This window comes from Streptosporangium sp. NPDC087985, assembly GCF_044741965.1.
GTDB lineage: Bacteria > Actinomycetota > Actinomycetes > Streptosporangiales > Streptosporangiaceae > Streptosporangium.
In genome coordinates this window covers 1-115,343 of sequence record NZ_JBIUTQ010000020.1, presented here as the reverse complement: position 1 = coordinate 115,343, position 115,343 = coordinate 1, and the positions used below count along the sequence as shown (strand labels likewise).

Below are 115,343 nucleotides of genomic sequence, written 5' to 3'. Positions count from 1 at the left end.
CGGGGGGATCGGTCCGTGTAGTGATTCTCGACCCGGCGGAGAAGGCCGCGGTGAGGACGGCGTCCCGGCAGTTGGACGATTCCGTTGATTTCCCGATCCAAAAACTTCCCGTCGCTCTGGAAAACACGATCGAGCGGTTGGACCTCATGAGTAAGTGGGAGATGGAGGGACGGTTCGGGTACCGGCTCCTGCCGTACAGTCCCGGATTCAGCATCGTTCTCATCGATCCCGATACCCCGAAGGGGCGGGCGATCGTCGAAATCCATGGTTTTCACAACCCTTCGACCTCGTCGCGGATGCATCTGGAGCTGAACCGTGCTCAGAGTGAGCGCTGGTACTCCTACTGGGTCCGCCAGTTCGACTACATCTGGCAGGAGGCCGCGCCGGCGGGTGTCATTCCGGCTGCGGAAGCAGACGACGGGCCTGCTCCCGCAGATGCTCGGGAAGGGTGGGATCGTCTGCCCTGATCGCCTGGGCGGCCAGGTCGGCCGCTGCCCCGGCGTTGCCGAGGATGGCGCGGATACGGGCGGCACGGAGCAGCACGGGACCGTTGTTCCCGGCGTTCGCGGTCGCGTCGGCGGCCTCCTGTTCCGCGGCGTCGAAGCGGCCGGCCAGGGCCAGTGCCAGCGCGCGGGCCGCCAGGGTCGCGGGCTGCTGATGCCGGCGGACGAGGTCATGGTCGAGATCGCGGAGCGCGGCCTGGGGTTGGTCCAGGTCCGCGAGGATCGCTCCGCGTAGGGCGAGGGCGTCCAGCAGGGTGTCGCCCGCGACGCCGAGAGCGCCGTTCAGGACGATCAGGGCCGCGTGTGGCTGCCCGACGTGCCAGAGAGCTCGCGCGAGGTCGGCCTGCGCGGAGATGTCGCCCGGCACCCTGGCGACGGCGGCACTGAGCGCGCTCACCGCCCTGGAGTAGTCGCCCAGCTTCATCGACAGACGGCCCTTGGCGGCGAGGACCCTGCCCACGCCGTCGGCACGCTGCAGTACGGCGAACATCTCGGCCGCCGCGTCGTAGTGTCTCCACGCGGTCTCCGGATCCTCTGTGCCGACCGCGACGTCACCGAAGATGGCCTCGGCCTCGGCCCGTACCCCCAGGTCGTCGAACTCCGCCGTACGCACCGCGTCCTCAGTCAGCTCCCGTGCGTGGGCCCACTGAGCTCTGGAGAGGGCGACCCGCGCCGCCTGGAGGAACGTCTCAGGATCGGTGTGCCGGATGGCGGCGATGAGGCGATCGTGTTGCAGCTCGTACCAGCAGGCGCCCGCCCGGTACTCGGCCTTGAGTATGTAACGGTCCTCCAGGGCCCGGACCACGGCGTTGGGCATGCCGGAGGTCTGGTGCACTCCCTCATAGGCGGTGCTCCGGGTGCCGTGCTCGGTGATGAAGGCGCGTCTGAGCCAGGAGCGGATGCTGCCCTCGGGAACGTTGTGTAGCTCCGCGACCTCCTTCAGGATCCGCCTGCAGAAGCCCGCCAGGAAACGGTCGACGTTGGCGTGCATCCGTACGTGGTCGACGGTGATCTCGTGGACCTCCGGAGGCAGCGACTCCCACAGCGCGGAGCAGACCACCTGGAGCTGCACCGGCTCCACGCTGCTGACCTTCAGTACGGTCCTGGCGCCCTGGTCGCTGTGGATCGTCACGGTCTGCAGGTCGTCCACCAGTAGCTCGGCCGCGTTCTCACCGAAGCTGCGGCTGGTGCCTTCCAACGGCCGCCGGATGGCCTCCAGCGCGGTCTTCCGCCGGAAGGGCAGCAGGTGGAACCAGGCGCGGGACCCCTGGCCCAGTATGTGTTCGAAGGACATGATGGACGCGAGGTACTCCTGACGCATCGACAGGAGCAGGCGCAGTCCCGCGTCCGCCTTGAGGGCGTCGGCCAACTGGGCGACGAACTCCTCCAGTTCGGTCTCCTGGTACGAGGCGCCGGTGAACATCTCCTCCGCCTGGTCGATGGAGATGAGCGTCGGTATGGGATCGTCGTAGCGGTCGACGCGTGCGGGACGCCGGTCGAGGAAGTCGCGGACTGTCAGTCCGGCGAGTTCGGAGAGGGGCTCGGCCGACCAGGAGGACAGCAGGCTCAGGGTGTGGATGTTGCGTACCGGTGCGGATGCGGAGAAGGCGAGAATGGCGGGGGTGGGGGCGACCCGGCCCACCGGCAGAACGTCGACGCGGTCGGAGCCGAGGAGCGGCAGGACCCCCGCGTGCAGAAGTGAGGTCTTGCCGACGCCGGAGGTCCCGTACAGCACGGTCAGTCTGCCGGCCTGCCAGAGGGTGGCGATCTCGCGCGACTCCCGCTCGCGTCCGAAGAACAGGCCGCTGTCCTGCCGCTGGAAGGCGCGCAGCCCCAGGTACGGCTGACCCGCCCCGTTCCGCACGTGCTCCGCGGGGGTCATGAGCCCGGTCCCAGCCGGAGCCGCAGCTCCTCGCAGAACTGGGCCGCGGTGCCCCAGAAGATCAAGATGCGCAACCTCTCGCCCAGGTAGTGGGCGAGGTACTGTTTCGCCCGCTCCTCTGCCTCGGCTATCGGCGTGTTCACCGGCGGGACCAGCTGCACGCTCACGTGGCGCCGCCGGTTGACGTCAGGGATGGTGCGGAGAAGGCCGTGGAAGAGCACGCGGAACGTCCAGTCCTGCAGGCTGTAGCCCATGAACAGAAGGGAACTGGTGGTCATCGCGTGCAGGACGGGGATGGGGATCAGCGTCCGGTTGCCGGAGGACTGTGCCGCCGCCACGTTGGCCAGATACTCGAGGTAGTCGTCTTCGGTGAGGACCAGTGACGATGGTTCCGCCCAGTTTCCATGAAGGTGGTAGACGAGCGGCTCGTCGACCGAGGGCTCCGGCAGCTCCGGTGTTTCCTGGGGGGTGCGGTCGGCCCAGGAACACACCGCGGTGTTCGCCGTCTTGCCCTCGCCTCTCAGCGCCTCCACCAGGAAGTTGTCGTAGTTCGTGGTGAGGAAGACGCGCAGCTTGAACTTGGCAAGGAGCGCGTGGGGCTCGTCGGCATGGTTGAAGTCCGGCAGTCCGCGTGACCGGAGGTGGTCGCAGATCTGCCTTTTGAGATAGACGGGGTCGCGTTCCTGCACCGCCGCGTACTGCATGACCCGGGCGAGGTCGTGGTCATCCGGAAAGGGGTATTTGTATATATTTGCCCAGTTTCTGCTGAGTTCGGAACCGGTCGGGAGAGTGCCGTAACAGGCTCCCGCGCCGAGAAAAGGCGTGCAGTCCCCGCTGCGGAGTTGGTCGATCAACCGCCGCCAGTCCGCGTCGTCCACGACACCGCCCTGGTTATTGGTGGAAGGTCCATTTGTGACACCTTGTGTCGCACATCCAGGGCGGTGCCGTCAAGCCTTGTTAGATTGACGATGTGAATCCGGCGACCGGGCCGCTGTCCTCCTCGCTAAGCAACCGGCGCAGTGCGTGCGCGAGGCTGGACTCCCCTACTTCATCGAGGTCGCTCAGTCTTATGTCGGTCACATCGATAAGGTCTGTGCCGAAATCCGTAGCTTGCTCACCCACCTGGGCTCCCTGGCTCATCAAACATCTTGACGCCCCTATCCTTCCATGTTATGAAGTCAACTTCGACCCCGGGGTGGGCTGGGACGTTTGTCGCTATTGGGGATTTTTGTGACTTGTGACTATGGGGGCCGAGATTCCTTTTCGTCCCTCGTCGTCACGGAAGTGTTTCAAGTTAAGCGGGTCGAATAGAAGATTCTGTCTAACCGGCATATAAAAATTCAGTTGAACCCGCTCTAGAGTGAGCGCGGAACCAGATCAGTGGAGGCGATCACGTGGCTGTTTCGCACTCATCCGGGACGTCGCGGACATCGGGACGGTCACCGGACGTGTGGGGTAAGGTTCCGCAGCGAAACAAGAACTTCACCGGCAGGGACGATCTGCTCGAACAGTTGCGCAAGGGAGTCACCGCCGAGGTCACCGCGGTGGTCCCGCACGCTCTCCACGGGCTGGGCGGTGTCGGCAAGACCCAGATCGCCATCGAATACGCCTATCGCTACAGATCCGCCTACGACCTCGTCTGGTGGGTCCCGGCGGACCAGCCCATGCTGGTCCGCTCCTCCCTGGCTGGGCTCGCCCCCTACCTCGGCCTGCCGTCGGCAGCGACCACCGGCATCGAGGACGCCGCCACGGCGGTGTTGGACGCCCTGCGCAGGGGCGAGCCGTACGACAAGTGGCTGCTGATATTCGACAACGCCGACCAGCCCGAAGACCTCAACGAGATCGTGCCCCGGGGGCCGGGACATGTCCTGATCACCTCCCGTAACCACCGGTGGCAGGGCGTCGTCGACACCGTCGCCATCGACGTCTTCGGCCGGGAGGAGAGCATCGAGTTCCTCAGCAAGCGGGTGTCCAAGGCGGTGAGCCGCGACGAGGCCAACCGGCTGGCCGAGGAGCTCGGAGACCTGCCACTGGCACTGGAGCAGGCCGGTGCGCTGCAGGCCGAGACCGGCATGTCCGTCGACGAATACCTGCGTCTGCTCCACGAGCAGACGGCGCTTTTACTGGCGGAGAGCAAGCCGTCGGATTATCCGGTGTCGATGACCGCCGCCTGGTCCCTGTCGGTGTCGCAGCTCGTCTCCAAGATGCCCGAGGCGGTCGAGCTCCTGCGCTGCTGCGCCTTCTTCGGTCCCGAGCCCATCCCCCGGGACGTGTTCGGGCCGCTGCCCGAGCATGCCGAGGCCGACTCCCGCCTCGGCACGCTGCTCGGCAACCCCATCCTCGTCAGCCGGGCCATCCGCGAACTCGGCCGGTACGCCCTGGTCCGGCTCGACTCCGTCAGCCGGACCATCCAGGTCCACCGGCTGGTCCAGGCCCTTCTCCGCGACGAACTCAACGCGCGGGACAGCGCGAGCTTCCGGCGCGAGGTGCATCTCCTGCTCGCCGCCGCGGCGCCCGACGAGCCCGACGACAACACGGCGTGGCCCCGCTACTCCGAGCTGCTCGGCCACGTGACGCCCGCGCATGTCGCCCAGAGCCGTGAGCCGCAGGTCCGCCGGTTCGTCCTCGACGTGGTGCGCTACCTCTACTCCTCAGGCGACTTCAAGTCGGCGCGGGTGCTCGTCGAGAGCCTCCTCACCCAGTGGCGGGAGGACTCCAGCGAAGACGACGAGTACGTGCTCTCGGCCCAGCGTCACCTCGGCATCATTGTGCGCGAGCTCGGCGAATACCAGGCCGCCTACGACCTCAACCGCGTGACACTCGCCCGCATGGCGGAGGTGCTCGGCCCGGAACACGCCGAGACACTGCTGCTCACCAACAGCTACGGCGCCGACATCCGGGCACGCGGCGAGTTCTCAGCGGCTCTGGAGCACGACAAGGAGTCCCTGCGCCTGCACGAGGCGGTGTTCGGGCCGGACCACCGGCGGACGCTGCGCGCGATGAACAATCTGAGCATCGACTATCTCCTGCTCGGCGACTACACCTCGACCCGCCGGCTGCTGGAGAGAACCTACATGGTGCAGAGCCGTGCCGGCGCCGGTTCCAGCAAGCAGAACATCCTCGCCTTCCGCAACGGCCTCGCCCGTGTCGTACGGCTGAGCGGAGAATACTTCGAAGCCTGTGACCTGGGTGAGGACGCCCTGGAATACGGTCTGCAGGAGCTGGGCGCCGACCATCCCTGGACGCTGCGCACGGCCAAGGACCTGTCCATCGCCAAGCGCCGGGCCGGAGCGATCGACGAGGCGCTGGAGCTCGCGGAGAGCACCTTCGAACGGCAGGAACGCAACTTCGGCCGGGATCATCCCGACACCCTCGCGGCGGCCCTGTGCCTGGCCAACGCGCTGCGGGCCGGCGGGCGTACCGGTGAGGCGCTCGAACTCCTCAGGGACACCTCCACCCGCTACCCGGCGATGTACGGCGAGGACCACCCCTTCAACTACGGGTGCGCCACCAACCTCGCACTGCTGCTCCGGGTTCACGGAGACGCCGAACAGGCCCGGCAGCTCGACGAGATATCGAGGGAGGGCCTCAACCGCACGCTCGGCGTGGACCACCACTACTCGCTGACGTGCGCGATCAATCTCGCCAGCGACCTCGCGGTTCTCGGTGAGACCGCCGACGCGCTCGTCATGAGCCAGGACACCCTTGGCAGGCTGCGCGACGTTCTCGGCATCGACCATCCGCTGGCCCTGGCCTGCGCCACCAACCTGGTCCAGGACCTGCGGGCGGAGGGGCACGACGAGGAGGCGGACAGCCTGCGGGCCGACACCTTCGAGCGCTACCACCGTGTGCTGGGGCAGGGCCATCCCGATGTCATCGTGGCGGCCAGGAACGACCGCCTCGACTTCGATTTCGACCCGCCGGCGATCTAGGTTCTGTCCCGCGGACCTCGCCGCGCCGTGGAAGGACCTAACGGTTGCGCTCTACCCACCGGTCGCGGTGGAGCCGGCTCGCCTCGCGGGCCAGCGTCAGGGCCTCGGCCGGGACCGGTTCGGCCGCATACGCGTCCAACTGTGTGATCATGCCGGTCAGGAAGATCTCTCCCGCCGCGGTCAGCCGCCCGCTGCCCGCCAGCGTGCCGGAGACGGAGCGTGCCGCCTCCCGCCACTGGGCGAACTCGGCGCTCGCCAGGATGGCGGCCTTGCCCTTCTCGTGCGCGCGCTGACGCCGCCAGAAGCCGGTGACGCCGAGGTAGGCGTAGGCCCCCTGGAGAAGTCCACCCAGGGGGCGGGGGTCGTCGCGCCAGGGCGCGTAGTGCCTGGAACCGTCATCGGGCAGAAGCAGCGGAACGACGTCGAGCAGGGCGGAGAGCTTGGCGTGCTGGACCTCGTGGGCGAGCGTCACCGCGAGCGAGCGTCCGTCCAGTGGCTCCGAGAGCGCCACGCAGCCGAAGGTCTCACGGGAGGTCGCGCTCGACTGCCCTCCGTTCTCCGGGGTCATCGGGGCGAAGACGGAGATCACCGTGGCGACCTCGTCGGCCACCGCTGGGTGATGCCGGACGAGAAGATCCCAGGCCGAGTCGAGCGCGGACTGCCAGTACGCCATCCGCATCGCGTTGAGCCTGCTGCTCAGGGCGGCCGAGCCTGGCATACGGAAGGGATCGAGGTCGTCGATGAGAACACGGAGACACCTGCCGTCGGTTTCGGCCGTCAATGCCCGCAGGGGCCGCCAGCCAGGCGTGTCGCCGCCGTCGGCGGACGGGGAGACCTCGATCCGGAAGCCGTCTCCCGCGACCTCCGCGCCCTCCGGGGTGCAGCGGACCGTCGCGCGGGCGGCGCCGCCGGGGACGAGTATCTGTCCCACGGAGGGGATCGTGATCGTTCCTTCGGCCACGGGCACCTCGACCGTGCAGGCCGTGCCGGATCGCAGCGCTGCGGCTACGGCCAGGGCTCCGAGCTGCCCCGGTACGGCGGGAGCGCCGGGTTCGGAGAGCTTTCTGACGGTGTGCCGGGCCCACGCTCCGACCGACGGGTAGCGCAGCACCGTGTCGACGGCCTCCGGGTGCCTGGACTGGACGGCGGTGAGGAGGTCGTAGCCCAGGCGGGCATCGCCCGCCTGGGGATGCCCGGTCACCCGGGCCGTGTCCACGACCCCGCGCACCAGGAGCACGTGTTTGCTGTACTGCGCCGCCGCGAGCAGGCGTGCCGCGTCCACGCCACCCCCGCCCGCCGACAGAACGGAGAACGTATCCGCAGGAATCCGGTGTTCACGGAGGTTCATGGGAACCCTTCAAAGTGGACACATCAGCTGCGAGGGTTCGCCTGATGTGGGTGATGAGGCGGAGCAGGTCGGGACTGTAGACCGACGGGTTGGCGAAGCCGTTCCCGGCGCGGTAACGGTGGGCGTAGAGACCGCCGCCACACACGCGCGCCACGGGGCACGACGTGCACTGCGGCGCCAGGGCCAGCTCGCCGATCTGGCGCGCGGCGACGGAGGGAAGCATCAGCGCCGTGTCGAAGGGGTCACGTGTGACGTGCAGCCCGGTGGACGCCGCACCGTCGTAGGCGGACTTGAGGATGTCGGACTGCTCGATCCCGCCGTCGGTCTCGACCACCACCATCCCCGCCGGAGACAGTCCCACCTGCTCGTTGGTGGACGCCCCGCCGAGAAGCAGATGCATGATCTCACCGAAGAGCCGGATGCGGGTCGGCTGACGGGGAGAGCCGTACCACCGGTCGAAGACGGTGATCAGCCAGTCCGCGTACGGCGTGGCGTCCGAGCCCGGCACGCGGCCGGGCGGAGGAGCAGACCAGTTGCCGTGGGGGAGAAGGAAGTCCACGGCCGGCGGATCGAACTCCAGCAGCGCTCCGTAGGTCGCGATCGGGTCGTTGCGGAGGTCGACGGCGCACAGCAGGCCGGCGAACAGGTGGCGGAAAGGCGGGGAGGAGAGCAGCTCCAGGGCGGCGGTGACCGCCGAATGGCTCCCGTCGCCGTTCGGACGCCGCCTGTTCCTGTCGTGCATCTCCGCGTCGCCGTCGAGACTGACACCGATCCGTACGTCCAACTCGTCGAAAAGCCGCAGGTAGGCGGTATCGAGCAAGGTCGCGTTGGTCTGGAGGCTGACGTCGACGCGACTGCCCGGGCCGACCGCGGCGCGGATCGAGGAGACCGCCTCCCGGATCGGCTCGCGACCGGCGAGCAGTGGTTCGCCCCCGTGCAGGATCACCTCGACAGAGGGCAGGGCGTGCGCGTGGACATGCTCGGCGATCCGGGTGGCGACGGCGGACATGATCGCCGGGGACATCCGGCGGGGGCGAGACCGCCAGCTCTGGTCCGCCATCTCGTACATGTAGCAGTAGTCGCACGCGAGGTCGCACCGGCTGTGGAGCTTGAGAATGAACTGGCGGAACGGGGTCGGGCGCCAGCCGTCCGCCATCAGCTCCGTCACATCGAGGGTGGAGGGCCATTCGGGCACGGGTAAGCCTCCACGCTGAGACCAGATGATAGTCCGCCCTGAACTGGGGAGATCAGCATAGCGAAGGCACCCCGGCGTGTCGGGTATTTCGAGCCGGGTCACGTGCCGGAGCCGGAATCGTGCTCACCGGAGGCGAGTTCCGGCGGGACCTGGTGACCGGGCCCCGCACCTGGGGCCCGGTCACGTTCAGGGGATGGCGCGCGGCGGGATCGGACGGTGACCCGGCCGACGCCGGTGCTCATGACCGACCTGACGCCGGCCGCGTCGACGCGGCCGGTCCCTAGCCGATCTCGGCGCTGTCGTTCACCCGCAGCTTGCGGCGGGCGCGCTCATAGAAGTTCGTGGTGCCGAGCCGTACGACCCAGGCGAGGGCGCGTATCGCGGTGATGGCGAGGTGGTCTCCGGGACACAGGTGGGCGCCGATCGCCCCGTCCACCTCCATGGCCAGCCGGCCGCTCGTCGGGAGCACCTCCAGGCTGACATGCTCGTCGGCGGAGAGAACCAGTGCCCGGTTGAACGCCGAGTGGGCCGCCGCCGGCACGACGAGGAACCCCTCGACCGTCGGGGACACGATCGGGCCGCCCGCGGAGAAGCTGTAGGCGGTTGATCCCGTGGACGTCGCCACGATGACGGCATCGGCCGCGTAGCGGACGAAGGGGTGGCCCTCCACCGAGATCGCCACCGCGGACAGGCCGTCGCCGGGGATGCGGACCAGGGCGATGTCGTTGAACGCGGTCACCGACTTTCCGTCGGGCAGGGTCGCCCGCACCGCCATGCGGGGTTCGACCGTGTACTGGCTGTTGTCGATGAACGACAGCGCGGAGGGCAGTTCGTCGACGTCGATCTCGGCGAGGAATCCGAGCTTGCCGAGGTTCACGCCGAGAATGGGGGTGGGCCGTCCGGCGATGAGCCGCATGGTGCGCAGCATGGTGCCGTCGCCCCCCAGGCTGACCAGCAGGTCGGCACATTCCACAAGGGTGTCGGCGTCGACCGCGACCGCGCTGCAGTCGATCCGCCCGACCTCGTCGAGCAGGCCGTACACCGTCACCCCCCGGGCGCGGGCCCACTCCACGATCGTGTCGATGGCCACCTTCGAGTCGCGCCGCGGGTGCAGCACCAGACCCACCGTTTCGACCGTGCCCATGCCGCCACTGTACGGGGCCCATGTCGTGACGGCCGCAGCCGCATGACGCCTGGCGTGTGGGGCACGTCCGTCCGGGGTTCCCGATCTTCAGCTCTGACGGCGCTCCCTCATCCGCGCCTCGTGGAGATGGCGGCGGCCGCCGGCCAGCTGGTCCCTGATCCGTCTCTCCAGCTCGCGGAAGAAACGGTAGTAGCCGTCGTCGTACTCCTCCACGACCTGGAAGGTCCACTGGCCGGGCAGCACGTCGCGGCCGATCAGCTCGTCGGCCACGATGTCGGCCAGGTCGGCGTGGCCGGCGGCGCGCAGCAGCTCCACGGCCCGGTCGAGTTGCAGGTCGGCATGGCCGGTGAGCTGGTGGAAGGAGTAGAGGTGGCCCCGGGCCCGTTCGGTCGTCTCCAGTGCTTCGGACAGCCTGCCCAGCGCCTCGACGGTCATGTCGTCGATGTCGGAAGGCGAGGGCCTGCCCGGCCGTTCCTCAGTGGTCACGTGGTCTCCTTACCCGCACCTCCAGCGGAGACCCCGCCTGTCGGGTGTGGCCGTGAACCGTGGAGTACCTGGCCTTGACCAGGAATTCCGGTATCCGGAGATGGCGGGATGGCGCTCTCTCCCCCGCGGGTATACATCCGGTAGACGAATATGGGAGTGAGGACCATGATAATTACCGGCATTATCTCCGCCATCGTCATCGGAGCGATCATTGGCGCCCTGGGCCGTCTGGTTGTGCCGGGGCGCCAGAACATCCCGATCTGGCTCACCATTGTGATCGGTATCGTCGCGGCCCTCATCGGTACCGCGATCGCCGGCGCGCTCGGAGTGGGCGTCACCCGGGGGTTCGACTGGATCAAACTGATCATTCAGATCGTCCTGGCCGCCGTGGGCGTCATCCTGGTGACCAATCTGTACCACAAGCGTGGGGTCCGTTAGCGGATCCGGAGCGACCGTCGGCATACCCGGTCCGCCCGGCACGGGCGCTGACCGTCTCGCAGTGGCCCCTGCCCGGGGAGATGCCGGGCCGGGGCCACTGCCGTACGGTGCGGAGACCGGTGGCTCCCCGCCCGCACTGGCCGCCGGTCGGGTTCTCCTCCAAAAGGTAGGTCACTCAATAAGGTGCATAACCGGGCAACCTACTGCGGTAACCAACAAAACCGCGAAAGTCGATTTTAGGCTCAGGTTTCCCAATAACGGTGATCTTCGCGTTTTGCCGAAAAATATTCAACGCTTGACAGGTCATTTAAGGGGCCTACAAAATCAGTCCTGTTCGTGAGGGCGGTCTGCAGCCGAATTCTCGTACCAGGGGTGGGGCGGTTTTTGCGGCCTTGACGATGGTCGATTCCGTGATTCCCCGTTCTCTGACTCCAACCCTCATTTCTCTCTTTCGACACGAGTGCGGACAGGTGGTGTGTTGTGACGGAGTTCGATGCCGGCAGGGCGCAGTTGAGTCTGGGTACGGCCGCGGCGCGCAATCTCGCGACGACGACCAAGACAGCGCCGCAGATGCAGGAGATCTCCTCGCGGTGGCTGCTGAGAATGCTGCCGTGGGTGCAGGTCTCGGGCGGCACGTATCGGGTGAACCGGCGGCTGAGCTACACCGTCGGTGACGGGCGAGTGAGCTTCACCACCGTCGGATCGCAGGTGAAAGTGATCCCGGCCGAGCTGTGCGAGCTGTCGACGCTGCGCTCCTTCGACGACTCCGAGCTTCTGCAGGCGCTGGGGGAGCGGTTCGTGCAGCGGGAGTTCGCGCCGGGGGACGCGCTGGTGCAGGCGGGCCGGCCGGCCGACGAGGTGGTGCTCATCGCGCACGGCAAACTCAACAAGGTCGCTACCGGACCCTACGGTAACGAGGTCATCCTGGGGGTCCTGGCCAGCGGCGACCATGTCGGCGACGAGGCGCTGGGGGGCCCGCGGGGAGAGTGGGAGTTCACCGTCAGGGCGGTCACCTCGGGGACCGCGCTGGTCCTGACCCGGCAGGCGTTCCAGGAGCTGGCCGACCAGTCCGAGGCACTTCAGGCCCACATCAACCAGGTGCGGACCGGCCCGAAAGGGCCGCAGAACAAGTACGGTGAGGCCGCCATCGAGATGGCGGCAGGGCATGAGGGAGAGGCGGATCTTCCGGGGACGTTCGTCGACTACGAGATCTCACCCCGTGAATACGAGCTGAGCGTCGCGCAGACCGTGCTGCGCGTGCACAGCCGGGTGGCGGACCTCTACAACGACCCGATGGACCAGATCGAGCAGCAGCTCCGGCTGACGATCGAGGCGTTGCGGGAGCGACAGGAGCACGAGCTGATCAACAACCGTGATTTCGGGCTGCTGCACAACGCCGATCTCAAGCAGCGGATTCACACGCGGACCGGACCGCCCACCCCGGACGACCTCGACGAGCTGCTCAGCCGCCGGAGGAACACGCAGTTCATCCTCGCTCACCCGTACGCCATCGCCGCGTTCGGCAGGGAATGCACCAGCCGCGGGATCTACCCTCTCGGCATCGACGTCGGCGGGGGTACGGTGCCCGCCTGGCGGGGCGTCCCGATCTTCTCCTGCAACAAGATCCCCATCACCGGCACCCGCACCACATCGATCCTCGCCATGCGGACCGGAGAGGACAACCAGGGCGTCGTCGGCCTGCACCAGACGGGCATTCCCGATGAGTACCAGCCCAGCCTGTCGGTCCGTTTCATGGGCATCAGCGAGAAGGCGATCATCTCCTATCTGGTCAGCGCCTACTACTCCGCGGCCGTGCTGGTCCCCGACGCGCTCGGCATCCTCGAAAACGTCGAACTCGGCCACTGAGGACAGGGCACATGCAGCCTTTCGGAACCGCCCGCCGCCTCCGACCCGTCGGTCAGGGGAGCCGGGGTCCGCGCTTCTTCCCCCGCCCGAAGGCGAAGGTCTCCACAGAGGAGGTAACCGATGACCGCGGTTGAGGTGACGGCCGAAGGGCGCCCGGCCGGCGAGGTACTGGCCTGGAGCCGTGACATGGTCGAGTCCGCCCTGCGCCCGGTGGCCGACAGGCTGCCCCCGGCGATGCGGCGTATCGCCGGCTACCACTTCGGGTGGTGGGACGAGCACGGCCGACCGGCCGGGGCGGACGCCGGCAAGGCGATCCGCCCCGCGCTCGCCCTGCTGGCGGCCGAGGCGGTGGGGGGCGGCGCCGCCGCGGCGCTACCGGCGGCGGTCGCCGTCGAGCTGGCACACAACTTCTCCCTTCTGCACGACGATGTGATGGACGGCGACAGGACCCGCCGTCATCGCCCCACGGCCTGGGCCGTCTTCGGCGTCAGCCCGGCGATCCTGGCCGGTGACGCCCTGCTGACCCTGGCCTTCGACGTGCTCGCCTCAGCCGGGCATCCGGCGACCCCGCAGGCGACGCGGATCTTCAGCGTCGCGATCCAGGAGCTGCTGGAGGGGCAGAACACCGACCTCGCCTTCGAGCAGCGTCAGGACGTCATGCTCGCCGAGTGCCTGAGCATGGCGGCAGGCAAGACCGGTGCTCTGCTGGGGTGTGCCTGCGCGCTCGGCGGGCTGTTCGGTGGTGGCAGCCCGAAGCAGGTTGAACACCTGCACGCCTTCGGCAGGGATGTGGGGCTGGCGTTCCAGCTCGTCGACGATCTCCTGGGCATCTGGGGCGATCCCATGGTGACCGGCAAGCCGGTCTATTCGGACCTGCGCAGCCGTAAGAAGTCCCTTCCGGTCGTGGCCGCCCTCACCTCCGCCACGCAGGCCGGACGGGAGCTGGCGGGGCTCTACCTTGGAGAGCGTCCCCTGTCCGACGCCGATCTGATCCGCGCTGCCGAGCTCGTCGACGCCGCAGGCGGGTATGCCTGGAGTCAGGCGCAGGCCGCCGAACTGCTGACGCGGGCACTGGCCCACCTCCGGTCGGCGGGGGCGATGTCCGCATCGGCAGCCGAGCTGGCCGCACTCGCCCGGCTTGTCACCCGCCGCGACCACTGAACAGCGCGGCCCGGGCTCACCGCCTCTCGTGCGACGGTGACGAGCGTTTCCGGGGCGGCGGACCGGTCGTGCCGCGTAGACCCCGCCCCGACCGGAGAGTCATCAGGCCTTCCTACCCACCCCACACATGATCAGCGCTTGTGAGGGGTCGGCGGGCGGAGATCCGTCCGGCCGCCATTCGGGGAGCCAGACGAACCCCGGATCGACCAGTTCGAATCCGTCGAACAGATCGAGGATCTCCTGGCGGGAGCGGAGGACGAGCGGTGAGTTGGCACGCTCGTAGATCTTGGAGCCCTTGTCCGCGGCCTCGAGCCGGCCCTCATGGGTCCCGTGGGAGAGGATCAGATAGCTGCCGGGCGGCATGGCGTCCCGTAACGTGGCCACGATGCGGCGGGGGTCGTCGGACTCGGTGATGAAGTGCATGATTGCCACGAGCAGCACGGCCATGGGCTTGGAGAAGTCGAGGTGGTCCTGGATCTCCGGTGATTTCAGGATCTCCTCGGGCTGCCGTAGGTCACCCGAGGTGACCGTGATCTTGTCCTGGTTCCCGCCAAGAAGAGCTCTGGCGTGCACGAGCACGATCGGATCGTTGTCGACGTAGGCGACGCGCGCGTCCGGTGCGATCTGGTGCACCACCTCGTGGACGCTGCCCCGCGTCGGCAGGCCGGTGCCGATGTCCAGGAACTGCCTGATCCCCGCCTCCGCCATGAACCGGACGGCCCGGCCGAGGAAGGCCCGATTCTCCTGGGCGCCCATGCGCAGTTCGGGGACTATGGAGAGGATCTGTTCGGCGGCGCTGCGGTCGGCCGCGAAGTTGTCCTTCCCGCCGAGGTAGTAATCGTACATCCGGGCGACGCTGGGAGTGTTGACGTCGATTCCCCGCCCCACCCACTCTTCTTCCACCACATTCGCCCCTTACCAGAACAGACGTGATGATTCTTCACGGTAGTGAAGATCCTTATCTTGAGCGTAATGCCCCATCTGTAACAGTGGTGAGGTTTTTGGGAGAAGAATGCCGGAAGCCCAGGTCGCCCTGGGCTTCCGTGTCATCGAGGTGGGTCTATCCCCGGGTGGGCGTCGTCCGCGAGGGACTACCGGCCCCAGACCCGGACCCCGCTGGACCGGCTGGTGCTGCCGTCGAGACGGTCGCTGCCCTCGAAGACCGCGCGGTACTCACCGTTCCTGGAGGCGCGGGCCTTGGCCCGGAACCCGCCCTGCCAGTCGGTTCTGGTGGAGGTCGCCCACTTCCAGGCGCTGGAGCCGGGGGGACGGAAGTAGATCTCGACCTTCTCGTTCCGCACGCCGTGCCAGGAGCGGCTCTCGCTGATCTGCAGGCGACCGGTGAAATAGACCCAGCGGCCCTTACGGACCCGACTCGGGCTGGCACGGAACCCGGTCAGGCGAGTGGCGATCTTCTCCTGTACTTCGCGCTTGACGGAGAAGTTGACCTGGTCGGTCGCCTTCTTGCCGTCCTTGTCGTAGGCCTCGGCGATCGCGAGCCAGCGGCCCTCGAAGTCGTTCTCGTCGAAGCTCGTGCTGAAGCGCCACAGGTCACCCTCCTGGATGATCTTTGGCTCGCGTACGTTCAGGGTGCGGAGCTGGTCGGAGACCGGCTTGAGACGGAGCTCGACACGGGTCGCCTCCGTGGTGCGGACCTCGATCGTGACCCTCGTGTCCTCGCCCTTCTTCACGATGACCGGGTTGGGGCTCACGTTGTCGATGCGCACGCTGAGGGCGGTGCGTTCGGCGGAGGCCGTGCCGGCGGACAGGAGCAGCGAGCCGCCTACCGCTGCGGACAGCAGGCCGACGGCGATTCGTTTCATCAAGACGTTTCCCTCTCCCCGTTGTGAGAGACGATCGGGGGTGATCGCCTCCACCTTTATGAGACGGAGCTGCCGGGAGAAATGTTGGCCGAAGTCTCGAAAAAGATTGAATAAAATTTCTGTAAGGTAGCGTTTGGCGGCGAATCTGCAGGTAGCGCCATGTCGGCGCGGTGTCCCATTTCTCGATCTTCGAAGAAGAATTGTCCGATTTGTCGGGAATGGGGGCGCCGTCGGAGCCCGGCACCCGGACGTGGAACTCGACGGCGCGGGGGAGGTCCCGCCGGCGGATACCGTTTCCCTCATGAGTGCCACCATCGTCGCCAAGGATCTCGCCGCCGGGCACGGCGACCGAGCGCTGTTCTCGGGACTGGACCTGGTCGTCGCCCCCGGCGACGTGATCGGCCTGGTCGGGGTGAACGGGGCGGGCAAGTCCACCCTGATGCGGATCCTGGCCGGCCTGCTGCCTCCCGAGCGCGGCGCCGTACGGCTCGGCCCGCCTTCGGCGACGGTCGGTTACCTGCCCCAGGAGCGGGAGCGCCGGGCCGACGAGACGATCGCGGACTTCCTGGCCCGGCGGACCGGGGTGGCCGCCGCCCAGCGCGAGCTGGACGCCGCGACCGAGGGGCTGGTCGAGGGCCGTCCCGGCGCCGACGACGACTACGCCGCGGGTCTGGAGAGGTGGCTGGCTCTGGGTGGAGCAGACCTGGAGGACCGTGCCGAGGAGGTCGTCGCCGAGCTCGGTCTGGCGGTGGACCTGGACCGGCCGATGACGGCGCTCTCCGGCGGCCAGGCGGCCCGTGCGGGGATGGCCTCACTGCTGCTCAGCCGTTACGACATCTTCCTGCTGGACGAGCCCACCAACGATCTCGACCTGGAGGGGCTGGAGCGGCTCGAACGTTTCGTCACCGGGCTGCGTGCCGGGACGGTGCTGGTCAGCCATGACCGTGAGTTCCTGGCCAGGACGGTGAACCGGGTCGTCGAGCTCGACCTCGCCCAGCAGCGGATCGGAGTCTACGGCGGCGGCTACGACGCCTATCTCGCCGAGCGCGAGGTCGCCCGGCAGCATGCCCGCGACGAGTACGAGGAGTACGCCGACACCATCGGCTCGCTCAGGCAGCGGGCCGGGATGCAGCGCGCCTGGATGGAGAAGGGCGTCAAGAACGCGCGGCGCAAGGCGACGGACAACGACAAGATCGGCCGGAACTTCCGTACGGAGGCGACCGAGAAGCAGGCCGCCAAGGCCCGCCAGACCGAGCGGATGATCGAGCGGCTGGAGGAGGTGGAGGAGCCCCGCAAGGAGTGGGAGCTCCGTATGGAGATCGCCGTCGCCCCCCGGGCGGGGGCGGTTGTCGCCACCCTGCGCGGGGCCGTGGTACAGCGCGGCGCCTTCACCCTCGGCCCGGTGGACCTGCAGATCGGCTGGGCCGAACGGGTGGCGGTCACCGGCGCCAACGGTTCGGGCAAGTCCACGCTGCTGGCCGCCCTGCTGGGCAGGCTCCCGCTGGAGGAGGGGAACGCCTCACTCGGCCCCGGTGTGGTCGTCGGCGAGGTGGACCAGGCGCGGGGCCTGTTCCTCGGCGGAGAGCCGCTACTGGACGCCTTCGGCGCCGCCGCACCGGACATGGCCCCCGCCGAGGTGCGCACGCTGCTCGCCAAGTTCGGGTTGCGCGCGGCGCACGTGCTGCGCCCGGCCGCCACACTGTCCCCCGGAGAGCGGACCCGTGCCGCGCTCGCCCTGCTCCAGGCCCGGGGGGTGAACCTCCTCGTCCTCGACGAGCCGACCAACCATCTGGACCTGGCGGCCATCGAGCAGCTGGAGTCCGCTCTCGCCTCCTACCCCGGCACGCTCCTGCTGGTCACCCACGACCGGCGGATGCTGGACGCCGTGCACACCACCAGGCATCTCCACGTCGACGCCGGCCGGATCACGGAGGTCTAGCGGGTCCTTCACGGCCACCTCCGGAGGGACCCCCGTGACTTTCGCCCTTGGCGGGATTCCCACGACTCCCGGGCGACTCCCGAGCGCCGACGCGACGGGCAGATGGGCGCGGTGATCGGAGGAAGGCGGTGCCATACGGGAAATATGCGAGGACTTTCGCAAACACTTGCAAATAATTGCATTCAATGTCGTATAGTTCCGCCATGACGCGACGGCTTGCAGAGGTGGCCAAGAAGGTCGGGATGAGTGAGGCGACGGTGAGTCGCGTGCTCAACGGGAAACCCGGCGTGTCCGAGGCGACCCGGGAGGCCGTGCTCACGGCGCTCGACGTGCTCGGTTACGAGCGGCCGACCCAGCTACGCGGTGACCGGGCGAGGTTGGTGGGGCTCGTCCTTCCCGAACTGCAGAACCCGATCTTCCCGGCGTTCGCCGAGGTGGTCGGGGGAGCGCTGGCCCAGCAGGGGTTCACCTCGGTGCTGTGCACCAGGACGCTGGGCGGGGTCTCCGAGGCGGAGTACGTCGACCTCCTGCTCCAGCAGCAGGTGTCCGGCGTGGTGTTCGCCGGAGGCCTGTTCGCCCAGGCCGACGCCTCCCACGAGCACTACCGGCTGCTGCTGGAGCGTCGCCTGCCGACCGTGCTGGTCAATGCCGCGGTGGAGCACCTCGCCTTCCCTCAGGTCTCCTGCGATGACGTGGCCGCCGCCGAGATGGCGCTCGGCCATCTGCGCTCGCTGGGGCACGAGCGGATCGGCATGGTGCTCGGGCCGCCGGACCACGTGCCCTCGAGGCGCAAGCTGGCGGCGGCCGGCCTGGCCCCGGAGTCCGTCGAACACACGATGTTCTCCCTGGAGGGCGGTCACGCGGCGGCGGCCCGGCTGATCCGGCGAGGCGTGACCGGTGTCATCTGCGCAAGTGACCTCATGGCGTTGGGTGCGATCAGGGCGGCGCGGCGCGCGGGGCTGTCGGTGCCGGGCGACGTCTCGGTGATCGGTTACGACGACTCCGCCCTGATGAACTGCACCGATCCGCCACTGACCACCCTGCGCCAGCCGATCGACGCGATGGGCCGCGCGGTCGTCGACCTCCTTGCCGCCCAGATCGACAAGGCACTGGTCCCGGCGGACGAGCTGCTCTTCGAGCCCGAACTTGTGGTCAGGGCCTCGACGGGCCCGGTGAAGCGTTAGGGGCGGCTCTCATGGGAGAGACGGGACGGTGGTCGTTCTGTCTCTCGACTTCCGTTATCTCGCAGGGTGAGATCGTTATCTTGCGGGTATGCATTCACTAATTGCCAAATTTTGTCATGAAAACGGGAAGTCTGCGGGGCTGGTATGTCCGAAGAGTGAGGAACTTCCGGCTCGTCAGTAACTCTGGTCATTGCCGGTATATCTCCGGGCCGACGCTTTACCGTCATGGCCGCTATGGGCGACATCGCCAATCCTAAAGTGATCACTGCAGGTAAGGGCGTGAGATCCTTCGCCTGCTCCGCCCCCCGAAAACCTGTCAGATCATTCGGAGGGAAAAACCTTGCGTAAGAGATCCGCAGTGCTCATCTCGGTGAGCGCGAGCCTGCTGGCGATCATCACGGCGGCGCCGGCACTGGCCGCCCCCAGTGCCGACACCACGGTCACGTTCGGTGTGACCGCCGGCACCCTGGACATCACCGCACCCGCCGGTCCGGTCGCTCTCGGTAGCGCCAGTCCGGGTGGCACGATGAGCGGCCAGCTCGGCGCGGTGTCGGTCTCCGACACCCGAGGAGGGGACACGTCGAACTGGACGGCGTCGGTGTTCGGGACGGCCTTCACCGTGGGTGCGCTGACACTCCCCGTCGACGTCGCCGCCTACTGGTCCGGGCCGGCGACCGCCACGACCGGTGGTGACACCTTCACCCCCGGGCAGCTCACAGCCGCTGACGCGATCACCCTGGGCGGGCCCGGAACGCCTCTCATCGCCTTCGCTCACACGGGAGGCACCGGCGGTAGCACGGCGACTTGGAACCCCACGTTGGTGATCTCGGTCCCCATCACCGCCCAGACAGGCACCTACACCGGAACGGTGACACATCAGGTGGCCTAGCCGGAGCGCCATGCTGTGCACGCTGATGTTGCTGGCCGCACTCTGTCCGGGTGCGGCCGGCACATCGGCCGGCGCGAGCCGGACCGCCGCGTACGACCCCCACGGCACGATCGGGATCCGGCTGCTCGAGGCACCCGTCAGCCGCCGTGACGACCCGCGGGCGCTCTCCTACATCATCGACCATCTCCCTCCGGGAACCACCATCAAGCGGCGGCTGGAGATAACCAACACGTCGAAGAAGCCGCAGCGCATTGATCTTTATCCGGCCGCCGCCAGCGTCGTCGACAACAGATTCACCATGGCGGTCGGACATCCCCAGAACGAGTTGACGGACTGGACGTCAATTGACCGGACCTCGGCCGTCGTGCCTCCGGGAGGGCACCAGACCGCCCAGGTCACGATCCAGGTGCCCCAGGCCGCCTCGCGGGGGGAACGGTACGGTGTCATCTGGGCACAGGTCAGCGCCGAGCCCGATGCCACTCGTACGGTGCGCCTCATCAACCGCGTCGGTATCCGCCTTTACATCGACGTCGGGCCCGGTGGCGAGCCACCGTCCGATTTCCAGATCGAGGAGCTGAGGCCCGCCCGCGACCCGGACGGCAGACCTGAGCTGGTGGCCACGGTCCGCAACACCGGCGGGCGGGCCATCGACATGAGCGGGACGCTCTCGCTGTCGGACGGGCCGGGCGGCCTTTCGGCCGGGCCGTTCGCCGCCGACCTGGGTGTCACGCTGCTCCCCGGAGCCTCCGCCCCGGTGACCGTGACGCTGGATCAGCGGATGCCGGACGGTCCCTGGAAGGCGGAGCTGACCCTGAGGAGCGGCATGGTGAAGCGGACGGTCAGCGCCACCGTCACCTTCCCCCGTTCCGGCATGGGCCTGCCCGTCTCCCTGGACCTGAATCCGTTGACGCTGTTCGCCGTCATCGGGGGACTGGTCGCGTTGCTCCTGGCCGTCCTCGTCATGGCCGTTCACCTCCGCCGGCGTCGTGCCGGTGCCACCGAGGGCTGACGGCGCACGACCCGGAACGGCGGTATTCACAGGGGAGGGGACCGTCCGGAGATCCGGACGGTCCCGGCGGGGAGATGTCCGCGTTGACCGTGCGTTGCGGACGACTTTCAGCGACCACGGACGGGCGTCAGTGGTCCGTTACGGGGAAGGAGCCCGGAGCAGGAGGTGAGTCTCATGGAAGCGCTGGGAATCGACATCGGCGGATCGGGGATCAAGGGCGCGCCGGTGGACATCGTCAAGGGTGCGCTGACGCGGGAGCGTCTGCGGATCCCGACGCCCATCCCCTCGCGGCCCAAGGCGGTCGCCGCGGTGGTCGCGCGGATCGTTGAGCACTTCTCCTGGACCGGGCCGGTCGGCGTGACCTTTCCCGGAGTCGTGATCGACGGGGTCACGAGGTCCGCCGCCAACGTGGACCAGGCATGGATCGGTGAGGACGCGCGGGAGCTGTTCACCAAGGCGACGGGCCTGCCCGTGGTGGTGCTCAACGACGCCGACGCGGCGGGCGTGGCCGAGATGGCGATCGGCGCGGGCCGGGGCAGGGCCGGGGTGGTGCTGATGCTGACCCTCGGCACCGGGATCGGCAGCGCCCTGTTCATCGACGGTCATCTGGTGCCCAACACCGAGCTCGGGCACCTGGAGATCAGGGGCAAGGAGGCCGAGAAGCGGGCGTCCGGCTCCGCGCGTGAGGATCACAATCTGAGCTGGGACAGATGGGCGGGCCGGGTGGAGGAGTATCTGCAGCACATCGACGCGCTGTTCTCCCCATCACTGATCATCATCGGCGGTGGGGTCAGCAAGAAGTCGGAAAAGTTCCTGCCCGGGATGACTGTACGGGCCCCGATCGTGCCGGCCACCCTGCAGAACGAGGCCGGCATCGTGGGCGCCGCCATGGCCGCCGCGGAGCAATAGGGGATTATGCGGCATATGCCGGGAAGGCCGTTCGGATTTTGATCTTATTTTGATGGACACGCTCTCTGACCTGGGTAGGTAGCGATCGTCAGCAAGATCGCACCGGTTGGAGGCGGGGAAAGTGATGCGGTTGACGGGGGGTGGGGGCCGCTGGCTCGTGGCGGCTGGGGCGGCGGCCGTCCTGGTCGCGGGGACGGCGTGGCCGGCTGCGGCGACGGAGGACGGCCAGGAGGTGCGGCTCTCTCCGTACCGGGTGAGGCCCGGACAGAGTGTCAAGATCGCGGCACTGGAGTGCGGCGGACCCGTCTCCGCCAGGTCGGCGGCCTTCCGGGACGAGGTGGAGCTCGATGGTGGTCCGGGGCTCCAGAACGACGGAGGCTTCGAAAGGGACGGCCCCTACGGCCCCGAGTCCGGGGACGGTCCCGACGGTCCTGAGGGGCCCGGGGGTGGTCCCGGGGATGGTTTCGGGGACGCGCCCAGAGTCGCGATCGGCTGGGCGCGGGTGGACGACGACGCACCGAGGGGCGTCTACAGCGTGGACGTGGACTGCCAGGGTGACGGCGACACCATCTACGGAGAGCTTTTCGTCGTCGGCGGCTCGGGTCCGAACACCGGGGGAGGCGGTCTCGCACGAGCCCCGGGGACGGCGCACGGGACGACGGCCGCCGAGGAGGGGACGGCGAGCTCCGCGCCGGCCTGGAGAGCCTGGGGAATCGGTGCCGCCGGGCTCGCCGGAGCCGGTGGGCTGCTGCTGGTGAGGCGCCGCCGGGCAGCGGGGCGTGTCTGATCTCCGGAGGGTGACGATCCTGGGGCTCGGGGGAGTTCTCCTCCTGACGGGCTGCAGGGCCGGGGTCGGAAAGGCGGCGGACCCCGCCCTGGTCCGCGCCCTGCCGGTCGCCGCCCCCATCGTGCCGGGATCGGGACTCGCCGTGTCCGTCAGATCGGGGGGTGGCGGGTGGCCCCGGTCGCTTGGCGGGATTCCGGGTAAGTCGCGTCCGGTGGCGGTTGTGGTGCCGCGTGCGAAGGTGAACGCCCCCGTCGTCCAGATCGAGTCCGGGACGGACGGCACCCTGGAGTCGCCGCCCCTTGAGCGGGCCAACCTCGCCGGCTGGGACCGGCTGGGCCCGACACCGGGCGAGCCGGGCTCCGCGGTCATCGTCGGTCATCTCGACACCAGGACCGGCCCCGCCGTGTTCGCCGGGCTGTCGCAGGTGCGCAAGGGGGACGCGGTGCTGGTGACGCGCGAGGACAGGACCGCGGTGGTCTTCCGGGTGGTCGCCGTCCAGCGGGTCAGCAAAACCGCCTTCCCGGTGAGCAAGGTCTACCGGTCGCTGCCGCATCCGGCGATCAGGCTGGTGACCTGCGGCGGCACCTATGACTTCACGCGCCACTCCTACGACGACAATCTGATCGTCTACGGCGATCTCGCGGGCTGGTACCGACTGTCGGACCTCCCGCGCGCCTGACCGCCCGGCGACTCCGGTGGCCACCGGGGTCCGGTGTTCTACCAGCGGCACCGCATGACATATGTGGTCGTCGACCCGGAGGCCGTTGAAACTTTCATCGGACTCGAAAAGCGTTCGGCGAGGTCAGAGGCAGGGAGGGCCCCCGGCGAGGTGTCCCCGGCGTGCAACACGCTGTACACCCGCCGGAAACATCCGGACTATGGGAGCGCTCCCACCCTCGTCCTGGAGATGATCACGAATGAGAGCTCTTCCGCGCCGCCGAGCCTGGCGCACTCGGGCTGCGACCACGATGGCCGTGCTCGTAGCCGCAGCCGGTCTCGCCGCCGGGCAGGCCGCCACGGCGCACGCCGCAGTCTCCTGCAGTGTTGACTACAACATCAACGAGTGGCAGGGCGGGTTCACCGCCGACATCACGCTCAAGAACCTCGGTGACCCGCTCACCGGCTGGACCCTCGGCTTCGCCCTCCCCGGCACCCAGCAGGTCCAGCAGGGCTGGTCGGCGACCTGGAGCCAGAGCGGCAAACAGGTCACCGCGAAGAACCTGGACTGGAACGGCAATCTCGCCACCGGCGCGTCGACCAACATCGGCTTCAACGGGTCGTGGAGCGGGAGCAACCCCAAACCCACCTCCTTCACGATCAACGGTGTCACCTGCGGCGGCGGCCAGCCGCCGGTGAACCAGGCGCCGACGGTCAGCCTGACCAGCCCGGCGAGTGGCGCCTCCATCCCGGCGGGCTCCGCCGTGCCGCTGGCGGCGACGGCCAGTGACGACGGCGCGATCACCAAGGTCGAGTTCTACATCGACAACGTCCTGGTCAACACCGACACCACCGCCCCCTACAGCTACTCCGCGACGGGTGTGGCGGCGGGCAGCCACACCGCCAAGGCCAAGGCCTACGACAACGGGAACCCGGTCCTGTCCACGGAGACCGCCGCGGTCCCCTTCACCGTGAGCAGCGGCAACAACACCCCGTCGATCATCGCCTCCCCGACCTCGGTCACCGTCCCCATGGGCAGCAGCAAGACCGTCGGGTTCAGGCTCAGCGCCGCACCCACCAGCAACGTCACGGTCAACCTGACCAAGACCGGTAACCCCGACATCACCATCTCGCCCACCAGGCTCACCTTCACCTCCGCCAACTGGAACACGGCGCAGAACGTGACCGTCTCGGCCGCCCAGAACGGCAACCCGGCCAACGGCACCGCCACCATCGTGGCCTCGGCCACCGGGTACACCAGCGTTACCGTCATCGCGACCGAGGAAGGCGGCACCACGCCGCCGCCCGGCGAGCACGTTGACAACCCGTACGCCGGTGCCACCGGCTACGTGAACCCCGACTGGTCGGCCAAGGCCGCCGCTGAGCCGGGTGGCTCCGCGGTCGCCAACGTCTCGACCGGCGTGTGGATGGACCGCATCGCCGCCATCGCCGGCACCCCCGGCGCCAGAGGCCTCCGCGCCCACCTGGACGAGGCCCTCAAGCAGGACGTGGCCAACGGCAGCAAGCCGCTGACGATCCAGTTCGTCATCTACAACCTGCCCAACCGCGACTGCTCGGCGCTGGCCTCCAACGGTGAGCTGCTCGTCTCTCAGAACGGCCTGAACCGCTACAAGACCGAGTACATCGACCCGATCGCCGCGATCATGGCCGATCCGAAGTACGCCGCGCTCCGGATCGTGACGATCATCGAGATCGACTCGCTGCCGAACCTGATCACCAACCTCAACGTGGCCAAGTGCCAGGAGGCCAAGGACAGCGGCGCCTACGTCAACGGCGTCCGGTACGCCCTGGACAAGCTGCACGCGATCAACAACGTCTACACCTACGTCGACGCCGGTCACCACGGCTGGCTGGGCTGGGACACGAACTTCGGCCCCTCCGCCGACCTGTTCGCGAGCACCGTCGCGGGCACCATCAAGGGCTTCGACAGCGTGGACGGCTTCATCACCAACACCGCCAACTACTCAGCGCTGAAGGAGCCCTACTTCACCATCAACTCCACCGTCAACGGCCAGACCGTCCGTCAGTCCAGCTGGGTCGACTGGAACTTCTACGTCGACGAGCTGTCCTTCGCCCAGGCCTTCCGGAACCTGCTCATCCAGAAGGGCTTCAAGCCGGGCCTCGGCATGCTGATCGACACCTCCCGCAACGGCTGGGGAGGCTCGGCCCGCCCGACCGGACCCAGCACCTCCAACGACATGAACACCTTCGTCAACCAGTCGCGGGTCGACCGCCGGATCCACGCCGGCAACTGGTGCAACCAGAGCGGTGCCGGCCTCGGCGAGCGCCCGCAGGCCAGCCCCGCCGCCGGTCTGGACGCCTACGTCTGGATCAAGCCTCCGGGTGAGTCCGACGGCTCCAGCTCGGCGATCTCGAACGACGAGGGCAAGGGCTTCGACCGGATGTGCGACCCGACCTACGGCGGTAACGAGCGCAACGGCAACAGCCTGAGCGGCGCCCTGCCGAACGCCCCGGTCTCGGGCCACTGGTTCTCGGCCCAGTTCCGTCAGCTGCTCCAGAACGCCTACCCCACCCTTCCGTAACCCGCTGATCCCCGGCCCCCGCTCCGGTGGGGGCCACCCGGTGATCCCATGACCGACGAGCACGGCCCTGTCGTTCCCGCGAGGGAGCGGCAGGGCCGTGCTCCTTTCCGGGGCCACCCCTTCCCGGCGGCTCCGGGCAGAGCCGCGCCCGCCGTACGGCTTCCGGCAGGGCCGCGCCCGCCGTACCGGCGAATATTGGGATGCGGCGGCGCGGGGGCTCAGGCACGATGGGCGGTTGGCTCCTGACTTGCGGGCTGAAAGTACTCTGGAAGCAGTATGGGAACGCCTCCGTTGACACCTCCACTCATCGACCTCCACGCGCGTCTACCTGAGCTCACGCTCCGTGACCAGCGTCGGCTGCGGCGCCGTCTCGACGGCGCGCGCAAGGTCAGAAACCGCGCCGCGCAGCAGAAGATCGCCGCGGAGATCGCCTCTGACATCGAGAAGGCCGAGCATCGGGTGGCCGTCCGGCGGGCGGGGGTGCCCGCGGTCACCTATCCGGAGGCGCTGCCGGTCAGCCAGCGCAGGGACGACATCCTGGAGGCGATCCGGGACCACCAGGTGGTGATCGTCGCCGGTGAGACCGGTTCCGGCAAGACGACCCAGCTGCCGAAGATCTGCCTGGAGCTGGGCAGGGGCGTCAAGGGCCTGATCGGGCACACCCAGCCCCGCAGGATCGCCGCCAGGACCGTGGCCGAGCGCGTCGCCGAGGAGCTGGACACGCAGCTTGGTGACGCCGTGGGCTACAAGGTGCGGTTCACCGACCAGGTGAGCGACGGCACGTTCGTCAAGGTGATGACCGACGGCATCCTCCTGGCCGAGCTGCAGACCGACCGCGATCTCGTCCAGTACGACACGCTGATCATCGACGAGGCGCACGAGCGCAGCCTCAACATCGACTTCATCCTCGGCTATCTCAAGCAGCTTCTCCCCAAGCGGCCGGACCTCAAAGTCATCATCACCTCGGCCACCATCGACCCGGAGCGTTTCTCCAAGCACTTCAGCGACGCCCCGATCGTCGAGGTCTCCGGCCGGACCTACCCGGTCGAGGTCCGATACCGGCCGATCTCCGAGGACGACGACCAGATCCAGGCGATCAGCAACGCCGTGGACGAGCTGTGCGCCGAGGGGCCGGGCGACATCCTGGTCTTCCTCAGCGGTGAGCGCGAGATCCGTGACACCGCCGACGCGCTGTCCAAACGCAAGGACGCCGAGATCCTCCCGCTGTACGCCCGGCTGTCGGCGGCCGAGCAGCACAGGGTCTTCCAGCGCCACTCGGGGCGCCGGGTCGTGCTGGCCACCAACGTGGCCGAGACCTCCCTGACCGTGCCCGGCATCAAATACGTGGTCGACCCCGGCTTCGCCCGCATCTCCCGCTACAGCCACCGCACCAAGGTCCAGCGTCTGCCCATCGAGGCGATCTCCCAGGCGTCGGCCAACCAGCGCAAGGGACGCTGCGGCCGTGTCTCCGAGGGCGTCTGCATCCGGCTGTACGAGGAGGACGACTTCCTCACCCGGCCGGAGTTCACCGACCCGGAGATCCTGCGCACCAACCTCGCCTCGGTCATCCTGCAGATGACTTCCATCGGCCTAGGCGACATCGGGGCCTTCCCCTTCGTCGAGCCGCCGGACCAGCGCCAGGTCAAGGACGGCTACGACCTGCTCCAGGAGCTGGGCGCGTTCGACCAGGCCAGGCAGATGACCCCGCTGGGCCGCAAGCTGGCGGGCCTGCCGGTCGACCCGCGCCTGGCCCGCATGGTGCTGGAGGCCGACAACAACGGCTGCGTCCGCGAGGTCATGGTCATCGCCGCCGCCCTGTCCATCCAGGACCCGCGCGAGCGCCCGGCCGACAAGCAGCAGGCCGCCGACGACCGGCACCGCCGCTTCGCCGACAAGGAGTCGGACTTCGTCTCCTATCTGAACCTGTGGGACTACCTCCAGGAGTCGCAGAAGGAGCTGTCCTCCAGCGCCTTCCGGCGTCTGTGCAAGGCCGAGTTCCTCAACTACCTGCGCGTGCGCGAATGGCAGGACGTCTACAGCCAGCTCCGCCAGATGTCGAAATCTCTCGGCGTCACGCTGAACACCACCCCCGGCGACGAGCAGAAGATCCACATCTCCCTGCTGTCCGGTCTGCTGTCCCACGTCGGCGTCAAGGACATCGACAAGAAGACGACGAACGACGGCCCTCGCCGTCCCATGACCGAGTACATCGGCGCCCGCAACGCCCGCTTCGCCATCTTCCCCGGATCGGCGCTGGCCAAGAAACAGCCGCTCTGGGTGATGTCCGCCGAGCTGGTGGAGACCTCCCGCCTCTGGGCCCGGGTCAACGCCAAGATCGAGCCCGAATGGGTCGAGCCGCTCGCCCAGCACCTGATCAAGCGCACCTACTCCGAGCCGCACTGGGAGAAGAACCAGGGTGCGGTGATGGCCTACGAGAAGGTCACGCTGTACGGCGTGCCGATCGTGGTGCAGCGAAAGATCAACTATGGCCGCATCGACCCCGAGCTGAGCCGCGAGCTGTTCATCCGGCACGCCCTGGTCGAGGGCGACTGGGAGACTCACCACGCGTTCTTCAAGGAGAACCGCAAACTCCTCGAAGAGGTCGAGGAACTGGAGGAACGGGCCCGCCGCCGCGACATCCTCGTCGACGACGAGACGCTGTTCGACTTCTACGACCAGCGCGTCCCCGCCGACGTCGTCTCCGGGCGCCACTTCGACTCCTGGTGGAAGAAGACCAGGACGGCCCAGCCCGACCTGCTCAGCTTCGAGAAGTCGATGCTGATCAGCGAGTCGGCGGGTGACGTCAGCCAGCGCGACTACCCCGACGTATGGCGCCAGGGAGGCCTGCGCTTCTCTCTGACCTACCAGTTCGAGCCCGGCACCGACGCCGACGGTGTCACCGCGCACATCCCGCTCGCCCTGCTCAACCAGGTGAACGTCGAGGGCTTCGACTGGCAGATCCCCGGCCTGCGCGAGGAGCTCCTCACCGCGCTGATCCGGGCGCTGCCCAAGAACGTCCGGCGCAACTTCGTGCCCGCGCCCAACTATGCCAAGCAGGTGCTCCAGCGGGCGAAACCCACCCAGGAGCCACTGATCGCGGTGCTGGAGCGGGAACTGCTCAACCTGACCGGCATCCAGGTGCCCCGCGAGGCGTGGCAGCCCGACCTGGTGCCCGACCACCTGAAGATCACCTTCCGGGTGATCGACGGCCGCAAGAACAAGCTGGCCGAGAGCAAGGATCTGACCGACCTCAAGCGGCGGCTCGCCCCCAAGCTCCGTCAGACCCTGTCCAGGGCCGCCGACGGGCTGGAGAAGTCAGGCCTGACCACGTGGAACGTGGGGGAGCTACCCAAGACCTTCGAGCAGCGCCGGATGAAGGCCTACCCCGCGCTGGCCGACGAGGGCGCCACCGTGGCCGTGCGGATGTTCGAGACCGAGGCCGAGCAGCGCCGCGCCATGTGGGAGGGCACCCGCAGGCTGCTGCTGCTCAACACCCCGTCCCCGGCCAAGTGGGTGCTCGGCCGCCTGGACAACCAGGCCAAGCTCGCCCTCAGCCGCAGCCCGCACGCCGGTGCCGTCGCCCTGTTCGACGACTGCACCGCCTGTGCCGCCGACGAGCTGATGAGCGAGTACGGCGGGCCGGTCTGGGACGGGTCGGCCTTCACCGTCCTGCACGACAAGGTCCGCGCGGAGCTCTTCGACACCACGGCCGAGGTGGTCGCCAGGGTGGAGGGCATCCTCCGGGTCTGGCACTCGATCACCACCCTCCTGCCCGAGGGCCGCTCCACCGCCGCGATCGAGGACATCCGCGACCAGGTGGCCGATCTGGTCTACCCCGGCTTCGTCACCGACACCGGCTGCAAGCGCCTGCCGGACCTGCTCCGCTATCTCAAGGGGGCCCAGCGGCGGCTGGAGAAACTGCCCGACGACCGGCTCCGCGACGAGGAGCGGATGCACAAGGTCCACGACCTCGAAGACGACTACCACGACCTGGTCGAGAAGCTCCCTCCGGCCCGCCGCTCCGACGACGACGTCCAGCAGATCCGCTGGATGATCCAGGAGCTCAGGGTCAGCTACTTCGCCCAGACCCTCGGCACGCCGTACTCGATCTCCGACAAACGCATCCGCAAGGCCATGGACCAGCTCTGAGTCCCGCCGATGGCCCGGATCCCCAACAGGAAGGGGCGGCCCCCGCCCGGCATCCGCACCCGTGGCTGAGCGGTGTGGCCGTACTGCATAGGATCGGGGGGCATGACAGAGGGGGAGATCGTGGTCAGGGCGCTGGTGTTCGACGTCGGGGAGACGCTGATCGACGAGACGCGGATCTGGTCGCGCTGGGCCGACCGGCTCGGCGTCACCCGGTTCACGATGCTCGGCGTGCTGGGCGGCATGGCAGCACTGGACAGGTCCTTCGAGGAAGCCTTCCGGATCGTCAGGCCGGAGTTCGACGTCGAGGCCGAGCAGGAGGCCTGGAAGCGGGACGACCCCGACGGGCTCCGGGTGAACTTCGACGCCGACGACCTCTATCCGGACGTACGGCCCGGCCTGGCCGCGCTGCGCGGCCTGGGGTACGAGCTGATCATCGCGGGCAACCAGCCGCCCCAGGCCTACGACGCGCTGGCCGCGATGGGCTTGCCCGTCGACGCGATCCACACGTCCGACGGGTGGGGCGTATCCAAGCCCGACCCCGCTTTCTTCGCCAGGGTCGTGGCGGTGTCGGGACGTGAGCCCGATGAGATCCTCTATGTGGGCGACCGCTTCGACAACGACATCCGGCCCGCCCGTGCGGCGGGCATGCGGGCCGCCCTGATCCGCCGGGGCCCCTGGGGCCACCTCCACGCCTCCCGGCCGGAGGCCGCCGAGGCCGACTTCGTCGTCGACGACTTCCCCGCCCTCGTCGCGGCGCTGACCCACAGGACGGCCGGTTGACCCCGGGCGGCCCCCGGAGCCGGGTCGCCGGGCCGTAGCCGCCACGCGGAGCCGTCATCGGACGGTCCGGCCCCGGCGTCAGACGTCGGGGTCGATGCGGATGGCGCGCTCCTCGGCTGACAGGTCGCCGTTGTCGGCGCCGACGTCGCTGGCATACTCCTCGGACGTCTCGTCCGGGCCGAGGCCCTCGTCCGGCGCCACCAGACGGTTCTCCTCGCGCGGGACCCGCTCGTGCTCCGGGGCCTCGCGCCACAGACGCTCGTCGAGGGTGTCCCGATGCCCGGGATCGTCCTCACGGATCTCATGGTTGAAACCGAGGTCGTCGGTCCACTCCTCGACCTCGATTGCCTGCTCGTCGCTCAGACCCTTACGGTCCGGGGGCATTTCACTCATATCGCCGCCCTACCCGTTATGCGGCCGTAAATCCCCTGGTCAGGACATCCCGTGGCCGTCCATGTCAGACGGCCACGGGGCGCGACGGCTTCCTTGAGACGTCCGGCTGACCCGTCAGAGTCCGGCCGCGGCCCCGATGATCGACCGTGGGTCGGCCGCCCCGGCCAGGACCCCCGAAGGCAGCACGTCGATCAGGTGGGCGTGGCCGAAGGCGGAGCCGTACGGCACGGCGCCGACGGGGTGTCCCCGGTCGCGCAGGCCGTCGCTCCACGGGCCGCCGTCCTCGACCTCGACCATGGCCTGATCGGGGGCGTCCCAGGTGTCGAAACCGGTGCCCGAGGCCAGCCGCCAGCGGGCGGCGCCGATGGCCGTACCCGGCGCCTGGCCGTGGACGAGCAGGCGGGTCAGGACCTGGAGCAGGATCTGCGGCTGGGCGTCGCCGCCCATGGTGCCCACCACCGAGCGGAGCGACCCGTCGGGACGGGTGACCAGCGCGGGGACGAGGGTGTGCGGCGGGCGGCGGCCGGGGCCGTACTCGGCGGGGTGGCCCGGGACCAGCGAGAACCCGATGCCTCGGTTGTGCAGGTTGATGCCGGTACGGGGCTCGAAGACCAGGCCGCCGAAGCCGGCGGCGTTCGACTGGATCAGTGAGACGCCCATACCGCCGCCGTCCACCGCGCACAGGTAGGTGGTGTCGCCCGGTGCGATGTGATCGCGCACCGCTACCCGGCCGGCCGGGTCGATCAGGGCGCGGCGCGCGGCGGCCGAGCCCAGCACCTCATCGACGGACGCGCCCTCGAACAGCACCTCCAGCCGGTCGTGCCCGGCCATCCGCGCGGCCTCCACCAGCAGGTGCGCCCAGAGCGGGTCGGCCGGGTCGGCGGGTAGGTCGAGCCCCTCGGCGATGTTCAGGGCGAGCAGCAGCAGATAGCCCTGGGAATTGGGCGGCATGGTCCACACGTCGTGCCCGAAGGCCCGCACCCGGAGCGGGTCCACCCATTCCGCGCTGTCCTTGGCCAGGTCGTCCTCGGTGTACTCGCCGGCGCCGACCGCGAGCAGCCCCTCGCCGAACTCGCCGAGATAGAACCCTTCCCGGCCGTCCGCCAGGGACTCCAGCGCCCGCGCCACCCCGGGGCGCCGGATCAGGTCGCCGGACTGCCGGGCCGAGGCGAAATCCTCGCACAGCGGGCCGACCGTCTCCAGGCCGGGCACCATCAGCGGTGAGGCGGGGAAACCGTCACGGGCGTGCCCGATCGCCGGTGCCAGGACCTCGGCCATCGGCAGCCTGCCGTACCGGCCGTGCAGGGCCAGCCAGCCGTCCGCGCAGCCGGGCACCGGGGTCGAACGGATGTCGTGGCGGTGCGGCATGCGGTCATGTCCCTCGGCGCGCAGCCGCTCGGGGTCGGCGCCCGATCCGGCCCGCCCGGACGCGTTGAGCGCGGTGGGCGCGCCGGTGCCGTCGTGGACGAGCGCGAACAGATCGCCGCCCAGCCCGCACATGTGCGGCGCGGTCACCGCCAGCACGGCGTTCGCCGCGACTGCCGCGTCAGCCGCCGAACCACCCCGTTCCAGCATGGCCACACCCGCCCCGGAGGCAAGGTGATCGACAGTACAGACCATTCCAGAGCGCGCATAGCGTGTGTTAAGCATCCCCAGAGCGTAAGGCTTCCGCCATGGTCAGGTCGGAAACCCGCCAGCCCTCGGCCAGGGCGATCTGGTGGACTTGCTCGCCATGAGCACTCACCTTGAGAAAGCCCTCCTGTTCCGCTCGTTGCACGCCGAAGGCAGGCCGCTGCTCCTGGCCAACGTGTGGGACGTCGCCGGCGCACGCATCGTCGAAGCGGCCGGTGCCTCCGCGATCGCCACCACCAGCGCGGGTGTGTCCTGGAGCCTTGGAACGGCCGACGGTGACCGGCTGGACCGGAGCATGGCCCTTGAGCTCATCGCCCGCGTCGCCGCCTCCGTCTCGGTCCCCGTCACCGCCGACATCGAAAGCGGTTTCGCCGATGGGCCCGGCGGGGTCGCGGAGACCGTACGGGGTGTGCTCGACGCCGGCGCTGTGGGGATCAACCTGGAAGACGCCCACCACGGCGGGCCCACGTCGCTACGGCCGGTCGGGGAACAGGCAGACCGGATCGCCGCCGCCCGCCGGGCCGCCGATGAGGCGGGCATCCCCCTGTTCGTCAACGCGCGGATCGACACCTACCTGCGCGCGGTGGGCGATCCCGCCACCCGGCTCAACGAGACACTGGACCGCGCCGCGGCCTACGTCGAGGCCGGTGCCGACGGGATCTTCATCCCCGGTCTCCTCGATTCCGAGACCCTCCCGGTCCTCGTCGAAAAGGTGAGTGTCCCGCTGAACGTGCTGGCCGGACCGGGCGCACCGGCCGTGGCGACCCTGGCCGACCTTGGAGTCGCGCGGATCAGCCTGGGGTCCTCCATCGCCGAGACGGCCTACGCCGTCGCCCGGCGCGCCGCCCTTGAGCTGTTCGGCTCCGGCACCTACACCGCCCTGGCCGGTGCCCTTGACTACTCCGAGGTCAACGTGCTGCTGGCCGACGCCTGACCGCCGGAAGGGAGCCCGGAAGGCTCAGCCGGTGCGGGCGAGTGAGAAGCCCCGGTGTGTGGTTGCCGGTCAGGCCGAGATAGGCCCGGATGGCGGCTGTGACGTCCGGGGTCATACAAGGTGATCTTAACGTGTGGATCGGTGATGCCTCCGGGGAACGGTGAACCGTCTCGAGGCCGCTCAACTCTCGAAGGAGCGGCGACGACGGGTAGTCCTTGATCCGTTGGGATTTTCCTTCTTCTGGGAGAACAATCTTCTGGGAGAACAATCCCAACGGATCAGGAAAAAGCCATCGGGCGCAGGTCGCGGAGGCCGTCCGAGTGTCTGGCTGACAGGTGTGTCCGGCTGCTCAGGCGGGACCGTTGGGCGGGGTGTCGCTGTCGAGGCGTTCGATTGCGATCATGGCGGCGTCGTCGCCCAGGTGTCCGCCGACGTGGGCGAGCAGGTCCGCGTGGAGGTGCTGGAGAAGTGTCTCGGAGCGGTCGTCGGCCCAGCGTGCGATCCGCTCGGCCAGTGGGTAGAAGGTGCCGGCGGGATCGCGGGCCTCGATGACGCCGTCGGTGTAGAGCAGCAGGATGTCGCCCGCCTCGAACTTGAACATCTCGACGTCGTATTCGGGTTCGTAGAGTCCGCCCAGGCCCAGCGGGGGCGCGGGCCGGCCGGCGTGGAGAGTCGTGACCTGGCCGTCGCGCAACACCATGGGCGGCGGGTGCCCGCAGTTGATCACGCTGATCACCGGGGAGTCGTCGGGGATCTCCAGTACCGCGGCGGTGACGAAGCTCTCCTCGGCGTCGTGTTCCGTCCCGGTGGACTGCAACAGCTCCGAGCTGACGCTCTCCTCCAGATCGGCCGTGAGGCCGGGCAGGCTGATATGGCGGCGGGAGGCCTCGCGGAAGGCGCCGAGTAACAGGGCGGCCTCGGAGATGGAGTTCAGACCTTTGCCTCGGGCGTCGCCGATGATCAGCCGGGTCCCGCAGGCGACCCGTGCCGCGCCGTACAGATCGCCGCCGATCTGGGCCTCCTGCTCGGCGGCGAGATATACGGAGGAGAGCCGGAGCGGGCCGATGCGCTCGGGGAGGGGGCGCAGCAGGACCTGTTGCGCGGCCTCGGAGACCGACCGCACCTGTATCAGTGCCTGTCGCTGCCTGTTCCGCAGGAAGGAGGAGCCCGCGACGAACGCCGTGACCACCGCCACTGCGATGATCTGCATGTACAGCTCCCGCGTGCCCAGGATGTCGTTGCGCACGCCAAGGAGTACCTGGTCCACGGCGGTCAGGAGGCCGATCGCCACGGTGAGCCGGGGGCCGGCGAACGAGGCCGTGATCGTGGGAGCCGCGACCAGCAGCGGACTCAGATGGACACTTGTCGGTGCCAGGATGTCGGCGACCGTGATTACCAGGATCAGCCCAAGCGGGATCGTGATCAGCACGTATCCCGACTGCGGTGATCCATACAGGGCAGAGAGACGCTGCCAGAGGTGCATTCTTCTTGCTTACACCCCTTATGGGTGGTTTTTTCCCTATAGGAAGTAGACCTTTTCTGGGGCGGCTGATGCGGACAGGAAGGGTCGGACGAGAGGTCTGGCCGCGCCGAAACACGTTGATGGATCGCTTAATTACAGGATGTCTGTTGATCCCACTTAAAATGATCTATAGCGTCATTTGTCGTGACTCGTCCCCTCAAGTTACTGAAAGCGCTGGTCGCAGCCGTAGTGCTGATCCCGATCGGCATCGCCTCCCTCCCCGCCTCCGCCGAACCCTCCCCTGAGCCCGAACACCCCTGGCGCCTGAACCACTGGCCCCAGACCCAGCCCTGGCAGCGGGACGAGCCCGCCGTCACGCTGCGCGCCAAGCCCGGCGGCCCGGCCCCGATCGACCCGCAGAACTGGAAGAACCCGGACCACATGACGTGGGCCGACTACAAGAAGCCGCCGGGCACCAACTGGGCCGATCCCGCGGTCAAGGGCTCCACCCGCACCTTCCGCGGTGCGCTGGTCCTGCTGGACTATCCCAACCAGCCGTTCGTGGTCACCCAGCCCCAGGGGTCCACGGTCTTCAAGAATCCCAGCGCCGAGGCCCACGACATCCCACGCGAGAAGGTCGCCCAGTTCTACAAGGACTTCCTCAACGTCCCCAACCAGCTCAACCGTGGCCACACCATCCACGAGTACTGGATGGAGGACTCCGGAGGCCGCTACGGCGTCGACCTGACCGCCTTCGGCCCGTACCAGATGCCGGGCAAATCCCACGAGTACGGGATGGAGTTCCAGGGCGGCACCGGCTGCCCGGCGGGCGACCGCTGCAACAAGGACATCAGGACCGACGGGCGGGTCGCGTGGGCCAAGGCTGAGGGTGCGGAGGTCCCCGCGGGATTCGACTTCGTCTTCTACCTGAGCGCGGGCCAGGACGAGTCGGCCACCTGGCAGGAGTTCGGGATGATGAAGTTCCCGACCAAGGAGGCGGTGACCGGCGACTTCGGCCCGCCGGACCCGAACCTGCCCAACTGGGCCAGGACCCGGTACGTGGAGTGGACCTCCTGGGCCGCGGCCTCCTCCATCTGGCCCAACGCCGGAGGCGGCTCGTCCACCCAGGCCGAGAGCTCGGGCCAGGGCGTCTACGCCCACGAGTTCAGCCACATTCTCGGCATCGCCGACAACTACAACAACCCGTTCGGGGTGCCGCCTCAGCGGGCCTACACCGGTATCTGGGAGATGCTCAGCCGGGGGAGCTTCAACGGACCCGGCGGCCCGCACAGCCGCTGGTCGATCCCGCCCACCGGGGGTGGCTCCATGGGTGCCCAGCACATGCTCCGCAACAAGATCAAGCTTGAGATGGTGGACGAGCGGAACGTGCTGCGCCTGTCCCGTGGCGCGCTGGCCGAGTCCGGTCTCGTCGTGGCCAAGGTGACCGCCCGGGTGGTCCAGCCGGGACCCAACGGCCTGTCCGGCGTCAACATCGCCTTCGGCGACGGTGACCGCAGTCCCGCCTGCAACGTCGCCAAGGACCCGTTCTGCGACGGCGGCGGCTACGACAACTACACCGTCGAGGTCGTCGACCGGATGGGCGCCGACTCCTTCACCCCCGACTCGGGTGTTCTGCTGGCCAAGACCAAGAACGCCGACCGCGCGCCGTTCGAGTGGGTCATCGACGCCAACCCGCAGGACATCGGGATGACCGACTACGTCCTGCCCGACGGCACCGCCGTGCCCATCACGATCGGCGACTACCGCCAGCTCTCGGACGCCCTGTTCCACGCGGGCACCAACTCCGGATCCGAGTTCGAGTATGTGGACGAGGCCAACAGGCTCCACTTCTACGTCCTTGACGTGCAGCGTGACCGCAAGGGCATCCTGTCCTACACGGTGGCGATCCGCTCCCTGGACGGCTCCGGGCCGCAGAAGCACGGGCTGAGGCTGCTCCCCGGCGCCGGGACCCCCGACGGCCAGGGCCTGTCCTCCTGCCGGTTCCCGCTGTTCAACACGGGTAAGGCAGCCCCCGCCCGGGGTCAGCACCCCGAGGACGTGAGCGCCTATCTCAAGAGCGATGTCTACCGCCTCTCGGCCACCGTCGCGGGCGGCGGCTGGACGGTCTCGCTGCCGAACCAGCTCGCGACCGCGGACTTCGGTGAGCAGGCGATGGTGGATGTCAAGGCCCAGCGTGCCTCCGGTGGCAGCCGCCTGGCCACGGTCACGCTGACCGCGACCTCCGAGAGTGACCCGTCCAAGACCGCGAAGGCCACCTGCCACGTGATCGGCCTGTAGGCGGATCAAGGAAAAGGGCCGCGCGGACCAGCGCAAGGTCGGCGACGGGGTACGGCGTGCACGCCGTACCCCGTCGTCACGACGGTGGGCCACCCGTGAACTCCTGCGCCGTGGGGGGTGAGACGAGACGGCCGGCATTGCGGCAATGGGCATCGAGGGTTAACCGCGCGGTCAACCCCCGGCGTATAAGCTCATCGGTGATGAACGACTTCACGCGATGGATTGATCTTGAAGGTGCCGTCAACGTGCGCGACCTCGGTGGGCTCGCGACGCTGGACGGCGGGACCACGCGTTTCGGCCGGGTATACCGGTCGGACAACCTGCAGGGGTTGACGGAGCGCGACATCGATCTGCTCGTCGGCGATCTCAAGCTCCGCCACGTCGTCGACCTGCGGTCCGTTGCCGAGGTGTCCCTGGAGGGTCCCGGCCCGCTGACGGCCTTTCCGGAGGTGAAAATCCACCACCTCACCCTGTTCGCCGAGGGTGGCAGGAGCACCGACGTCGAGGCCGACACGATCGACGCCGACAGGGTCCTGCCCTGGCAGGAGCGGGTCGAGGAGGACCTTGCCGAGCTCCGGGTGACCGGCTTCTACTACGCCTATCTCCGTGACCGCCCAGACTCGGTCCTGGCCGCCCTGCGGGCCATGGCCCACGACGACGGCGCCGCCGTCGTGCACTGCGCGGCGGGCAAGGACCGCACCGGCGTCGTCTGCGCCCTGGCCCTGGAGGTCGCGGGGGCCACCCGGGAGGCGATCGTCACCGACTACACCGCCACCGGCGACCGCCTGGAAGGCATCCTGGCCCGGCTGCGTTCCAGTGCCACCTACCGCGACGACCTCGACTCCCGTCCGGCCGACGACCACCGGCCCCGCCGGGAGTACATCGAGCAGTTCCTCCGGGTGCTCGACAACCGTTTCGGCGGCCCCCTGCCATGGCTCGCCTCCCAGGGGTGGACCGAGCCCGACTCCAGGGCGCTCCGCTCCCGGCTGCGCGACTGACGTCAGCGACGGGAGGGACCGGTACTCTCTCGGAGAGACCCGCCGGCGCGGAGGTCAGTCGCCGCGCTGCTCGTCGCGTTCGGCGAGGAAGGCCTCGAACTGGGCGGCGAGCTCGTCGCCGGTGGGCATCTCGGAGGGCTCCGCCATCAGGTTCGCGCGCTGGGAGCCGGCGGTGAACGCGTCGTACTGCTGTTCGAGCCCGGTGATCGCGGTGGACAGCTCGTCGGAGGCCTCGATCTGCTCGGCGATCTCGGTGTCGGTCCTGCCCGCGGCCTCGCGCAGGCCCTCCAGCGGGAACACCAGACCGGTGCCCCTGGTGACCGCCTCCAGAGCGGTCACCGCAGCCGCGGGATACTCCGCCTGGGCGAGATAGTGCGGGACGTGCACGGCGTAGCCAAGAGCGTCGTGGCCCTTGGCGCCGAGCCGGAACTCGATCAGCGCGGCCACGCTGCCGGGCACCTGGACCTTGCCGAAGTCGCTGGTCTGGCCGGTGACGAGTTCGGAGCGGGTCGCGTGACCCGTGATGCCCAGCGGGCGGGTGTGCGGGACGGCCATCGGGATGCCGTGGATGGTCACCAGACTGCCCACGTTCAGCCGCCGGGCGAGCGTGTCGAGGGCGGAGGTGAACAGCTCCCACTCGCGGTCCGGTTCGGGGCCGCTGAGCAGCAGGAACGGCGTGCCGGTGCTGTCGTGGACGAGACGGAGGACGATCTCCAGGCTCTCCACGTCGGTCCAACGGTCGGTGTCGAAGGTCATGATCGGCCGTCGGGACCGGTAGTCGAGCAGGCGGTCCGCGTCAAAGGTCGCGACGACCCGGTGCTCCAGCTCACCAAGCAGGTGGCCGATGGCAAGCCGTCCGGCACCGCCCGCGTCCACGAACCCGTCGAAGTGGTAGAGCAGCACCGGATCGGTCAACTCAGGGACGTCTCCGCTGAGCCGGTAGAGATCCGTCGGGTCGAACACCGTGTTCCAGCCTTTCGTCGGTCATCTCTTCAGATGAACCTGTGGAGCCCCCGGTGAATTCCGTCCACCCCGGGGACCAATGGGCACCCTATCGGGGCACAATGGATCCCATGCAGCCTGACCCGGAGCTGGAGGAGTTCGCGGCCCGCCTGTTCGACATGGCCAGGACCGGTCAGACCGATCGGCTCCGTGCGTACGTGGAGGCCGGGGTCCCGGCCAACCTGTCCAACGACAGGGGGGACACCCTGCTGATGCTCGCCGCCTACCACGGCCACCCGGAGACGGTCCGCGCCCTGATCGCCCTGGGGGCCGACCCGGGGCGGGCGAACGACCGTGGGCAGACGCCGCTGTCCGGTGCGGTCTTCAAGAAGGAACCCGAGGTGATCCGGGCGCTCCTGGAGGCCGGCGCGGATCCGGATGACGGCATCCCCTCGGCGCGGGAGGCGGCCCGGATGTTCGGACAGGAGGAGTTCCTCCGCTGGTTTGGCGGGCCGACCGCTCTGTGAGCTGGCTGGCAGCCTCGCAGCTCAGTCAATCAGCTCCCGGTGGAAGCTGGAGACCTGGCTGGGGAGCACGGGATCGGAGAAGCGCTGGGATTCCAGCGCCCAGTCCAGGTAGCCGCGCATCCAGTGCTCCAGGCCGGCGATGCAGCGCTGCGTCGCTTGCCGTACTTTCTCGTCCACGCCCAGGATGTCGAACCTGGCCTCCAGCGCCTCCTTAGCGGCGAGGTACTTGTCGATCCGCTCCGAGATCGTCCGCTCGACCTGGTCGACGGCCTCTTGGAGCGTGCAGTCTTGCGCGTTCTTGAGTACGACAACAAGGTTGTGGAATTCGCCATGCGCGAGCTCGCGGCGTAGCCCGATGACGTCGTTGGTGCATACGACCACATGTCCGGCCTCGTGCTGGAGCGTTGTGTACTCCGGAGAGATGCGGATCGCAGCCGGCACCTCGAAGTGCTCGACCAGCTCGATGAGGTCGAACGACGGCGGCACATAGGCGATGTCCAGTTTACGGTCTACGTAGGACGCCGGATCGGGGATCTTCCCGGCTGCCCGGTTGTCCACCTCCCATATCGCGGCGTCGAAGCACTGCCGCAGATTCCGGGAGAACCTCTCCCACCATGGGGCCCCGGCTCTGATCCGCATCCGCCCACGAAGATCCACTAGGCCGCGCAGGACGGGGCCCGCGGAGGGTCCGGGTGGATCGCCCTGGAGTAGGGACTCGGTCCGCTTGGCGAGCCTGCGGGCTAGCATGGGGTCGCGGCCCACATCGGCCAGCTCGAATTGGTCGTCGTAAACGTGGAACCAACTGTTCAGGTCGGCGGCCAGCTCCAGATCGGGCAGGGACGCCTCCGGGTAGAGCCGGGCCACCAGGCGGGCGTAGGACTCGCCCGCGAAGCGGACCTGCTCGGCCTCCTCCGTGATGAGGCCGTACTGCCAGGCCCACTCGGTGGTGTGCGCTGCGGCCTCCGCCTCGAAGGGGTTGATGCGGGACGGGAATGGGATGCGTAAAACGGGCAGGGCGACATCTTCCACGCGTGTAGCCTCCCCTGGCCTAATCCTGGGTAATGCGCCCTACATTTCCCCAACTTTGCTGATAGGGCAAGAACTTTAGGCAAGGATTGAAGGGGACAAATAACTAAGGCGTGGTGGTAAGGCTCGCAAATCGGGATGACTTTCGCGAGACGCGACCGTCTCCCCGGCCAGCGCTATCCACGGAACGGCCCGGGTGTCACGCCGTCGTCGAGCGCGAGCGCCGTGGCCTCCTCCAGGGAGAGCCGGGAACCCTCCTGAAGGTGGGTCTTGTAGGCCTTGTCGCCGAGCAATCGCTTGCATTCCTCGACGCCCTGCTTGTGGCCGTCCTCGAAGAACGGGGAGCCGAACAGGGGCAGTCCGAACAGCCGCCAGTTGCCCTCGGAGGCGCCGTGCAGCCGGGCGGCGCGCATAGCCTGCTCCTCGGTGACGGCGATGCGCGCCATCACCTCCAGGCACATCAGGGTGCCGATCACATCATGAAAGCGGAGCTTGATGCGCAGCCCTTCACGGGCGTTGGCGGTGGCCTCGGTGAGCCGGCCGGACTTCAGCTGCGCTTCCGCCAGGGCCCAGTACACGTGCGAGCGCAGCCATAGTTCGCCCCGCTGCAGGCACACGTTCAGACAGTCCTGCAGGAGCTGCTCGGCTTCGGTCGCCTCGTTCTGTGCAGTGAGTACGAACGACAGCTCCACGATTGCCGGCAACAGGCCCGGATTGAGCTCGCCCCCGCCGCGGTGGAACTCGATGGCGACGCCCAGCAGCGCGGTGGCCTTCTGCAGATCGCCTTGGATCGAGGCGGCGGTGCCGAGCATTTTGGTGGCCAGGATCACGGAGGCGGAGTCGCCCACCTGCATGGCCTCGTTACTGCACTGCTCGGCGTATTTTATTGCGCTGTCCGTGTCGCCCTGTTGGCTGCATACATACGACATCACCCACAGTGCCTTGCAGCGCTCCTTGCTCGGCTCGGAACTGGCCGTCAGCGCCCGCTCCAGATACAGCTTGCCCTCGCGGGAGAACCCGCAGGCCACCCACATGAACCAGAGTGACGACAGCAGGTTAAGGGCGGTCTTCGCCTCGTCCGGAGTGGACAAGCAGTAGTTGATGGCTGCCCGGAGGTTGTTCTGCTCCAGACGTGTGCGCGTGAACCAGTACACCTGTTGCGGCCCCGACCAGGCGTGCTCGCCACGCTCGGCCAGTTGCAGGTAATAGTCGCGATGCTTCATCCGGATGTGGTTGGTCTCGCCCAGCTTCTTCAGCCACTCCTCGCCGTACTGGCGCAGGGTGTCGATCAGCCGGTAGCGGTGGCCCGCGGCGGTGCCGTCGGTCAGCAGGATGGACTTCTCCACGAGACTGGCGGTGAGGTCCACGATGGCTTCGGAGGGGAGATTGTCCCCGGAGCAGACGTAGCGGGCGGCGTCCAGTTCGAAGTCGCCGGCGAAGACCGACAGCCGGGCCCACAGGAGCCGCTCCGCGGGCTCGCACAGCTCATGGCTCCAGCCGATCGCGGCGCGCAGCGTCTGGTGGCGGGGCAGCGCCGTACGGCTGGCACCCGCGAGCAGGCTGAACCGGTCGGCCAGCAGGCCGAGAATCTGCTCCACCGACAGCGCCCGCATCCGGACCGCGGCCAGTTCGATGGCGAGCGGGATACCGTCCAGGCGGCGGCAGAGCTCGGCCACCGGGCCGATGGCGTGCTTGTCAAGCGTGAAGTCGGGTAGGACCGCCTCAGCCCTCGCGGTGAACAGCTGGACCGACTCGTTGGAGAACAGGCTCTCGTCGAGGTCGTCGCCGGGCACCGCGAGCGGCGGCACGTTCACGACCTGCTCGTACGGTAGTTGCATGGACCGTCGGCTGGTTGTGAGGATGCGCAGGTTGGGGGCGCGGCCCAGCAGTTCGTCGACCAGACAGGAGCAGGCCTCGATCAGGTGTTCGCAGGTGTCGATGATGAGCAGCATGTCTCGCTCACCCACCCATTCGGTGAGTGTGTCGCTCTCCGGGCGTGCGGACTGGTCGGCGATCCCGAGCGCCGAGGTGATCGTGTGCCGGACCATCCCCGCATCCTGAAGCCGGGCCAGGTCGGCGAACCACACGCCGTCCTTGAAATGACTCCGCACAAGGTGCGCGATGCGCAGCGCCGTACGGGACTTGCCGACGCCGCCGATACCGGTCAGGGTGACCAACCGCGTCTCAGGCTCCTGAAGCCGTTTCCGGAGCGTGGTCAGCAACTCGGCCCGTCCCACGAAGCTGGTCAGTTCGTTGGGGAGATTGCCGTCTCGTCGCCATCCTGATGGCGTTGCCATGGGCCGCCTCACGGGGGGTAGCTGACAGGGGGCGTAGCTCACATCTGCCACCGCATCGTACCGCCTGTGCCCCTGCCTGTCCGTTGAGCCGCAATCGGGCGGACCCTGGGTTGCGACGTACGGCGACACGCCTGCCTCCGAGAAGGAACGACCCGCCGTGCCGCTGGTTAGCATGTATGGGTGACAGTGAACGAGCCCGACGACCTGCGCCCCGTCGACCTCTCCGACGACGGGCCACCGATCCTGCCCGACCAGACCAGCGACGACACCGATCTTGGGTGGGGTGAATGGCGTGGTTCGGATGACAACGACGCCCGCCTGCTGGAGGACCGGCCGCCGCACTGGGGGTTGTGAATTGCTGATTGCTTCATCAGTGAGTTCGTTTCATCCTGAAGTTGCAGGTCAAGGGCCTGGTGTGGCGTGGTGTGGGCGTGCTCGTGCTGGTAGTTGACCGGGATCATGAGTGTTGATCATCTGTCATCGGGTGATCTCGGTGTTGACCAGGACCATCAGAGCGCGTAGCAGCGTGGTGGCGTTCGCGGCGTGCATCCGGAGCTTGGTGAGGATCCGCCAGTTCTTCAGCGCGGCGAAGCCGTGCTCGACGGGGGCGCGTTCGGCGCTGATGAGCTGGTTGACCTGCTTTTCAGCGGTGGTGAGGGGCCTGCCGCGGGCGGCTTTGCGGCCGGTGATGATGACCGGGTGGTCGGGGTCGTCGTCCAGTCCGACGAAGCCCAGGTCGGCGATGGCGCCCAGCCCGGCCTCGCGCAGCCGGGCAGCGAGCTTGTTGTGGCGAGCGGTGGTGATCTCGGATGCGCGGCCGGGCCGGGCGGCGGAGATCCACAGCAGGTTGCCCTTGCGGTCGGTGATGGCCGGCACCAGCAGCCCATGGACCTTGTGCTTGCCCGAGTAGTTCTTGCGGTTGCCGGGGCCGGTGCGGCGGAGGGTGCGCACCAGGGTGCCGTCGAGTAAGACGACCTCGCCGCCCTGCTTGGCGATCTTCTTCAGGACGCGGTCCAGACGCGGCGCCTTGGCGGCGAGCAGGTCGATCGCTTCCAGGACCCAGCGGCGCACGGTGGAGGCCGAAACGTCGTTGCCGCCGACCAGGTCGGCCAGGCGCTGGTCGTGGCGCAGGACGGCGAGCACGATGACGGCGATCTGCCCGGGCGCCAGTTTGCGCCGGCGTGAGCCGATCGCCTTCAGGTGGCTGCGGATCAGGTCGGCGATGAAGGTGATGGTTTTGGTGGACAGCGGTAGGCGGCACTGGTAGACAGCAGACGGTGCGTCCTCGGTGGTCAGCGTGGTAGTGGTCACACGCCGCCATGCCCCTGCCGGGGACGCGCTCGAGGACTGATGTCACCCGGCGACGCCTCCGATCAGGGGCAGCATGCCGAAGCGGAGTACTGCCTGCTCACCCGAGCGGTAGGAACGCGCCGCTGGGGCTTTTGCGCAGCCAGCCCCGCTCGACCAGTCGTTTCAGCTTCGCCCGCACGCCCTCGACCTGCCCCGGCTCGGTGGAAAGCCCCAACTGCTCGCAGATCGTCTTGCATGGCAGTGGGCCATCGCCGGCGCGTACCGCCGACAGCAATGCCTGGTAGTCGGCGGGCAGCGTGTGAACCCCGGTGGCCTCGTGCCGGAACGGGATCAACCGGCTGCCGGGCAGCAGTTCGGCGGCGCGAGCCGCCGTCAGCGCCACCCGATGCACCGGCACGGACTCATCGACCGGTTCCTCAGCCGGTTCCTGGCCCGGCCTGATCGTCTCCTCCTGCGCGGCGGAGTGCTCGGCGAGGATCTCCTTGACCACCTGCTCGGCCACGCGCAGTCGATCCAGGTCGTCTTCGGCCTCGGCCAGCTGGGTGCGCAGCCGCTCGGCATGTTCGGTCAGTGTGACCAGGCGTGCGGTGATCTGGTCCAGCAGCGACAACGACACGACATCCCCGGCAGGCGATTTGATGGTTACCTGTCGAAAGCATCTGGACACGAGCGATAACGGTCCCGGGCCGGTCGTCGCAGGCGAATCCGAAAGATCCGCCTTTGTCTCTGTCGTGTGATCAAGAGCCATGATCCCTGCCACCTACTAGCGGGGATAACGCCCACTCTCGCCAGGCCAGCCTCTCCTACCTGCGGAAACAGGATGGAAAGAGCTCAGTGTTTATCGGTTCTTCTCTGGATTCCTCCGTCCGGCGGGGCGGGTGGCCGGCCCTTGGAGCGGTGGATGGGGGATCGGGGCGGTGCGAGGATGCGGTGCCGGGGTGCGGTGCGGGTTTTTCCGCCGGTCCGGTGGCTGTCGATCACCTCCCGAAGGTAAGCTCATCGTCATCGTTTGACAGCGGTGAGTAATGAGTGGGGGTGGGGTGGTGCGGGTCCATCAGGCCTACCGCTACGCCCTGGACCCCACCCCCGGGCAGACCGTCGCGCTGGCCTCGTGCGGGGCGTCCCGGTACGCGTTCAACTGGGCTCTGGGCCGGGTCAAGGCGGCCTTGGAGCAGCGGGAGGCCGAGAAGACCTACGGCGTCCCCGCCGAGCTGCTGACCGAGGTGCCGTGGTCGCTGTACGGCTTGCGTAAGGTGTGGAACGCGGTCAAGGGTGGGGTGGCGCCGTGGTGGGCGGAGCACTCCAAGGAGGCCTACAACACCGGCCTGGACGGTCTGGCGCGGGCGTTGAAGAACTGGTCGGCCTCCCGCACAGGCACCCGCAAAGGACCGAAGATCGGCTTTCCCAGGTTCAAGTCCAAGCACCGCACCACCCCGTCGTGCCGGTTCACCACCGGCACCATCCGCGTCGAGGCCGACCGCCGCCACGTCACCCTGCCCCGGCTGGGCACCCTCCGCACCTGCGAGTCGACCCGGAAACTGGCCCGCCATCTGGAGCGGGGCACCGGGCGGATCCTGTCGGCCACCGTCCGCCTGCAGGGCGGCCGCTGGTCGGTAGCCTTCGCCTGCGAGATCGACCGCACCGAGCGGCCGCCCCTGCGGCCGGACGCGGTGGTCGGGGTGGATCTGGGGGTGAGGAACCTCGCCGTGCTGTCCACCGGCAAGGTTGCTCCCCACCCCAAACACCACCGCTCGGCGCTGCGCAGGCTGCGCCGGTTGAACCAGCAGCTGGCCCGCCGTATCGGCCCGCGCACCCCCGACGGCGGCCGGCGGGAGCCCTCGGCCCGCTGGTCCAAGGCCAAGGCCGCGCTCGGCAGGGCGCACGCCCGGGTGGCCCACCAGCGGCGCGACGGCCTGCACAAGCTGACCACCCGCCTGGCCACGACCTACGGCACGGTCGTGGTCGAGAACCTGCACGTGGCCGGGATGCTCGCCAACCGGCGCCTGGCCCGCGCGGTGGCCGACACCGGCATGGCCGAGGTCCGCCGGCAGCTCACCTACAAGACCGCCTGGAACGGCGGCCGGCTGATCGTGGCCGACCGCTGGTATCCATCCAGTAAGACGTGTTCGGGTTGTGGCGTGGTGAAAGCCAAGCTCGCCCTGTCCGAACGCATCTTCACCTGCGCGGCGTGTGGTCTGGTCCTGGACCGGGATCTGAACGCCGCCCGTAATCTGGCCGCGCTGGCGGCCGACGTCGCCCAGAGTTGCGGGGAGACGGTAAACGCCCGTGGAAGAGCGGTAAGACCCGGCGCCCGCGCCGGGCACGCCCCGGTGAAACGGGAACCCCGGCAACGGGGAACGCTGCCCCGGCAACGCGGCAGCTCGCTGGCTCTCACCGAGAAACACTGAGAATCAGCGAACGGTAGGGGCCGCGACCTCCTCAGTCCGTGGGCAGAAGCGTCCCGAGCGGTCCGAGATCGAGGTTGAGATCGGACGGCGACAGGCCGAAGCGCTCGCGCAGCTCGGTCATGGCCTCTTCGAGGCGCATCAGCGTCAGCCCCAGCGTCTCGATCTGCTCGTCGGACAGGTCGCCCTGCTCCATGCGCCGCACGCACTGCCGCTCCACCAGCTGGCGTACGAGTTCGACGAGGGTGAGCACCAGGCAGGTCAGATCACGCTCGACCTTCTCCGAGTCGGTCTCGATGCGCCAACGGCTCGACCGTGTGGTCTCCGATCGTGCGGTGTCCGGCCGTGCCACGCTCGATCGAGGCGTATCCGATCGAGCCGTGCCGGGGCCTCTCGTGGAGGGGTCATTTCCAGGTCGGCTCACGCCAGGCCTCCCGCTCGGTCGTTGTCTCCCATCCGGCGGTGCCGGACTCCCAGCTGGTTCCGCGGGTCACCCGTTCCGTCGTGTCGGACGCCCGGATGGACGTGATCAGCACGCGCAGCGAGATGCGCACGAGATCGATGTCGGCGATGGACAGGACGAGGTCCCCGCTCACCACGACGCCACCCGCCAGTAGCCGGTCCAGCAGGTCGACGAGCGCCACGCGCTGCTGGGGAAGGCGCCCCTCGGCGGCCAGCGTGGCGCCTCGCGAACCCCTAGGTTCCATCGGGCGTCTCCGGACCGGCCGTGTCGAGATCAATGGCGGTGAAGGAGTAGGGGGCCCACGGACCGGTGAGTTCCAGGTCGAGCCCCTGCCCGCGGAGGACATCGAGGGTGGCGGCGAACTCGTCGCCGCGGTCGTCGTCGACGAGGTAGGCGCCGTTGAGCACCATCCACTCGGTACGGCCTGACAGCTCCGGATCCTGGGGGCGATGACGCAGGCTCGCGACGGCGACGGCGGCCAGCGCGGCGTGGACATGTTCGGCCTGGGCGAGGGCACGGCGCTGTGCGTCCTCCCGGCTGCGCAGGCTCGCCTGCCGGCGTTTCAGGTAGGCCGTGCCGGGACTGTCCGCCTCCGCGTTCTCCGGGGCCTCCCCGCTCTCCCCGGCGGTCGAGGACGGTGCCGTGTCCTGCTCCGCGTACGCCTTCACGCCCCACTCCCTGCGTCCGGTGACGCGTGAGAGCACCGCGACGAAGTCGTCATGCCGCCGGTCCAGCAGGTCGCTCACCTGTTCCTCGCTGGTGTAGACGGTCACGAGCCGGACGGGAGCCGTCGGAACCGTCTCCGCCACGGCCTCCACGACCTGGTGGTGAGCGCGGGCCGTGCACCCGATCCAGTCCAGATCCTCCAGCGAGCGTCGCAGCGGCTCCTCTCCGAACTCCTCCAGCGGCACGGTGCTCACGTAGGCGACGAGACCGGCACGCTCGACCGTCCTCACCTGCGTTCCGGCCACACCCGTCAGGTCCGCCGGGTGGGGGCGGCCCGTACCGCGGGTGATCGCGTAGACGTACGTGCCGACCTCAGTCACCGCGTTCCCTCACTCGGGGGGACCGTTCTCCGGTGGTCTCCTCCCGCGCTCCGGAGGTCTTCTCCCGCGCCTCGACAGGCCGACGTCCCGACAACCGGCCCTCCGCGACGGCAAGCCGCTCGCGGAGCCTGCGGTTCTCCTCCTCCAACTCGCCGTCCTGCGCGCTGAGCCACGGGTCGCGCTCCCACCAGTCGATGCCCAGCTCCCGGGCCGTGTCCACCGAGGCGATCAGCAACCGCAGCTTGATGGTGAGCAGCTCGATATCCAGCAGGTTCACGCGGATGTCTCCCACGATCACCACGCCCCTGTCGAGCACGCGCTCCAGAATGTCGCCCAGGTTGGCCGGTCCTCCCCCCGAGGACGTCCTGCTGCCGTAGCTCTGCGGGGCCATGTAACCGGACCGTGCTGGATTGGTCATCTCACGACGCCTCACTCACTGTTGTCGCTCCGGCCGCGCTTGTAGCGCCGCGTCCTGCGGTAGGACAGCAGGTCTCCCTCCTGATCCATCTCGACCTCGTAGAGCGCGAGGATGTCACCCGAGGACGGGATGCGGCGGTCTTCGACGACCTCGACCCCGACCATCCAGCCGTCCTCCTCCGGCCGTACGAACGTGACGCCCTCGGCCTCCTTGGACGTCAGGTCGATGATGTACCGCAGTCCGGACTTGCCGGCGGTCGCCGCCGAGAGGCCCCGTGACCGCCGTTCCGTACGCGTGGTCTCCTGCGGCGACTCGTCCTCGTCGAACGTCTCGTCGTCCTCTTCGTAGAGGTCGTCAGGGGCATCCGTTTCGGTGACACGCCTGTCGCGGGCTCCGCGTCTGACGGGCACGAGATCATCCCTCCTCGTCCTCTTCGCCCCTGCCCGGCATGGCCATGCCCGGCAGGTCCTGCTGGGCCGTCATCTGTCCGAGGACCTGTTCCACCGCCTCGGCCTCCTCCTCCTCGGTGATCTCGCCGGAGAGCCTGGCCTCCTCTATCTCCTCCAGCCGGCGCCGGACCGCCGCCGGGTGCCGGGTCTCCAGGTCGGCCTGCTCCTGCACCAGTTCGCCGAGCTTGATCAGCCCACGGATCGGAGCGAACGGCAGGCCGAAGATCATGGTCAGCAGTTCCATCCGTCATCCCTCCCGTCGCTGTGTCGTGACGAAGTCGTACGGCGCCATCGGGCCGAGCAGGCGCAGGTCGACCCGGCCCGTCCACCTCTTGCCGAACTTCTCGACAGCCCGGCTGAACTCGGCCTGCTGGTCGGTCTCTATCAGGAAGGCCGCGTGCACGGCGTCCTGCTCGTGGGTCGGCTCACGCACCACGACCATGACGCTCAGTGGAGCGAGAGCGTCGACCAGCGCCTCCGTGTCGGCATCGCGCTTCGCCGCGACGGCCTCGCCGACCATCTCTCCGAGCTGGATCCGCGCGTCCCACGTCGTCTCCTCCGGCCGGCCACGGATCTCCTCGCGCAGCCGGGCGGCCTCGGGGTTCTCCGCGAGAACCTCGCCGATCACCACCTGCTCGACGTAGCGGCCCTTGACGACGTACTGCACTCGGTCCTCAAGCTCGTTCAGGGTGGCGAGGAACTCGTCGTGATAGGGCTCGAGCAACTCGTTGAGGACCGCTTCCGGGCCGGTCACCACCGCTCCGAAGCGGAGCGGGAGTACGGGCACCTCGGCGGCGGTGGCGTCCAGCAGCCGTTGATGGGCGATCAGATCGTCCGGCCTGCCGAGCGGGCGGTCCAGGGTGACCTTGCTTATCAGGGCGGCGATCTTGCCGTGCCGTACCAGCTTGATCCGCCCTGGAGGGTCGCCTATCCCGCGGGCGTCGGGAGAGAGTTCGACGTCGGCCGGTATGACGCCGTAGATGTAGGTACCGCTGTTCTGCCTGCGCCGGGGGGCTTTCTCCGAGGCGGCGGTCCCTGTTTTTCCGGTGGGGTCGGGCATGTCAGTCCTCCTCCCGTCGCCGACGTCGGCGGGGAGCCGGCTCGCGGTCGTCCTCGGGCTCTTCGGAGTCGCCGAGGAGCTCGTGGAGTTTCTCTCCGGCCGCTTCCACCGCGCCCTGGGTGATGCCCTTGGTCTTCGACTTGCTCACGCTCTGCGTCATGCCCTCCATGACTTCCGGAAGGCCCTTTCCGCCGGTCTGCGTGAGGTCCAGCCGGTTCACGGCCTCTGCGAAACGCAGGTAGGTGTCGACACTGGCCACGACGATGCGCGCGTCGATCGTCAGGACTTCGATCCCGACCAGCGAGACCCTGATGTAGGCATCGATCACGATGCCCTTGTCGAGAATCGTGTCGATGACGTCGGCCAGACCCGACGAAGACCCACGGCTGCCTGCCCCGCTCCCCGAAGGTTGCACGATGGTCATCTGTTGTCTCCTCGGCTCGGTGCTCGCTTCCCTGTCTCCGGGTCATGCGCCTCGGGCGCCGGCCCGGCGGCGGGTGGGACGCGAGGGCGGTCTCTCCTCCTGGCCTGCCTCCGCTTCGCGGCGCTGGCGCTGTACAGGGCGTCGTGCCTTTTCGGGTTCCTCTTCCTCCTCTTCCTCCTCTTCCTCTTCCAGTTCCTCCTCGGCTCGCACACCGCGGCGCTGGCGCGGTATCGGGCGGTGTCTTGCCTGCCTGGGTTCCTCCTCTTCCTCGCCGACCTCCTGTTCCTGCGCCTCCTCTCCCTGCGGAGGCTCTTCCTGTTCCCGCTGTTCCTTCTCCTCCTCCTCCTTGAGGGCGGTCTCGTGGTCCTTTACGACCTGGCTGTCGCGTATCTCGCCGCGCCAGCCTTCGATCTCGTCGGGTCTGAGCAGCGCCTGCGTCATGACATGACGCCGGAAGTGCTTGAACTCCAGACGCGCCCGCCGGCCCGGCGCGCGCCAGAGGTTTCCGGTGCGCTCGAAGAGTCCCTGCGGGTGGTACTCCAGCACGAGCAGAATCCGGGTCATGTCGGGAGTGATCGCGTGGAAGGTCACGGCGCCGTCGACGTAGCCCTTGGCTCCCTTGGAACGCCAGATGATCCGCTGGTCGGGCACCTGCTCGACGATCGTCGACTCCCAGGTCCGATGGGACCAGAAGACCTGAGCCTTCCACATCAGCTTCTCGTCGGACGCCTGGTCGACCCCCTCGACCTTCTTCATGAAGCTGGGGAAGTCCTGGAACTGGGTCCACTGGTTGTAGACGAGTCTCAGCGGGGCGCCCACGTCGAGCGACTCGACGATGTTGATCACCTTGAGCTTGCCGCCCTTGCCGCCTTTTCCGCCCCCTGTGATCTTCTTGAGCAGGCTGCTTCCCGCCATTTTGACCATCCCCTTCAGCCCGGCGGCCACGGGGTGCTTCGACCCGGTGATCGCCCCCAGGAGGTCCGTTCCGCCGTTGCCCACATAGTCGGTCAACCGGTCGGTCAGCCCGCCGATCTTTTCGGTCGCGGACGACAGGATCCGTTCCCCGAGTGCCTCGGCGAGGTTCCGTAGTTCCTGGGTGAGCTGTTCTATGGGCAGCACCTGCCCGGCCTCACGTTCCGGGTGAGCCTTGAACGTCTCGGTCATCGAACTCACCTCCGTGCCCGGCGGACAGGGCTGTCGCCCGCGGTCGCCTTCTCACGCTGCATGTCGCTCCGGCGCCTTGTGCTCTTGGGCGACGGCTCCTCGTCCTCCTCCTCTTCCTCTTCCTCTTCCTCGTACTCTCCGTACTCTTCGGGCGCGGTGCGGGTTCTGGCCGCCGGGCGGCCGCGGGTGCCGGGGGCGCGTCGCCCGCGGAGGGGCTCCTCTTCTCCGTACTCTCCGGGCTCCTCCTCCTCGTAGTCCTCCTCGTAGTACTCGTCCTCGGGTTCCCGCTCCTCACGACCGGCACGGGCTCTGCCGCCCTTGCCGCCGGGGGCGCGTCGCCCGCGGGTGGGCTCCTCTTCCTCTTCTGCTCCGGCGCCAACTCTGCCGGGGGCCCGCAACGACTCCGCGCGGTCATGGAGCTTGGAGGTCAGGGCGTCGACCTGCTTGCTCGCCGCCGACACCATCGCCGCCTTGCCGACCTCAAGCAGCTCACCCCGGACGCTGCTGGCGAGCTTCTCGATCTCGGGGGAGGATCCCAGCAGCTTCAGGCCCTTCTGGAGCAGGGCGGGTCCGCCTCCGCCCAGCCGGCCGGTCGCGCCGGCCACTGCCAGCGCGAGCGCCATCCGCAGCTTGTGATGCCGGCCCAGAAAGTAGCCCGCACCGACAGCCAGGGCTATCTGTGCTCCGCACTTCACGATCACCACTCCCCAATCGATCGCTCCGTCTTGGGATCCGCCCGTCCACAAGGCTTCGACCGGCAGGACGGGAGGGAGACGCCGTCAGGGACTGCGTCTGTCGTTCTGAACGTGTCGGAGGCATATCGCTTCCGATGTGGCGGTTTCCTACCCGTGAACGTGATGAAGAAACTCATATAGGTAAAAACCGGACATCATTGGCAATTTTATGCGAAAAGGTCCAATGTGCCTGGTGGTGGACACGTCCACGGCCGATATGCGGAGGGGGACGTCAGTAATCATGAAATAGCGGCGAAGCGCTAAGAAACGATGTCCCTGCGCCGGAAACGGCGGAAGGCGAAGGCGATCAGGACCGCCGAGTAGGTAATCGACACGGCCACACCCTTGACCATGCCGCCATAGTCGGGCTGCGGCGCCAGGGCGTCCAGCCAGGCCGTGTTCCAGAAGGTCGGGAGGGACTCCCGGAGCGAGCCGAGCGCCTCCACCGCCTGCAGGATGTTGCTCACGATCACCAGACCGACCGCCCCGCCCACCGCGCCGAGCGGGGAGTCGGTGCTGACCGAGAGCAGGAAGGCCAGGGAGGCGACCACGGACTGGCTGATCAGGACGTAGATGATCACGATGCCGAAGCGGGGCAGCACGTCCAGTGCGGCGACGGTCTCGCCGGTGCCCGGCACCCGTACGTCGTTCCAGCCGAAGACGAGGGTTCCGGCCAGCAGGGCCATCAACGGCAGGCAGATCACCGCGGCCGCCGAGTAGCCCGTCGCGACGATCAGTTTCTGCCGGAGCAGCCGGTCGCGGGGGATCGGAGCCGCCAGCAGGTAGCGCAGCGACGACCAGCCGGCCTCGCTGGCCACGGTGTCGCCGCAGAACAGCGCCACCGCGACGACCAGCAGGAATCCGGCCGACACCGACAGCGCGAACGCGGCGAAGTTCAGGCCGCCCTCGGTCGCCAGGTCGGAGATGCGCATCGTGTTGCTCGGCTGGCCGGATCCGGCACCGAACGTGAACGCGATCACCAGAACCCACGGCAGCGCGAGCAGCAGGCCGAACATGACCAGCGTGCGGCGCCGTTTGAACTGGCGGACGGCCTCCACCGCCAGCGGCAGTGTGCGCCCGGGCAGGTATCCGGACGCCGAGCCGCTCTCCGGAGAACCGGTGCCCGCCGGACCGTCGGTCACGGCCGTACCGGGGCCGTGGGTGTCGCTCATCGAAATCCTTCCAGCGTGGAGACCTCGGGCTTCAGCCATGGGGAGGGAGTCATGCGTTCTCTCCGATCAGGTCCAGGAACACGTCCTCCAGGCGGGTGCCCGAGCCGTTGACGGAGGTACGGCCGCGCAACAGCTCGCTCACCGGGCCGGCCGTGATGAGGCGGCCGCGGTGCATGACCACCACGTGGCTGCAGGTCTGCTCCACCTCGGCGAGCAGGTGGCTGGAGACGATGACGGTACGGCCCCGCGCGGCGTAGGAGATCAGGACCTTGCGCATCTCACGGATCTGGGGCGGGTCGAGACCGTTGGCGGGCTCGTCGAGGACCAGCAGGTCGGGCAGGCCGAGCATGGCCTGCGCGATGGCCAGGCGCTGGCGCATGCCCTGGGAGTAGGTCCGCACGGCGCGTTCCAGCGCGCCGCCGAGCCCGGCGATCTCCAGGGCCTCGGCGAAGTGGGCGTCCTCCGGCGGGCGGCCCGTCGCCTTCCAGTAGAGCTCCAGGTTCTCCCGGCCGGTCAGGTGCGGCAGGAAGCCGGGGCCCTCGACGAAGGAGCCCAGCCGGGACAGGGCCGGGGCGCCCGGGACGACCCGGTGGCCGAAGATCCGGATCTCGCCCGCGTCGGGGTGGATCAGGCCCATCAGCATGCGCATGGTGGTGGTCTTGCCCGCGCCGTTGGGGCCGAGCAGGCCGAGCACCTGACCGTGCTCGACCGTGAAGGACAGGTCGTTCACCGCCAGCTCGCCGTTGCCGTAGGCCTTGGTCAGACCGTCGATCCGCAGCGGCACGGCGTCCAGGGCGGGATCGTGCCCGTCCTCGCCGCGTCGGCGTCCCGCGAGCAGCAGGGCCGCCGCGACGACGAGGGAGGCCAGCGGCAGCGCCCAGGTCCACAGGTCGGGGCCGCCGGCCGGGGTCCGCAGAGTGGTGTCGGTCGGTACGGTCACGGACTGCGAGGCCAGGCCGACCGTGTAGACGGCCGGCGCGGAGGGGGTGCTGTAACCGAGGTCGGTGGTGGTGAAGGCGACCCGCAGCCGGTGACCGACCTCGAAACGGTGGTCGATGGCGGGCAGGCTGACCACGGCCTCGCCGGTGCCGCCCCCGGGGAGGACGATCCTGACGGGAGCGGCTAGCGACTCGGGCAGGAGCGGTGCCTGGGTGTCGCCCGCCACGTCGTAGAGCTTCGCGAACAGCGTCACCTCGGTGGGTCCGGCCCTGCCGTCTCCGGCCGCGGAGGTCCCTCCCGAGGTGGAGGCCGCCGGTTCGGACCGTACCCGTACCTTCACGGTGGAGCTGCCGGTGACCTGCAACGGGGTGGCCAGCGGTGCGGAGTCGAAGGTGGCGCTCTGGCCCGCCATGTCGATGGACACGCTCAGGTTTCCAGCGCCGCCCGCGAGACCGCCGAAGCCGGGGACCGCGGAGATCGAGGCGGGGGACCCGCCAGGAGGGTTGGCCACCTGCTGGTCGGAGCCGCTGAGCGGCACCGTGGTCTGGGCGGTGCCGCCCAGCCCGGGGTAGCCGTCCGCGGTGGCGTGCAGCTGGACCGGGCGGCGGGTGCCCGGGTCACGGCCGCCGGCGCGGGTGACGGTGAACGGGCTGCCCGCCAGGTCCGCGCCGGCGTCCTTCCTCAGGTAGCGGTCGAACCAGCCGAGGGTCCGCTCGCGGATCCAGTCGGCCTCGCCGTCGCCGCCGTCGTGGCCGCCGTCGAACCAGGCCACACCGACCGGGGCGCCGGTCGCGGCGATGGCCCGGGCGTTGGCGTCCGCCTGGCCCAGGGGGAACAGCGAGTCACGCTGACCCTGGAGCAGCAGCGTCGGAATCCTGATCTTTCCGGGTACGGAGATCGGGCTGGACCTGCGCAGGGTCTCGATCGCGCCCTGGGTCGCCCGGCCGGTCTCGGCCACCTGCTGGTACATGTCGCAGATCTCCGGCAGGAACCGGCCGCACCGGACCTCCTGCGCGGTCAGCGGCGGGGTGGGCGGGGCGACGCGACCACCCGGTCCGCCCAGCGCTCCCAGCCCCGCCTCCGGCGCCGGGCCGCCCCGGCTGAAGAACAGGCCCGCCCACATCCGCTTGAACACGCCGTTCCGCGGTCCCTGGCCCCCCGCGTCGGGGAACAGTGCGTCGGCCAGGTCGTACCAGGTGATCTGGGGGACGATCGCGTCGATCCGGCTGTCGTACGCGGCGGCCATCAGCGCGATCGCCCCGCCGTACGAGCCGCCCGCGATGCCCACCCGCGGATCGCCGGCCGCGTCGAGCTGGACCTCGGGCCGCCTGGCCAGCCAGTCCACGAGCTGGCGGACGTCCTTGACCTCGTAGTCAGGGGAGTTGAGCGCGATCTGCCCGGTGGACCGGCCGAAGCCCCGTGCCGACCAGGTCAGTACGGCGTAGCCCTCCTGCGCCAGCCGTACCGCGTCGTCCCGGACGCTCTGCTTGCTGCCACCGAAACCGTGCGCGAGCAGCACCGCGGGAGCCCTGCCGCCTCCGGCGGGTGGGAAGAAACTCGCGTCGAGCGTCACCCGCTGGTCGTCGCCGGGGCCGTCCAGGACCGTGATCTCCTGTTCCTGGACCCGCACCGGCGGTGCGGACGGCCACAGCAACCAGGCCGCGACACCGATGACAAGCACGGCGACCACCGCGACCCAGGTGGTCGGCCTCCCCGCGAGTTTCATGCCGCGAGCCTACTGAGAGGAGCTGAGAGATACCTGAGACGGTTCCGCGGCGGGCGGACCGGCCCGTGGCTCCAGTCCTCCGCCCGGTGTGAGACGGACCGGTGGACGGCCCCGGGAGGGCGGAATTCCCGTGGCAGACGTTCATTCAGACATGAAGGTGACGCCATGCCATGCCCGGACGATCTATCAGGGATCTCCCCGATTGCGGAGTAAGGTAAAGGCCAGGCATGATTTCGATGCGTGAAGCCAGTCGAGAGCCTGAAACGAAGAGCCACTCCCGTCATCGAGTGGGCCTTGCCCTACTGGACCCGGGGGAAAGCAGGCCGGGAGACCCCGGATGATCTGTTCCGGGTCCTCTACCTCGGGTGGCTGGTGGCCTTCTCCTTCAAGGTGCTCGGTGCCTCCTGGGACGTCTCCTGGCACTTCAAGTGGCTCCGTGACGACCTGGCGCCGCCGCACCTGCTCAACAGCGCCGGCACGGCCCTCGCCCTGGTTCTCACGATCATCCACCTCTACACCGGTTACGGCGTGGACCGGACCGCGCAGCGCCTCATCGGGTGGGGCACCGGAATCTTCCTGACGGCGGTGCCGCTCGACCTGATCAACCACCGCATCAACGGGCTCGACATCACGTCGTGGAGCCCGTCACACATGATGCTCTACCTCGGCACGTTCCTCATGCTCTGCGGTGTGATCCGGGGCTGGTTCATGGGCGCGCCCCCCGGACGGAGGCGCACGGTGATCCTCGGCGGGCTCTTCGCGTTCCTGTTCGAGAACGTCTGGTTCCCGGCGCAGCACCAGGAGTACGGCGTGTTCGGCATCGCGGCCTGGGACCGGGGGCAGCCGGAGGCCGAGCCCACCCTGCTGCAGTTCGCCGCCGACCAGATGGGCCGCGCGGTGGACCGGCCGATGGTGGTCAACTTCGCGCTGCCGGTGCCTGACCAGGTGTATCCGCTCTACGCCGCGGTCGCCGCCATGATCGTGCTCGTCTTCGTCCGCGCGATGATCGGCCGGATGTTCGCCGCCACCGCCGTGGTCGGCGCCTACGTCGCCTATCGCGCCCTGATCTGGCCTCTCCTGGCGGTCGCCGACTTCCCGCGCTCGGCGGTGCCGATCTTCCTGATCGCCGGGGCGTTCGCCGTCGACCTGGCGTTCCTGATCCGGATTCCGGTGCTCCGAGCGCTGGCTGGTTCGCTCGGAGCCACCGTCCTCGTGGATCAGGCACTCCGCCTGCAGAGCATGGCCTACCACACCCCGCCGCTGGTGCCGTCCATGACCATGCTGATCGGCGGGTTGATGCTGGCCGTTCTGTGGCTGGGCGGCGAGTGGGCCCTGAACCGTTACCGGCTCCGGGATCAGACCATGGAGGCCGTGGTCAGCGCCACCGCGACGCCGTAGGCGAGGCCCATCACGGTGATCTCCGCGGCCGCCCACCCCGCGACCGCCGTTCCCCGCCGCTCGGCGATGAGCGGCAGCAGACGGAAGCGGATGTGGGCGGCGAATGGGATGAGCAGCGCCACGGACGCGGTCTTGGCCACCACGAGCAGCCCGTAGTCGCTGGTGAACACCGCGCCCGGCAGTTCCACCCCCCGCGTGAGGGCCATCGTGGCCACGCCGTTCACCAGGCCGGAGACGCCGACCAGGACCAGCGCCAGGGTGGCCAGCCTGGAGAACTTCGGCAGGACCCGCGCCAGCAGCTCACGGTCCCCGGCGACCAGCGCGATGATCGTGACCAGCCCGCCGGTCCAGGCCGCCGCGCCCATCACGTGCAGCTCCATCGAGATCATGATGGGGTCGTGCCAGACCGAGTCGACGGCGTGCCCGGTGACCGGGATCGGCAGCAGTCCGAAGAAGGAGATCACGATCCGCAGCTCGGCCGGGACCTTCTCGCCGAACCGCACGGCCAGCAGCCCGATCCCGGCGTAGGTGAGCGCGCAGGCGGCGCTGAAGAGCATCCCCTGGCCGGCGCCGACGCTGTCGACGTATTCGGCGATCATCGCCGGGGTCGGCAGCGACCCGGGGTTCAGCTCGGCGGTCTGGAAGACGATGACGACCAGTGCCAGCACCGCCCACGCCCAGGCGAAGGTCACCGCCAGCGGCCGGGCCCGGCGCATGACCGGCTCGGTCCGCTCCGGGTCGTCGAAACCGAGCAGCTTGGACAGCAGGCTCAGCCCGACCACGGCCACCGCGGCCAGGTCCAGCAGCACCCGCAGCACCGGCAGGCCGTACACCACCAGCGGGCCGGGCATCGCGATCCCCGGCACCGCCTTCTGCGCGGTGAACGCCGTCGCGGTCAGCACGGCGAGCACGGCCCCCGAGATGAGGCAGCCGGTCAGCAGTCTCATGACCGTGCCCGGCCCGGTGGCACGCTCGACGGTCGCGGTCATCCCTGGGGCCCCTGCTCTCTCGTACGGCGCAGCGCCACGACGGTGGCCCCGCCCAGCACGACAAGGGCGCAGGCGATCCAGAGCACGGCCATTCCGGCCCCGCCGTTCTGGGCGGCCTCGGCGGCCTGGGCGCTCAGGTCGGGCGCCTGCGGCGCCTCAGCCGAGGAGACCGGGGCCGGCTGGGACGCGGTGCCCGCGCCCGCGGCGGTCAGGGTGAAGGTCACCTTGTTGGCGACCGGGTGGCCGTCGGAGGACAGGATGCGGTACCCGACGACGTACTGCCCGGCCGGGCCCAGGGGCCTGACCTCGACGCTGACCTTGTCGCCGCTGACGGTCGTCTTGCCTTCCTCCCATTGGGTCCCGTCGGGGCCGGTCACGCTGATCTGCGCGAAGCCCTGCCGTACCGGCTGGTCGAAGGTGAGTGTGATCTTCTCGGGACCGGTGGCGAGCTGGGCGCCGTCCTGGGGGTCGCTACCGATCAGCACGTTGTGGGCCTGTGCGGGGGTGACCACGCCGAGCAGCGCGGTACACGCGAACAGCAGGACCGTGAGTAGCCGCCTCACCGATCATGGCCTTCCGTTGGGTTTGTCATGACCCGGCCATGCTCCCATCACCGGCTTCCGGCCGGGGAATCGAGCCGGACCCGTGCCGGTGGCCCACTCCGAAAGAGGCCGGTCGGTGCGAGACGCCGGTCACCGTACCCGAGGCCGGCAGGCGTGCTCAGGGAGTGAGGCCGTCGCCGGGAGTCTCCAGGGCGGTCCTGAGCGCGCCGAGGAACTCGGCGGACTCGCGGCCGTTGACGTAGCGGTGGTCGTAGGCGAGACCCAGATTGATCATTTTCCGTACGGTGAAGCCGCCGTCGCGGGTCTCCACGACCTCCGGACGCGGCGCGGTGAGCGACAGCGCGCAGGTCTGGCCGGGGAAGACGATGGGGACGGCCATGACGACGGCGGCGTCGGTGTGCAGGGTGACCATGATGGTGCCGCCCCGGAGGTCGGACTCCCTGAAGGTCCCGTTCAGCGCGGTCTGGCGGAACCGGGCGAGATCGCGGGCGATCTCGCCGAGCGGACGCCGGCCCGCGTCCCGTACGACCGGTACGGACATCCCCCTGCCGACGTCGATGGTCACGCCGACGTCGGCGGATGCGGCACGGCGGGCGCGGTGGCCGTCGACGGGGGTGGCGAAGCAGAGCGGGAAGCGGTCCAGCAGCCGGCCGGTCGCCGCCACCAGCAGCTCGGGAACGCCGATGAGGACGCGCAGCCGCCTGGTCTCCTGGCGGGCGAACACGAGCGCGTCCGTCACGTCGATCCTCATGACGGTGAACACCGAGGGGATGTCGCGGTGTGACCGCACGACGACCTCGGCGACCCGCCGCTGGGCGCGGGACAGCTCGATCAGGCCGGAACCGTCCGCGTCGAGAGACTCCAGATCGGTCCGCCTGATCACCTTCTTGCCGAGGGCGCGTACCCGCTCCATGGAGATGCCGCGCTCGTCCATCAGCCGCCGGGCCGGCGCGGTGACGACGAGCTCCTCCTGTTCCGCGGGGTCCGCGGCCGCCGGGGGGGACGACGGCTCGGCCCCGGGTTCCTCGCCGTCGGCCAGCAGCCGGGCGATCACCTGGCCGGGAGTGCACTCGGCGCCCACCTCCAGCAGGCACAGCAGCGTCCCGTCCTCCTCGGCGGTCAGTTCCTCGGCGGCCTTGGAGGTCTCCAGCACCGCGAGCGGACCCCCCGCCCGTACGGCCTGGCCGTCCTTGGCCGCCCACTCCACGAGCAGGTAGGCGGCGTCGTTGTTGTTGAGCTTGGGCACCCGGACCTCGATCAAGACAGGGCCTCCGTGATCGTGTGCCGGATCCGGCCCGGCTGGACGAGGATCTCGCGCTCCAGGTGGGGCGCGGCCGGGATGACGCTGTCGGCCGCGCTGATCAGGCTGATGGGGCGGCGCAGGCCGGACCAGAGCCGGGGGTAGAGCAGCCGGGCGACCTCCGCCCCCCAGGTACCGCCCTCCGCGCCGTCCTCGATGACGCACACGTGCCGGGAGCGCTCCAGGTCGGGAAGTTCGGGGAGGGGGTGGAGCCGGGCGGGCACCAGCAGCTCGCAGACCAGGTCATCCTCCAGCAGCAGGGTGCGCATGGCCGAGAGTGCCCGGTGGACCATGCCGCCGGGGACGATCAGCGTGCAGTCGGGCTCCGTCACGCCGTGGAGGAAGACCCGGGCGACGTCGCCGGCGAGCTCGTAGCGGAACAGGTCGTCCACGACCCCGCCCTCGTACATCCGCCGGGTGTAGAGGACCTTGTCCTCGAAGAACAGGCAGGGCTGCCCGAGCGCGAACATCCGGGTGAACAGCTCGCCCGCGTCGTGGAACGGGGTCATCTCGAACAGGGAGAGGCCCGGGACGCCGATGAAGTGTTTCTGCGGGCTCTGGCTGTGGGTGGGGCCGTAGCCGCGGTTGCCGCCCGAGGGGCAGCGGACGACCAGCGGGATCGGCACGGGCCTGCCGTACATGGAGGTGGACTTGGCGGCGAAGTTCACCAGCTGGTCGAAGGCGAGCGCGGCGAAGTCGGCGAACATGATCTCGACGATCGCCCTGTCTCCGGCCAGGGCCAGGCCGGCTCCGACCCCGACGATCGCGCCCTCGCTCAGCGGGGTGGACCGCACGCGGGAGCCGAATCCGGTGGACAGGCCCCTGGTGACCTTGAAGGCTCCGCCGTACGGGTCGGAGATGTCCTCGCCGAGCACGTGCAGGTGCGGGTCGGCCTCCATCAGGTCGTGCAGGGCCCGGTTGAGGTGTTCCGAGACGCGGGTCACGGCCGCTCCCAAACCGACAGGGGGCGGGCCGCGACCTCGGCCGCGATCCGCTCGACCAGCTCGCGCCGCTCCCGGTCGAGGCGGTCGAAGGGGTCGGGAAACATCCGGGCGTAACGGGCGTACCAGTCGTGCCCCTCCGCCAGCGCGATCTCCTCGGCGGTCCTGGTGTCGTCACCCTTGCTGTGCGGGCCGATCCGGTGGGTGACGAACTCGGCGACGAGCGGCCGGGACTCGCCTCGGACGACGCCGACCAGGGGGGCCAGCTCCGCGCGGATCTCGTCGATCTCGGTGGACGTCGTGCGGTGGTGCGGGATGTCGAACGCGGCGGCGCGGGCCGCGACGCCGCCGGACATCTGCGCGGCGGTCGGGGTCGACTGGGCGATCCCGTTGTGCTCGACGACGATCAGCAGCGGCACCCGCCAGAGCTGTGCCATGTTGAGCGCCTCGTAGACCGAACCCTCGCCCCACGTGCCGTCGCCGATGTAGACGCAGGCCAGCGCGCCGGTCCCCTTCAGTTTGAGCGCCACGCCGACCGCGACAGGCAGGCTCTCGCCCTGGACCCCGGTGGACAGGAAACGCCGGTGGTAGATGTGCTGGCTGCCGCCCACCCCCGCGCAGAGCGCGCCCTCGCGGCCCATGATCTCCGCGAGCAGCCCGTACGGCTCGGCGTGCCGGGCGAGGAAGTGGCCGTGGCCGCGATGGTTGCTGAAGACGTAGTCGTCCTCCTGGAGCAGCGGTCTCAGCGCGACCGGGATGTACTCCTGCCCCAGGCAGGTGTGGGTCGTCCCGCTCAGCTCGCCCGCCTCGAAGAGCCTGAGCAGGGTGAGCTCGAAGTGCCGGATGAGGAGGAGGAGTTCCAGGTCCTCGTCCGCCGGTGGGGACGGTGCGTTCCGCTGGCCCGGAGGCGTGGGGACGGTGACGATCACGTGTGCGCTCCTGGCGTCGGCGACCGGGGGTGACGCGCTCGGTCGTCGGATGACCCGACGAGATGGGAGCGCTCCCAGCGGAGCGTAGAAGTCGCCGAGATCACTGTCAATCGAGAAGCCGGGTCCGCGGCGTACGGAAATTCGGAGAGGCCGGTCCTAGCTGCGGAAATCTATCAACCATCAGAGTTTTTCGGTTCGGCGCGGCCGAAAACGACCCCGAAACCTTGACGAATTTGGCGCATGATCCCTAGCCTCCTCCGTGGGAGCGTTCCCATATTGCCGTACTTCTTCGTGCGACAGAAGTAGCGCTCAAGCAGGTGCAGCCGTCCTGCAGGAGCGTCCGCACTCTCGGTGCCGGAGGAATTCCGCGCCGCGCTCGTCCTCACGTCACCGGATCGGGTCGCCCTTCGGGCCGGACCGGTTCGGCCGGTCGTCATGGAACCCGCCCAGGAGGGCGATCCCGTCCACCACCGCGGGGGAACGCACGTCTGTTCCCCTCCCGCCAGCACGGAGGTGCAGTGACGCACACCAGCCTGTCCCCCGCCAAACAGGCGCTGCTCGCCCGGCGGCTCGGTGGCCGTGCCGTCGTCGCGGCCATACCGCCGCGCCCGCCCGGCACCGCGCCGCCGCTCTCCCCGGCGCAGGAGCGGCTCTGGTTCCTGGAGCAGTACGCGCCTGGGACGGCCGCCTACACCGTGGCGTTCGCGGCCAGGCTGGCGGGCGAGGTCGACGAGGAGGCGCTCGCCGGCTCCCTCACCGAGGTGACCGCCCGGCACGAGAGCCTGCGCACGCGGCTGCTCACCACCGAGGACGGCGGCCCGGAGAGCGTCGTCGACGAGGAACCGGTGGTGGAACTACGGGTGACGGACGACCTCACGCTGGTCGACCGGGAACTGGCCCGCCCCTTCGACCTGGCCCGGGGCCCGCTGCTCCGGCTGCTGCTGGTCCGGCTCGGCCCGCTCGACCACGTGCTGCTGCTCACCATGCACCATGCCGTCACCGACGGCTGGTCCTGCGACATCGTCATCGAGGAGCTCCTCGCCCTGCACGCCGCGCACCGCGCGGGACGGGAGCCGGAGCTCCCGCCGGTCGAGGTGGGCTACGGCGACTACGCGCACTGGCAGCGCGGCCGCGCCTACGACCGCGAGATCCGCTACTGGAGGGAGCGCCTGGACGGGCTGCCGCCGCTGGAACTCCCCACCGACCTGCCACGCCCGGCCGAGCAGAGGTGGGAGGGCGCCGTACGGGGGCTGGCGCTGGACGCCGGGCTCGGTGAGGCGGTCGCCGCACTCGGGCAGGCCCACGGCACCACGCCGTACATGACGCTGCTGGCCGCCTTCCAGGTGCTGCTCGGGCGCCACAGCGGGCAGGACGACTTCGCGGTCGGCTCGCCGGTCTCCGGGCGGGACCTGCCCGAGCTGGAGCGTGTGGTCGGCGTCTTCGTCAACTCGCTGCCGATGCGCGCCGACCTGTCGGGCGATCCGACGTTCATCGAACTGCTCGCCCGGGTCCGGGAGACGGCGCTGGACGCCTACGCCCACCAGGAGCTCCCCTTCGACCAGCTCGTCAACGAGCTGGCCGTGGAGCGGGACGTCAGCCGGTCGCCGGTGTTCCAGGCCATGTTCGCGCTGCAGAACTACCGGTCCAAGCCGTTGCGCACCCCCGGCCTGACCATGTCCGCCTTCCCCGTCGAGACCACCGCCAGCCGGTTCGACCTCGCCCTCTACCTGGCCGAGACCCCCGAGGGGCTGCGCGGCAACCTCACCTACAGCACCGCGCTGTTCCGCCCGGCCACGATCGAGCGGATGGCCGTGTGCTTCGAGAGCCTGCTGCGGTCGATCGTCGCCGACCCCGGCGCGCGGATCTCCGAGCTGGAACTGCTCCCGGCGGACGAGCGTCGCAGGGTGCTGGCCTTCGGCCGGTCCGCGCCCGTGGCCTCCGCCAGGAGCGGCCTGCTGCATGGGGCCGTCTCCGCGCAGGCCGACAGGACGCCCGACGACGTCGCGATCGTCGCCGGCGGCACCTCGCTCACCTACGCGGAGCTGGAGCGGCGGTCGAACCAGCTCGGGCACCTGCTACGACGGCAGGGGGTGGGCCCGGACGACCGCGTCGCGATCTGCCTGGAGCAGTCCGCCGAGCTGGCCGTCGCGGTGCTCGGCGTGCTCAAGGCCGGCGCCGCCTATCTCCCGCTGGACCCCGACCATCCCGCCGACCGGCTCGCCTACGTGCTGTCCGACGCCGGAGCCAGGGCGGTCGTCACCACCACCGGGCTCCAGGACCGCCTGCCCGGCGACCTGCCCGCCGTCTCCGTGGACCGTCTCGACGGAGCGGATACCGGGCCGGTGCACAGTGGCGTCACGCCCGACGACCTGGCCTACGTCATCTACACCTCCGGGACTACCGGGCGGCCCAAGGGCGTGGCCGTCCAGCACCAGCAGGTGATGGTCTACCTCGCCGGCGTGCGGGAGCGGCTGGAGGTGGAGCCGGCCGGGGTCTTCGGGCTGTTGCAGTCGCTCGCCTTCGACTTCGGCGTGACCGTCTTCTACCTGTGCCTGATGACGGGTGGCGCGCTCCACCTCATCCCGTCCCGTACGGCGGGCCCCGACCTGGCCGCCTACTTCCGCGAGCACGGCATCGACTACCTCAAGATCACGCCGTCTCACCTGGCGGCGCTGCTCGCCGACTCGGCCCCGGCCGAGCTGCTACCCCGCAGGCTGCTGATCCTCGGCGGCGAGGCCGCGCCGCGCGGCTGGGCAGCCGAGCTGGCGGCGGCCGGGCGGTGCCGGGTGGTCAACCACTACGGCCCCACCGAGGCCACCGTCGGCGTCACCACCTACGCCGTCGAACCGGTCGCCGCCGGTCCCGCCTCTATCTCCTCCGAAGCCTCCATCTCCTCCGAGGACTCGATGATCGTTCCGGGGCGCGCCACCGGCCGGGCGGACGCCCCCGGGGCCGGGACGGCGCTGCCGATCGGGTCACCCCTGCCGGGAGCCCGCGTCCACGTGCTCGACGGGAACCTGCGGCCGGTGCCGATCGGCGTCCCCGGGGAGATCTACCTCGGTGGCGACCGTCTCGCCCGCGGCTACCTGGGCCGGCCGGGACTCACCGCGGCCCACTTCCTGCCCGACCCCGAAGGCGGTCCCGGGGACCGGATGTACCGGACCGGGGACCTCGGCCGCTGGCTGCCCGGCGGGGAGCTGGAGTTCCTCGGCCGCCGCGACCTGCAGGTGAAGATCCGCGGCTACCGGGTCGAGCTGGCCGAGGTGGAGGCGGTGCTCGGGGACTTCCCCGGGGTCGCGCACGCGGTGGTGGAACTGCGGGGCGGACGGCTGGTCGCCTATCTGGTCGGGGCCACCGGGGCGGAGGCCGGCGAGGTGCGGTCCTGGCTGGCCGACCGGCTCCCCGACTACATGATCCCGGCCCGCTACGTGTGGCTGGACGAGCTGCCGCTGAAGTCCCACGGCAAGGTCGACCGGTCGAGGCTGCCGGAACCCGGGGCCGACCACCCGGCCGCCGGGTCCGTGCCGCCACGGACCGCTCTGGAGAGGACGGTCGCTGGGATCTGGGCGGACATCCTGGAGGTGGACCAGGTCGGCGTGCTCGACGACTTCTTCGACCTGGGCGGCCACTCCCTGCTCGCCATGAGGGTGATCGCCCGGCTGCGCAAGGAGGTTCCCGGGCGGACGCTCACCGTGCTGGAGCTGTTCAAGCACCGCACGGTCGAGGATCTGGCCCGGCTGCTGGAGTCCGGGGACGACGGTCCGCGCAGCCTGCTGCACCGGCTCACCCCGGTCCGCGCCGCGACCGCCACCCTGGTGTGCGTGCCGTTCGGCGGTGGCAGCGCGGTCGTCTACCAGCCGCTGGCCGACGCCCTCCCCGGCGACTGGGCGCTCTACTCGGTCGCGGTGCCGGGACACGAGCTGGGGGAGCGGGCCCGGCCCTTCGACGAGGTCGCGCAGGGATGCGCCGAGGAGATCCTTGCCGGGGTCGAGGGCCCCCTGGTGCTCTACGGGCACTGCGGTCTCGGCGTCATGCTGGTCGCGGAGATCGCCCGCCGGCTGGAGGCCGCCGGCCGCGCCGTCGACGCGATCTACCTGGGCGGCGTGTTCCCGTTCGCCAGGCCGGGCCGTGGCCTGGGGTGGCTCGGGACCCTGATGGACCGGATGACCAGCGACCAGGGCCGGATCAACGCGCTCGCCGCCGCCGGCCTCGACGTCGAGGAGTTCGAACGCGACCAGCTCAAATTGATCATCGAGAACCGCCGCCACGGCACCCGTATGGCGGAGCGCTACTTCACCCGGCTGTTCGAGGAGGAGGGCGGACCGCTCCGGGCACCCGTCATCGCGGTGGTGGGGGAGCGCGACCCGGCGACCGAGTTCTACCAGGAGCGCTACCGCGAGTGGCAGCGGCTGTCGGAGACGGTCGCCTGCGTGGTGCTCGACGAGGCCGGGCACTTCTTCGTGAAATACCGGGCGGACGAGCTGGCCGACATCGTCACCGGCACCCACCGGGCCCTCGCCTCGGGGGAGACCGCGCCGCTGAGCCGTACGGAGGAGTCCACCTGGTGGCTCCAGGGCGTCGCCGATCACGCCGGGCACGTCCCCCGTGACCGCGGACTGCGTCTGGTCCGCGGCGACGGAGAGCAGGCCCCGCCGCCCAGCATGCGGCGGTTCCTGCTGATCTCGCTGGGACAGCTCGTGTCGATCACCGGGTCGGCGCTGACCGAGTTCGCCATCCCCATCTGGATCTACCTCACCACCGGGTCGCTGGCCAGGTTCGCGCTGTTCGCGGTGCTGGGACTGGTGCCCGGCATGCTGGTGGCGCCGCTCGCCGGGGCGATCGTGGACCGTTACGACCGGCGCAGGGTCATGCTCTGCGGAGACATCGCCGCCGGAGGCGTCCAGCTCGTGCTGGGCGTCCTGCTGTGGACCGGCACCCTGGAGATCTGGCACATCTACCCGCTGCTGGCCTGTCTTTCGGTCGCGCTCACCTTCCAGCGGTTCGCGTACGCGTCGGCGATCCCGCAGATCGTCCCCAAGCGGTTCCTCGGACACGCCAACGGCGTCGTGCAGACGGCCACCGGTACGGCCCAGCTCGTCGTGCCGCTGATCGCGACCGGCCTGATGGCCACGGTCGGGCTCGGCGGCATCCTCGCCATCGACGTGGCCAGCTACGCCGTCGCCACGATCGTCCTGCTGTGCATCCGGTTCCCCGCCGGCATGCCGTGGCGCCGCCGTGAGGGCGTCGTGGCCGAGATGATGAACGGCGTCCGCCACTCGTGGGGCAACCCCGGCTTCCGGGGCATGCTCGTGTTCTTCGCGGTGCTCAACGTCTTCCTGTCGCCGCTCTTCCTGATGATCTCCCCGCTGGTGCTGTCGTTCGCGACGCTCGACGACGTCGGCACGGTGGCGTTCGCGGGCGGTCTCGGGGTCTTCGTCGGCGGGCTGCTGATGACCGCCTGGGGCGGTCCCCGGCGGCGCCGCCTGTACGGAGTGCTGCTCGCCACCCTCGCCCTCGCGGTGTTCTGCGTGGTCACCGGCGTTCAGCGGAACCTGCCGCTGATCACGGCCGGCGCGTTCGGGATGTCGTTCTGCCTCACCCTGCTCAACGGCGTCTACGCCACGATCATCCAGGTCAAGGTGCCGCAGCGGTTCCACGGCCGGGTCATCGCGCTCAACACGCTGGTCGCCTGGTCCACGCTGCCCATCGGCTTCGGCCTGGTCGCGCCGTACGGCGCCGCCCTGTTCGACCCGCTGCTCGCGCCGGACGGGCCGCTCGCGAGCACCGTCGGAGCGCTGATCGGCACCGGCGAGGGGCGCGGCATCGGCTTCATGTACGCCTGCTTCGGCCTGGCCATCGCCGTCGTCGCACTCGTCGCCATGCGTGTGCGGGTGCTGGCCCGGTTCGACACCGACGTCCCCGACGCGCTCCCCGACGACCTGGTCGGATTCGAGGCTCTGCGGAGCCGTACCCGCAAGAAGAAAGAGGAGGTCCAGGCATGAGTTTTCTGGTGGTGCTCAACGAGGAGGAGCAGTACTCCCTCTGGCCGGCAGACCGGGAGCTCCCCGGCGGCTGGCGGGCCGAGGGCTTCGAGGGGCCGGAGGAGGACTGTCTCGCCCACATCGACCAGGTGTGGACGGACATGCGCCCGCTCAGCCTGCGGCAGGCACACGCGTGACCGCTCAGGGCGCGGAAGCCACCGGCGCCACCTCCGCGTCCCGGCTCGCCGGAATGATCTCCGCCGCCTGTGACGGGCGGCTCACGGCCGAGGAGATCCTCGCCTCGGACACCTCCCTGTCGGCGCTCGGCGTCACCTCGCTCGCGCTGCTACGGCTGATCGACGCCGTCGAGGACGAGTTCGACGTCGTCCTCGACCTCGGCGGCGGCGCGCCGTACCTCGACAGCTTCCCGCTGCTGGTCGCCCACGTCGACGCGGGGACGTCATGACCTCCCCGGCCGGGCCGGTCCCGAGGACCGTGCCCGAGATGCTCGGGCTCCGCGCCGCGCAGGAGCCCGACCGGACCGCCGTGGTCGTCGAGGGCAACGGGTCGATGACCTTCGGTGAGTGGGAACGGCGGTCCCGCGCCCTCGCGCACGGCCTGCTCGACCGCGGAGTGCGGCACGGAGACCGGGTCGGGCTGCTGTTCGGGAGCTGGGACTGGATCGACTTCTCCGTCGCCTACTGCGCGGTGCAGAAGGCCGGCGCGGTCGCCGTACCGCTGTCGGACCGCCTCGCCCCCCCGGAGGTCCGGCACATGCTCGCGCACTGCTCGGCCTCCGCGGTCCTGTACGGGCACCACCTCGACGCGCCCGGCGGCGACCACTGGAGCGCCGCCCCGGCGGACCTGGAAGGCGACGCGGCCGGGCCGGTGGACGTGCGGGTCGGGCCCGGGGACCTGGCCCAGATCCTCTACACCTCCGGCACCACCGGCCTGCCCAAGGGGGTGGGCGCCAGCCACGCCAACCTGACCTTCGGCTGTGAGACCAGGCCGAACCGTCGCAGGTTCGGGCATTCGCGCCATCTGCTGCACGCCTTCCCCATCGGCACCAACGCCGGCCAGACGATGCTGATGAACGCGCTGGACGCCCGTCCGGCCATGCTCACCCTCGGCAGGTTCACCCCCGGCAGGTTCGCCCGCCTGATCGAGTCACACGGGGCCGGCACCGTGTTCGTCGTCCCGGCCATGGCGATCGAGTTCCTCAACGCCGGCCTGCACGAGCGCCACGACATGTCGAGCGTCCGGCTGCTGGGCTCGGCGGCCTCGGCCCTGCCCCCCTCGGTGTCGGTACGGCTGGCCGCCGCCTTCCCCAACGCGACGATCACGAACTACTACACCTCGACCGAGGCCGCCCCAGCCCAGACCATCATGATCTTCGATCCGGCCCGGCCGGGGGCACTGGGCAGGCCCGCGTTCGGCGGCTCCCTGCGCATCGCCGGGCCCGGTGGCGAACCCCTGCCCGCGGGGGAGACCGGAGAGGTCTGGCTGCGCTCGCCCACCGCCCCCCGGTCCTACTACCGGGACGAGCAGGCCAGCGCCGAGGCGTTCCGCGACGGGTGGGTGCGGATGGGAGACCTCGGCTATCTCGACCCCGATGGTTACCTCCATCTCGTCGACCGGGAGGGAGACGTGGTCAAGTCGGGCGCGTTCAAGGTCTCGACGCTCCAGGTGGAGGCCGCCCTGTACGAGCACGCGGACGTCGCGGAGGCCGCGGTGCTCGGCCTCCCCCACCCGGTGCTGGGCACCACGCTCGCCGCCGCCGTCGTGCCCCGGTCCGCCGGGGTCTCCGGCGGCGATCTACGGGCCTTCCTGATGGGACGGCTGGCCCGGCACGAACTCCCCGAACGGGTGCTCGTCGTCGACGCCCTCCCCAGGAACCAGTCAGGAAAGGTCATCAAAAGGGAGTTGCGGGGGCTCTTCGGCGCCGCCGCGACGGGTCAGATGGAAGGCACGTGAGATGTCGGTATCTCTGATAGACGGGTGCGACCGGGCGTCCTTCGCCCAGCACGGGATGTGGATCACCGAGCGGATGGGCGCAGGCGGCCGGGTCTACGCCATGCCGTTCGCCGTCCGGTTCGACGGCCCGCTCGACGTGGAGGCGATGCTCGCCGCCTGCGCCGCGGTCGTCCGGCGCCATCCCGTCCTCGCCTCGGCCCTGGCGGAGCGGGACGGGCGGGTCCGCCTGGTATCCGGGGAGACACCCCCGCCCATCCGCTCCGAGGACGTCTCCGGCCAGCCCGGCCGGATCGAGGCCGAGATCTCCAGCCCCTTCGACCTGGTGACCGGCCCGCTGGCCAGGTTCACCCTGTTCCGGCTGGAGCCCACGCGGCACCTCCTGCTGATCGTCGCCCACCACGCGGTCTTCGACGGCATGTCGAAGGACGTCGTCCTGCGCGACCTGGCCGCCGCCTACGGCGGCGCCGCCCTGCCGCCGCTGCCGGTCTCCTACGGCGAGGCGGCCCGCGCCGAGCAGGACCGGGTGGCCGCCCAGCTGGAGCAGGCGGCGGACTTCTGGCGGCCCAGGTGGCACGACGACCAGAACCTCCTGCTCCCCGGCGCCACCCGCCCGTCGCTGCGCGCCGCCCCCGGCGAGGCGGTGGACCTCGAGCTCGGCGGCGAGGCGGCCGAGATCGCCGAACGGCTGGGCCTCACCCGCTTCGAGGTCCTGCTGGCCGCCCTCCACACGCTCCTGCACAGGTACGGCAACGACCAGGTCACGGTGGCCGTGGACCTGTCCACCCGGACCGAGGAGACACGCGACCACATCGGGCCTTTCGTCAACGAACTGCCCGTGGTCTCCACGCCGCACGGGACGTTCGCCGAGTTCGCGCGGTCGCTCCGGGAGGAGCTCCGTGCCGTCTACCGCCACCGCGAGGTGCCCCTGGCCCGGGCCCTGGGCGGGATCAGCCCCCGCACCGCGCTCACCCCGGTCTCGGTCAGCTACCGCAGGTGCTCCGCGGCCGACCCCGTCTTCACCGGTCTTGACACCTCCGTCGACTGGATGATGTTCAACGGCGCGGTCCGCAACACCCTGCACCTGCAGATCGTGGACTCTCCCGGCGGCCTTGAGACCCGGCTGCAGTTCAACCCGGAGATCCTGGGCCGCGCCGACTGCGTCCGCGTCGCCGAGGACCTGCCGGCCCTGTTGCGCGGCATCGCCGCCCGTCCCGACGCCCCGCTCGGGGAACTGCCGCCGCCCGGAGGGAGGGTCACGCCCACCCGTGACGCGGACCTCGCCGGCGCTCCCGGCGTGGACCAGGGCTCCGCTCCCGGTGCGGCTCCCGCCTCCGCGCCGGCCGCCGTCTCGGAGGTGACTCCCGGCTCCGCCCGTGACCTGGCCGCCACGGCCGGTGAAGCGGCCGGCCCGGTTCTCCTCGGGCAGGTCGAGGCGATCTGGCGTGAGGTGCTCGGCGTCGACGAGATCCAGCCGGACGACGACCTGTTCGACCTCGGCGGCCACTCGCTGTCGATCACCCAGATCATCGCCCGCGTCCGGGACCAGATGGGCGTCGAGCTCTCCTTCGAGGTGTTCATCGACACCCCGACCGTGGCCGGCGTCGCCGAAGAGATCGCCCGATCCCGATGACGACCGCTCCTACACGGCAGCGGGCGGCGGTGGTGGAGTTCACCGGCGCGCGGGGCGGTACGGCCCCGCTCACCTGGGGGCAGCAGGCCATCTGGCGGCTGACCCGGTGGCTGGACGACGGCGACCCGTACTTCAACATGCCGTGGACGCTGCCCGTCTACGGCAGACGCGACCTCGGCACCGTCCTGCTGGCCCTGCGCGGGCTGGTCGAACGGCACGAGACCCTCCGGACGACCTGCGAGGAGACCTCCGCCGGACCTGTCCAGCGGGTGGCGCGCGAGGGCCGGATGACGGTCGAGCTGTTCGACGCCGGGGAGACCAGGCCGCTCGCCGCGGCCAGGGAGCTCTCCGCCGAGCTGGCCGCCAAGGGGTTCGACTACGCGACCGAGCTACCGCTGCGGTGCGCCGTCGTGACGAGCGGCGGACGCCCCCGCGCGGTGGCCTTCGCCCTGTCCCACCTGGCGGTCGACGGATGGGCACTGGACATCCTCGCCACCGACTGGAGGAGGCTGCTCGCCGGGGACGACCTTCCTGATCCCCCATGGCAGCCGCTGGACCAGGCCGCCTTCGAGCAGGAGGGGGCGGGCGCCGCGCGCGGAGAGCGGGCGTTCCGGCACTGGCGGGCGGCGCTGGAGAGAGTGCCCAGATCCATGTTCGACTTCCCCCGCGGGACGCCGGAGGAACCGCGGTACGTCCGGGTGGGCATGGAGTCGGCCGCGGTCGCCGCCGCGGCGGAGACGCTGGCGGCCCGCTGGTCGGTCAGCACGGCCAGCGTGCTGACCACGGCGAGCGCCGTACTCCTGGCCGCCCTGACGGGGCACGGGGAGGTGGTCATGCAGCTCATCGTGGCCAACCGGCACGACCCCCGGACCAGCGCCATGGCGGGCACGGCCGTCCAGGACGGGCTCTTCGTCCTGGATCTGCCCGAGGGGACCTTCGCCGACGCCGTGCGCGCCGGACACCGGCAGGCGCTGACCACCTACCGGCACGCCCACTACGACCCCTTCGGGATGATGGCGCTCCGCGAGGAGGTCGGCCGCGAACGTGGGGGGCCCGTCGACCTGTCGGCCTACTTCAACGACGCGCGGACCATCGACCACTGGCCCAACCTGCCCAGGGTGGAACCGCCGGGAGACCCCGCCGCGCTCGCCGCCCTCGCCGAGCGGACTCGGACCTTCTTCGTCGGCGCGTGGCCGGAGGTGGACGCCACGGTCTTCTTCGCCACCGGCCCCGCCACCGACACCTGCCGGCTCTACCTGCTGACCGACACCGCCTACCTGCCGCGATCCACGGCCTACGCGCTGCTGCGGGGGGTGGAGACCCTGCTGGTGCGCGGCGTCGCCGAGGAGGTGCCGCTCGGCGCGGTCGCCGAGCTGTGCGGCATCACCCCGGTCGAACGCCCCACCGGCCGGGTGAGAGGATGACCGCGCCCGACCGGCGTGCCACCCTGCTCAGCCGCCTCGCCGCACTGCCGCCCGAACAACGTGAGGCCCTGCTCAGACGGGCGCGGGACAGGGACGAGAGCGACACCTGGCCGCTCTCGTTCGGGCAGGAACGGCTCTGGTTCCTCAGCCGGTTCGACCCCGCCGACACGGCCTACCACACCCCCTGGTGCGTACGGCTGCGCGGCCCGGTCGACGCCGAGGGCCTCGCCGCCGCCTTCACCCGCGTGGTCGAGCGGCACCATGTGCTCCGCACCCGTTTCCGCCTGGACGGCGACCGCCCCGTGCAGCTCGTCATGCCCGCCGGACCGGCCACCGTGGAGCGGACGGACGTCACCGGCGATCCGGCCCCGGCCGTCGTGGAGTTCGTGAACCGGCCGTTCGACCTGGAGGCCGGCCCGCCGCTGCGCGTGGCGCTGATGCGGCTGGGCGACGAGCACTTCATGCTCTGCATCGTCCTGCACCACATCGTGGTGGACGGCTGGTCGATGGACGTCCTCATGCGCGAGCTGGCCGAATGCTACGCGGCCCACCGCGAGGGACGGGAGCCGTTGCTGGCGGACCTCCCCACCCAGTACACCCACGTCGTGGCGGAGGACAGGCGGCGGGCCGAGCACACCGGCACCGCCCACCTCGACCACTGGACGCGGACGCTCACCGGCGTACCCGTGCTCGACCTCCCGGCCGACCGTCCCCGCCCCGCCCGCTGGACCGGCCGGGGCGGGCAGGAGAGCCTGCTCCTGCCCGACGAGGTGATCGCCAGGCTGGAGGGGGTCGCCAGGGAGCAGCGCTGCACCCTGTTCATGGCCCTGCTCGCGGCCTACCAGACGACCCTGGGACTGGCCGCGGGTCAGGACGACCTGTGCGTCGGGGTGCCCGTCGCGGGGCGGAACAGGGTCGAGCTCGAACCACTGATCGGCTACTTCGCCACCACCCTGGTGCTCCGCGCCGACCTGTCCGGCGACCCCACCTTCCGCGAGCTGCTCAGACGCACCCGGCTGTCGGTGTTCAGGGGTCTCCAGCACGCGGAGGTGCCCTTCGAGCGGATCCTCGGGGCGCTGCGCCTGCCCCGCGACCTGAGCCGGCCGCCCCTCTTCCAGGCCATGTTCAACCTGCACAACCTGCCCAAGGACGACCTGCTGCGGACGACGATGGCCGACCTGGCCGTCGAGGTCTACCCGACTCCCGCGGTGGGCCGTACCAAGGCAGAGATATCGGTGGACGTCTGGCGGGGGCCCGAGGGCCTCGGCGGCGTCCTCGACTACAACAGCGACCTGTTCTCCGCCGGGACCGCGCGGCGCCTGGTCCGGGCCTTCGCCGACCTGGTGGAGCGCGCCGGAGCCGACCCGGATCTCCGGCTGTCCGAGTTGAAAGGTGTTCGACCGTGGTGACGACGCTGGAGCTGATACGGCGCTGGCTGGAGCTGACGCCCGAGGCGGTCGCGGTCAGCGGGACCGAGAGCGAGCTGACCTACCGCGAGCTGCACCGGCGGGTGGACGACCTGGCGGCGGTGCTGCGCGAGTGGGGGGTCGGCCCGGAGGTTCCCGTCGGACTGTGCATGGAGCGCACGCCGGGAATGGTGGTCGCGGTCCTGGCCGTCTGGGCCGCCGGCGGGGCCTACGTCCCGCTCGATCCCGCCTTTCCCGAGGACCGGCTCCGGCTGATGCGCGAGGACGCGAGGATCGAGCTGGTGGTGACCCAGTCGGGTGTGGACCCGGGCCTGCTGCGCGGCGTGCCGCGCGTCCTGTCGATCGCCCAGGACGGTACGGTCCCCATCGCGCGCCGCAACCGGACCCGGCGGACCCCCGGCCCCGAGACCACGCTTGATCACGGAGCCGGGCTTGGTCATGAGGCCGCGCCCGCCGGTCTTGCCACGCGCCCCATCCCGGCCTCCGGGCCGGCGGCCGAGCTGGCCTACCTGATCTACACCTCGGGCTCCACCGGGCGGCCCAAGGGCGTGGCGGTCCCGCAGCGGGCGGTGGCCAACCTGCTCGGATCGTTCAGCCGCCGGCTGGAACTCACGCCCGAGGACAGCTGGCTCGCCGTCACCACCCTGTCTTTCGACATCTCCGTTCTGGAGCTCCTGCTGCCCCTGGTGTCCGGGGCGCGCGTGGTCGTGGCGTCCGCGCGGGAGGCGGCGGACGGCCGGGAACTGCGGGACCTGGCGGCCGCCGAGGGGATCACGGTCATGCAGGCCACCCCGGCGACCTGGCGCATCCTGCTGGAGGCCGGAGGCGTGCCCGAGACGGTCCGCACCCGGCTCTGCGGGGGCGAGGCGCTCCCGCGTGACCTGGCCGACGCGCTGCTCGGCGCGGACGTGGACCTGTGGAACGTGTACGGCCCCACGGAGACGACCGTGTGGTCCACGGCCGGGATGGTCCGGCCCGGGCCCTCCGCCGTGGACCTGGGAGAGGCGATCGACGAGACGTCGCTGTACCTCCTCGACGAGGGCGGGAACCCCGTCGCGGACGGCGAGGTGGGGGAGCTGCACATCGGCGGGACGGGCGTCGCCAGGGGCTACCACGGCATGGCCGCCCAGACCGCGGCCCGCTTCCTGCCCGACCCGTTCACCGACCGGCCCGGGGCGCGCATGTACGCCACGGACGACCTCGCCCGGATCACCGCCGAGGGGCGTCTGGAGTATCTGGGCCGGGCCGACCAGCAGGTGAAGATCCGGGGGTTCCGGATCGAGCTCGGCGAGATCGAGACCGTCCTGCGGTCGGCGGAGGAGGTACGGCACGCCGCCGTCGGCGTGTGCGACGGCCCCGACGGGCTGCCCCGGCTGGTGGCCTACGTGGTCCCCACCGCCGGGCCGGGGGATCTGTGGCCGGCGCTGCGCGAGAGGCTCCGGCTGAGCCTGCCCGACTACATGGTGCCCGCCCACCTCGTGACGGTGGACGCTCTGCCTCTCACCCCCAACGGCAAACTGGACCGCAGGGCGCTGCCGCCGCCCCGCTGGACGGCTACCAGGACGGTCCCCTACCGGGCGCCGTCGACGCCCGTGGAGGACGAGCTGACCGTGATGTGGGCCGAAGTGCTGGGCGTCGAGGAGCCCGTCGGCGTCGACGACGACTTCTTCGAGCTCGGCGGGCACTCGCTGACGGCCGCCCGGATCATCGCCCGGGTCCAGGCGCGTTTCGGGGCCGCCATGCCGATCGTGGCACTCTTCGAACATCCGACCGTCGCGGGACTCGCCCTGCAGGTGGACAGCCTCGGCGACGACGACCTGGACCTGGCCGAGGTGGCCGCGCTGCGTGAGCAGCTCGACGGCCTCAGCTCCGAGGACCTGGCCGCCATCTTCGACGGACTGGCGCCGGGCGCATGAGGGCCCCCCTGTCTCCGGCGCAGGAGCGGCTCTGGCTCCTGCAGCGTCTTGATCCGGACAACGCCTCCTACAACATGTATCTCGTACGGGCCCTGCACGGCCCGCTCGACCAGGCCGCCCTCACCTGGGCGCTCACCGACGTCCTGGCCCGTCATGAGAGCCTGCGCACCAGGTTCACCGAGGAGGAGGGCGTGCCCTGGGCGGTGGTGGAGCCCGGCGCCCCCGGGATCGAGTGGCTGAGCCCGCACGGCCGCGCGGAGGCCGAACGCCTGGTGGCCGAGCAGGTCAACGAGCCGTTCGACCTGGAGGCCGGCCCGCCCGTGCGGGTGGCGGTGGTCAGGATCGCCGACGACGAGCACCTGCTCTGCCTCACGATGCACCACGTCATCTCGGACGGGTGGTCGCTCAACGTCATCCTCGACGACCTCGCCGACTGCTACACCGCCCGACTCCTCGGCGCCGAGCCCCGGCTCCGCCCGCTGCCCGTCCAGGCCGGGGACTACGGGCGGTGGCAGCGCCGCCGGGCCGAGCGGGCCGTGCCGTACTGGAAGGAGAAGCTGGCCCACCCGCCCCCGCCCGAGCTGCCGTTCCGCCACTCCGGCGGGGCGACCCGGCAGGGCGAGTTCCACCGGGCCGTGCTGCCGCCCGCGACGGCCCGGAAACTGGAACGGCTGGCCAGGGAGCACCGCACCACCCTGTTCGCCGTACTGGCGGCGGCCTACCAGACCCTGCTGTTCCGGCACACCGGACAGGACGACGTCCTGGTCGGCAGCGTCGTCGCGGGCCGGGACCGGGTCGAGCTGGAGCCGATGGTCGGATACGTGGCCCAGACGGTGATCCTCCGCGGGGACCTGCGGGGGGACCCGGCGTTCACCGACCTGATCGCCCGCACCCGGGGCGAGGTCCTGGGCGCGCTGGGCAACCCCGCCGTCCCCTTCGAGAAGCTCAGCCACCCCGCCGACTCGCTGCTACCGTCCATGTTCATCCTGCACAACCAGGACACCGGCCCCCGGCGGCCGTTCGGTGAGCTGACCGTCACCACCGTCGACCCCGGGTTCCAGCAGGTCAAGGTGGACCTGCTCGTCGAGGCGTGGCCGTACGGAGACGGGCTCCTGCTGTCCTTCCTCTACGACACGGGCCTGTTCGAGGGCGAGGCGGTCGGACGCCTCGCCGACCGGTTCGCGCGGCTGCTGGAGTCCGTCGCGGACGATCCCGGCACCCCCCTCTCGGCCCTGCCGATCTGGACCGAGGCCGACGGAGCCGACATCCGCGCCCTCGCCACCGGCCCGGTCTCCGCCGCCGCGCCGGGTCTCGTCCCGGAGATGGTCGCCAAGGCCGTACGGCGGGCGCCCGGAGCCACCGCCGTGATCTGCGGTGAGGAGACGGTCACCTACGGTGAGCTGCTGGAGCGGGCGGACGCGCTCGCCGCCGCCCTCCGGGACGGCGGGGTGGGCCCCGGTGACATCGTCGGCGTCTGCCTGCCGCGCTCGATCGAGTCGATCACCGCGCTGCTCGCCGTGTGGCGGGCCGGCGCCGCCTACCTGCCGTTCGATCCGGACATCCCGGACGGCCGTCTGGCCTTCTCGATGGCGGACAGCTCGGCCACCCACATGATCACCCGGCGTGCGCTTCCCGAGGGGCTGACGGCTGTCGACCCCGCGAGCACCGGCGCCCCTCTCGCAGGCCGCACGGCCGCCGCCATGGATCCCCCGGCTGCGGGCACCGGCAGTGGCCACGGCCCGGCGACAGCCGGATCACCGTTGGACGCCGCCTACGTCATCACCACCTCCGGCTCCACCGGCGTGCCCAAGGGCGTGCTGGTCGAGCACGGCGCCGTCGCCGCCCGGGTCCGGTGGATGCGCGCGGACTACGGCCTGACCGCCGCCGACCACGTCGTCCAGTTCGCCTCGCTCAGCTTCGACGCCCACGTCGAGGAGGTCTTCCCCGCGCTGGCCGCCGGAGCGACGCTGGTGCTGCTCCCCGACGGCGCGGCGACCCTGCCCGACCTGCTCGTCTCACCACCGGGCGGCCGGGTCACCGTGCTCGACCTGCCGACCGCCTACTGGCACGCGCTGGTCGAGGAGCTGGAGGAGGTCGCCTGGCCACCCTCGCTCCGCCTGGTGATCCTCGGCGGAGAACAGGTCTCCGCGCCGGCGGTCGAGCGCTGGCGCGGACGGTTCGGCGACGGCGTCCGGCTCGTCAACACCTACGGGCCGACCGAGGCGACGGTGATCGCCACCGCCGCCGACCTCGGTGCGGAGGCGGCTCGGGGACATCCCCCGATCGGCCGCCCGATCGGCGCGACCACGGTCCACGTGCTCGACGCCCGGGGGGAGCCCCTCCCGCCGGGCGCGACCGGGGAACTCGTCATCGGCGGGGCCGGGGTGGCCCGCGGCTACCTCGGCAGACCCGCCCTCACCGCGGCGGCCTTCGTCCCCGATCCCGGCGGCGGGCCGGGAGCACGCCGCTACCGGACCGGCGACCGGGCGCGGTGGCGCACCGACGGGCACCTGGAGTTCCTGGGACGGCTGGACGGCCAGCTCAAGATCAGGGGCTTCCGGATCGAGCCCGGCGAGGTGGAGAACCGCCTGCTCACCCACCCCGGGGTGGGACAGGCCTTCGTCACCGGGAGAGGAGAGGAGCTCGTCGCCTACGTCACCGGCACCGCCGACCCCGCCGACCTCCGCGCCCACCTGGAGCGGACGCTCCCGCGCCAGCTCGTCCCGACCGCCTGGGTCCGGCTGGACGCGCTGCCCCTCACCGCCGGGGGCAAGGTCGACCGGGCCGCGCTCCCCGAGCCGGAGATCACCCCGGCGGCCGGACGGGTTCTTCCGCGTACGGACGCGGAACGGCTGGTGGCGGCGGTCTGGGAGGAGCTGCTCGGCACCGGGCCGTTCGGCGTCTTCGACGACTTCTTCGCCCTGGGCGGCCACTCCCTGCTGGCGACCCGGGTGGCCGCGCGGATCCGGCGGGCCACCGGCGTCGAGGTCCCGATCCGGACGATCTTCGAGCAGAACACCATCGCCGCTCTCGCCGAGGCGGTGGAGGACCTGCTGATCGAGGAACTGGCCGGCCTGACCGATGAGGAGGCCATGGACCTGCTCGCAGCCTCCGACCCCCCCTGACGGCGCCCGGGGTGACCGCCTCGGAGGCGTGGTCACCCCGGTCCGTGGTGACGGGGCCCGGGGCCCCGTCAGTCGTTCTTGATCGGGATGGTCGCCAGCAGCGAGGTGCCGCCTCCCACCGGACTCGCGACCTCCATCCTGCCGCCGAGCGACTCGACGCGGTCGCTGAGACCGATGAGTCCCGAGCCGTGGTGGGGATCGGCCCCTCCGACCCCCTTGTCGCGGATCGAGATCCGGACGTTCGCGTCCTCCACGCTGAGATCGACGTACGCCACGGAGGAGTGGGAGTGCTTGGCCACGTTGGTCAGCGCCTCGGACACGATGTAGTAGGCGGCCACCTCGATGTGCTGCGGCAGGCGCAGGCCGCCGCTTACGCTGAGCTCGACCGGGACGGCGGAGCGGCGGGCGAGCATCTTCAGGGCGGGCCCGAGGCCGCCTTTGGAGAGGATCGCCGGATGGATGCCCCGGGAGAGTTCCTGCAGGTCCTCCACGACGTAGGTCAGACCCTGGGCGGTCTGGACCAGCCGTTCTCTCAGCTCTGCCTGGTCGGGCGGCACGGTGGCCTCCGTGGCCCGTAGCTCAAGCCCGAGTGAGACGAGGCGTTGCTGGGCCCCATCGTGCAGATCACGTTCGATGCGGTGCCGGGTCTCGTCGGAGGCCGCGACGACGCGGGCGCGGGACGCCGCGAGTTTGTCGCGGGTCTCGGCGTTGGAGACGGCGGTCGCGATAAGTTCAACGAGGTCCAGCATGCGCTCCTCCACGTCTTCGGGTTGGTGCTCCGGACTTCGGAAGGAAGCGATCATCACGCCCCACAGGCGCCCCTCCACGCTGATGGGGCTCCCGACCGAACAGGCGATTCTCTGCGCCCGGGCCCACTCGGCGATCTGTCCGAGGGCATGGTCGTAGCTCGTCATCCGTGTCGAGCTCCCGCTCTCCAGCACCCGCGTTGGGAGGCTGTGCTCGTCGCGCGGCCAGCGCGAGCCGAGAGGCAGCGTGTTCTCAGGGCCGCTATCGCTCCACGAGCCGGCCACGACCATCGCGCCGTCGGGCTCGTAGCGACCTATCGCCGTGCAGTTCGCCTCCAGGATGACGCCCATCTCGCGAGCGACCGCACTGAATATCTCCGCAGGGGAGACTCCGCGCGCGACCAGCGTCGCGACACGCCGCAGCGCGGCCTGTTCATGCGCGATCCGGCGGAGTTCGTCACGGCTCGTCTCCAGGGCATGCCCGATGGCCTCACGCTCGTGTGCCGCGCGCAGCAGCGTCCCCAGCGAGGGCATGACCCACTCGTTCAGACGGCGCAGGGTGGCGTCCGGCAGGCCGGCGGGGACGACGAGTGTGCCGAGGGTGGCGGCGCCATCCAGCAGTGGCAGAGTCGTGTGGTCTCCGTCGGCGGTGACCGCGCCGAGCTCGATCGCCAGGAACGGCAGCCCCAGCGCCTGCGCCAGACGGCGTGAGGCCGCCGGCAGCGCCGAGCGCAGATGCTCCGTGCGGAGCAGGAGACGGGCGAGCCGGGCGTCGAGAGCGGCCTCACGGCGGCGCTCGTCGGCCTCGATGGCCAGGGACCGCATCAGCGCCGCGGCCGAGCTGACCAGCAGCGCGACGACGAGGAAGATCAAGAGGTCCAGCCACGACCAGCTGGTGAAGATGGTGAAGGTGTCGCGGGGCGGGAGGTTGAAGTAGTCGAAGACGACGCCGCTGACCACCGCGGTCGCCATTCCCAGGCCCAGGCCCCACACGTATGAGACCACCAGAACACCGAGCAGGTAGAATGCGCCCATAGAGCTCCCGGGCGCGAACTGCTCCAGAGGGTACGTCAGGAGGGTCTCTGCCACGACGCACAGAACGCCGACCACGATCCCCAGCATGAGGGGTGGGCGCGTCGGGCGTAGCAGCAATGACAATAGCCGCGCGCGCATGACTACTACGTTACTCCCATGTCACGCGGAGAACACGGATCGGATACGTCGGTACGTTGACGCCGGTCATCCCGTCCTGCGAGTGACCGGCCGCAGCGTTGACGTAAGACGCGATCCTTTCCCACCTGGGCATGACTCCTACGTGCAAGAGGCGACAGAGCGGTGGACGAAGGACGGACGCGGGTAGCGCTGGCGGACGACGACGTGCTGCTCCGTGAAGGACTCGCCAGCCTGCTTGAGCGGTCGGGGTTCGAGGTCGTCGGCCAGGCCGGAGACGCTCAGGAACTCCTCGCCCTTGTCCGCGAATGCCGTCCGGACCTCGCCATCGTCGACATCCGGATGCCTCCGGGGCACGCGACCGAAGGTCTCGACGCGGCCCGGGTGATCCGTGAGGAGTTCCCGGAGACGGGCATTCTCCTGCTGTCGGCGCACATCGAGGTCGAGCAGGCGATGGAGCTGCTCGCCACCGGGCACCGGGTCGGCTACCTGCTCAAGAGCCGGGTGATCGGCGTGTCCGACTTCATCGAGACGGTTGAGCGGATCGTCCACGGCGGCTCGGTCGTCGATCCCAGCCTCGTGCAGGAGCTCATCACGGCCCGCCGCAGGAACGACCCGCTGGAACTCCTCACGCAGCGTGAGCGCGAGGTTCTCTCCCTGATGGCGGAGGGGCGGTCGAACGCCGGGATCGCCCACCGGCTCTGGATCACCGAGGGTACGGTCGAGAAGCACGTGCGCAGCATCATGTCCAGGATGCGGCTACCGGAGACGGAAGACGATCATCGGCGCGTCCTCGCGGTGGTCGCCTTCCTCGAAGCCCGCTAGCGGCTCTGCCCGGACATTGACCAGGAGATTCCCGGCGGGGATCCCGGCCGAGGAGAACCGGTCAAGGCCGGGGGACGCCCTATCCGTCTCGGTCGGCTCGGCCCACGTCGCCGGCTCTCTGCAGGATCTCGCCGATCGCCCTTCCCGAAAGGTCCGGCTTCGACAGGAACGCGATGGCCGGGCTGTCCGCGATCATCTCCGCGAAGTCCTTCTCGGCGTAGGTCGAGATCAGGATGACGCTCAGCGGATCCACATCCGTCGTGTCCACGAGCTGCCAGACCAGATCGAATCCACTCTCCTCACCGAGATCGATGTCGACCAGCACGAGATCCGGCCGGAGCTCGTCAACCTGGTGAAGAGCTTCGGCCGTTGTCGACGCCGTGCCGACGACGGTAATCCCCTCAGGCTCGAGCACGTGGCGTGCGGCGTCCTTGAAGTGATCGCTGTCGTCGACGATGAGACAACGCAGGGCCACTAATCCAGGATCGCACCAGGCCCCGTACGGGCGCATTGCAGCTAGCAGGAATGCCGGGGGTGCTGTTGGCCTGGGGCCGAAATGGGTGCTGCCAGCGCAGACGCCGGGCGCGGAGAGCGGCATTGTGGATAGCGAAAGCAGCTCACTGGGCCGGAATGTCAGTCGTCATCACCAGACCGGAGCCGGTGGCTCTCCAAGAACTCTCATGCGATCGATGAAGATCGATGAGGATCGAGGTGACGGTTATGTGCCAGCACAAGCCTCCGTGCCCGACCGCGTACGCTCCTGATCACGATGCGGCCCGCCTTGTGGCGTTCCATCCGGAACAGGGATGGGGACTGCTCTGCAACGGTGTGGTGGTGTTCGAGGACACCGGCGAGCTTCTGCCCGACGGACGTAGCGTCCCGGCTCATCGAGGCTCCTATGCACAGGCAGCTTGAACTCATGTGCCGCCGAGGCCCCGCGGCAGGGCGGCCGGCGACAGGCCGGTCCGTAGCCCTGACCCGGCAGGAGACCGGCTGCCCGGAGACGCGGTGCCGGTTCCGGGGACTCCTGCGCGGACTCGGCGAGCTCGCGGCCCAGGCCATCCGGGTGGCACGCGTCCGGCGGGCCTCGTGGGTCCTGTTCTCCGACGCCTCCTCGGCATCCACGGCCCGGCGTCTCATCCGCGCCCAGCTCGCCGACTGGGGATACGACGAGCAGAGCGAGATCGCCGAGCTGCTCGTCAGCGAGCTGGTCACCAACGCCCTGCTCCACGGATGGGGAGAGCCGGTCCTCACCCTTTCCTCCCAGGACGGCACGCTGCGCTGCGAGGTCGAGGACGAGAACCCCGCCCCGCCCAGGGTGGCCGGGGAATCCGAGGACGACGAGTCCGGCCGCGGGATGCTCCTCGTCGACCTGCTGTCCCACTCCTGGGGCACCGGCCACCCGCGCAGGGGAGCCGGAAAGGCCGTCTGGTTCGAGCTGTCCACGCATCCGGCAAGCCCGGTTTCCTGATGGACCGTCCCCGATGAGATGCCCCTTTCCCGAAAAGACCGGCAGCTCAGTCCTTATGGGTGATTGATAAGGGAGTTTCCATGATGCGACAGATTCTTATCTCCAAGCCCAGAAGACCCGCGCCCAGGATCGATCTTGACCTGCGCACACCGAGCGGACGGCGGCTGCCGTACTAGCAGCCCGGAGCCTGCGCACCACGGTGAGCGGGCGCCCTCAGCCGGGAGAGATGTCAGGGCGATGCCAGACCGTCGACGGAGCCGGTCCGGCATCGCCCTGACTCATGTAGGCGGTCAGGAGTACGGCGGCGGGGTCGTCGGAGGGTAGGCCCGCAGGTGGCCGCACATGCCGAGTCTCAGTACGGGGTCGACCGCGGTGACGGTGGCGTCCCGGAGGTGGCCGGGGTCGCCGGCGCGGAGGCGGTCCAGGTGGGTGCCGGTCGACTCGGCTGCCGCCAGGGCTCCCTCCCGCCACCTCCTGCCGAAGTCGTCCAGCTTTCCCGACACGATCCGCAGCGCCGTACGGTGGAACTCCTCCAGGGCGGCCCAGCCTCCGGCGCGCAGTTCCGCCAGGCCCTCGATCGCCAGGTCCCTGCGGCGCCTGGCCGCCTCCTCGTCACCGGCGCCGGCGGCCTCGCCGTACCGGGCGGGGTCGGCCAGCACGGCCCGGGGGAAGGTGAAGACCGCGTCCCCGGCCTCGGGCAGGCCGCTGTTCTGCATCACGACCACGATCCGCAGCCGGCCGCCGGTGTTGACCAGGCGGTGGATCGTGCCGGGAGTGAAGGAGACGGTCGTGCCCGGTCCGAGCGGGGTCTCGGCGTAGCCGTCCCAGGTGAGGGTCTGTACGCTGCCCGAGCCTCCGACGACGACGTACGCCTCCGCGCAGACCAGGTGCATGTGCGGGGAGCCGCCGCACAGTCCGTCGGCGGCCGGCCAGTCGTAGACGCGGAGCTGGGAGACCCCGACGCCGCCCGGGAAGGTCATCGGACATCCACGGCGGGGGTCACGGGTGCTCCTTGACGTAGGACTCCAGGCGGTCGCGGTCCCAGGCGCCGTCGGCCACGACCACGCGGTAGTGGAGGTCGAGTGTCCCGCAGGGGGGGAGGACGAGCTCGTCGGAGAAGGCGATCGACGGGTTGACCGCCGCGAAGGGGGTGGTGCGGACGAACCAGGTCGTGGGCTGTCCGCTGACGAACAGCAGGGTCGAGGAGCGGTCCACCTCGTCGTGCCCGCCGACGTAGGCGAGCCACCGCGAAGGGCGGCCCATCATCTCCGGCCCGTCTCCTCCGGCGGCGATGACCTCGCCGTGCTCGAAGGAGCGGGGGCCGCGCCAGAAGAGGCCGCAGTACCCGGCCATGGGGCGCCCGTTGGTCGTGGGGCTGCCGAACACGAGGTCGCGGCCGCGCACATTGGTGATCGAGGTCGTGAAGTCGAGCGTCCAGGAGTCGTCTTCGACGTCCGTCACCGCGAGGGCTCGGATCTCGTCGACCCAGTGCTCACCTCCCTGGGTGTGCCAGGTCAGCCGCTCGACGCCGGGTGAGAGGAACTCCTCGTGGCGGATCGTCCCGTTGTTGGGGAGGTCGACGTAGGCGGCGGCCTCGCGTACGTAGCTGCCGCCGCCCCAGAAGTTCTCCCCCGACAGGTCCGAGACGGTCATCTGCAGGCCCCTGTGCCACCGGTGGTCGTGCGGGCGGTAGGCGGTGACGACGTCTCCGGCCAGGGTCCGTACCGGATGGAAGTACGGCTTGGGCGACTCGAAGACGGGCGTGTCCGGCTCGTAGACGTATCGGGCCAGTTCGACGCCACGGGCTCCGAGGACCAGTTCCCTCATCGTCTTGCACCTCCGTAGAACGGGTGGTCGACGGTCAGTTCCGCGCGGTGGACGGGGCGTCCGGTGAAGGCGGAGGCGTACAGGCCGGTGACCAGTTCCAGGGCCTGCCGCCCCTCGGCGCCGCTCAGGGGCGGTCGCTCACCGCGTTCGAAGGCGTCGAGCAGCAGGGCGAGCTGGGCGGAGTGGGAGCTGGGCACGTCGTCCGGCGGGTCCCACAGTTCCGAGGTCGAACTCCAGTCCGCGTTGCGGTAGCCGTACAGGTGACGGAGTTCGACGGTCGCCTCGGTGAAGTCGAAGCGGAGGTAGCTCTCCTCGCGGGGGGAGAGCAGACTGTTGACCACGCTGGCCATCGCGCCGTTCTCGAAACGTACCGACGCCAGGGAGACGTCCTCGGTCTCGACACGACGGTCGAGCGTCCCGGCCATCGCGCGGACCTCCGTCCAGTCGCCCAGCACCGACAGCAGGAGATCCATCTGGTGGATGCCGTGGCCCATGGTCGGGCCGCCGCCCTCGGTCGCCCAGGTCCCGCGCCAGGGGACCTCGAAGTACTCGTGCCCCCGGTACCAGGCGGTGACGCAGAGTGCCAGCAGGGGACGGCCGAGCCGGGGGGCGATCCGCCGCAGGTGCCGGGCGCCGGAGCCGAACCGGTGCTGGGAGACCACCGAGGCGTACGCCCCGCGTTCGGCCGCGGTGACCGTGTCGTACTCGGCCAGCGACAGGCAGGCGGGCTTCTCGCACCAGGCCCATGCTCCGGCGCTCAGGCACTCCACGGCCTGCGCGGCGTGCTGGTGCGGGGGAGTGCAGATGTGCACGAGGTCGGGGCGCTCGGCGTCGAGCATCTCGGGGAGCGAGGTGTGCGCGGCGGGGATGCCGTGCTCGGCGCAGAACGCCCTCACCCGGGCGGCGTCCACGTCCACGGCCGCCACGACCCGGGCTCGGTGGGACTCGGCCCGGAGGGCGGGCAGGTGGCAGATGCCCGCTATCCCGCCGGTGCCGACGATGGCGACCCGGATCATGGATCCTCCTGCAGACGGACGTTCTTCCGGACGTGGGGTGGAGCCGTCATGGAGACCTGCGGACGCCGACGCTCCCAAGGGCGGCATCCGCAGGGGTCATCTCGCATGTCTCAGCCGTGTCCTCCGACGACGACCGTGGTGAGAGAGCGGGGCTGAAGGGTCACCGACCGGTGGGTCCCCCGGCTGGGGACCGCGGTTTCGGTGAGGGAGTGCGTCTCGTCGGTCAGGTAGGCGGTGGCCCTGCCTGGCCGGGTGTCCAGGGCCGTGGTCACGGCGGTGGTGCCCGTGTTCAGGATCTCGACGACCTCGGAGCCGTCGGTGTTGCGGTAGGCCGACACCTTCAACGCGGGGCCGGGTGAGGCGGCCTCGACCCGGACGGCGCCGGGCCGGATGAACCGGCTGTAGGCGGCCAGGGCCCACAGGCGTTTGGAGACGTGGTAGTCGTCGCCGTCGATCTGGATGAGGCCGCGGGTGGCGCCGCGTGAGGCCCCGAACCAGTAGACGTAGCCGCTGACGCCGCCCGTGGTGAGCGAGTCGTGGATCTGCTCGGCGACCGCGAAGCCGTCGTAGCCGCTCCCGTTGTCCCAGTTCTCGATCCAGGTGTCGCCGTCCGGGGACCACTCCGACATCCAGGTGTTCCGGCGGGTGGGCAGAGGACCGTCCACCGGGCTGACGTAGGGGTGGCCGGTGTGGGTCGTCACCCACCGGCGGGCGAGCGGGTCGGCTTCGATCGCGGCGGAGAACGCCTTCTGCTCTGTCCAGCCGGCGGCGTCGCAGCAGGCGATCCCGAGTCCCTTCGCGGCCGGTCCGAGAATCTTGACGAACTCGGCGGCCTGGGCGGGAGTGAAACGCATCGAGGCGTAGGAGACCGTGAGGTCGGGTTCGTTGGTGAACCCGATGTCGGTGATCTTGATGCCCTCCTGGGCGTAGAACCTGGTGTACTGGACCAGGTAGTCCGCATACGCCCGGCGCCAGTCGCCGCTCGGGCAGCTCGTGCCGGCCAGGCCGCAGAGGGTGCCTCCGTCGGTGTCGGTGCCGTTGTCCTTCATGTATCCGGGCGCGCTCCAGGCGTCGGCGTAGAAACGTTTCACGCCGTATGCCTTGGCCTCCTTGGCCAGCCAGACCTGGCCGCCGTCGTCGCCGTCCCAGACGTACCTGGGCTTGGCGGTGGGGCCGCCCGGGTCCTGCGGCTGGATGGAGAGCATGAGGTCGTAGGGGTTGGTCGACGAGGAGCCGATGCCCAGGCGCAGGATGCTCAGGCCGGCGCCCTTCTCCCGGCTGAGCCAGAGGTCGAGGATCTCCCTCTGGCGCGCGGGCGGCAGGGCCCGGATGAGGGTGTTGCGCTGGAAGGCCTGGGAGAGGCCGAAGCCGTCGATCCTCTGGTGGGTGATCCGCGGGCTGACCGTGATGGTCTGGGCGGGGCCTCCTCCGTGGGCCTGTGGAAACGCGGGCGAGGACTGCGCGACGAGGGGGAGGGAGAGCGCCAGGGTCAGTAGTGCCCTACGAGGTCGAGGCATATGCCACCCGCTTTTCGAAAGTTTCAAAAGATTTCCGATAGCTTTCGTGCCCTGTAACGTAGATGCTTCCGGTGAGTCCGTCAACGTTTCTCCCGTGCGGTTCGGGGCGTCCGGTGCGGGTCGTCCTCGTAACGTCTCGACAACGGCCGTTGATCCAATCGAAAAGCCGTTGTACCCTCGGCGCCATCGATAGAAACTATCGGATGTATTTCGAAAGTTTCATAGAGAAGTCTGCGGTAACGACGTGGCACGTACACGGGCATTCGCGATGGGAACGCCGGAGCCGATCGGCTGCGGGCCGGCGCGGAACAGACCCGGAGAACCTCGGAAAATGAGGAAGGGACCCACTGTGATGTCGTTGAGTCGGCGAAGTGCGGTGACATTGGCGGCGGTCGTGCTCCTCATCGGGGGCTGCGCGAGCGAGGGGAAACCGGGGCCGGAGGCGGGCGCGGGAGGCGGCTCGAAGGTCACCGTCGAGTGGTGGAACATCTCGACCACGGAGCCGCTCAAGTCCATCTGGGCCGAGAAGGTCCAGGAGTACCAGGCGTTGCATCCCAACGTCATCATCAACAACGTCCCCATCGAGAACGAGGCGTACAAGGCCCGGCTGACGACGCTCACCCAGTCGGGCAAGACGCCTGACATCTACACCACCTGGGGTGGCGGTGTCCTGAAACAGCAGATCGACGCCGGGCTGGCGAAGGACATCTCCGCCGACATCGCCCCCTGGATCGACACGATGGCGCCGGCCTCCCTGCAGGCCTACCAGTTCGACGGCAAGACGTACGCGGTCCCCTACGACATCGGCATGGTGGGCTTCTGGTACAACAAGGCGCTGTTCGCCAAGGCGGGCATCACGGCGCCGCCGGCCACCTGGGCCGAGTACCTCGACGACATCAAGAAACTCAAGGCGGCGGGCATCACCCCGATCGCCCTGGCCGGCAAGGAGAAGTGGCCGGGACACTACTACTGGGCCTACCTCGCCATGCGCGTCGCGGGCCTGGACGCCCTCAAGCAGGCCGCGGTCGACCACGAGTTCGGCGGTCCCGACTTCGTGGCGGCGGGCCGGCACCTCAAGGAGCTCGTCGACCTCGACCCGTTCCAGAAGGGCTTCCTCGGCGCGAGCTACAACACCCCCGACGGGCAGGCCGCGACGATGGGCAACGGGAAGGCCGCGATGGAGCTGATGGGCCAGTGGGCGCCGTCCGTGGAGAAGGAGGCGGGTAAGGATCTCGGCAAGGATCTCGGCTTCTTCCCCTTCCCGGCGGTCGAGGGCGGCAAGGGCTCGGCCTCTGACGCCTTCGGCGGCGGAGGCGGATACGCCGTCGGGAAGGACGCGCCGGCCGAAGCGGTCGACTTCCTGAAATTCATCTCCCAGATCGACAACCACCGTAAGGCGGTGGAGTCGGGAGCGGTCCTGCCGGTGGTGAAGGGCGCCGAGGACGCCGTCAAGGACCCCAACCTCGCGGCGGTGGCGCAGGCGCTCAGCTCCGCGACCGGCTTCCAGCTCTACCTCGACCAGGCCTACCCCCCGGCGGTCGGCCAGGAGGTCAACGACAGCGTGGCCGAGCTCATCGCGGGCAAGAAGACGCCCGAGCAGGTCGTGGAGGCCATCACGACGACGGCGAAGTCCGACTAGATGCGAGCCCCGCGTCCCTGGGGTCCCCGGCTGCGCGGCTGGACGACGATCGCCCTGTTCCTGCTCCCGGCGCTGGCGCTGTTCGCCCTGCTGGTGCTGGCGCCGATCCTCGTCGCGATGTACGCCAGCGTGTTCAAGTGGAACGGCCTCGGCGGCATGCCGACCGACTTCGTGGGGTTCGCGAACTTCAGCCGGCTGCTCGCCGACGAGGTCTTCCTCGGCGACCTCCTGCGGGGCCTGGTCCTGATCGTCCTGTCGGTGACGGTCCAGCTGCCGTTCGCGCTCGGCGTCGCCATGCTGCTCAACCAGCGTCTGCGCGGCCGGGCGGTCTACCGGCTGCTGTTCTTCGCCCCGTACATCCTCTCCGAGGTGATCACCGGCGTCCTGTTCACGATGATCCTCTCTCCCGACCAGGGCATCGCGAACCGGATCCTGGCCGTGGTCGGGATGGAGTCGGCGTGGCTCTCCGACCCCTCGACCGTCATGGCCTCGCTGTTCCTGGTCATGACGTGGAAGTACTTCGGCTTCCACATGATCCTGTACCTGGCCGGGCGGCAGGCCATTCCGCACGAGATCACCGAGGCCGCGCAGATCGACGGCGCCACCGGCTGGGAGGTGTTCCGCTACGTCACCCTGCCGCTGCTCGGGCCGACGATCCGGATCAGCGTCTTCCTGTCCGTCATCGGCGCGATCCAGCTGTTCGACCTGGTCTGGATCCTCACCGGCGGAGGACCCGCCCACTCCTCCGAGACCATGGCCGTCACGATGTTCCAGTTCGGCTTCAAGAGGTACCAGGTCGGCTACGCCAGCGCGATCAGTGTCGTGATGTTCGTCATCAGCCTGGTCTTCGCACTCGGCTACCAGCGATTCGTCATGCGCCGCGACACCGAAGGAGCGATCACCGTCATGCGAGACCAGCGATGAGGGGGCACGCCCCTCCCTCCCGGGTCGCGGCCCGGCTGCGGCCCCTCACCCTGCACGCGATCGCCTGGATCGTCGGGGCGTTCGTCGTCGTGCCGCTCGGGTTCGGCCTGCTCGGCGGGTTCAAGGACACCAGCCAGCTGTCCAGGAACCCCTTCGGTCTGCCGTCGCCGTGGGTCGTCTCCAACTACACCGACGTGCTCGCCTCCCCTCTGTTCTGGCGGCAGCTCGGCAACAGCGTGTTCATCGCGCTGGCGACGACGCTCGTGGTCGTCGGTGTGTCCGCGCTGGCGGCGTTCGTGTTCGCCCGTTTCGCCTTCCGGGGGCGGGAACTGCTGTTCACGCTCTTCACCATCGGGCTGATGTTCCCGTTCGCGGTGGCGATCCTGCCCCTGTTCATCCTGCTGCGGACCTTCGGGCTGCTGGACAACCCGCTGGGCGTCATCCTGCCCCAGGCCGCCTTCGGGCTGCCGGTGACGATCATCATCCTGCGCGGCTTCTTCAGGACCATACCCGGCGAGATCGAGGAGGCCGCGACGCTGGATGGATGCACCGCGCTCGGCTTCTTCTGGCGGATCCTGCTGCCGATGGCCCGTCCGGCGCTGGCCACGGTGTCCGTGCTGGCGATCGTGGGGAGCTGGAACAACTTCATGCTTCCGCTGGTCGTCTTCAACAACCCCGACTGGTGGACCATCCCGCTCGGGGTCCAGCAGTTCCAGGGCCAGTACGCCGCCGACTGGGCCCGCATCCTGGCCTATGTCGTCCTCGCGATGGTGCCGGCGCTCGGCTTCTACGCCGTCGCCGAGCGCCGGCTCGTCGGCGGCCTCACCGCGGGGGCGACCAAGGGATGAGGCCGGCGTTCAGGGGCGGGGCGGTGCCGTACTTTCGCGGACGATGAGCTCGGTGGCGAGTTCGACGCGCCGGGCCTGGGAGTGGTCGCCCCGGCCGATGGCCAGGACCATGCGGGTGGCCAGGGCGGCCATGTCCTGCAGCGGCTGACGGACGGTGGTCAGGGGCGGCCAGGCGGAGCGGGCCAGCGGGAGGTCGTCGAAGCCGACCACGCTGAGGTCCTCAGGGACGCGCAGGCCGCGCTGCCGGGCGGCCTCGAGCACACCGAACGCCTGCAGGTCGCTGCCGGCGAAGATGGCGGTGGGCGGGTCGTCCAGGGAGAGCAGCCCGTGGCCGTGGTCGTGGCCGGAGTCCACCAGGAAGTCGCCGGGGCGGATCAGCTCGGGGGCCACGGCGACGCCCGCGGTCTCCAGCGCCGCCCGGTAGCCGTCGATCCTGGCCCGGCTGCACAGCATGTCGGCCGGTCCGCCGATGATGCCGATCCTGCGGTGCCCGAGCTCCAGGAGGTGACGGGTGGCGGCCAGGCCGCCGTTCCAGTTGGTGGCGCCCACCGAGGCGACGTGGGGGGCGGGCTCTCCCTCCGGGTCGACGACGACGAACGGCATCGAGCGGGCGTGGAGCTGTCCCTGCAGCCCGGCGGAGAGCTTCGACGCCACGATCACCACTCCGTCGGTACGGCGGGCCGCGATCCGCTCCAGCCAGTCCCGGCCGGGCCCCGCGTGCGTGTGCACCACGGAGATCACGGCGCTGGCGTCGGCCTCGCGGGCGGCCGTCTCGGCACCCCGGACGATCTCCATCGCCCACGGGCTCTCGATCTCGGCGAAAACCAGGTCGATCAGTCCCACCGGCCCGTCGCTCTGGCTGACGCGCCGCTGGTAGCCGTGTTTGTGGAGCAGCCGCTCCACCCGCTGGCGGGTGCTCGGGGCCACCTCCGGCCGGCCGTTGATGACCTTGGACACCGTGGGGACCGAGACTCCAGCCTCTTCGGCTATCAGCGCGATGGTCACCCGCCTTTTCGCTGGCATGCGACGGAGTATAGCCGAAAACTTTCGGAGACCCGGGCGGGTGGTACGGCTGCTGCCCAGAAGTGTGACCGGGGCTCTATTGACGTGTTATGCGTATTTTACTTATCCTCCGGATGCGAAACATTCGGATTTAATTCGAAAGTTTCAGAGAACCGCCTCCGGGACCTGCCCGGCCGCCGGCGGCTGATCACCGGGTTCACCGGAGGCCTCGGCACATCCGGTGGTTTCGGCAAAAAGGAGAATTGATGACTCTGCGTGTCTCCGGATCCCGTCTCGTCGACTCGGAGGGCACCGCGGTACGGCTGCGCGGCGTGGGCCTCGGAGGCTGGCTGAACATGGAGAACTTCATCACCGGCTATCCGGCCAACGAGTCGGAGATGCGGCGCTCGGTCCGCGAGGTGCTGGGGGAGGAGCGCGCCGAACTGTTCTTCGACCGGCTGCTGACCTCCTTCTTCGGCGCGGAGGACGCGGCGCTGCTGGCCTCGATGGGCGTCAACTGCGTGCGCATCCCGGTGAACTACCGGCACTTCGAGTCCGACGAGCGGCCGTTCGAGATCATCGAGGACGGCTTCCGCCACCTCGACCGCGTCGTCGGCCTGCTCGCCGAGCACGGCATCTACAGCGTGCTCGACCTGCACGCGCTGCCCGGGGCGCAGAACCAGCACTGGCACTCCGACAACCCCACCCACATCGCCTCGTTCTGGCAGCACCGGCACTTCCAGGACCGGGCCGTCCACCTGTGGGAGGCGATCGCCGCCCGCTACCGGGACCAGCCGTGGGTCGCGGGCTACAACCCGGTCAACGAGCCCGGCGACTCCACGGGCAAGGTGATCGGGCCGTTCTACGACCGGCTGGTCAAGGCGCTGCGGGCGGTCGACCCCGACCACGTGCTCTTCCTGGACGGCAACACCTACTCCACCGACTTCTCGGTCTTCCGCGAGCTCTACGAGAACACCGTCTTCGTCTGCCATGACTACGCCCTGGCCGGTTTCGCGCACGGAGGCCCGTACCCCGGCTACACCCGGGGCGAGTGGGTGGACCGCGCCCAGCTGGAGCAGGCCTTCGCCAAGCGCACGGCCTTCCAGCGGGAGACGGGCACGCCACTGTGGGTGGGCGAGTTCGGGCCGGTCTACACCGGCGATCCCGCGGTCGACGAGCAGCGCTACCAGATCCTGGCCGACCAGCTCGACATCTACGACGCCCACGAGGCGGGCTGGTCACTGTGGACCTACAAGGACGTCGGGCTGCAGGGGCTGGTGCACGCGGCGGGGCCGTACCGGGAGCGGTTCGGGGCGTTCATCGAGAAGAAGACGCGGCTCGGCGCCGACCGGTGGGGCTCCACGATGGAGGAGTCGGCCGACGTGCTGGCGCCGCTCCACTCGCTCATGGCCACCGAGTTCCCCGGGTGGGACCCCTACCCGTGGGGCGCCCGCTACCAGACCGACGACCTGATCCGGCACGTCCTCATCGCCCAGGCGCTGCTGCCCGAGTACGCCGGGCTGTTCCGCGGTCTCGGCGACGACGAGGTGCTGGCCCTGGCCGACTCGTTCGCGCTGGCGGGCTGCGTCCGCCGCGAACCCCTGATCGAACTGCTCACCACCAACCTCGCCACCTGACCCGCCCCCTGAGGAGTTCCCATGCGCACCCTCCGTCCCTGGGTGACGGCCGTCCTGTTATGCCTGGCGATGCTCGTGGTCCCCGGCCACGCACAGGCCGCACAGATCGCCACGTACGACTTCGAGAACGGCACTCAGGGGTGGGGACCCAGGGGCGACGGGGTCTCCGTCACCGTCTCGTCCGTGATGGCGCACTCCGGCTCCGGTTCGCTGCTGACCAGCGGCAGGACCGCGAGCTGGCAGGGCGCGACCATCACGCCGCCCTTCGAGAAGGGGGTCACCTACGCGGTCACCGCCTTCGCGCGCGCGGTGTCGGGACAGAGCACGGTCGCGATGACCGTGCAGCGTACGCCGGCAGGGGGGAGCGTCACCTACGAGCGGGTCGCCGCCGCGACCGTCGGCGACACGGACTGGGCGGAGCTGTCGGGGGAGTACACCTTCACCGAGGACTCCACCGACCTCCAGCTCTACGTGGAGAGCTCCGATCCCACCGCCCGGTACTACCTGGACGACATCACGATCACCTCGCAGGCCGATCCGGGGCAGACCGGGGTGACCACCGATTTCGAGACCGGCACCACCCAGGGATGGAAGGCGCGCGCCTCCGCGCAGCTGTCCGCCGTCGCGTCCGCGGCGCGTCAGGGATCGTACGGCCTGGCCGTGTCCGACCGTGCGGCCTCCTGGGACGGGCCATCCCTCAACGTCTTGGGCAAGATGACCAAGGGCGCCAAGTACGCCGTCTCGCTCTGGGTGCGCCCCGAGGCCGACACCTCGCTCGGCGTCTCCGTCGAGCGGCGCAGCGCGGGGGAGCCCAGCTACGACCGGGTCGCCGCGCCCCGCGAGATCAGGGCCGGCCAGTGGACGGAGCTGAAGGGTTCCTACACGCTCAGCCACGACGTCGACTTCCTGACCGTCTATGTCGAGTCGGCCGCCGGGACCACGCCCTTCTCGATGGACGACTTCACCATCGCCTACGTCCCGCCGATCCCGATCGAGAAGGACATCCCCGCGCTCAAGGACCGCGTGGACTTCGCGATCGGCGCGGCGGCGCAGCGCCGCGAGACACTCGGCGAGCACGGCGAGCTGCTGCTCAAGCACTTCGACAGCCTGACCCCCGGCAACCAGCTCAAGTGGGACGCCACCGAGCCGCGCGAGGGAGAGTTCACCTTCGCCGAGAGTGACTACCTGGTCGACTACGCCGGCGGGCACGGGCTCAAGGTGCGCGGGCACACCCTCGCCTGGCACAGCCAGACACCCGAGTGGGCGTTCGAGGGGGACAAGGCGGCCGTGCTGCGGCGGCTGGAGAACCACATCCGGGCGGTCGCCGGACGCTACAAGGGCAAGATCTACGCCTGGGACGTGGTCAACGAGGTCGTCGACGAGAACCAGCCCGACGGCCTGCGCCGGTCGAAATGGTTTGAGATCACCGGCCTCGACTACATCCGCACCGCCTTCCGGGTGGCCAGGGAGGTCGACCCGGCCGCCAAGCTCTACCTCAACGACTACAACACCGAGTTTCCCCGAAAGCGCCGGGCCGTCTACGAGCTGGTGAAGAGGCTGCGGGCCGAGGGCGTGCCGATCGACGGTGTCGGTCACCAGATGCACGTCAACATCGAGCAGCCGGCTGCCTCGGAGATCGAGAAGACCATCGAGCTGTTCGCCGGGCTCGGCATCGACCAGCAGGTCACCGAGCTGGACGTCAGCGTCTACACCGACTTCGTCCAGTCCTACACCGAGATCCCCGAGACGCTCCTGCTACAGCAGGGCCACCGGTACAAGGAGATCTTCGACGTCTTCCGCAGGCAGAGCCGGCACCTGAGCTCCGTCACCGTCTGGGGCCTGGCCGACGACGGCACCTGGCTGTCGTCCTTCCCCATCACCAGGCTCAACCCGCCGCTGCTCTTCGACGACCGGCTCCAGTCCAAGCCCGCCTACTGGGGCGTGGCCGACCCGGCGGAGCTGGCTCCGCTGAGGCACGGACTGGAGGCCCCGAAGGGCACACCGAAGATCGACGGTAAGCGGGACCTGGAGTGGGATCTGCTCCCCGACACGCCCGTGGCCAGGGTCGGCGACCTGTCGGCGGGGATCCAGTTCCGCTGGTCCGCCGCGGGTCTGTCGGTGCTGGCGGAGGTGACCGACCCGTCCAAGGACAGACAGGACACGGTCACCGTGACGGCCGGCGGTACCAACTACGCCATCCGGCGGGACGGCACGCACGCGCACGGCTTCACCGCGAAGACGGAGAAGACCTGTGACGGCTACCGGGTGGAGGCGCTGCTCCCCGCGGGCACGGCCGGCGTCCGCGTGTCGGTGCGCGACGGGGCCTCGGGGACCACCATCACCTGGGACGGGCAGCTGACCGCGGTCCCGGCGGTCAAGTCGGCCGTGGCGGCCAAGGGCACCCCGGTGATCGACGGGATCGTGGACGCGGTGTGGGCGAAGGCTCCGGAGATCCGCACGGGCACCTGGATCCAGGGCTCGGCCGGAGCGACCGCGCGGGTGCGCGCGCTGTGGGACGCCGGCCGCCTCCACGTGCTGGCCCAGGTGAGCGATCCGCGGCTCAGCGAGGAGTCGCCCAACGCCTGGGAGCAGGACTCGGTTGAGATCTTCGTGGATCCGGACAACGGCAAGACGAAGGGCTACGACGATGACGACGGGCAGTACCGGATCAGCTTCACCGGCAGGCAGTCGATCGGCGGCACCTTCGACGCCTTCGCGATCAAGGACAACCTGAAGAGCGCGGCCCGGAAGGTGCCCGGCGGGTACGTGGTCGAGGCGACGATCAAGCTGCCTACCGTCACCCTCGCCAAGGGTGTCCTGCTCGGGTTCGACATCCAGGTGAACGACGCGACCGGTGCGAGCCGTACCGCCGCCGTCACCTGGAACGACCCGACCGGCCAGTCCTACCTCAGTACCGCGCGCTGGGGGGTGCTCCAGCTCGCCAAGTAAGTCCCGATTTCCGCCCGGCCCGCCCGCCGGGGCGGCCCGGACGCCCGTCGCCTCCCGGCCCGGCGCCGGACAGGGCTCACCCTGTCCGGCCCGGCCGCGGGAGGTATGAGCTCCCCCATGCCGGTGTGGCGTCCTTCATCCCGCGTTGTATCAGGGCCACTCTCGATCCTCTCCGTCACCGCTGGGTGGCTCACGGTGATGTCATCCTTCCGGTATGGCGGCGGTATCAGCTCCCCGGCCCCTTTGGGGAGTAGTACTTCTGGTGTTCGTCAGCGCGGCCTGGGGGTCGGCGTTCCCGCTGATGAAAGATCTCATCGTCCGGATACCGGTGGAGGACCTGCTCACTGAGCGGTACGGCATCGCGGCGCTCTTCCTGGCCGCGCTCCGTCCGGGCTGCCTGCGGGGGCTGCCGGAGAGGACCTGGCTGGTCGGCATCCTGCTCGGCCTGCTGTTCGGCGTGGGCCAGACCGCCCAGGCGGTCGCCCTGCACGACCTGTCCTCGCCGGTCTCGGGCTTCACCGTGGGCTCCAACGTAGTGATCACCCCGGTCCTCGGGCTGGTCCTGCTCGGCGCCCGCGTCTCGGGGCGCACCTGGGGCGCGGTGGCACTCGCGCTGGCCGCGCTGACGACCTTCACCCTGCTGCGGGAGGCCGAGGATGGCGACATCTCCCTGCCCGCGCTGGCCGTCACCCTGCTGTCGGCGGTGCTGTACTCGGTGCACACCCTGGTGCTCGGCAACTTCGCCGCGGCACAGCGGGACGCCTACGCGCTCGCGGTGATCCAGCTCGGCGTCATCGCGATCATGACGGGCGTCCTCGCCGTGCCGGACGGTCTCACCCTGCCCCAGACACCGGGTGACTGGGCGATCCTCGGCCACCTGTCGATCGTGGCCTGCGCCCTGGGGTTCCTGGCCCGCTCGTTCGGCCAGCTCCACGTCCCGCCGGTGCCCGCCGCGGTGATCCTGTCGGCCCAGCCGCTCTGGGTGACCGCTCTGGCCGTCATGATGTACGGCGAGCCGCTCACCGGGACCGTCCTCCTGGGCGGAGGGCTGATCGCCCTGGCCGTGCTCCTGATCGTGCTGCCCGGGAGGATGCTCAGGACAGCAGGTCCGCGGGGAGGCCCAGCTCCCCCGCGGTAGCCGTACGGACGAACTCGGCCAGGCGGGCCCGGGGCAGCACCCGTTTGTGCGCGGTCACCTGCGTGGACAGGCCGTCGATCAGAGAGATGATCCGCCAGGTCGAGCCGTCGGGGTCGGCACAGGTGAAGGTTCCGGTCCCGGCTCCCTCGTCGATGATCGCGCGCAACGCCTGCTTCCAGCGCAGGTCGATCCTGCGGGACATCTCCTCCAGTTCGGCGTTGCGCATCGACTCGGCCCAGGCGTCGACCCACAGTGCCCACGCCTTGGACCTGCCGGTGGGGGAGTAGAGCTTGAGCAGGCCGCGCAGCCGCTCCAGCGGGGAGCCGCCCGACTCCTCCAGCTTGGTGAGCGCCTCCAGATCACGCTCGGCCGCGTAGGCGAAGGCCTGGGCGAACAGCTTCTCCTTGGTCTCGAAGTGGTAGAAGAGCAGCGCCTGGCTGACTCCGGCGGCCTGTGCGATGTCCGCCGTCCGCGTGTGTCCAAACCCCTGGGCCGTGATGACCTCGCAGGCGGTCCGGAGCAGATCATCGCGGCGTAGTCGCCCAAATCCCCGTGCCACAGGGGAACCCTAGCGGCTCAGGGGCAGCCGCAGGACGAAACGCGCACCTTGGGAACTGTCCTTCAGATCCAGGGTTCCGCCGTGCGTCTGGGCGATCTCCCTGGCGATGGCCAGCCCAAGCCCGGTGCCCCCGGCGTCCCTGCTGCGCGAGGCGTCCAGCCGGGTGAACCGGTGGAAGACCACCTCCCGTTGGTCGGGAGGTATCCCGGCGCCGTCGTCGAGCACCTCGAGGACGGCCATGCCGCCCCGCTCCGTCAGGCTCACCGAGATCCGCGAGCGGGCATGCCGCTCGGCGTTGTCCATCAGGTTCGTCAGCAGCCGTGCCAGCCGGAGCCGGTCGCCGGCCACCATGAGGCCGGGTTTCAGCTCCCGGACCACCTCGATGCCGCGCCGGTGCCGGTTCAGCTCGGTGCCGCACAGCTCGCCCAGGTCGATCGGCTCCCGGGACTGGGGCGTGCCGGCGTCGAGCCTGGCCAGCATCAGCAGATCGGAGACGAGCGCCTGGAGCCGGTCGAGGCTGGCGAGCATCGCGGTGGCCTTCGCCTTCCAGTCGGCGTCCTCGGGATACAGCAGTGCCTCCTCCACCTGGGTGCGCATGGCGGTGAGCGGGCTGCGCAGGTCGTGGGAGGCGTCGGAGGCGAACCGGCGCTGCTGCTCCACGGTCGCCTCCAGGCGGTCCAGGGTCTGGTTGATCGTCTCGGCCAGCTGCCTGATCTCGTCCCGCGCCTCGGACACCGGCACCCGCCGGCCGAGATCGGTCGCGGTGATCTCCGCCAGATTGTTCCTGATGCCACTCACCGGGCGGAGCGCCTTGGTCACCATGGAGTAGGCGCCGAACCCCGTCAGCGCCACGAGCAGCAGGGAGCCGCCGACGAGCGAGGCGAACACTCCGGGCCCGACGTACCAGGGAACGACCTTGTCGGCGGAGTAGATGAGCCAGTCGCCCTCCACCCGGTGGATCCGGAGGGCCACGACGACCATGCACCTGCCGGGGAACGCGGGGATGTCGCAGAGCTGCCTGTCGGCTCTCACGCTCCCGTCGGGAGGAGCGAAGTCCGCCATCGGCGGGGCGCCGGCCAGTTTCGGGGTCGCCGCGACGACCTTACCGGCGGGGTTCAGGACCTGGACACCCTCCGCGTCTCGCTGGGGCAGCGTGGCGGGCAGCGGCTCTCCCTTTTTGGCGAGGTTGATGAGCTCGAGGGCGGAGTTCGCCACCTCGTTGGTCCGGAAGACCCCTGTCAGGTTGTACAGGGAGAATGTCAGGACGAGGGTGACGAGAAGGCCGGACAGGGCGGCGGCGGCGATGGCGATCAGTGTCAGCCGCGTCCGCACGGTCCATGAGTTCCGTGTGATCACGCCAATCTCCCCCCGAGATCAGACGATCACATTGGAGAGATAATTACCGATTCCTGGCGACTAACGGCCAAGCAGTAGTAAAAATCATTTTCTCCTGCTCTTGTAGAGCGTCGCCCGGTACTGCCGATCTGCCGCCGACCAGCGGAGACGTACGCTGCCGGGAGCCGGCACGGACCCCGCGGAGACCACCTGCCGGCACGCGGCCGCACCGGTTTCACCCGGCGGCGGGACGCGCATCTCTACTACGGGACGCGCATCTCCACCACGGACGGACCAGAACCGGCAGGGTGCTCCCCGGCCCGCCGCGGATCCACCGAGAGCGTCTCGCCGATCTGCCGGAGTCCCGAGCCCGAAGGGGGGCCCATGCCCGACATCACCGCGCTCCCCGGCTTCTACCGGATCGCGGAGGCCGACCCCGGCCGCCGGGCAGTGATCGATGCCGACGGCACGGTGACGACCTACGGCGAACTGCTCGCCAGGGTGAACCAGGTGTCGCACGGGCTGCGGGCGCGGGGACTCGCCGAGGGGGACGTGGTCGCCGGAGTGCTGCCCAACGGCCTCGACGCGGTGGTCATGCTGATGGCCACCGGGCAGGCCGGCCTCTACTACGTGCCGGTCAACTGGCACCTGACCGTCCCCGAGATCGCCTACATCATGGCCGACTGCGACGCCGGGATCGTGGTCGCCGACCGGGATCACCCCGTGGCGGGGGCGCTCATCGGCACCGCCGGGCTGGCCGAGGGGCAGCCCGTGACCGCACCCCGCGGCAGGTCGGCGGGAGCGGTCATGTGGTACACCTCGGGCACCACCGGATTCCCCAAGGGTGTGCAGCGGCCGCTGTCCGGGGCCGAGCCGGAGGCGACGCTCCCGCTGGTCACCTGGTTCCTCGGCGAGGTCTGCGACCTGCGGCCGGGTGACGGGGTCCACCTGGTGACCTCGCCGATGTACCACTCCGCGCCGTGCGCGCACACGATGTTCGCGCTGCACCTGGGCCACAGCGTGGTGATCGCGCCCAGGTTCGATCCGGTCGCGATCCTCGCACTGATCGAGAGGTACCGGGTGACCAACACCATGATGGTCCCGACGATGTTCCACCGTCTGCTGCGGCTGCCGGCCGAGGTCCGGGACGCGTACGACGTGTCGTCGCTCCGGCAGGTGATCCACACTGGCGCGGCCTGCCCGGTGGCGGTCAAACGGGGGATCATGGACTGGTGGGGCCCGGTCCTGTACGAGTACTACGGCTCCACCGAGTCCACCATCGCCTTCTCCGTCAAGCCGCACGACTGGCTGGAACACCCCGGCACGGTCGGCCGCCCGGCCCCCGGCTTCGAGGCGAGGATCCTCGACGAGGACGGCGAGGAGGTCCCGGCGGGCGAGCCCGGAATGATCTACATCAGGTCGGGCCTCGGCGGCTTCACCTACCGCAAGGACCCGGCCAAGACCGCCTCCAGCATGCGCGGGGAATGGTACGCCCCCGGCGACATCGGCTACCTGGACAAGGACGGGTTCCTGTTCCTGTGCGACCGCCGTACCGACCTGATCATCTCGGGCGGGGTGAACATCTACCCCGCCGAGATCGAGGCGGCACTGCTGGAGCACCCGGCGGTCGCCGACGTCGCGGTCATCGGCGTGCCCGACGAGGAGTGGGGCCACAGCGTGGTCGCGCTGGTCCAGCCGGCCCCCGGCCCCCGGCCCTCCCCGGAGGAACTGCTGGAACACCTCGGCCCGCGCCTCGCCCGCTTCAAACACCCCAGGATCATCGAGTTCCGTGACGAGCTGCCCCGCACTCCCACCGGGAAGCTCTCCCGCTCGAAGGTCCGCGAGGACTACCTGTCCGGTTAGAGGGGGATCCGGCTAGAAGGGGATCCACTCCGTCGCGGTGGTGACCTCCTTGAGGACGTCCTGGACGGGATCGACGCCGATACCGGGACCGGTGGGCACGCCGATGTACCCGTCCTGGAGCTCGAAGGGCGGCGTGATGTCGGTGGCGTAGTAGCGGCGCGAGGCGGAGATGTCGCCGGGCAGGGTGAACCCGGGCATCGCGGCCAGGGCGAGGTTGGCGGCGCGGCCGATGCCGGTCTCCAGCATGCCCCCGCACCACAGCGCGACGCCGTGGGCGCGGGCCAGGTCGTGGATGCGGCGGGCTTCGAGGTAGCCGCCGATCCGGCCGGGCTTGACGTTGATGATCGAGCAGGCGCCCAGGGTGATGGCGGCGGCGGCGTGGGCGGCCGAGTCGATGGACTCGTCCAGGCAGATCGGCGTCCTCAGCCGTTTCGCGAGCTCCGCGTGCTGGACCATGTCGTCGTTGGCCAGGGGCTGCTCGATGAGCAGCAGGCCGAACTCGTCGAGCCTGGCCAGGTGGGAGGCGTCGGTGAGGGTGTAGGCGGCGTTGGCGTCGACCTGCAGCAGCAGGTCGGCGCCGAAGCGTTCGCGCACCGCGCCGACGGGCTCCAGGTCCCAGCCGGGTTCGATCTTCAGTTTGATCCGGACGTAGCCCTCCGCCAGGTAACCGCCGACCGTGTCGAGGAGCTCGGGGACGGAGCCCATGATGCCGACCGACACTCCGGACGGCACCCGGTCGGCGGAGGCGCCGAGGAAGGAGGCCAGGGACTGGCCGCCGGCGCGGAGCCGGGCGTCCAGGACGGCGGTCTCCAGGGCGGCCTTGGCCATCCGGTGGCCCTTGAACGGCTCCATCGCCCGGCCCGCACCGTAGGCGTCGGCGTCGGCGGGCAGCGCGGGGATGAGGAAACGGCGCAGCACCTCGGCGGCACCGTCGACGTGCTCGGGGGAGTAGAGCGGCTCGGACATGGCCACACACTCGGCCCAACCCTCGGCGTCGGGCGTCACGACCCGGACGAGCAGCACGTCGCGCTCGGTCTCCGTGCCGAACGAGGTACGGAACGGCGTGACCAGCGGCATCGCGATCCGCCGCAGTTCGATTCCAGTGATCTTCATTGTGGTGTGCGGCCTCCGCCGCGTCCCCCTTCGCTATCGCCGCCGGTCAGGCGGCGCGCTCAACGATGTAGTCGCCCTCGCCGGTGAACCCGGCCACCCGGGCGCCTTCCTCCATCAGCCCGCCCAGCACGTCGCGTACGGCGCGGCGCCACGCCCTGGCCGCGGCCGGGTCGGTACGGCGCAGCGTCTCGATGTCGGGCGGGACCGCGACCAGCACCACCCGGGCGTCGGCGGGCCCGGCGACCGGCAGGCCGTCGCGCCCGGTCAGCCCGGCCACCGCGTCCGGCGGAACCCCCGGCAGGCACCGGACGCCCCGGGCGGCGGCCACCACCTGAGGCTCGGACAGCCGCCAGACGGCCAGCACCCGGTCCGACTCGTCCCCGGCGTTGATCGCGTCGTCCATGGCGCCGTAGAAGCATGGCAGGTACTCCTCGGGCCGGGCACCGAGCTTGACCAGGTTGAAGTGGGCGTTGCGCCGCACCAGCGGATCGTAGGTCCAGGTGATCCGGTCCAGGCCCCAGGCCAGCGCCCAGGCCCGCTGATGCAGTTTGAGCGCGAACCCGATCCCCCGCCCGGCGGAGGCCCCGGTGAGGTGGGAGTGCAGCACCTGTCCCGGCGGCGCTCCGAAGAACGCCACCGACGCACCGACCATCCGGTCGCCCTGATAGGCCCCGGCCACGTAGTCGCCCGCGTGCGACAGCGCCCGCATCGTGTCGAGGGAGATCGGCGGATTACCGGGTTCGGGGTGCCAGATGGCATCGAACAGCCGGTGGACCTCCTCGAATTCGGACAGCGCGGTCAGCTCCCTGACACGGACCCCCGCCGCCCGCGCCGCCGCCTCGGCGCACACGTCGTTCTGGAAAGAGTCCTTCACCCGCTCTCCCCCCCGCAGGCACCCGGGCCTCCCCCCGGAGGCGCCGTCGTCTTCACCCCCATCCTCCGGCATCAGGCCGGGATACGCGCCGGCACTCCCAGCTCGGCGCGGAACAGCCGGAGGACGTTGCCGCCGAGGATCTTGACGATCTCCTCGTCGGCGAAACCGTGCTTGAGCAGGGCGTCGGTGACCAGCGGCAGCCCGCTGGGGCCCGCCAGCCCGGGGATGGCGGCCATGACGTCGAGGCCGCTGGAGCTGAAATCCTCGCAGCACGGAGGGGTGAGGTCGTTCATGACCTCGCGGATGAAGTCGGGGCCGAGACCGACGTGGTCGATCCCGCCGACGCTCACGACGTGCTCGATGTGGTCCACCAGCCGGTCCACGGTGCAGTCGGCCGGGTCCTCGGAGAGGAAGGCCGCCAGGAAGTTCACGCAGACCACCCCGCCGGTCGCGGCGATGGCGCGGATCTGGTCGTCGGTGAGGTTGCGGTGATGGTCGCGCAGCGCCCGGGCGGAGGAATGGGTCGCCATCACCGGCCGGGTGGCGAGCTCCAGCACGTGCCCGACCCCGGAGGCGCTCAGATGCGAGACATCGAAGATCATGCCGAGGCGTTCCATCTCCCGGACGGCCTCCACCCCCGCCGCGGTGAGCCTGCTGCCGGTGGCGTCCTCGCCGCTGCCGTCCGCGAGAGCCGTACGGCCCCAGTGCGCGATCGAGGCGACCCGCACGCCCAGCCGGTGCAGCGTGGGCAGCAGCTCGACACTGGCGTCCAGGCCCGGGGCGCTCTCCAGCGCCAGCACCAGGGCGATCCTGCCCTCCGCGAGCGTCTCGTCGATCTGGGCGCCGTCCACGCAGAGCCGTACGGCGTCGGCGTTGCCCTCGGCCAGCGTGTGCGCGCACTCGATCATGCGCAGGGTCTGCCTGAGTGCCCCCTCCGGCCGGTACTGGTCGTCGATGAAGACCGGCAGCACCTGCAGGTTCACCCCGCCCTCGCGGAGCTGGGGCAGCCAGCGCTCGCGGAAGAACGACGCCCACTGCCGCGGCGGTCGTGCTGTGACGGCCATCAGCAGGTCGTTGTGGGTATCGGCGACCACGGCGTCACGGTGGAGGTCAGCGGACACGGGCAGGCCCTTCGTCGCGGGTGTCTCTCGTCGGTCACGACGTTACCGACAGTCCGCCCCCGCTGTCCCGGACGGGCCGGCCTGCGAAGCGGAACGCCGTCGGCCGGGGCGCCCGGGTGATCCGCCGGTAGACGGTCGTCGGAGCCGGCCAGTTGTTGGTCACCCGGCCCGACGCGTTCTTGTACCAGCTCGTGCAGCCCGCCCCCCACACCATGGTGTCCATGGCCCGCTCCAGGCTCCGCCGCCACGCCTCCATCGCCTCGGGCCGCACCTCCATCGGCCCCCTCCGCGCCAGGTACGGCAGGCAGCCCATGATGTAGCCGGCCTGGCACTCGAGCATGAAGACGATCGAGTTGTGGCCGAGGTTGGTGTTGGGCCCGTAGAGCAGGAACAGGTTCGGAAAGTACGGCACCGCGATGCCGAGATAGGCCTCCGCCCCCTCCTTCCACTCCTCGCTGAGACGGCGCCCCCCACGGCCGGTGACCTCGATGGGGGCCAGGAAGCCGGTGGTCTGGAAACCGGTGGCATAGACGATCACATCCGCCCCGTGGAGACCGGCGGTGGTCTCGACGCCCGCGGGGGTGATCCGGACGATCGGCTCGGTGACGAGATCCACGTTGGGACGGGTCAGCGCGGGATAGAAGTCGCTGTCGATGACGATCCGCCTGCAGCCGACCGGGTAGCCGGGGGTCAGCCTGGCCCGCAGCTCCGGGTCCCGGACCTGGCCGCGCAGGTGGTCCAGGGCGCGCTTGCGCAGCAGCCCGGCGCTCCATCTGCCCGCGAGAGCCGGATAGAGGGCGGTCTCGGCGTAGCGGTAGGTCCATTCGCGGTAGCCCCGCTGCAGGAACGGCAGGCGGCGGAAGACCTTCCGGGCGGTCTCGCCGAAGACGGCGTCGGGCTTGGGGATCACCCAGTTCGGAGTGCGCTGGAAGACGTCCACCCGCTCGGCGACCTCGGCCACCCGGGGGATGAGCTGTGCCGCCGACGAGCCGCTCCCGATCACCGCCACCCGCCTGCCGGTCAGGTCCTGGGAGTGATCCCAGCGGGCGGAGTGGAACGACGCGCCCGCGAAGGCCGACATTCCGGGGATGTCGGGAAGCCGGGGGCGGTTGAGCTGCCCCACCGCCGACACCACCACGTCGAAGAGCTCCTCTCCGGACGGAGTACGCACCCGCCACCGGCTCAGCGACTCGTCGAAGGTGGCGGCCGTGACCTCGGTGTTCAGCCGGATTCTGGGACGCAGGCCGTACTTGTTGGCGCACATCTCCAGGTAGCCGAGGATCTCCGGCTGCCCGGGATAGCGGCGGCTCCAGCTGGAATATCTCTCGAAGGAGAAGGAGTACAGGTGCGAGGGGATGTCACATCCGGCACCCGGATAGGTGTTGTCCCGCCAGGTCCCCCCGACCCCGGGCCCCTTCTCGAAGATCGTGTAGGAGCGGATCCCCGCCCGCTCCAGCCGGATGGCCATGCACAGGCCACCGAACCCGGCACCGATGATCGCGACAGTCGGACTCACAGGCCAGCCCTCCGAAGGGTCGGGATCCACTCACACTAAGCGATTTCCCTGCGCCGGGACACAGGCCGGTAGTCTGCGCACGTGCCTACCCTCGCCGACGTCGTCCGAGAACTTGAGTCAGCCTACGATCCCCGATGGGCGGAGTCGTGGGACGCGGTCGGGCTCGTCTGCGGAGACCCCTCCGCGGAGGTGCGCCGGATCCTGTTCGCGGTGGACCCGGTGGCGGTCGTCGCCGACGAGGCCCTGGCATGGGGCGCCGACCTGGTGGTCACCCACCATCCGCTCTACCTGCGCGGCACCACGAGCGTCGCGGCCACCACCTTCAAGGGCCGCCTGGTCCACACGCTGATCAAGAACGACATCGGCCTCTTCACCGCCCACACCAACGCCGACGTCGCCGACCCCGGTGTCTCCGACGCGCTCGCCCGCGCCGTGGGACTGACCGGCCCGCTCACGCCCCTGGCGCCCTCGGCGGACGATCCCCGGCGCGGTCTCGGCCGTGTCGGCTCGCTGCCCGCCCCGCTCTCCCTGCGCGCGTTCGCCCGGCAGGCCGCGCGCGGTCTGCCCGGTACGGCGGGCGGCCTGCGGGTCGCCGGCGACCTGGACCGCGAGGTCAGGCGGGTCGCGGTCAGCGGGGGAGCGGGAGACTCCCTCCTCGGTACGGCCCGCGCCGCCGGCGTGGACGTCTTCCTCACCGCGGACCTGCGCCACCACCCGGCGAGCGAATTCATGGAGGCGGCCGACGGCCCCGCGCTGATCGACGCCGCCCACTGGGCCACCGAGTGGCCCTGGCTGACCGAGGCGGCACGCCGTCTGACGTCCGGGTTGGCCGAGAAGGGGATTACTGTTGAGACGCGCGTATCCGAGACGGTCACGGACGCCTGGAAGACAACAGCAGAGTGCGAGGATTTGAAGTGAAAGCAGCCCCGGCAGCCCAGAAACGGCTGCTCGACCTGGCCGAACTCGACTCCGTCATCGACCGGCTGGCCCATCGCCGCCGCACCCTGCCCGAGCTGGCCGAGATCGATGAGATCTCCGCCCGCGTGGCGCGGCTCGCGACCCAGGCGATCGCGGCCGAGACCGAGGCCGGTGACCTGGCCCGCGAGCAGACCAAGGCCGAGGCGGACGTCGACTCGGTCCGCGTCCGCGCCGAACGCGACCAGAAACGTCTCGACTCCGGCCAGGTGTCCTCCCCGAAGGACCTGGCCAGCCTCCAGTCCGAGATCGTCTCCCTGAACCGCCGCCAGGGCGACCTGGAGGAGGTCGTGCTGGAGATCATGGAGCGCCGGGAGACGGCCGACGCGCGGGTCGCCACGGTCGTGGCTGAGCGCGACAGGCTCGCCGCCGTCCGCGACGCCGCCGAGGACCGCAGGGACGCCGCCTTCGCCGAGATCGACAAGGAGGGCGCCGAGGTCAAGGGCAGGCGCTCGGACGTCGTCACCGACATCCCCGCCGACCTGCTGGCCCTCTACGAGAAGCTCCGGGAGCAGTTCGGGGTGGGCGCCGCGATGCTGCAGGGCGCCCGCTGCCTCGGCTGCCGCACCAGCCTCTCCATCGCCGAGATCAACCGCATCAAGGCCGCCTCCCACGACGAGGTCATCCGCTGCGACGAATGCCGTCGCATCCTGGTCCGCACCCCAGAGTCGGGGCTGTGACCTCCTTCGTCATCGAGGCCGACGGCGGGTCCCGGGGCAACCCGGGCCCCGCCGGCTACGGCGCCGTCGTCAAGGACGCCGCGGATGGCCAGGTGCTGGCCGAGACCGCCGAGGCGATCGGCACCCAGACCAACAACGTCGCCGAATACCGGGGGCTGATCGCGGGCCTGCAGTCCCTCCTCACCCTCGCGGGTGACGGTGCGACCGTCGAGGTCCGGATGGACTCCAAACTGGTCGTCGAGCAGATGGCCGGCCGCTGGAAGGTCAAGAACGAGGGGCTGCGCCCGCTCGCGCTGGAGGCCGCCGCCCTGGCCCGGCGTCTCCGGGTCACCTGGCGGTGGATTCCCCGGGAGAAGAACAAGGACGCCGACCGGCTGGCCAACGAGGCCATGGACGCCGCCGCCAAGGGCCGCCCCTGGCGGCTCACCGGCTCCTCGGCCACGGTCTCCACGGGCACCGGCTCCGCGGTGAGCGCGGAGCCCTCGGTCGCCGTTCCCTCCGGATCCCGGGGGAGCGGGCTGTCCGGCTCCCCGGCGAGAGTCTCCGGCCGCCAGGCCACCGCTCCGGCCGCTGCCCAGGACTCCCTCCTCGACCTTCTCGACTCCGACGACGTCTCAGCCGGGCGGGAGGCGACGGCGCCCGCGACGACAGGCACCGGCTGGCGCCCGCCCACGACCGTGGCGACCTCGCTGCTCCTGCTCCGGCACGGCGAGACCCCGCTCTCGATTGAGCGCAGGTTCTCCGGGCTCGGCGACCCGGAGCTCACCCCCAACGGCATCGCCCAGGCGGAGGCCGCCGCGGCCAGACTGTCGCGCGAGCCGTACGCCGTTCAGGTGGTCGTCAGCTCGCCGCTCAAGCGTGCCCGCGCCACCGCCGAGATCGTCGCCGCGAGGCTCGGGCTGGAGGTGGCCGTCGAAGAGGGACTCAGGGAGGTCGACTTCGGCGACTGGGAGGGCCACACGTTCACCGAGATCCAGCGCCGCTGGCCGGACGAGCTCGCCGCGTGGCTGGCGGACCCGTCCGCCGCGCCGCCGGGCGGGGAGAGTTTCGGGGTGGCGGCGCGGCGGGTCCAGGCGACCGGGGACCGGTTGGTCGAGCGTTACGAGGGCAGGACGGTCCTGGCCGTCTCCCACGTCACGCCGATCAAGATGCTGCTCCGGCTCGCGCTGCTGGCTCCCCTTGACGCGCTGTACCGCATGCATCTCGACCTGGCGGCCCTGTCCCAGATCGAGTATTACGCCGACGGGCCGGCGGTGGTCAAGGCGTTCAACGACACCTCGCACCTGCGCTGAACCGGTGCCCGGCTGGAGACCGCCTGGGAGCCGTTAGGCTTGGGGATACGGCGGACGAGCCGGCCGGGCGGCCGCGTCGGGTCTCTTCGGAGGCCCGCCGAGGAAGGTCCGGGCTCCACAGGGCAGGGTGGTCGGTAACGCCGACCCGGGGTGACCCGCGGGACAGTGCCACAGAGAACAGACCGCCTCCCGCAAGGGAGGTAAGGGTGAAACGGTGGTGTAAGAGACCACCAGCGCCCACGGTGACGTGGGCGGCTTGGTAAACCCCACCCGGAGCAAGGTCAAGAAGGGACGCTCTCCGGAGCGTCCCGCGCGCGACGTCTGAGGGCTGCCCGCCCGAGCCGCGCGGGTAGACCGCTTGAGGCCGCCGGCAACGACGGCCCTAGATGGATGGTCGCCTCTTCACGCCAGTGAAGAACAGAACCCGGCCTACAGGCCGACTCGTCCGCCCCACAGGGCATGGAAGCCCACGCCTTTGGTGGTCCGCCCGCGCCCGCCGCTCGCTGCCATGCGGGACTGAATGTGCAGTACGGCGATGGCCTTCAACGCCTGCTGCCCTGGGTTGAGCCGCCGCCAGGGCGACCCGATCGTCTTGCGGTGCCGGCGGATCAGACCGGCCACGTAGTTCAGGGTTGGACGCGACGAATCGACGGCAGCACGATGGAACAGCACCCAGAGCTCCTGGTGAAGACGGCGATGGTTGTGGTGATCAACCCGTCTACCGGGAGCTCCGCTACGTCATAGGGCTAACACCGGACCTGCGATCATGCTGTGACCAGCACCGCACTGCCAAGGGATGAAAAGGGTCACTGTGTACGGACCAAGATTGATGACGTTCCAAATAAGGATTCTGTGTAAAACGACCAACATCTGATGGATCTTGCTCCATCCTGGTCCGCGCAGCGGCTTCCCTCCGTTGGAGCCGCGCCGAATCCCGATGGGAGTTTCATGGTCAACCGATTTCGGGCGCTACTGACGGCGGTGTCGGCCCTGGTCACACTGGGGACCGTCGCCGTCGCCCCCTCGCAGGCGTCCGTGGCCGCGGCGCCGGTCAGCGTGACGTTCGCCGCCGCGGAGGATGTGTTCGTCAGCCAGGCCGAGCCCACCAAGAATTTCGCCACCGCGACGTGGCTGAGTGTCTGTGGCTCCGACTGCGGCAGCTCCGCCACGGGGGAGCGCATGGCTCTGGTCCGCTTCAAGGTCACCGGCATCCCGAAGGACGCCGGGGACGTCAAGGTCACGCTGGACGTCATCTCGGCCAGGACGACCGACACCACCATCTCCGCCTTACCGCTGACGGGTTCCTGGACCGAAAGTGCCACCACCTGGATGACCCGCCCGGCCGTCAGCGGGAGCGCCGTCGCCTCGCACACCGGGTTCACGGCCGAGGCGACGGCCAAACTGGACGTCTCCTCCGCCGTCAAGGGCGACGGCACCTACGCTTTCGCCCTTACCGGGACGTCCTCCACCGCGACCGTCCTGATGTCCTCCCGTGAGAGCGGGAACCGCGGCCCGAAGCTCACGATCACCTACACCAAGGCGGCAGACGCGGACGAGCAGACCGGCGGCCCCCTGCCCTTCACCCTGGCCGGCACGGCATCCCTGCGGGCCTCGGGCAAGATGGTGTTCGCGCACTACTTCACCCCGTACCCGGTCTCGCTCGACAACGCTGCCCCGGAAAACGATTACTACGCGCGGAACTACCTCAAGCCGGAGGGCGAGAGCGGCAAGCACGCCGCGTACGGCGGCCTGCTCCGTGACCGGCCCCTCGGCCGCGACCCGATCAGCGGCGACTACGCCCTGGCGGACCTCAAGACCGAGGTCAACCAGGCCATCGCCGCCGGTCTGGACGGCTTCATCGTGGACATTCTGTCGCTGACCAGCGCGAACTGGACGCGGGTGCAGAACCTCATCAAGGCCGCCGAGGCCGTCGACCCCGGCTTCAAGATCATGCTCATGCCGGACACGAACGCGCTGGCCTCGGTGGACAGCGCCACCCTGGCCACGGCCCTGGCCCAGCTCGCCGCGTCGAAGTCGGTATACCGGCTAGCCGACAACCGCCTGGTCGTCGCTCCCTTCAAGGCCGAGGGCCACACCGCCGCCTGGTGGTCGGACTGGATGAAGACCATGGAGACGGCGCACGGCATCAAGGTCGCCCTGGTGCCCTGCTTCCTGAACTTCAACAACAACCGCGACGCCTTCGCCTCGATCAGCTACGGCTTCTCCAATTGGGGCAACCGCAGCCCGGCAGCCAACGCCAACCTGACTGCCAACATCACCACCGCCCACGGCATGGGCAAGATCTGGATGCAGCCGGTGTCGATCCAGGACGAGCGTCCCAACCAGGGCATCTTCGACGAGGCCGGCAACACCGAGAACCTGCGGGCCTCGTGGAAGGGCGCGATCGACGGCAAGGCGGACTGGGTCCAGCTCACCACCTGGAACGACTACTCCGAGAACACCCAGTTCGCGCCGTCCAGGAATGCGGGGTGGACCTATCTAGACATCAACGCCTACTACCTGACCTGTTACAAGCTCGGCTGCCCGAAGATCACCAAAGATGTGGCGTACCTCACCCACCGTGTTCAGCCGGTCGCGGCCACACCGACGTACGCGCAGACCAAGCTGATGAATCTGCGCAGTGGCAGCACGGCGGCCCGCGACACCGTCGAGGTGCTGAGCATGCTCACGGCGGCGGGCAAGGTGTCCGTCACGATCGGCGGTACGACGCAGACCTATGACGCGCCGGCCGGGGTGTCCGCCAAGACGTTGCCGCTGAAGGTCGGCAGCGTTTCGGCCACCGTCACCCGGAACTCCGCCACGGTGGCGAAGGTCGCCTCGCCGTACACGGTCACCGCGACGCCGTACGTGCAGGATCTGCACTACCGCGCGGTCTCCAGCGCACGTTGACTCTGGACCTCAGGTCCTCCGCTCAGGGGCCTGAGGTTGGTCACTACTCCTCTACTCTGCTTTACGCAGGCCCAACTAAGCATGTTCCTCTTGTAGGGTCGCTGCCGTATCCGTCAAGCACGTCGAAGGTCCAGAGCGGAGCGGCACACATTGCGGGGAAAACGAAGAGCGTCGGTCGGTGTAGGAAAATCCATCGCCTTCGCGTCCCTGGCATTTTTCACCATGGCAGTGGGGTTCCTGCAGATCGGCGACGGTGCGGCCGAGTATCGGCGGTTTCAGAGCGCGCTCCCCTGCCGCGCCGAGCCGGCGGAAAGGGGCGACGCGAGCTACTGTCATGAATTCCGGGCGATGGTGACGGAGAAGATCTCCCCGCACAACTTCCGCGGCCCTCAGCCGAATCCCAGACTGGGAGTTGAGGCACTCGACCGTGACCGGCCATACCTCCACCGTGACCGGCCATACAAGGTGACCTTTCCGGTCGAGAGGGGGTCTCCGGCGGTTGTCGTCGGCGACGAGATCCTGGCGCGCGAATGGGAAGACAAGGTCGTCCAGATAATGGTGGCGGGACGATGGTGGGATACACCCAGAATCCCTGTGGACGATCCCACGAAGGAGGTGCGTACAGCCGGATTGTTCGGCGCGGTGATGCTTTTCACCATCGTTTTCGGAGTGTTGCCACGACTCGCCGTCAGGACGTCCGCTGGTGAGCGCCGGAGGAAGACCTTCATTGCGGTGATTCTTCCCATCGCGGTTACCGGCCTGGCTGGGATCTTTCTCGGCTCGGCTGGGTGGACGCGATACATCCTGGTGTCTGGCGGGATTCTCATCGTCGCTGCCGCAGTATCGGTCGGGACCGTCTTTCTCGGTGCTCGCTTCCCGGAGAGCTTCACCAAGATTGTCGGGCGGATCAGGTAAGCCTGGACCTGACCGAACGCGATATCCCAACCGCCGAAAGGCTCCACCGGGTGGGAGGAGCGACCCTCCCACCCTTGCCGGCAGATCAGGCGCAGTGTTCCCAACCGCTCAACGTCTGGAAGGTCTGGCCGGTCGAGTCGGAGAACCTGCCACCCCACTGGACGCACTTGTTGTTGGCGTATACCCGCACAGGTCCGGCGTAGATCTTGTATTGGTTGCCGTCACGGTAGATGGTGGACGAGCCTTGCACCTGGATGCGTGCCTCGGTGAACGTCGCAGTGCCCGCCCCTCGGTCCTTTATCGCAACGACGCAGTTGTGACCGTTGCTGTTGTTGTAGAGCAGGTAGTACGTGCCCCACGGCGAGCTCGTCATCCGGTCGATGATCCGATAGCCAGACCCGCAGATGCTCTCAGGCGTTGCTGCACTGGCGGGTAGGGCGGGTGTCACAAGGGCCGCGGCGAGCGCGGTTACCACGGCAGCGCGAACGTAAGTACGGAAAGCAGTCATGATGAAAGACCCTCTCGGTAATTATCCGCAGTGAGAAGTTATGGGAGATGTGGAAACCTCCCACGAATAGATTCTGCCGAACGCGTAGATGCACCGGCCCCCGGCGGGTAGCGAACGAGGTCCCGCGTAGTACTGGTACTGGCCGTCGTCATAGTCCATGGCGCGCTGCCGGCAGGAGCTGGACGGCTTGGTTTCCTCACAGACGACCAGGTAAACCGCCATGGGTTTGGAGACGCCCCAGGTGGAACTGGACGAAACCGTTTTCACGCAGTTCCGCTTGGTCGCGGAGTCGTAATAGACGTCCAGATGGCCGTATGTCTTAATCGCGATGTGCTCGATGAGCGAGCCGGAGCAGTCAGCGGCTTGCGCGGGGGACGCACCGGGCGCCACCAGCGCGACCATGACCAGCGAGATCGTGGTCAATATCGATCGTAACCTCATGCCGTCCTTTTCCTCAGTTGGTCCGGCCGGTGGACCGGTGTCGGGTTAAGGATCACTGCGCGTTCCGTAAAGGTCAAGAGGATCAAGGACCCGAGAGTCGGACAATGTAGGCATTTTCCTGGCCTGAGGTTATAAGGCACGTACATAATCTGAATTATGGTTGTTCTCTGCGCATGTGGCCTCGGATTGAGGATGGCCGAAAGGTGGGCCGCGCGAGGTGGATCGGATGTCGGCGACCTGCCCCGCGGTATCGGTCTCGTGTTTACTCCGCGATCATTAGGTGTTCGCCACGGGGGATGAGTTCACCTATCGCCGGAGAGCCTGGGATCTCGCCCGCGATGAGCAGGCCGCCTGAGGACCGCTGTGGCATAGAACCGGAACCTGTCAATTTGATCAAGGCAGTTGAGCTGGGCTAATTCTGTGTCGGCTGTTCTGGCGTGTCCTTCTGCTCGTTCGTGTCGTCGTTCTTG

At 69.7% G+C, this 115,343-nt stretch carries 95 protein-coding genes and 1 other RNA gene (1 of these 96 running past the window's edge); 47 read left to right on the top strand and 49 right to left on the bottom strand.

The window, feature by feature from the left end; all coding sequences use genetic code 11:
* On the top strand, nt 1-467 hold the 3' portion of the coding sequence (locus ACIN94_RS27680; protein ID WP_400711986.1) for a hypothetical protein. Its footprint begins 298 nt before the window's first position; only the last 467 of its 765 coding nucleotides appear in the window; the start codon falls outside the window, past its left edge; the stop codon is at nt 465-467.
* Here ACIN94_RS27680 and ACIN94_RS27675 read toward each other — a convergent pair.
* The 3 genes from ACIN94_RS27675 to fxsA all read right to left on the bottom strand — a co-directional run bounded on the left by ACIN94_RS27675 (nt 394) and on the right by fxsA (nt 3,525).
* The gene (locus ACIN94_RS27675; protein ID WP_400711983.1) at nt 394-2,385 is read right to left on the bottom strand and encodes a tetratricopeptide repeat protein; all 1,992 of its coding nucleotides are present in this window, start codon (nt 2,383-2,385) and stop codon (nt 394-396) included. The two genes, ACIN94_RS27680 and ACIN94_RS27675, sit on opposite strands and share 74 nt — an antisense overlap.
* Entirely contained in the window at nt 2,382-3,263 is an 882-nt protein-coding gene (locus ACIN94_RS27670; protein WP_400711980.1) for an SIR2 family NAD-dependent protein deacylase, read from the bottom strand. Before ACIN94_RS27670 ends, ACIN94_RS27675 begins: the two co-directional genes overlap by 4 nt.
* Before the next feature lie 79 nt (nt 3,264-3,342).
* Complete coding sequence (fxsA, locus tag ACIN94_RS27665; RefSeq protein WP_400711977.1) at nt 3,343-3,525, bottom strand: FxSxx-COOH cyclophane-containing RiPP peptide; 183 nt, start codon at nt 3,523-3,525, stop codon at nt 3,343-3,345.
* A 308-nt stretch (nt 3,526-3,833) separates the two neighbouring features.
* Between fxsA and fxsT the strand changes: the two genes are divergently transcribed.
* On the top strand, nt 3,834-6,317 hold the full coding sequence (gene fxsT, locus ACIN94_RS27660) for an FxSxx-COOH system tetratricopeptide repeat protein (protein WP_400711975.1): 2,484 nt from the start codon (nt 3,834-3,836) through the stop codon (nt 6,315-6,317).
* A gap of 37 nt (nt 6,318-6,354) precedes the next feature.
* Here fxsT and ACIN94_RS27655 read toward each other — a convergent pair whose 3' ends face one another.
* From ACIN94_RS27655 to ACIN94_RS27640, 4 genes are all read right to left on the bottom strand, one after another.
* Nucleotides 6,355-7,599, bottom strand: coding sequence for an HEXXH motif domain-containing protein (locus ACIN94_RS27655; protein WP_400711973.1), 1,245 nt, complete (start codon nt 7,597-7,599; stop codon nt 6,355-6,357).
* Between the two features lie 52 nt (nt 7,600-7,651).
* Complete coding sequence (locus ACIN94_RS27650) at nt 7,652-8,860, bottom strand: FxsB family cyclophane-forming radical SAM/SPASM peptide maturase (protein ID WP_400711970.1); 1,209 nt, start codon at nt 8,858-8,860, stop codon at nt 7,652-7,654.
* Between the two features lie 280 nt (nt 8,861-9,140).
* Nucleotides 9,141-10,004 carry an NAD(+)/NADH kinase gene (locus ACIN94_RS27645; protein WP_400711967.1) on the bottom strand — a complete coding sequence of 288 codons (864 nt, stop codon included), beginning with the start codon at nt 10,002-10,004 and terminating at the stop codon, nt 9,141-9,143.
* Between the two features lie 87 nt (nt 10,005-10,091).
* Nucleotides 10,092-10,490, bottom strand: coding sequence for a hypothetical protein (locus ACIN94_RS27640; RefSeq protein ID WP_400711964.1), 399 nt, complete (start codon nt 10,488-10,490; stop codon nt 10,092-10,094).
* A gap of 165 nt (nt 10,491-10,655) precedes the next feature.
* On the opposite strand from ACIN94_RS27640, the gene ACIN94_RS27635 reads away from it, so the two are divergent.
* The 3 genes from ACIN94_RS27635 to ACIN94_RS27625 all read left to right on the top strand — a co-directional run bounded on the left by ACIN94_RS27635 (nt 10,656) and on the right by ACIN94_RS27625 (nt 13,955).
* Nucleotides 10,656-10,928: a GlsB/YeaQ/YmgE family stress response membrane protein gene (locus ACIN94_RS27635; protein WP_400711961.1), complete on the top strand. Its 273-nt coding sequence runs from the start codon at nt 10,656-10,658 to the stop codon at nt 10,926-10,928.
* Between the two features lie 480 nt (nt 10,929-11,408).
* Nucleotides 11,409-12,794: a family 2B encapsulin nanocompartment shell protein gene (locus tag ACIN94_RS27630; RefSeq protein WP_400711958.1), complete on the top strand. Its 1,386-nt coding sequence runs from the start codon at nt 11,409-11,411 to the stop codon at nt 12,792-12,794.
* Between the two features lie 120 nt (nt 12,795-12,914).
* The gene (locus ACIN94_RS27625; RefSeq protein ID WP_400711955.1) at nt 12,915-13,955 is read left to right on the top strand and encodes a family 2 encapsulin nanocompartment cargo protein polyprenyl transferase; all 1,041 of its coding nucleotides are present in this window, start codon (nt 12,915-12,917) and stop codon (nt 13,953-13,955) included.
* Nucleotides 13,956-14,057: 102 nt separating this feature from the next.
* On the opposite strand, the gene ACIN94_RS27620 is transcribed toward ACIN94_RS27625, so the two are convergent.
* Together ACIN94_RS27620 and ACIN94_RS27615 are read right to left on the bottom strand one after the other, a co-directional pair.
* Nucleotides 14,058-14,861, bottom strand: a complete 804-nt coding sequence (locus tag ACIN94_RS27620) for an SAM-dependent methyltransferase (protein ID WP_400711952.1) — start codon at nt 14,859-14,861, stop codon at nt 14,058-14,060.
* Between the two features lie 185 nt (nt 14,862-15,046).
* A complete protein-coding gene (locus ACIN94_RS27615; protein ID WP_400711949.1) occupies nt 15,047-15,778 on the bottom strand; it encodes a hypothetical protein in 732 nt (243 codons plus the stop codon).
* Between the two features lie 301 nt (nt 15,779-16,079).
* On the opposite strand from ACIN94_RS27615, the gene ACIN94_RS27610 reads away from it, so the two are divergent.
* The 10 genes from ACIN94_RS27610 (at nt 16,080) to ACIN94_RS27565 (ending at nt 30,645) form a co-directional block, all read left to right on the top strand.
* The gene (locus ACIN94_RS27610; protein ID WP_400711946.1) at nt 16,080-17,717 is read left to right on the top strand and encodes an ABC-F family ATP-binding cassette domain-containing protein; all 1,638 of its coding nucleotides are present in this window, start codon (nt 16,080-16,082) and stop codon (nt 17,715-17,717) included.
* 203 nt (nt 17,718-17,920) lie between these two features.
* Nucleotides 17,921-18,901 (top strand): LacI family DNA-binding transcriptional regulator, encoded by a 981-nt coding sequence (locus ACIN94_RS27605; protein WP_400711943.1) that lies wholly within the window; start codon nt 17,921-17,923, stop codon nt 18,899-18,901.
* A 340-nt stretch (nt 18,902-19,241) separates the two neighbouring features.
* Nucleotides 19,242-19,790, top strand: coding sequence for a hypothetical protein (locus tag ACIN94_RS27600; RefSeq protein ID WP_400711940.1), 549 nt, complete (start codon nt 19,242-19,244; stop codon nt 19,788-19,790).
* 10 nt (nt 19,791-19,800) lie between these two features.
* The gene (locus ACIN94_RS27595) at nt 19,801-20,799 is read left to right on the top strand and encodes a hypothetical protein (RefSeq protein WP_400711937.1); all 999 of its coding nucleotides are present in this window, start codon (nt 19,801-19,803) and stop codon (nt 20,797-20,799) included.
* Nucleotides 20,800-20,973: 174 nt separating this feature from the next.
* On the top strand, nt 20,974-21,708 hold the full coding sequence (gene ppgK, locus ACIN94_RS27590) for a polyphosphate--glucose phosphotransferase (RefSeq protein ID WP_400711934.1): 735 nt from the start codon (nt 20,974-20,976) through the stop codon (nt 21,706-21,708).
* A 121-nt stretch (nt 21,709-21,829) separates the two neighbouring features.
* Nucleotides 21,830-22,495, top strand: a complete 666-nt coding sequence (locus ACIN94_RS27585) for a hypothetical protein (protein ID WP_400711931.1) — start codon at nt 21,830-21,832, stop codon at nt 22,493-22,495.
* On the top strand, nt 22,488-23,174 hold the full coding sequence (locus ACIN94_RS27580) for a class F sortase (protein WP_400711928.1): 687 nt from the start codon (nt 22,488-22,490) through the stop codon (nt 23,172-23,174). The genes ACIN94_RS27585 and ACIN94_RS27580 overlap by 8 nt, the downstream gene beginning before the upstream one ends.
* A gap of 238 nt (nt 23,175-23,412) precedes the next feature.
* The gene (locus tag ACIN94_RS27575) at nt 23,413-25,716 is read left to right on the top strand and encodes a glycoside hydrolase family 6 protein (protein WP_400711925.1); all 2,304 of its coding nucleotides are present in this window, start codon (nt 23,413-23,415) and stop codon (nt 25,714-25,716) included.
* Nucleotides 25,717-25,992: 276 nt separating this feature from the next.
* A complete protein-coding gene (gene hrpA, locus ACIN94_RS27570; protein ID WP_400711922.1) occupies nt 25,993-29,865 on the top strand; it encodes an ATP-dependent RNA helicase HrpA in 3,873 nt (1,290 codons plus the stop codon).
* A gap of 102 nt (nt 29,866-29,967) precedes the next feature.
* The gene (locus tag ACIN94_RS27565) at nt 29,968-30,645 is read left to right on the top strand and encodes an HAD family hydrolase (protein WP_400711919.1); all 678 of its coding nucleotides are present in this window, start codon (nt 29,968-29,970) and stop codon (nt 30,643-30,645) included.
* 78 nt (nt 30,646-30,723) lie between these two features.
* Here ACIN94_RS27565 and ACIN94_RS27560 read toward each other — a convergent pair whose 3' ends face one another.
* Both ACIN94_RS27560 and ACIN94_RS27555 read right to left on the bottom strand, forming a co-directional pair.
* A complete protein-coding gene (locus tag ACIN94_RS27560; protein WP_400711916.1) occupies nt 30,724-31,038 on the bottom strand; it encodes a DUF5709 domain-containing protein in 315 nt (104 codons plus the stop codon).
* A gap of 114 nt (nt 31,039-31,152) precedes the next feature.
* Nucleotides 31,153-32,613, bottom strand: coding sequence for a gamma-glutamyltransferase family protein (locus ACIN94_RS27555; RefSeq protein ID WP_400711913.1), 1,461 nt, complete (start codon nt 32,611-32,613; stop codon nt 31,153-31,155).
* Nucleotides 32,614-32,770: 157 nt separating this feature from the next.
* Here ACIN94_RS27555 and ACIN94_RS27550 point away from each other — a divergent pair, with 157 nt between their 5' ends.
* On the top strand, nt 32,771-33,604 hold the full coding sequence (locus ACIN94_RS27550) for an isocitrate lyase/phosphoenolpyruvate mutase family protein (protein WP_400711910.1): 834 nt from the start codon (nt 32,771-32,773) through the stop codon (nt 33,602-33,604).
* Nucleotides 33,605-33,953: 349 nt separating this feature from the next.
* Here the strand turns inward: ACIN94_RS27550 and ACIN94_RS27545 are convergent, their stop codons facing one another.
* Entirely contained in the window at nt 33,954-35,033 is a 1,080-nt protein-coding gene (locus ACIN94_RS27545; protein WP_400711907.1) for a PP2C family protein-serine/threonine phosphatase, read from the bottom strand.
* Nucleotides 35,034-35,270: 237 nt separating this feature from the next.
* Between ACIN94_RS27545 and ACIN94_RS27540 the strand changes: the two genes are divergently transcribed.
* The gene (locus ACIN94_RS27540; RefSeq protein WP_400711904.1) at nt 35,271-37,364 is read left to right on the top strand and encodes a M6 family metalloprotease domain-containing protein; all 2,094 of its coding nucleotides are present in this window, start codon (nt 35,271-35,273) and stop codon (nt 37,362-37,364) included.
* Nucleotides 37,365-37,564: 200 nt separating this feature from the next.
* Complete coding sequence (locus tag ACIN94_RS27535) at nt 37,565-38,362, top strand: tyrosine-protein phosphatase (protein WP_400711901.1); 798 nt, start codon at nt 37,565-37,567, stop codon at nt 38,360-38,362.
* A gap of 54 nt (nt 38,363-38,416) precedes the next feature.
* Here the strand turns inward: ACIN94_RS27535 and ACIN94_RS27530 are convergent, their stop codons facing one another.
* Nucleotides 38,417-39,325, bottom strand: coding sequence for a proteasome assembly chaperone family protein (locus ACIN94_RS27530; protein ID WP_400711898.1), 909 nt, complete (start codon nt 39,323-39,325; stop codon nt 38,417-38,419).
* A gap of 101 nt (nt 39,326-39,426) precedes the next feature.
* Here ACIN94_RS27530 and ACIN94_RS27525 point away from each other — a divergent pair, with 101 nt between their 5' ends.
* Complete coding sequence (locus ACIN94_RS27525; RefSeq protein WP_400711895.1) at nt 39,427-39,831, top strand: ankyrin repeat domain-containing protein; 405 nt, start codon at nt 39,427-39,429, stop codon at nt 39,829-39,831.
* A gap of 21 nt (nt 39,832-39,852) precedes the next feature.
* Here ACIN94_RS27525 and ACIN94_RS27520 read toward each other — a convergent pair whose 3' ends face one another.
* Together ACIN94_RS27520 and ACIN94_RS27515 are read right to left on the bottom strand one after the other, a co-directional pair.
* Entirely contained in the window at nt 39,853-40,860 is a 1,008-nt protein-coding gene (locus ACIN94_RS27520) for a hypothetical protein (protein ID WP_400711893.1), read from the bottom strand.
* A 173-nt stretch (nt 40,861-41,033) separates the two neighbouring features.
* A complete protein-coding gene (locus tag ACIN94_RS27515) occupies nt 41,034-43,154 on the bottom strand; it encodes an ATP-binding protein (protein ID WP_400711890.1) in 2,121 nt (706 codons plus the stop codon).
* Nucleotides 43,155-43,334: 180 nt separating this feature from the next.
* Between ACIN94_RS27515 and ACIN94_RS27510 the strand changes: the two genes are divergently transcribed.
* On the top strand, nt 43,335-43,508 hold the full coding sequence (locus tag ACIN94_RS27510) for a hypothetical protein (protein ID WP_400712004.1): 174 nt from the start codon (nt 43,335-43,337) through the stop codon (nt 43,506-43,508).
* Between the two features lie 123 nt (nt 43,509-43,631).
* Here ACIN94_RS27510 and ACIN94_RS27505 read toward each other — a convergent pair whose 3' ends face one another.
* Both ACIN94_RS27505 and ACIN94_RS27500 read right to left on the bottom strand, forming a co-directional pair.
* On the bottom strand, nt 43,632-44,465 hold the full coding sequence (locus tag ACIN94_RS27505; protein ID WP_400711887.1) for a transposase family protein: 834 nt from the start codon (nt 44,463-44,465) through the stop codon (nt 43,632-43,634).
* Between the two features lie 97 nt (nt 44,466-44,562).
* Nucleotides 44,563-45,075, bottom strand: a complete 513-nt coding sequence (locus ACIN94_RS27500; protein WP_400711884.1) for a hypothetical protein — start codon at nt 45,073-45,075, stop codon at nt 44,563-44,565.
* Between the two features lie 433 nt (nt 45,076-45,508).
* Between ACIN94_RS27500 and tnpB the strand changes: the two genes are divergently transcribed.
* Nucleotides 45,509-46,873, top strand: coding sequence for an IS607 family element RNA-guided endonuclease TnpB (gene tnpB / locus ACIN94_RS27495; RefSeq protein ID WP_400711881.1), 1,365 nt, complete (start codon nt 45,509-45,511; stop codon nt 46,871-46,873).
* 31 nt (nt 46,874-46,904) lie between these two features.
* On the opposite strand, the gene ACIN94_RS27490 is transcribed toward tnpB, so the two are convergent.
* From ACIN94_RS27490 to ACIN94_RS27435, 12 genes are all read right to left on the bottom strand, one after another.
* Nucleotides 46,905-47,222: a gas vesicle protein K gene (locus ACIN94_RS27490; protein WP_400711878.1), complete on the bottom strand. Its 318-nt coding sequence runs from the start codon at nt 47,220-47,222 to the stop codon at nt 46,905-46,907.
* A 52-nt stretch (nt 47,223-47,274) separates the two neighbouring features.
* Nucleotides 47,275-47,577, bottom strand: coding sequence for a gas vesicle protein (locus ACIN94_RS27485; RefSeq protein WP_400711875.1), 303 nt, complete (start codon nt 47,575-47,577; stop codon nt 47,275-47,277).
* Nucleotides 47,567-48,379 carry a GvpL/GvpF family gas vesicle protein gene (locus tag ACIN94_RS27480; protein WP_400711872.1) on the bottom strand — a complete coding sequence of 271 codons (813 nt, stop codon included), beginning with the start codon at nt 48,377-48,379 and terminating at the stop codon, nt 47,567-47,569. The genes ACIN94_RS27485 and ACIN94_RS27480 overlap by 11 nt, the downstream gene beginning before the upstream one ends.
* The gene (locus ACIN94_RS27475) at nt 48,372-48,797 is read right to left on the bottom strand and encodes a gas vesicle protein (RefSeq protein WP_400711869.1); all 426 of its coding nucleotides are present in this window, start codon (nt 48,795-48,797) and stop codon (nt 48,372-48,374) included. The genes ACIN94_RS27480 and ACIN94_RS27475 overlap by 8 nt, the downstream gene beginning before the upstream one ends.
* An 11-nt stretch (nt 48,798-48,808) precedes the next feature.
* Nucleotides 48,809-49,207, bottom strand: a complete 399-nt coding sequence (gvpO, locus tag ACIN94_RS27470) for a gas vesicle protein GvpO (protein WP_400711866.1) — start codon at nt 49,205-49,207, stop codon at nt 48,809-48,811.
* Between the two features lie 4 nt (nt 49,208-49,211).
* A complete protein-coding gene (locus ACIN94_RS27465; protein ID WP_400711863.1) occupies nt 49,212-49,490 on the bottom strand; it encodes a gas vesicle protein GvpG in 279 nt (92 codons plus the stop codon).
* A gap of 3 nt (nt 49,491-49,493) precedes the next feature.
* Nucleotides 49,494-50,306: a GvpL/GvpF family gas vesicle protein gene (locus ACIN94_RS27460; RefSeq protein WP_400711860.1), complete on the bottom strand. Its 813-nt coding sequence runs from the start codon at nt 50,304-50,306 to the stop codon at nt 49,494-49,496.
* A 1-nt stretch (nt 50,307) separates the two neighbouring features.
* Nucleotides 50,308-50,730, bottom strand: coding sequence for a gas vesicle protein GvpJ (gvpJ, locus tag ACIN94_RS27455; RefSeq protein ID WP_400711857.1), 423 nt, complete (start codon nt 50,728-50,730; stop codon nt 50,308-50,310).
* Nucleotides 50,731-50,772: 42 nt separating this feature from the next.
* Nucleotides 50,773-51,894 (bottom strand): SRPBCC family protein, encoded by a 1,122-nt coding sequence (locus tag ACIN94_RS27450; RefSeq protein WP_400711854.1) that lies wholly within the window; start codon nt 51,892-51,894, stop codon nt 50,773-50,775.
* Between the two features lie 5 nt (nt 51,895-51,899).
* Nucleotides 51,900-52,589: a hypothetical protein gene (locus tag ACIN94_RS27445; RefSeq protein ID WP_400711851.1), complete on the bottom strand. Its 690-nt coding sequence runs from the start codon at nt 52,587-52,589 to the stop codon at nt 51,900-51,902.
* Between the two features lie 299 nt (nt 52,590-52,888).
* Nucleotides 52,889-53,800, bottom strand: a complete 912-nt coding sequence (locus ACIN94_RS27440; RefSeq protein ID WP_400711848.1) for an ABC transporter permease — start codon at nt 53,798-53,800, stop codon at nt 52,889-52,891.
* A gap of 49 nt (nt 53,801-53,849) precedes the next feature.
* Nucleotides 53,850-56,465 (bottom strand): alpha/beta fold hydrolase, encoded by a 2,616-nt coding sequence (locus tag ACIN94_RS27435; RefSeq protein WP_400711845.1) that lies wholly within the window; start codon nt 56,463-56,465, stop codon nt 53,850-53,852.
* 240 nt (nt 56,466-56,705) lie between these two features.
* On the opposite strand from ACIN94_RS27435, the gene ACIN94_RS27430 reads away from it, so the two are divergent.
* Nucleotides 56,706-57,863, top strand: a complete 1,158-nt coding sequence (locus tag ACIN94_RS27430; RefSeq protein WP_400711842.1) for a hypothetical protein — start codon at nt 56,706-56,708, stop codon at nt 57,861-57,863.
* Here the strand turns inward: ACIN94_RS27430 and ACIN94_RS27425 are convergent.
* From ACIN94_RS27425 to ACIN94_RS27405, 5 genes are all read right to left on the bottom strand, one after another.
* Entirely contained in the window at nt 57,821-58,852 is a 1,032-nt protein-coding gene (locus ACIN94_RS27425; protein WP_400711839.1) for a copper resistance D family protein, read from the bottom strand. The genes ACIN94_RS27430 and ACIN94_RS27425 overlap by 43 nt on opposite strands.
* Entirely contained in the window at nt 58,849-59,415 is a 567-nt protein-coding gene (locus ACIN94_RS27420; RefSeq protein ID WP_400711836.1) for a copper resistance protein CopC, read from the bottom strand. Before ACIN94_RS27420 ends, ACIN94_RS27425 begins: the two co-directional genes overlap by 4 nt.
* A 157-nt stretch (nt 59,416-59,572) precedes the next feature.
* A complete protein-coding gene (locus ACIN94_RS27415) occupies nt 59,573-60,676 on the bottom strand; it encodes a 2-oxo acid dehydrogenase subunit E2 (RefSeq protein WP_400711833.1) in 1,104 nt (367 codons plus the stop codon).
* Nucleotides 60,673-61,659, bottom strand: a complete 987-nt coding sequence (locus tag ACIN94_RS27410) for an alpha-ketoacid dehydrogenase subunit beta (protein ID WP_400711830.1) — start codon at nt 61,657-61,659, stop codon at nt 60,673-60,675. The genes ACIN94_RS27415 and ACIN94_RS27410 overlap by 4 nt, the downstream gene beginning before the upstream one ends.
* Entirely contained in the window at nt 61,656-62,585 is a 930-nt protein-coding gene (locus ACIN94_RS27405; protein ID WP_400711827.1) for a thiamine pyrophosphate-dependent dehydrogenase E1 component subunit alpha, read from the bottom strand. The genes ACIN94_RS27410 and ACIN94_RS27405 overlap by 4 nt, the downstream gene beginning before the upstream one ends.
* Before the next feature lie 518 nt (nt 62,586-63,103).
* Here ACIN94_RS27405 and ACIN94_RS27400 point away from each other — a divergent pair.
* Genes ACIN94_RS27400 through ACIN94_RS27360 form a run of 9 tightly spaced genes read left to right on the top strand, consistent with a single transcriptional unit; the run spans nt 63,104 to nt 80,062 of the window.
* Nucleotides 63,104-68,587 (top strand): MFS transporter, encoded by a 5,484-nt coding sequence (locus ACIN94_RS27400; protein ID WP_400711824.1) that lies wholly within the window; start codon nt 63,104-63,106, stop codon nt 68,585-68,587.
* Entirely contained in the window at nt 68,584-68,763 is a 180-nt protein-coding gene (locus ACIN94_RS27395; protein WP_400711821.1) for an MbtH family protein, read from the top strand. Before ACIN94_RS27400 ends, ACIN94_RS27395 begins: the two co-directional genes overlap by 4 nt.
* The gene (locus tag ACIN94_RS27390) at nt 68,760-69,032 is read left to right on the top strand and encodes an acyl carrier protein (protein ID WP_400711818.1); all 273 of its coding nucleotides are present in this window, start codon (nt 68,760-68,762) and stop codon (nt 69,030-69,032) included. The genes ACIN94_RS27395 and ACIN94_RS27390 overlap by 4 nt, the downstream gene beginning before the upstream one ends.
* Complete coding sequence (locus tag ACIN94_RS27385) at nt 69,029-70,540, top strand: class I adenylate-forming enzyme family protein (RefSeq protein WP_400711815.1); 1,512 nt, start codon at nt 69,029-69,031, stop codon at nt 70,538-70,540. Before ACIN94_RS27390 ends, ACIN94_RS27385 begins: the two co-directional genes overlap by 4 nt.
* Nucleotide 70,541: 1 nt before the next feature.
* Nucleotides 70,542-72,170, top strand: a complete 1,629-nt coding sequence (locus tag ACIN94_RS27380) for a condensation domain-containing protein (protein ID WP_400711812.1) — start codon at nt 70,542-70,544, stop codon at nt 72,168-72,170.
* Entirely contained in the window at nt 72,167-73,594 is a 1,428-nt protein-coding gene (locus tag ACIN94_RS27375) for a condensation domain-containing protein (protein WP_400711809.1), read from the top strand. Before ACIN94_RS27380 ends, ACIN94_RS27375 begins: the two co-directional genes overlap by 4 nt.
* Complete coding sequence (locus ACIN94_RS27370) at nt 73,591-75,003, top strand: condensation domain-containing protein (protein WP_400711806.1); 1,413 nt, start codon at nt 73,591-73,593, stop codon at nt 75,001-75,003. The genes ACIN94_RS27375 and ACIN94_RS27370 overlap by 4 nt, the downstream gene beginning before the upstream one ends.
* Nucleotides 74,997-76,937, top strand: coding sequence for an amino acid adenylation domain-containing protein (locus tag ACIN94_RS27365; RefSeq protein WP_400711803.1), 1,941 nt, complete (start codon nt 74,997-74,999; stop codon nt 76,935-76,937). The genes ACIN94_RS27370 and ACIN94_RS27365 overlap by 7 nt, the downstream gene beginning before the upstream one ends.
* The gene (locus ACIN94_RS27360; protein WP_400711800.1) at nt 76,934-80,062 is read left to right on the top strand and encodes an amino acid adenylation domain-containing protein; all 3,129 of its coding nucleotides are present in this window, start codon (nt 76,934-76,936) and stop codon (nt 80,060-80,062) included. The genes ACIN94_RS27365 and ACIN94_RS27360 overlap by 4 nt, the downstream gene beginning before the upstream one ends.
* Before the next feature lie 68 nt (nt 80,063-80,130).
* On the opposite strand, the gene ACIN94_RS27355 is transcribed toward ACIN94_RS27360, so the two are convergent.
* Entirely contained in the window at nt 80,131-81,981 is a 1,851-nt protein-coding gene (locus ACIN94_RS27355) for a DUF4118 domain-containing protein (protein WP_400711797.1), read from the bottom strand.
* A gap of 162 nt (nt 81,982-82,143) precedes the next feature.
* On the opposite strand from ACIN94_RS27355, the gene ACIN94_RS27350 reads away from it, so the two are divergent.
* Nucleotides 82,144-82,803, top strand: coding sequence for a response regulator (locus ACIN94_RS27350; protein ID WP_400711794.1), 660 nt, complete (start codon nt 82,144-82,146; stop codon nt 82,801-82,803).
* 79 nt (nt 82,804-82,882) lie between these two features.
* Here ACIN94_RS27350 and ACIN94_RS27345 read toward each other — a convergent pair whose 3' ends face one another.
* Nucleotides 82,883-83,401: a response regulator gene (locus ACIN94_RS27345; protein ID WP_400711791.1), complete on the bottom strand. Its 519-nt coding sequence runs from the start codon at nt 83,399-83,401 to the stop codon at nt 82,883-82,885.
* Between the two features lie 122 nt (nt 83,402-83,523).
* Between ACIN94_RS27345 and ACIN94_RS27340 the strand changes: the two genes are divergently transcribed.
* Both ACIN94_RS27340 and ACIN94_RS27335 read left to right on the top strand, forming a co-directional pair.
* Nucleotides 83,524-83,718, top strand: coding sequence for a DUF5999 family protein (locus tag ACIN94_RS27340; RefSeq protein WP_400712001.1), 195 nt, complete (start codon nt 83,524-83,526; stop codon nt 83,716-83,718).
* On the top strand, nt 83,702-84,274 hold the full coding sequence (locus ACIN94_RS27335; RefSeq protein ID WP_400711788.1) for an ATP-binding protein: 573 nt from the start codon (nt 83,702-83,704) through the stop codon (nt 84,272-84,274). Before ACIN94_RS27340 ends, ACIN94_RS27335 begins: the two co-directional genes overlap by 17 nt.
* A gap of 290 nt (nt 84,275-84,564) precedes the next feature.
* Here the strand turns inward: ACIN94_RS27335 and ACIN94_RS27330 are convergent, their stop codons facing one another.
* The 4 genes from ACIN94_RS27330 to ACIN94_RS27315 form a co-directional block, all read right to left on the bottom strand.
* Nucleotides 84,565-85,254 carry a cupin domain-containing protein gene (locus ACIN94_RS27330; protein WP_400711785.1) on the bottom strand — a complete coding sequence of 230 codons (690 nt, stop codon included), beginning with the start codon at nt 85,252-85,254 and terminating at the stop codon, nt 84,565-84,567.
* Nucleotides 85,255-85,273: 19 nt separating this feature from the next.
* Nucleotides 85,274-86,101: a PmoA family protein gene (locus ACIN94_RS27325; RefSeq protein ID WP_400711782.1), complete on the bottom strand. Its 828-nt coding sequence runs from the start codon at nt 86,099-86,101 to the stop codon at nt 85,274-85,276.
* Nucleotides 86,098-87,117, bottom strand: coding sequence for a Gfo/Idh/MocA family protein (locus tag ACIN94_RS27320; RefSeq protein ID WP_400711779.1), 1,020 nt, complete (start codon nt 87,115-87,117; stop codon nt 86,098-86,100). Before ACIN94_RS27320 ends, ACIN94_RS27325 begins: the two co-directional genes overlap by 4 nt.
* A 110-nt stretch (nt 87,118-87,227) precedes the next feature.
* Nucleotides 87,228-88,634 (bottom strand): glycoside hydrolase, encoded by a 1,407-nt coding sequence (locus ACIN94_RS27315; RefSeq protein ID WP_400711776.1) that lies wholly within the window; start codon nt 88,632-88,634, stop codon nt 87,228-87,230.
* 352 nt (nt 88,635-88,986) lie between these two features.
* Between ACIN94_RS27315 and ACIN94_RS27310 the strand changes: the two genes are divergently transcribed.
* From ACIN94_RS27310 to ACIN94_RS27300, 3 genes are read left to right on the top strand one after another with little or no spacing between them, the layout of a single operon-like run.
* Complete coding sequence (locus ACIN94_RS27310; protein WP_400711998.1) at nt 88,987-90,273, top strand: extracellular solute-binding protein; 1,287 nt, start codon at nt 88,987-88,989, stop codon at nt 90,271-90,273.
* Nucleotides 90,274-91,197: a carbohydrate ABC transporter permease gene (locus tag ACIN94_RS27305; protein WP_400711773.1), complete on the top strand. Its 924-nt coding sequence runs from the start codon at nt 90,274-90,276 to the stop codon at nt 91,195-91,197.
* Nucleotides 91,194-92,045, top strand: a complete 852-nt coding sequence (locus tag ACIN94_RS27300; protein ID WP_400711770.1) for a carbohydrate ABC transporter permease — start codon at nt 91,194-91,196, stop codon at nt 92,043-92,045. The genes ACIN94_RS27305 and ACIN94_RS27300 overlap by 4 nt, the downstream gene beginning before the upstream one ends.
* Before the next feature lie 9 nt (nt 92,046-92,054).
* Here the strand turns inward: ACIN94_RS27300 and ACIN94_RS27295 are convergent, their stop codons facing one another.
* The gene (locus tag ACIN94_RS27295) at nt 92,055-93,068 is read right to left on the bottom strand and encodes a LacI family DNA-binding transcriptional regulator (protein ID WP_400711767.1); all 1,014 of its coding nucleotides are present in this window, start codon (nt 93,066-93,068) and stop codon (nt 92,055-92,057) included.
* Between the two features lie 245 nt (nt 93,069-93,313).
* Between ACIN94_RS27295 and ACIN94_RS27290 the strand changes: the two genes are divergently transcribed.
* The 3 genes from ACIN94_RS27290 (at nt 93,314) to ACIN94_RS27280 (ending at nt 98,771) form a co-directional block, all read left to right on the top strand.
* Nucleotides 93,314-94,684, top strand: a complete 1,371-nt coding sequence (locus ACIN94_RS27290) for a glycoside hydrolase family 5 protein (RefSeq protein WP_400711764.1) — start codon at nt 93,314-93,316, stop codon at nt 94,682-94,684.
* A 21-nt stretch (nt 94,685-94,705) separates the two neighbouring features.
* Nucleotides 94,706-97,633, top strand: a complete 2,928-nt coding sequence (locus ACIN94_RS27285) for an endo-1,4-beta-xylanase (RefSeq protein ID WP_400711761.1) — start codon at nt 94,706-94,708, stop codon at nt 97,631-97,633.
* 214 nt (nt 97,634-97,847) lie between these two features.
* Nucleotides 97,848-98,771 (top strand): DMT family transporter, encoded by a 924-nt coding sequence (locus ACIN94_RS27280; protein ID WP_400711758.1) that lies wholly within the window; start codon nt 97,848-97,850, stop codon nt 98,769-98,771.
* On the opposite strand, the gene ACIN94_RS27275 is transcribed toward ACIN94_RS27280, so the two are convergent.
* Together ACIN94_RS27275 and ACIN94_RS27270 are read right to left on the bottom strand one after the other, a co-directional pair.
* Nucleotides 98,728-99,330 (bottom strand): TetR/AcrR family transcriptional regulator, encoded by a 603-nt coding sequence (locus tag ACIN94_RS27275; protein ID WP_400711755.1) that lies wholly within the window; start codon nt 99,328-99,330, stop codon nt 98,728-98,730. The two genes, ACIN94_RS27280 and ACIN94_RS27275, sit on opposite strands and share 44 nt — an antisense overlap.
* Nucleotides 99,331-99,339: 9 nt before the next feature.
* Nucleotides 99,340-100,686, bottom strand: coding sequence for a sensor histidine kinase (locus ACIN94_RS27270; RefSeq protein ID WP_400711752.1), 1,347 nt, complete (start codon nt 100,684-100,686; stop codon nt 99,340-99,342).
* 363 nt (nt 100,687-101,049) lie between these two features.
* Between ACIN94_RS27270 and ACIN94_RS27265 the strand changes: the two genes are divergently transcribed.
* The gene (locus ACIN94_RS27265; protein WP_400711749.1) at nt 101,050-102,528 is read left to right on the top strand and encodes an AMP-binding protein; all 1,479 of its coding nucleotides are present in this window, start codon (nt 101,050-101,052) and stop codon (nt 102,526-102,528) included.
* 12 nt (nt 102,529-102,540) lie between these two features.
* Here ACIN94_RS27265 and menC read toward each other — a convergent pair whose 3' ends face one another.
* The 4 genes from menC to ACIN94_RS27245 form a co-directional block, all read right to left on the bottom strand.
* A complete protein-coding gene (gene menC, locus ACIN94_RS27260; RefSeq protein ID WP_400711746.1) occupies nt 102,541-103,641 on the bottom strand; it encodes an o-succinylbenzoate synthase in 1,101 nt (366 codons plus the stop codon).
* Between the two features lie 46 nt (nt 103,642-103,687).
* A complete protein-coding gene (locus ACIN94_RS27255) occupies nt 103,688-104,515 on the bottom strand; it encodes a GNAT family N-acetyltransferase (RefSeq protein WP_400711743.1) in 828 nt (275 codons plus the stop codon).
* Nucleotides 104,516-104,586: 71 nt separating this feature from the next.
* Nucleotides 104,587-105,636, bottom strand: a complete 1,050-nt coding sequence (locus ACIN94_RS27250) for a dipeptidase (RefSeq protein ID WP_400711740.1) — start codon at nt 105,634-105,636, stop codon at nt 104,587-104,589.
* 34 nt (nt 105,637-105,670) lie between these two features.
* Nucleotides 105,671-107,152: a flavin-containing monooxygenase gene (locus ACIN94_RS27245; protein WP_400711737.1), complete on the bottom strand. Its 1,482-nt coding sequence runs from the start codon at nt 107,150-107,152 to the stop codon at nt 105,671-105,673.
* An 81-nt stretch (nt 107,153-107,233) separates the two neighbouring features.
* Here ACIN94_RS27245 and ACIN94_RS27240 point away from each other — a divergent pair, with 81 nt between their 5' ends.
* The 6 genes from ACIN94_RS27240 (at nt 107,234) to ACIN94_RS27215 (ending at nt 113,924) form a co-directional block, all read left to right on the top strand.
* Nucleotides 107,234-108,070: a Nif3-like dinuclear metal center hexameric protein gene (locus ACIN94_RS27240; protein ID WP_400711734.1), complete on the top strand. Its 837-nt coding sequence runs from the start codon at nt 107,234-107,236 to the stop codon at nt 108,068-108,070.
* Entirely contained in the window at nt 108,067-108,807 is a 741-nt protein-coding gene (locus ACIN94_RS27235; protein ID WP_400711731.1) for a zinc ribbon domain-containing protein, read from the top strand. The genes ACIN94_RS27240 and ACIN94_RS27235 overlap by 4 nt, the downstream gene beginning before the upstream one ends.
* Nucleotides 108,804-110,099 carry a bifunctional RNase H/acid phosphatase gene (locus ACIN94_RS27230; RefSeq protein WP_400711728.1) on the top strand — a complete coding sequence of 432 codons (1,296 nt, stop codon included), beginning with the start codon at nt 108,804-108,806 and terminating at the stop codon, nt 110,097-110,099. Before ACIN94_RS27235 ends, ACIN94_RS27230 begins: the two co-directional genes overlap by 4 nt.
* Before the next feature lie 55 nt (nt 110,100-110,154).
* An RNA gene (gene rnpB, locus ACIN94_RS27225) (RNase P RNA component class A) lies at nt 110,155-110,547 on the top strand.
* Between the two features lie 500 nt (nt 110,548-111,047).
* Nucleotides 111,048-113,009, top strand: coding sequence for an endo-1,3-alpha-glucanase family glycosylhydrolase (locus ACIN94_RS27220; RefSeq protein ID WP_400711725.1), 1,962 nt, complete (start codon nt 111,048-111,050; stop codon nt 113,007-113,009).
* Nucleotides 113,010-113,231: 222 nt separating this feature from the next.
* Complete coding sequence (locus ACIN94_RS27215; protein WP_400711722.1) at nt 113,232-113,924, top strand: hypothetical protein; 693 nt, start codon at nt 113,232-113,234, stop codon at nt 113,922-113,924.
* A gap of 85 nt (nt 113,925-114,009) precedes the next feature.
* On the opposite strand, the gene ACIN94_RS27210 is transcribed toward ACIN94_RS27215, so the two are convergent.
* Nucleotides 114,010-114,297, bottom strand: coding sequence for a hypothetical protein (locus tag ACIN94_RS27210; protein ID WP_400711719.1), 288 nt, complete (start codon nt 114,295-114,297; stop codon nt 114,010-114,012).
* A 156-nt stretch (nt 114,298-114,453) separates the two neighbouring features.
* Nucleotides 114,454-114,873, bottom strand: coding sequence for a hypothetical protein (locus ACIN94_RS27205; protein ID WP_400711716.1), 420 nt, complete (start codon nt 114,871-114,873; stop codon nt 114,454-114,456).
* Between the last annotated feature and the right edge of the window lie 470 nt (nt 114,874-115,343).

Coding starts and splice junctions, on each gene's coding strand:
- ACIN94_RS27645 (WP_400711967.1), bottom strand. CDS start 10,004: ATGGGCACGGTCGAAACGGTGGGTCTGGTGCTGCACCCGCGGCGCGAC.
- ACIN94_RS27290 (WP_400711764.1), top strand. CDS start 93,314: ATGACTCTGCGTGTCTCCGGATCCCGTCTCGTCGACTCGGAGGGCACC.
- ACIN94_RS27315 (WP_400711776.1), bottom strand. CDS start 88,634: ATGCCTCGACCTCGTAGGGCACTACTGACCCTGGCGCTCTCCCTCCCC.
- ACIN94_RS27210 (WP_400711719.1), bottom strand. CDS start 114,297: ATGACGAGCTCGCCGTGGGGCACGTACTACCTGCTCTACAACAACAGC.
- ACIN94_RS27605 (WP_400711943.1), top strand. CDS start 17,921: ATGACGCGACGGCTTGCAGAGGTGGCCAAGAAGGTCGGGATGAGTGAG.
- ACIN94_RS27615 (WP_400711949.1), bottom strand. CDS start 15,778: ATGAAACGAATCGCCGTCGGCCTGCTGTCCGCAGCGGTAGGCGGCTCG.
- ACIN94_RS27215 (WP_400711722.1), top strand. CDS start 113,232: ATGGCAGTGGGGTTCCTGCAGATCGGCGACGGTGCGGCCGAGTATCGG.
- ACIN94_RS27485 (WP_400711875.1), bottom strand. CDS start 47,577: ATGGAACCTAGGGGTTCGCGAGGCGCCACGCTGGCCGCCGAGGGGCGC.
- ACIN94_RS27375 (WP_400711809.1), top strand. CDS start 72,167: ATGACGACCGCTCCTACACGGCAGCGGGCGGCGGTGGTGGAGTTCACC.
- ACIN94_RS27285 (WP_400711761.1), top strand. CDS start 94,706: ATGCGCACCCTCCGTCCCTGGGTGACGGCCGTCCTGTTATGCCTGGCG.
- ACIN94_RS27385 (WP_400711815.1), top strand. CDS start 69,029: ATGACCTCCCCGGCCGGGCCGGTCCCGAGGACCGTGCCCGAGATGCTC.
- ACIN94_RS27465 (WP_400711863.1), bottom strand. CDS start 49,490: ATGGAACTGCTGACCATGATCTTCGGCCTGCCGTTCGCTCCGATCCGT.
- ACIN94_RS27335 (WP_400711788.1), top strand. CDS start 83,702: ATGCACAGGCAGCTTGAACTCATGTGCCGCCGAGGCCCCGCGGCAGGG.
- ACIN94_RS27675 (WP_400711983.1), bottom strand. CDS start 2,385: ATGACCCCCGCGGAGCACGTGCGGAACGGGGCGGGTCAGCCGTACCTG.
- ACIN94_RS27305 (WP_400711773.1), top strand. CDS start 90,274: ATGCGAGCCCCGCGTCCCTGGGGTCCCCGGCTGCGCGGCTGGACGACG.
- ACIN94_RS27475 (WP_400711869.1), bottom strand. CDS start 48,797: ATGACCAATCCAGCACGGTCCGGTTACATGGCCCCGCAGAGCTACGGC.
- ACIN94_RS27440 (WP_400711848.1), bottom strand. CDS start 53,800: ATGAGCGACACCCACGGCCCCGGTACGGCCGTGACCGACGGTCCGGCG.
- ACIN94_RS27435 (WP_400711845.1), bottom strand. CDS start 56,465: ATGAAACTCGCGGGGAGGCCGACCACCTGGGTCGCGGTGGTCGCCGTG.
- ACIN94_RS27330 (WP_400711785.1), bottom strand. CDS start 85,254: ATGACCTTCCCGGGCGGCGTCGGGGTCTCCCAGCTCCGCGTCTACGAC.
- ACIN94_RS27395 (WP_400711821.1), top strand. CDS start 68,584: ATGAGTTTTCTGGTGGTGCTCAACGAGGAGGAGCAGTACTCCCTCTGG.
- ACIN94_RS27205 (WP_400711716.1), bottom strand. CDS start 114,873: ATGAGGTTACGATCGATATTGACCACGATCTCGCTGGTCATGGTCGCG.
- ACIN94_RS27220 (WP_400711725.1), top strand. CDS start 111,048: ATGGTCAACCGATTTCGGGCGCTACTGACGGCGGTGTCGGCCCTGGTC.
- ACIN94_RS27575 (WP_400711925.1), top strand. CDS start 23,413: ATGAGAGCTCTTCCGCGCCGCCGAGCCTGGCGCACTCGGGCTGCGACC.
- ACIN94_RS27380 (WP_400711812.1), top strand. CDS start 70,542: ATGTCGGTATCTCTGATAGACGGGTGCGACCGGGCGTCCTTCGCCCAG.
- ACIN94_RS27355 (WP_400711797.1), bottom strand. CDS start 81,981: ATGCGCGCGCGGCTATTGTCATTGCTGCTACGCCCGACGCGCCCACCC.
- ACIN94_RS27280 (WP_400711758.1), top strand. CDS start 97,848: ATGGCGGCGGTATCAGCTCCCCGGCCCCTTTGGGGAGTAGTACTTCTG.
- ACIN94_RS27565 (WP_400711919.1), top strand. CDS start 29,968: ATGACAGAGGGGGAGATCGTGGTCAGGGCGCTGGTGTTCGACGTCGGG.
- gvpJ (WP_400711857.1), bottom strand. CDS start 50,730: ATGACCATCGTGCAACCTTCGGGGAGCGGGGCAGGCAGCCGTGGGTCT.
- ACIN94_RS27300 (WP_400711770.1), top strand. CDS start 91,194: ATGAGGGGGCACGCCCCTCCCTCCCGGGTCGCGGCCCGGCTGCGGCCC.
- hrpA (WP_400711922.1), top strand. CDS start 25,993: ATGGGAACGCCTCCGTTGACACCTCCACTCATCGACCTCCACGCGCGT.
- ACIN94_RS27370 (WP_400711806.1), top strand. CDS start 73,591: ATGACCGCGCCCGACCGGCGTGCCACCCTGCTCAGCCGCCTCGCCGCA.
- menC (WP_400711746.1), bottom strand. CDS start 103,641: ATGAAGATCACTGGAATCGAACTGCGGCGGATCGCGATGCCGCTGGTC.
- ACIN94_RS27320 (WP_400711779.1), bottom strand. CDS start 87,117: ATGATCCGGGTCGCCATCGTCGGCACCGGCGGGATAGCGGGCATCTGC.
- ACIN94_RS27460 (WP_400711860.1), bottom strand. CDS start 50,306: ATGCCCGACCCCACCGGAAAAACAGGGACCGCCGCCTCGGAGAAAGCC.
- ACIN94_RS27360 (WP_400711800.1), top strand. CDS start 76,934: ATGAGGGCCCCCCTGTCTCCGGCGCAGGAGCGGCTCTGGCTCCTGCAG.
- ACIN94_RS27265 (WP_400711749.1), top strand. CDS start 101,050: ATGCCCGACATCACCGCGCTCCCCGGCTTCTACCGGATCGCGGAGGCC.
- ACIN94_RS27560 (WP_400711916.1), bottom strand. CDS start 31,038: ATGAGTGAAATGCCCCCGGACCGTAAGGGTCTGAGCGACGAGCAGGCA.
- ACIN94_RS27515 (WP_400711890.1), bottom strand. CDS start 43,154: ATGGCAACGCCATCAGGATGGCGACGAGACGGCAATCTCCCCAACGAA.
- ACIN94_RS27535 (WP_400711901.1), top strand. CDS start 37,565: ATGAACGACTTCACGCGATGGATTGATCTTGAAGGTGCCGTCAACGTG.
- fxsA (WP_400711977.1), bottom strand. CDS start 3,525: ATGAGCCAGGGAGCCCAGGTGGGTGAGCAAGCTACGGATTTCGGCACA.
- ACIN94_RS27310 (WP_400711998.1), top strand. CDS start 88,987: ATGTCGTTGAGTCGGCGAAGTGCGGTGACATTGGCGGCGGTCGTGCTC.
- ppgK (WP_400711934.1), top strand. CDS start 20,974: ATGGAAGCGCTGGGAATCGACATCGGCGGATCGGGGATCAAGGGCGCG.
- ACIN94_RS27595 (WP_400711937.1), top strand. CDS start 19,801: ATGCTGTGCACGCTGATGTTGCTGGCCGCACTCTGTCCGGGTGCGGCC.
- ACIN94_RS27550 (WP_400711910.1), top strand. CDS start 32,771: ATGAGCACTCACCTTGAGAAAGCCCTCCTGTTCCGCTCGTTGCACGCC.
- ACIN94_RS27345 (WP_400711791.1), bottom strand. CDS start 83,401: ATGCCGCTCTCCGCGCCCGGCGTCTGCGCTGGCAGCACCCATTTCGGC.
- ACIN94_RS27610 (WP_400711946.1), top strand. CDS start 16,080: ATGAGTGCCACCATCGTCGCCAAGGATCTCGCCGCCGGGCACGGCGAC.
- ACIN94_RS27555 (WP_400711913.1), bottom strand. CDS start 32,613: ATGCTGGAACGGGGTGGTTCGGCGGCTGACGCGGCAGTCGCGGCGAAC.
- ACIN94_RS27635 (WP_400711961.1), top strand. CDS start 10,656: ATGATAATTACCGGCATTATCTCCGCCATCGTCATCGGAGCGATCATT.
- ACIN94_RS27340 (WP_400712001.1), top strand. CDS start 83,524: ATGTGCCAGCACAAGCCTCCGTGCCCGACCGCGTACGCTCCTGATCAC.
- ACIN94_RS27450 (WP_400711854.1), bottom strand. CDS start 51,894: ATGACCGAGACGTTCAAGGCTCACCCGGAACGTGAGGCCGGGCAGGTG.
- ACIN94_RS27325 (WP_400711782.1), bottom strand. CDS start 86,101: ATGAGGGAACTGGTCCTCGGAGCCCGTGGCGTCGAACTGGCCCGATAC.
- ACIN94_RS27625 (WP_400711955.1), top strand. CDS start 12,915: ATGACCGCGGTTGAGGTGACGGCCGAAGGGCGCCCGGCCGGCGAGGTA.
- ACIN94_RS27295 (WP_400711767.1), bottom strand. CDS start 93,068: ATGCCAGCGAAAAGGCGGGTGACCATCGCGCTGATAGCCGAAGAGGCT.
- ACIN94_RS27525 (WP_400711895.1), top strand. CDS start 39,427: ATGGATCCCATGCAGCCTGACCCGGAGCTGGAGGAGTTCGCGGCCCGC.
- ACIN94_RS27425 (WP_400711839.1), bottom strand. CDS start 58,852: ATGACCGCGACCGTCGAGCGTGCCACCGGGCCGGGCACGGTCATGAGA.